Origin of the sequence: Janthinobacterium sp. PLB04, from assembly GCF_021165895.1 — a bacterium.
Lineage (GTDB): Bacteria > Pseudomonadota > Gammaproteobacteria > Burkholderiales > Burkholderiaceae_D > Janthinobacterium > Janthinobacterium lividum.
The window spans coordinates 2037317-2150035 of record NZ_CP088968.1; the positions used below are offsets into that span (position 1 = coordinate 2037317).

Consider the following 112719-nt stretch of genomic DNA (forward strand, 5'->3'; position numbering starts at 1 on the left):
TATGCCTGATGACCATAGCAAGTTGGTCCCACCCCTTCCCATCCCGAACAGGACCGTGAAACAACTTTGCGCCGATGATAGTGCTGCAACCAGTGTGAAAGTAGGTTATCGTCAGGCTTGTTATTCGAAAAAACCCCTTCCGGTGATCCGGTTGGGGTTTTTTTACGTCCGCTGGTTTTAGCTGCACCAGCGATTGCCGGGTTTTTGAAAGGGATGTCTTGTCTGCTGTGCATACACTGGAGCAATTACGGGCTGGTCAACTGGCCGGCCTGCGCCGCCTGAAGCTGTCCTGCGGCTTGACCGACTTTCCCCGCGCGATTTTCGACCTGGCCGACAGCCTGGAAATCCTCGACCTCTCGGGCAACGCGCTGTCCACTTTACCCGACGACTTGCCGCGCCTGCACAAGCTGCGCATCATTTTTTGTTCGGATAATCTGTTCACCAGCTTGCCTGTCGTGCTGGGGAGCTGCGAAGAACTGAGTATGATCGGTTTCAAGGCGAACCGGATCCGCCACGTGCCTGCTGCCGCCTTGCCAGCCAGGCTGCGCTGGCTGACCCTGACCGACAATGCCATCGAGGCCTTGCCGGACGAACTGGGCAAGTGCAGTGAGCTGCAGAAACTCATGTTGGCGGGAAATTGCCTGGACAGCTTGCCCGCTTCGTTGACGAACTGCCGCCGTCTGGAACTGGTGCGTATCGCCGCCAACCGTTTTACGGCGCTGCCCGACTGCCTGCTGTCCCTGCCACGCCTGAGCTGGCTCGCGTATGCGGGCAATCCCTGCACGGAAGCGCGGGAACTGGCGGCCTTGGCCGGGACAGCTGCGGCTGGCGTGGCATGGCAGCGCCTGGAACTGGCGCAGCAGCTGGGCGAGGGCGCATCGGGGGTGATTTACCGTGCCTGTCTGGATGGCGTGGATGATGTCGCCGTCAAAGTGTTCAAGGGGGCCATGACCAGCGACGGCTTGCCGCGCAGTGAAATGGCCGCCTGCGTCGGCGCCGGTGCGCACCCGGGCCTGATTCCCATCCTCGGGACGCTCGATGCGCATCCGCAAGGGGCAATGGGACTCATCATGCCGCTCATCGACGCGGCCTTTCGCAACCTGGCGGGACCACCGAGCCTGGAATCTTGCACGCGCGACGTGTATGCCGATGGTGTGCGCTTTGATATTCCGCAAGCGCTGGCCATTGCCCATGGCATCGCTTCGGCCGTGTGCCAGCTGCACGCGCGCGGCATCGTGCATGGCGACTTGTATGCACACAATATCCTGCATGCGGACGCTGGTACCTGCCTGCTGGGCGACTTTGGCGCGGCGTCCATGTTTGTGCCGGGCTCGCCGCGCGGGGACTTGCTGCAGGGCATAGAGGCGCGTGCCTTTGGCGTGCTGCTGGGCGAACTGATCGCGCATTGTGCGACGCCTTTGCCCGCCTTGCATGCCTTGCAAGAAACTTGCTTGCAGGAAGAAATATTGCGGCGGCCAAGGTTCTATGCGATCGAACTGGCATTGCGGGACATGCTCCCCGCATAAAAAAATGGCGCAGCCTTCGCAGGCTGCGCCATTTTCATTTCAGGCTGGCAAGATTCAGCTTGCCACCAAGATTTCTTTTTCCGGCAGGGCGATCTGGTTGTCGACACTGAACTGGTAATCCTTGAAGACGTGTTCGGCCGTCAGGATCTGGTATTCGCCGTTGTCGAGCTTATGCGTGGTGTCCTTCAGGCGATACGTGTAATGGCCGCAGGTCCAGCAGTTGAAGTTGCGCATGTGGGTGCACAGGCACGTCTTGTCCATCACGACGACGGTTTTTTGTTCCGGATGGGCCGCCACTTCGCGGTTGTACGAGTTGATGTACGCGCAGTTGCCCGTTGCATCGAGCAGGTAGCCATACGATTCGCAGCCTGGGCGGATGCCGGCGCCGATGGCGGGCGTGTTCTTCAGCATGCGCATCGGGTAGCCCGTCGGCGATACGCCATTGACGATGATGTCTTCTTCCGAGGCCTTGTAATATTCCTGCTTGACCTTGTTTGGCAAGCCGCATTCCTTGGTGACGGTAAAGCGCGTCGCCACTTGCACGCCAGCCGCGCCCGCTTCCAGGAAGGAGACGGCGTCGCTGCCCGTGAAGATGCCGCCAGCGGCGATCAGCGGGATATCCAGCTGTTCGGCCTTCAGGTAGGCCAGCAGTTCCGCCGTGATCGTGTGCAGGTCGTAATTGGCCCAGTCCATGCCGAAACCCAGGTGGCCGCCGGCCAATGGCCCCTCGACGATGATGAAGTCGGGCAAACGGTCGAGCTTGGCGTTCTTGCGCAGGAAAATCTGCAGGGCGCGTACGGACGAGACGATGATGCCCAGCTTGGCATCACGGAAACGCGGATGGTCGGCCATCAGGGCGAACGAGCCGAAGTGCAAACCGGCGGACAGGGTGATGCCGTCGATGCCAGCGTCCAGCGCCGCATTCAGACGCACGCGCAAGGTTTCACGCGGGCCATTCATGGTCAGCTTTTCCATGCAATTGACGAAGATCAAACCATCGCCTTTTTTTGCTTCCATGGTGCGGCCGATATGCAGCCGCTGCGCTTCCGCCAGACGGCCCAGGTCGAATTGCACCACGGCCTTGTCGCTGTTATTGATGTTGAACTTGTACAGTTTCGTCTTGTCTTTGACGAAGGTGGTGTCGAAACGGCGATCCGACACGTCTTCCACCATGGCATCGGAGATATGCCCGATACCGTTCAGCCGGGCCGCTTCCAGGGCCAGCTCCGACGTGGAAATATCCACACCCATTCCGCCTATCATGATGGGCACATATTCTTTTTTGCCAAATCGCAGGCGGAAATCATCAACACGTTTCATTGCTATCCTTAGACTACCGTGGTTATCACTGAGCCAGATGTACGGTCAAGCCCGCCGCCGGTCAGGCGCGCGGGCGCATGTAGCTGCGCGCAGCTTCAATTCTACCCCAAGCGGGCAGGCGCTCCGAGGCAGCTTGCCGCCATGCCGGTGCAAGCGCAGGCCGGAGCGTGCGCATCATCGAAATTAATCGCGGAAATTGTTAAATTCCAGCGGCATGTCGGGCACGTCCTTGCGCAGCATGGCCATGGCCGCCTGCAGGTCGTCGCGCTTGGCGCCCGTGACGCGCACGGCTTCGCCCTGGATGCTCGCTTGCACCTTCATCTTGCTGTCCTTGATGACACGCACGATTTTCTTCGCATCATCCGATTCGATGCCATTCTTGATCTTGATGATCTGCTTGACCTTGTCGCCGCCGATCTTCTTGATGTCACCTTCGTCGAGGAAGCGCACATCGACCTTGCGTTTGGTCAATTTGTTGGTCAGCACGTCGCGCACCTGGCTGAGCTGGAATTCCGAGTCCGCAAACGCGGTCAATTCGTTTTCCTTGTGCTCGACGCGGGCGTCGCTGCCCTTGAAGTCGAAGCGGGTCGTGATTTCCTTGTTGGATTGCTCGACTGCATTCTTGACTTCGATCATATCGGCTTCGGAGACTACATCAAATGACGGCATGGTCTGTTCCTTTTCTTGTTAAAGCGAGCGCACGCTCGGCGCGCTGGGCCTTGGCGGCTGATTCTGCGCCATGGGACGGCCCTGTTAAAGATGCGACATTTTAACGGACAACGGGCAAGTCGCCCTTGTCCTGAGGTGGTTTTTTGTCGCTTTCGCTCTATAATCGAGCAAAATTTTCCTATCCCATGTCTGCAGAGCTCACCATCGAACACAATTACTCCCTCCAGCGCCTGAATACCTTCGGCATCACGGCCAACGCGGCCGCCTACGTACGCATTACTTCGCAGGCCGAATTGCACGCCGCGCTGCAAGATCCCGCCCTGTCCGCCATGCCGCGCCTGATACTGGGCGGCGGCAGCAACATCGTGCTGACGGGCGACTTTCCCGGCGCCGTGCTGCACATGGCCACGCGCGGCATGCGCCTGGCGCAGGCGGATTTCGAGACGATACTCGTCACAGCCGCGGCCGGCGAAAACTGGCACGATTTCGTGCAATGGACCCTGGCGCAAGGCGTGGGCGGGCTGGAAAACCTGTCCCTGATTCCCGGCACGGTAGGCGCGGCGCCTATCCAGAATATTGGCGCGTATGGCGTTGAAATCAAGGATTATCTGCACAGCGTGAGCGTCATGCACAGCGCCAGCGGCATCGTCTTCGACATGGACCGCGATGCTTGCCGCTTCGCTTACCGCGACAGCATCTTCAAGCAGGCGGACGGGCGCGAACTGATCGTGCTGGAAGTCACGTTTGCCTTGCCGGCCGAGTGGCAGCCGAACTTGCGCTATGCGGAACTGGCACAGGCCGTGGCCGAGCGCAATCTTGCCGAGCCGACAGCACAACAGGTAGCCGAGACGGTGATGGCGATTCGCCGGAGAAAATTGCCCGACCCGGCCGTCATTGGCAATGCGGGCAGCTTCTTCAAGAATCCCGTGGTGTCGCGCGAGCAATGTCTTGCCTTGCTGGAACGTTTCCCGACCCTCGTGCACCATGCGCAGCCCGATGGTACGGAAAAGCTGGCGGCCGGCTGGCTGATCGATCAGTGCGGCTGGAAGGGGAAAAACCTGGGGCCCGCGGGAGTGTATCCCAAGCAGGCACTGGTTCTGGTGAATAATGGCGGCGCTCGTGGCGCGGACATTACCCGGTTGGCTGTAGCGATACAGGATGATGTAGAGGCGAAATATGGCGTGCGCCTGTCGCCCGAGCCTGTGTTTGTCTAAATAGTCAATCCGCGCTTGAAAAAATGTTCAGGGCAAGGCAGTGCAACGCAGCCATGGACGTTTTTTCTGCATGGATTAACCGAAGTGGCAGACGTAATCGACGGTCTCGAGCGTTTTAATATCAAAATAGCTATTGCCCGGCACTTTGAATTGCGTGCCCGCGGCATAGCTGTTCCATTCTGTCGCGTCGGCCAGGCGCACCTTGCACAGGCCGCTGACGATTTCCATGATTTCCGGCGCGCCCGTATTGAAGCGCAACGATGACGCGAAAATCACGCCCACGCTTTTCTTCGTGCCATCGGCCAGGATGACGTTATGCGAGACGCATTTGCCGTCAAAGTAGATATTCGACTTCTTGACGACGCTGACATTGTCCAGTTGTGTGCTCATGCTTCACTTTCCTTGCTGTTAAAAATCAGTCCTGGACGTCATCGGCGCTCAGCACGCTGTTGCGTCCGCCACGCTTGGCCGCGTACAGGGCCTGGTCGGCGCGGTTGATCAGTTGCTCCACCGTCGAGTCCGGTGACGGCACAATGGTGGCCACGCCGATCGAGATGGTGACGATGCCCGTGCTTGCCGCCGGATTCTCGATCTGCAAGCCTTCCAGATGGCGCCGGCACGCTTCGGCGATCAGCAGCGCGCCGGCCGGATTTGTTTCCGGCAGGATCAAGGCGAATTCTTCGCCGCCGTAACGGGCGGCCAGGTCGGCCGGGCGTTTCAAATGTTCCGTCAGCACGGCGGCGACTTTTTTCAGGCCCAGGTCGCCCGCCAGGTGGCCAAAGTGATCGTTATAGCTTTTAAAATGGTCGATATCGCAGAACAGCAAGCTCAGCGGTGTTTTGTCGCGCTGGCCACGCTGCCATTCGAATTGCAGAGTTTCATCGAAGCGGCGGCGGTTGGCGATGCCCGTCAAGCCATCGAGGGCGGCCAGTTTTTGCAGCTCGATATTTGCGTCGGCCAGGTTTTTTTGACTTTCTCGCAGGAAACGAAAAGCCTGGTCGCGCTGCAAGCGGCTGATGTGGGCCGCCGAGTGATAGCGTATGCGCGCCAGCAACTCCAGTCGGTCTGGCAGTTTCACCACGTAATCGTTGGCGCCGACGGCAAAGCTGTGCGCCTTCAGTTTCGGGTCATCCTTGGCCGACATCACGATCACCGGCACATGCGCCAGCGCCTCGTTTTCGCGGTACAGCTTGATCAAGGCGAAGCCGTCGATGCCCGGCATCACCAGATCCTGCAGGATGACGGTCGGTTGCAAACGCAGCGCCGTGTCCAGCGCCTGGGTGGCGTCGGTCACATAGTGAAACTCGATATCCTGCTGATCGCTCAGCATGCGCCGGATTGCCTCAGCAATAATCAACTGGTCGTCCACCAGCAGGACGCTGACCTTGAATTCGGTCAATGCGGGTTCTTGCTGGATGAAGCTGGAGGAAAATTCTGGCATTGCATTCTTTTCAGATGTTAGGGGAGGGCTCCCACCCATTGTTGAGTTTGGCGCCCAGGCGGCTGCGCAGGCTGGCGCCAATTCTATCCAATGGCAGGATGTGCTGCGCCGCATCGAGTTCGGCCGCCGCGCGCGGCATGCCGTACACGGCGCTGCTGGCCTGGTCTTGCGCGATGGTCGTCTTGCCGGCGCGACGCATGGCCAGCAAGCCATCGCCGCCGTCGCGCCCCATGCCTGTGAGCAATACACCGATGGCGTCGCCGCGCCAGTGCTCCGCCACGCAGTTGAAGAATACATCGACGGAAGGACGGTAAACATACTCGCGTGGTGCTGCATCGTAACCCAAACGATAATTTTGATCTAGCAGCAGGTGATCATTGGTCTTGGCGATTAGTACCGTGCCGGACACCAGTTCGTCGCCTTCGGCAATCACGCGCACAGGCATGCTGAGCTGGTCATCGAGCCATTTGGCGAAGTGCGAGGCAAAGGTTTCATCGATGTGCTGCACCACCACGATGGCGCAGCCGGGCGGCGCCGTCCAGCCGGACAGCACCCTGGCCACGGCCGAAGGGCCGCCCGTCGAGGCGCCGATGGCCACCAGCGTCGTGACTTGCCCGTCGCCCCGTTCGCCGCCATTGCCGTTCGCCTGGCGCGGCGGCGGAGGTTCTGCGCTGTGGCGTATCAGCTTGCCGATGGTCTTGATCTTGGCCAGCAGTTCGCTGTCGCCGCCCACTTGTCCCTGCAGCACGGGGGTGGCCGTGACGTCGAGCGCGCCCGCGCCCAGTGCGCGGAAGACCTGGTTGACATTGTCTTGCGGGCGGCCCGTGACCACCAGGATGGCGCACGGGCTTTGCTCCATGATCAGGCGCGTCGCCTCGACGCCATCCATCTCCGGCATGTTCAGGTCCATCAGGATCAGGTCGGGGCGGTTGCCTTCGCACATGCGCACGGCTTCGAGCCCCGTGCGGGCGATCCACAGCACCTGGTGTTCCTGCGTGCTGGCCACCACGCGGCGCAGGGCCTCGGCGGCCATGGCGACATCGTTGGCAATTGCAATTTTCATGAAGTACAACTCATAAGCGGGCATCTCCTATCAGGTCGGCCACCGCGTCGAGCAAGGTCTCGTCGTGGAAGCTGCCTTTGGTCAGATAATAGTCGGCTCCGGCGGACAGGCCGCGCGCGCGGTCTTCCGGGCGGTCCTTGTACGAGACGATCATCACCGGCAGCTTGTGCAGGTGCAAGTCCTTCTTGATCAGCGATACCAGTTCGATGCCATCCATGCGCGGCATGTCGACGTCGGTGATCACCAGGTCGTACTCGCCGCTGCGCACCACGTTCCAGCCGTCGATGCCGTCGATGGCCACGTCGACTTCGAAGCCGCGCGCCAGCAGCAGCTTGCGCTCCATCTCGCGCACCGTCAGCGAATCGTCGACGACGAGGATACGCTTGGCGCGGCGCTGCTGCGCGTGGCCCGCCTGCGCCAGCTGGTGCAGGCCGCCTTCGTGCAGCAGCTTGTCGATCGACAGCAGCAAATCGGGCACGTCGAGGATCAGCACCGGTTCGCCGTCGTCCAGCAGGGCGGCGGCGGAAATGTCGCGCATCTTGCCGAAGATCGGATCGATGGCCTGCACCGCCAGGCTTTGCTCGCCGCGGATGGCGTCGACCACCAGGGCATAGCTTTGCTTGCCGCGCCCGATCACCACCACCGGCAAGTCCTCTGCCTGGTTGGCCGCTTCGCCCAGTTCCAGCACCTGCGCCGCCGAGACCAGGCCCAGATGCTCGCCCTTGAGTTCAAAGAACTGCTTGTTTTCCAAGGTATGGATGGCCGCCTGCGGTACGCGCACCACGCTTTCCACCTTGACGATGGGGATGGCGTAGGCTTCACCCTGGATATCGATCACCAGCGCGCGCACGATCGATTGCGTCAGCGGCAGGGTGATCAGGGCGCGGAAACCCCGGCCCGGCTCCGATTCCAGGCGCACCGTGCCGTTTTGCTGGCGTATCGTCTCGTGTACGATGTCGAGGCCCACGCCGCGGCCGGACAATTGGTTCGCCTTTTCCTTCAGGCTGAAGGCGGGCAGGAACAAGAATTCCAGCAGCTCGCCCGGCGACAGCGCGGCGGCCATGACGGGGCTGGCCATCTTGCGCTCGATGACGGACTGGCGGATTTTTTCCAGGTCGACGCCACGGCCGTCGTCGCTGATTTCGATGCTCAGCATGCCGGCGCGGTGGCGCGCCTCCATGCGTATCATGCCCAGCGCCTCCTTGCCCGCGTCGATGCGCTCGTACGGGCCTTCCATGCCATGGTCGATGGCATTCCTCAGCATGTGGTTCAGCGGGCTTTCGATCTTCGCCAGGATGTCGCGGTCGACCAGGGTGTCTTCGCCCTCGATCTCCAGCTGCACTTCCTTGCCCAGGCTGCGCGCCAGGTCGCGCACCATGCGGGGAAATGCATGGATGCCGTCGCGGAAGGGGCGCATGCGCAGGGCCAGCACTTCGTCGACCATGCCTTGCGAGACGGCCAGCAGGCGCCGCTCATAGGTTTCGATGTCGGCGATGTGCTCGAGCATGAACTGCTTCAGGGGCTGCGTCTTTTGCAGCGCCAGCAGCGATTTTTCCATCAGGCCCGCGTCGCCCGCGCGGGCAATGGCTTCGTGCAGGTGCTCGATGGCGGAAAACAGGCTGCTCTGGTTGCGTTTGAAGCGCTGCAGCGCGCCGATGAACGGGTGCATCTGGTGCGCGTTGATGCGCGATTCGCTGGCCAGCGACAGCAATTTGTCGAAGTTTTGCGCGGGCGCCTTGGCTGGTGCGGCTCCCGTGCGCGGCGCAGGCGCGGCCGCTTCCGGCTCCTCTATCGCCAGGCCGCTGGCCACGGGAAGCTGTGGTGTGGCCGCTGCTGGCGCCGGCATGGGCGCAGGCGCCGAGGGCAGGGCCGGCAATTCGGGCAGTTCGGCGATGCCGGCGATGGCGTTCAGGGTCTGGTCGATCTGCGCCGCATTCGCGGCCAGCCATGCTTCGGCGCCCGCGTCGTCCAGGCGCGACAGCTGCACGATCAGGTCGACGCCCGACAGCAGCACATCGACCCGCTCCGGCGTGAGCTTCAGTCGGCCATGCTGGGCGGCGACAAAGCTGTCTTCCATGCCGTGCGCCAGCTGCACCACCACCTGCAGGCCGACGATGGCGGCCGCGCCCTTGATCGAGTGCGCCGCGCGCATCATCGCCTCGACGGCGGCCGCGTCGCCCGCATGGCGCTCCATCGCCAGCAAGCCGTCGGTGAGGATCTGGGTCTGGCTGTCCGCCTCCATGCGGAACAGGTCCAGCATGGAAAAGGCACTCAGGTCGCCGTGCTGGTCCTGGCTCATCGTAATAGTCTCGCAAGTTGAAAGCCGATCAGCGCCGTGTCGAGGCAGCCGATGCGCATGTCGCCCTCGGTGATGACACCGGACAGATAGCGCGACAGGCCCTTGTTGATGGTGGCCGCCGGCGCCTGCACGGTGCTTGATGCATAGCGCACGATGCCGTGCAGGTCGGCCACGGGCAGGGCGTAGGCCTGCTCTTCCCAGCGCATCAGCAGCAGGCGCGCGAACGTGTGGCGGCCCTTGGCCGGCGGCGCGCCCTGTTCGTCGATGCCCAGCAAACTGGCCAGCGACATGCATGGATACAGCTTGCCGCCGATATTGACGATGCCCGCCAGGCCGCGCCCGCCGCGGTGCGGCAGCACGTGCGGCTTGGCCTGCGGCGCCACGGAGTCGAACACGCGCGTGGGCAGCGCCAGCCATTCGCGGCCGATGCGAAACACCAGCACCGAGCTGTCGCGCACTTCGCCGCCCGCATCGATCTGGCGGAAGTGGCTGGCCCAGTCGCGCTGGTAGTGTTCATCCACGGGCCGCTGCAGGTTGCGCTGCGCGGCACCCGCATACACGTCGCAGTTGCGGCAATGCACATTGGCCGGCAGCTTGGGGCAGCTCTGGTCGCCGACCACGCCGATATGGTTCCAGCAGTCGTCGATGGCGGCGGGGGACTCGGTGGCGATGAGGTTGGTCATGCTTGCCCCTTAGTTGGACGCCTGGCGGCGCTGGTAGATGCGCGCCGCACGCGCCTTCAGGGTGGCGGCGGCCGTGTGGTTGCCATTGCGTTCGGCCAGCAGGGACAGGTGGCACAGCGCTTCGTAATGGTCGGGCTGCAGGTAGATGCAGCGGCGCCAGTAATCGTCGGCCAGGTCCATCTTGCCGGCCAGTTCATTGATGATGCCCAGCATGAAATACGCTTCCGCCGCCTCGGGCACTCTGGCCAGGTGGGCGTGGCATTTTTCGCCGGCCTCGCGCAGCTGGCCACGGTCGGCCAGCAGGCGCGCCTCGGCCAGCAAATCGGCCTGCGCGGCTTGCGCGGCCGGCGCCGGCGATGGCACGGACACGGGGCGCGTGCGCGGCGCTGTCGCGGCGGCAGGGGCGGCTGCGGCGGCGCGCCTTGGCGCGGGCGGCACGCTGCGCAGGGAGCGCGCGGCCGGCAGCGGCGCCACTTGCATGGGGCTGGCCGGCGCCGCCGTCTCCTTCTTCAGGGCGAAGGCCTGGCGGAACTGCAGCGGCGCAAAGCCGTTCTGGCAGAACGACGGCACTTCCGCATAGCCGGCCAGCAGCATGCCGTCGTCGGCCAGCAGGGCGGACAGGTTGTGGATGGCCGCGCGCGTGGTCGGCTTGTCGAAGTAAATCAAGAGGTTGCGGCAGAAGATGACGTCGTAATGGCGGCTGTAGGTGGCGGTATCGAACTGCAGCAGATTGCCCTGCCTGAAGGTTACCTGTTCGCGCAGGGAGTCGATGATGCGGTAGGCGTCGTCGGCCACGTGCGTGAAATAGCGGTCGCGGAAGGCCACGTCCTGCGCGCGGAAGGCATTGCGGCCATATACGCCGGCCTGCGCCCGCTCGATGCAGCCTGGACTCAGGTCATACGCATCGATGCTGAACGCCTGTTTCGGCACGCCGCCGTCGCGCAGCGCCATGGCCATCGAATACGGTTCCTCGCCGCCCGCGCACGGGATCGACAGGATGCGCGTGGCGCGCCCCCGTGCCCAGCGTTCCTGTACCAGTTCGACGGTGGCGTAGAACGCCTGCGGGTCGCGGAACAGCCACGATTCCGGCACCACCACCAGCTCGATCAATTGCGTCATTTCGGCCGGCGTGAGCGCCTGCAGGTAGGCCTCGCTATCGCTGAAGCCCGTTTGCTCCATTCGCTGGCCGACGGCCCGTTCGGCCACGGCTTTGGAGACGGACAGGCCGGTCGCGCGGCGCAGCAGGGCTTGTGCCGTCATGCCGCGCCCGCGTCTTGAAACAGCAGCGCGCGTACGTCGGGCGGCAGCAGGTGCTCCAGTTCCACCAGTTGCACGATGCCGTCGGCGTCGCTGGCCACCTGGCCCAGGAAGGGCGCCGTCGCCACGCCGCTGTCGTCGAGCTTTTCCGCATCGATGTCGGCGATGCCGCGCACCTGCGAGGCCAGCAAGCCCAGCGCATGCGTGGCGCCGCCAGGCGCGCGGTAGTCGATGATGACGATGCGCGTGTCGAACTGCGCGGCGGCGGCAGGCAGCCCGGCCAGGCGCGACAGGTCGATCACGGGCACGGGCGTGCCGTGCAAGTCCATCAGGCCGGCCACGTAGTCTGGCGTGAGCGGCAACTGTTTCAGCTCCAGCAGCGGCAGAACGCGCACGATGCCGGCCAGGGGCAGGCCATAGCGGTCGCGTCCGATGTGAAAGAGCAGTACTTTCATGGGATCAGATGGTGACGGCGAAGGTCGACACGCTCGACTGCAGGTCGCCCGCCGCATATTGCAGCTGGTGCACCGCTTCGCTGGTGGCTTTCAGCGATTCCACCGTCTGCTGCGTGGCATCGTTGAGCTGCATCATGGTATCGGAAATCTGCGAGGCGCCGATGGCCTGCGATTGCATGCCTTGCAGCACGGCATCGAATTGCGGCGTGAGTTTCTGTACCTGGTCCATCACGGACGACAATTGTTCCGCCACTTGCCGCACCTCGCCCACGCTGCGGCGAATTTCTTCCGAGAATTTATCCATGCCCATCACGCTGGCCGAAACGGCCGACTGCATTTCCTTGAGCATTTGCTCGATATCCCAGGTGGAGACGGACGTCTGGTCGGCCAGGCGGCGGATTTCCGTCGCCACCACGGAGAAGCCGCGGCCCGCCTCGCCCGCTTTTTCCGCCTCGATGGCGGCGTTCAGCGACAGGATGTTGGTCTGGTCGGCCACCTTGGTGATGGTGATCAGCACGCTATTGATATTGCTGGCTTTTTCCGACAGGGCGGCCAGCTTGGCGTTGATGGAATCGGTGGCCGAGACCATGTGCTGCATGGTCGAGTCCATGCGCTTGAGGTTGTTTTGTGCTTCGGCCGTGGCATTCGTCGTGTAGTCGGCTACGGCGGTGGCGTCTTCCATGGTTTTCAGCAACTGGCTCGTGTTGGCCGAGATTTCCTTGGTGGTGCTGAGAATTTCCACGCTGGTTTGCGCCTGTTCGATGCCCGTGGCTTCCTGCTGGCGTGCCGAGGCGGCGATTTCCGTGGCCGAGGTCGTCACTTGGATGCCGGCCTTTTGCACATTGTTGAGCAGGCTGCGCAGGTTTTCGAACATCTTCGCCAGGCCGTTGCCCAGCTGGCCGATGGCGTCATTGCCGGTGATGCCGACCTTGCCCGTCAGGTCGCCCGAGGCCGCCTTCGACACCACTTCCAGCAGGGAATCGACCTTGGCCCGCAAGGTGTTGGTGGCGGCCAGTTCGTTGGCCTGGTTGTCCTGGATGGTTTGCGCCATGCGGTTGAATTCTTCCGTCACCTTGCCTAGCTCGTCGCGCGAGATGATGGCGGCGCGCGCGCCCTGCTCGCCGCCGGCGATGCGCCCGACGGCGTCCGTCAGGCTGTTCAGCGGGCCGAGGATGGAACGGCCCAGCAGGTAGGAAATGCCCAGCGCCAGCACCACGCACAGCACGCCGCCCAGCGCCAGCGTCAGCAGCATGGTTTCCTGCAGGCGACTTGACGTGGCCGTGCGCTCGGCCAGCAGGCGGTTTTCTTCGGCGGCGGCTTCGTCAAGCAGTTTGTTCGCTTGCGCGACGGCCGGGTAGCCGGTCGGCGGCATGGTGCGCGCCACCGCTTCCGTGGCGCCCGGCGCGTTGCCCAGCGCGCGGCGCTTCTCGATCAGGGGATTGATCCACTCCTTGACCCAGGTGGTGGTCAGCTGGTCGATCTTGCGGAAGCGTTCCGACTGTACCTTGTTGTCGACCGTCATGGCGATGGCTTTTTGCGTGTGCTGGCTCAGCACCGCCATCTCGTCCGTTCCAGGGTTCAGCGAGGCTTCGTTGCCTGTGAGGATGAAACCGCGTGCTTCCACCTGGATTTGCAGGATGGAATTGTGAATCCTGTCGATCTCGACCAGCACTTCCATCGTGTGGCGGTCCCATGCATTAGCTTCCGACAGGCGCGAAAAGCTGTTGTAGGCCACGCCCAGCAGGATCAGGATGATGGCCACGATGGAGCCGAAGCCCAGGTACAGTTTATTCTTGATACTCAGGTCTTTGAACATGGGAGGGCTCCGGAAGCGGGAAGGTCAGCACAATTGCACTGTAGCATTTTGCCATGCGGACAGCAAAATGGGGGCGATCTCGGGACGTGGCGGGGCGTAATTTGCGGCAGAGTGCGCTCCAGACGCAAAAAAGCCGCCCGTGGGCGGCTCAGGCAGCTGCGGGAGGCAGTGCCTCCCGGCAACTAATTACTTCTGGCCGCGCTTTTCGCGGGCGATGGCGGCGATGCGCATGCGCAAGGCATTCAGCTTGATGAAGCCGCCTGCGTCGGCCTGGTTGTAGGCGCCGCCGTCTTCGTCGAAGGTGGCGATGTTCATGTCGAACAGCGAATCCGTCTTCGAATCGCGCGAGACGACGATGACATTGCCTTTGTACAGCTTGATGCGTACCCAGCCGTTCACGGTTTCCTGCGTGTGGTCGATCAGGGTTTGCAGGGCAACGCGCTCAGGCGCCCACCAGTAGCCGTTGTAGATCATCGATGCGTAGCGCGGCATCAGGTCATCTTTCAGGTGGGCCACTTCGCGGTCCAGGGTGATCGATTCGATGGCGCGGTGGGCTTTCAGCATGATAGTGCCGCCCGGGGTTTCATAGCAGCCGCGCGATTTCATGCCGACGTAGCGGTTTTCCACCAGGTCCAGGCGACCCACGCCATGCTTGCCGCCAACCTTGTTCAGTTCGGCCAGCACGGTGGCAGGCGACATGCGCACGCCGTTGATGGCGACGATGTCGCCTTTTTCGTATTCGATGTCCAGGTATTCCGCTTCGTCCGGGGCCTTTTCAGGGCTGACGGTCCAGCGCCACATCGTTTCTTCCGCTTCGGCGCTCGGGTTTTCCAGGTGGCGGCCTTCAAAGCTGATGTGCAGCAAGTTGGCGTCCATCGAGTACGGCGCGCCGCCGTTCTTGTGCTTCATGTCGATTTCGATGCCGGCGTCTTCCGCGTACTTCAGCAGTTTTTCGCGCGACAGCAGATCCCACTCGCGCCATGGAGCGATGATTTTCACGCCTGGCTTCAGCGCGTAGGCGCCCAGTTCGAAACGCACCTGATCGTTGCCCTTGCCGGTCGCGCCGTGCGAGATGGCGTCGGCGCCGGTGGCGTTGGCGATTTCGATCAGGCGCTTGGCGATCAAAGGACGGGCGATCGAGGTGCCCAGCAGGTATTCGCCTTCATAGACGGTATTGGCGCGGAACATCGGGAAGACGAAATCGCGCACGAATTCTTCGCGTACATCTTCGATATGGATGTTTTCCGGCTTGATGCCGAACTTGATGGCCTTGGCGCGCGCCGGTTCCAGTTCTTCGCCCTGGCCCAGGTCGGCCGTGAAGGTGACGATTTCGCACTGGTAGTTATCTTGCAGCCATTTCAGGATGACGGAGGTGTCGAGTCCGCCGGAATAGGCCAGGACTACTTTTTTAATGTCGCTCATATTGCTTCCAGTTGTCGTTGTCGATATATGTGTTGCGATGCTGCCGGGAGTTCTGCAGTTCCAGGCGAATTATTGGATTTTACCCAGTAACAGGTATTCGATCAGCGCTTTTTGCACGTGCAAACGGTTTTCCGCTTCATCCCACACCACCGATTGCGGGCCGTCGATCACTTCGGCGGCTACTTCCTCGCCGCGGTGGGCGGGCAGGCAGTGCATGAATAGCGCGTCGGGCGCCGCGCGGGCCATCTTCGCGCCATCGACGATCCAGCCGTCGAAGGCGGCGATGCGGGCCGCGTTTTCCGCTTCGTAGCCCATGCTGGTCCACACGTCCGTGTTGACCAGGTGCGCGCCTTCGCAGGCGTCGGATGGGTTGGCAAAGAAGGTGTAGCGCTCGGTCTTGACTTGCGACAGGTCGATGTCGTAGCCCTTCGGCGTCGACACGTTGACGTGGAAGCCGAACACTTCGGCCGCCTGCAGCCACGAGTACAGCATGTTGTTGGCGTCGCCGATCCAGGCGACGACCTTGCCGGCGATCGAGCCGCGGTGTTCGATGTAGGTGAAGATGTCGGCAAAGACCTGGCACGGGTGGTGTTCATTGGTCAGGCCATTGATCACCGGCACGCGCGAATTGGCGGCGAAACGCTCGATGATTTCCTGGCCGAAGGTGCGCACCATGATGATGTCGCACATGCGCGACATGACCTGGCCGGCGTCTTCCACCGGCTCGCCGCGGCCCAATTGGGAGTCGCGCGTGTTCAGGTAGATGGCGGCGCCGCCCAGCTGGTGCATGCCGGCTTCGAACGACAATCGCGTGCGGGTCGAGTTCTTTTCAAAGACCATCACCAGGGTGCGGTCGATCAGGGGATGGTAGATTTCGTAGTTCTTGAACTTGCGCTTGATCAGATGGGCGCGTTCGATCACATATTCGTACTCTTCCAACGTGAAATCGGAGAACTGGAGGTAGTGCTTGATCGGTTTTTTTGTCGACATAATGACCACTTGAAGATGCGCAGGCCGCCGGCGGCGTGCCTTTCCCGCCGGGTTGCATCAGCGTAAAACATCTCGTCTGATGACTGCCTCGCCCGGCGCGCTGCTGTGTTGATCGGTGCCAGCGCGACGCCTGTCGCGCGGTACGATGCGGTTTGCCAAGTTGAAAATAATGCAATGGCAAGTACTTCAGCCGTTCAATTATAAGGGTTTTGCTTTTAGATTGGAAAGACTGGCCGGGCGCGTACTTGTATAGGCAAGTCTGCGCCCGGGCAACGGGGCGGTGGATTAATAGATGCTGGCGGGCGCAGCGCCGTCCAGCTGGGGCGCCACCAGGGGCAAGTCCAGGGTGAAGCGGGTGCCGGCAGGGCTGCTGGCCACCTGGATGGTGCCGCCCAGTAGGGCCGTGACGATGTTGTAGCTGATCGACAAACCCAGGCCGCTGCCACCCTGGCCTAGCTTGGTGGTAAAGAAGGGGTCGAAGATGCGCGACAAGTGCTGTTCGGCGATGCCCCCGCCATTGTCCTCGAAGACGATCTGCACGCGCGCCGCCTCCATCGTGGCGGACAAACGCATGCAGCCCGCGCCGGCGCCGCCATCGTTGGGCGCGGGGGGGAAGGCGTGCAGCAGGGCATTGTTGATCAGGTTGGTGATCACCTGGCCGAACGGGCCAGGATAGCTGTCCATGGCGATGCCGAAGGCTATCTCCACTTCGATGCGGTGGCCCGAGCTGCGGATGCGGTTCATGACGGTGGCGATGATTTCATTGCTTACTTGTTGCAAGTCAAACCGGCGCCGTTGCTCGGTGGTACGGTCGACGGCCACCTGCTTGAAACTGTTGACCAGGTCGGCCGCGCTGCGCAGGCCGCGCATCACCAGCGCCGACGCCTTGTTCGCATCGTCGATGAAGGCGGCCAGGTCCGAGCGGCGCAGGCCGGGGCCGTTCATCAGGCGTTCCACGTCTTCCGTCTTTTGCTGCATGGTACTGGCGATTAATAAACTGTTGCCGATCGGGGTATTCAGTTCATGCGCCACGCCGGCCATCAGCGAACCGAGAGCAGCCAGTTTTTCCTGCGATACCAGTTGCGCCTGGGCATCTTGCAATTGCCGGTAGGCGCTGGCGTTGTCGAGCGCGATGGCGCCATACGCGCACAGGGTACGGAAGATCAGCCGCTCGCGTTCGCCATACGCGTTGGCATGGCAAGCTTGCACCGTCATCACGCCCAGCACGCGTTCGCCCACCATCAGCGGCACGTACAGCACGCTCTGGTTATGCAGGGTGCCGGGCACCGTGTAGGCATGGCGGCGCGGCGGTACCTGGTCGATATACACTTCGCGCCGGCCCAGCAGGCAGCGCACGGAGTAGGCGCGTGGATTGCTCAGTGGAATGGCGTTGTCGGGCAGGGGGCGGCCCGCTTCCATGCCGTGCGCGCGGCGCAGCGCCGTGCCAGCCGGATCGAGCATGTAGACGGCGAAGGTGTTGACTGGCAGCAAGGCGTGCACATGGCGGTCCAGCACCTGGAATACAGCGCTGGCGTCGAGGTGGGTGGTGATTTCCTGGCCGATGGCCGACAGCCGTTCCAAGGTGTCGCTGGTCTGTTGCAGCACTTCGGCGCGGCGCGCTTCGGAGGCGGCCAGCTCGCGGTGGTGATAGCCTTCCGAACGCGCATGTTCCGTCTGGTGGTAGACCTGCATGGCCGTGGCGCGGTTGCTCGCCTGCTGGGTGTGGCTTTTTTCACGCGCCATGCCCGCATCGAGGGCGATATCGTAGGCGCGCGCATAGTCGCCCGCATGCGCGTATTCGCGCGCCAGCGCATCGAGCAGTTCGCCGGGCGGCGAATAGCCTTCGATGGAGGCGGCCACCTGCAGCGCCTGGTGCAGGAAATGCAGGGCGGGATTGCGTTCCAGCATGCCTGCGGGCGGTGGCAGCTCGTGGCGCGCATGCAGCATGGACAAGACGCGCAGCGCCGCCACCTGATGCATGGCGTCGCCTTGCGCGGTGGCCAGCTGGCAAGCCCGTTCGGCCGCCTGCAGCGCTTCATCGGGGCGGTCCAGGTAGGACAGCGCATGCGCGCTGCCGCGCTGCGCCAAACTGCGGAAATCGGCCTGGCTCAGCGCTTCGGCGCGCTGCGCCAGCCGGCTGAAGGCGTCGAGCGCCGTGTCGTAGTCGCCCTTGTCCAGGCTCAGTTCACCCAGGTGGAATAGGGCGTTGGCATAGGTGCGCGCGCCTGCCACGGGGGCCAGGATGAGCAGCGCCTGGCGCAGCAAGTCTTCGGCCGCGGCCAGCCGCCCCAGCTTGCGCATGGTTTCGGCCGTATGCGTCTGGCAGGCGCCGATGCTGCGCGGCCAGCCGGTGGGGCGCGCCAGGTCCAGCGCGCACTGCATCCATTCGAGGGCCGATTCGTTGTCGTTGAGGCTGGCGAAGCAGTCGCCGATATTGATGGCGGCCGTGATGGCGCCGCGCAGCTGGCCGCTTTCCAGCGCCGCCTCGTAGCTTTGCATGTAGTGGCCGGCGGCCGTGCCCAGGTCGCGCGAAGTGTGCGCCAGCAAGCCGCGGAAATCATGCACCCAGGCAGCCAGCGGCGCGGGCAGCTTGCCGCTGGCGCCGTCGGCCTGGAAGTGGCTGCCCCAGCGCGCTTGGGCGGCCGGCGCATCGCGCAGCACGGCCCAGCGCGCCGTGGCCGCGTCGGCCAGGCTGGCGCGCATCGCATCGCCGGCGCTGCGCGCCTGTTCGGCAGCGGCCAGCAGTTCGGCATCGCAGCGGGCATGGTCGCCCCGGTCGACGGCAATCGAGGACAGCAGCCAGTGCGCGTCGGCGCAAGCGGCGCCGTCGCCATGCGCGCACAGGATGGCGTGCGCCGCCATGGCCAGGCTTTCGGCCGCATCGAGCGCACCTTGCAGCCAGGCCACTTCCGCCTGCACCAGTTGCAGGCGCGCCTGCGCCTGTTCTAGTGCTGCCGCTTCCAGGCCTGCCAGCGGCAGCAGCCGATGCGCTTCCTTGCTCAGCTCAATTGCTCTGTTGCAATCACGCTGGCGCAAATGCCAGGATAGCAACAACAGCAGCGGTACGCGCCCGGCGCCGTGCAACGGCAGCAATGCGCTTTCCCACTGCGCTACGTCGTGTTCGAGCGCGAACATTTCCATTCAAGCATTCTCCCTGCAAACGGTGGCGCCAGCCTGCGACCGCACAGGCCATGCGTCATCGCATTGTAAGCTGCATTCAGGGGAATTGTTCAGTACGCCAGTCAGGATTATTCATCTGGCATGGCGCCACCGGCGAGGGCGATTTGCCCCGCGCCGCATACGCTCTGCCGTGCGCTTAGCGTGAAACCAGGCGAACGCTGTTGACGCTGACGCCGCTGATGCTGCGCACGTCGGCCGGCAGACGCAGGCCCGACAGCAGCTGGGCGTTGTCGATGGTCACCTGTTCGCCCGCATTGCTGAAGGCGAACATTGCACCTTTCTGGGTGGCAAACTGGCCAGATCCGACGGGAGTGATTCTGACACTGGGTTTTGGCTGCATTTCGCGGTCGTCGATCAGACGGCCATAGAAGTGGCTGCCCTGCTGGAGCACTTCCAGGCGTTGCCCGTTCGACAGGCGGTATTGCCGTTCGATCTCGGACGCTTCCTGCGCCGTGACATGGTAGTACGCGTTGCTGCTGACTCTAACGCTGCCAGTCGTTTGTGGAGCCGCAACAGTTTGCGCGTGAGAGGCGCCGGCGACAAGTGCGAACAGGGCGGCGATAAGAGGGAGGAAGCGTTTGGTATGCATGACATTCACCTTCGATCAGGATGACGGGATTGGTTAGAGTTAGATCGTGTGGTCGCTGGCAGGTTTCCGGCAGGGACTGGTGTCAAGTTAGCAAACGTGCCTGGCCAGCGCCAGCGGCAGGCGATGGAAGGCAGGTTTTACGCGATGAAGCGCATAAAACGGCAGATGAATGGTTTTGGGATTAAAGTCGGAAGGCGGCTTCGGAGGCGAAATTAAATTTCGCCTGCCGGGTGTTTTTCGGCGCTATATTTGAATGAGAGAAATATTTCTCAATACAGCGTTTGCGCCGATTCGTGCAGCAGCTGGCCATACAGGGTATGGCGCATCTTGGCGATCTTACCTTCGGACAAGGCTTGCAGGATGGCGCACTGCGGCTCGATCAGGTGGCGGCAGTTATAGAACTTGCAGCCGCCCAGGTAGGGCTGGAATTCGCGGAAGGCCCGTTCCAGCATGCCCTCGGATAAGTGGTACAGGCCGAATTCCTGGAAGCCGGGCGAATCGATGATGGAGCTGTTCGCGCCCAGTTCGTCGAGCTTGTACAGGCGCGTAAAGGTGGTCGTGTGCTTGCCCGTGTCGAGCGCGGCGGAGATTTCGCGCACGGCGATGTCCGCGTCTGGCACCAGCAGGTTGATCAGGGACGACTTGCCCATGCCCGACTGACCGATGAGAATCGACGACTGGCCCGCCAGCAGGGGCGCCAGGGTGGCCACGGCGTGCTCCGGTTCGGCGCGCGCCGACACTTCATCGACGGGATAGCCCATCGAGGAATACGGCAGCAGGCGTTCCCGGGCACGCTCCAGCGAAGCCGTTACATCCGTCTTGTTGAGGATGATGCGCGCTTCGATGCCGGCCGCGTCGGCCGCCACCAGCGAGCGCGAGATCAGGTCGTCGGCAAAGCCCGGTTCCGTCGCCACGACGATGAACAGCTGCGTCAGGTTGGCGGCCAGCAATTTCGACTTGTACTGGTCCGACCGGTACAGCAAGGTCTTGCGTTCCTCGATGCGGTCGATGACGGCCTGGTCGTTGGAAGTGCGCGTCAGGTGCACGATGTCGCCCACGGCCACATTGGTTTTTTTGCCGCGCGTTACGCATTGCAGCTTGGCACCGTCCACGTCGGCCAGGTAATGGCGGCCGTGGGCGGCGATGATGATGCCCGTCAACTTGCCTTCGCTCATGGGGCCACCTGGCTGCTCTGGTAGATAAGGTCGGCCTTGGCGGCGCAGATGAAGTCGTTTTCGGACAGGCCGCCGGCACCCTGGTTGACCGAGTGCGTGTCGTAGCGCACGGCGCAGGTTTTGTAAGTAATGATGAGCTCCGGATGGTGGTCTTGCGTATGGGTCATATAGGCCAGGGCGTTCACGAACGCCAGGGTCTGGTAGTAATTCTTGAAGCCGAAGTCGCGGCACAGCTTGCCGTTTTGCACCGTCCACTGGGGCAGCAGGGCGTGCAGGGTGGCGATATCCGTGTCGCCCAGCGCCTGCTGGCGCGGCGTGCAGCTCAGTTGAGCCAGGTCTTGCGAAGTGGATGGCGTATTCATGCGGAAGCCCCTTTCAGGTGGCGGATGCGCACGCTGGCCGGCGGATGCGAGTCATAGAAGGCCGAGTGCAGCGGGTCGGGCGTCAGGGTCGACGCATTGTCTTCATACATTTTGACGAGCGCCGACACCAGGTCGTCCGCCTGCGTGTGCGTGGCGGCAAAGGCGTCGGCTTCGAATTCGTGCTTGCGCGAGCTGAGCGACGTCAACGGCCCCAGCAGGAAAGTGAAGACGGGCAAGGCCAGCATGAACAGCAGCAGCGCCAGCGCGTCCGTCGGCTGGCCCGTCAGCGCCAGCGCCACGGGATCGACGCCCAGGCCCGCGTAAAACCACGGCTGCGTCTTCAGGAAGCCCAGCAGCGCGAGGAAACCCAGCGAGATGACGAACATCATGGCGATGCGCTTGACGATGTGCTTGAGCTTGAAGTGGCCCAGTTCATGCGCCAATACGGCTTCGATTTCCTGCGGCGCCAGGCGCGACAGCAGGGTGTCGAAGAAGACGATGCGCTTGTTGGCGCCAAAGCCCGAGAAATACGCATTGCCGTGGGCGCTGCGCTTCGAGCCATCCATGACGAACAAGCCTTTCGAAGCGAAGCCGACGCGCTGCATCAAGCCTTCGATGCGGCTTTTCAGCGCTTCGTCGGCCAGCGGCGTGAATTTGTTGAACAGTGGGGCAATGACGGTTGGGAACAGCACCATCATCAGCAGCTGGAAGCCGCTCCAGACGAACCACGCGTACAGCCACCACAGGTCGCCCGACTTGGCCATCAGGGTCAGCACGACCCAGATCAGCGGCAAGCCGATGACGGCGCCCAGGCCCACGCCCTTGAGCATGTCCGTGAAAAACAGCTTGCGCGCCATGGTGTTGAAGCCGAAGCGCTGCTCCAGCACGAACTGGCGGTAATAGTCGAAGGGCAGGTCGATCAGGCCGGAAATGGCGGCAAAGGCGGCGATCAGGCCGATCTGGTACAACATGGGCGAGCCGGGACCCATCCATTCATTCAGGTGCAGCGCCAGCCATTGCAGGCCGCCCAGCAAGGTAAAACCGATCAGCACGGCATAGTTGATCAGCAAGGTCAGCAAGCTGAACTTGGTCTTTGCCACTGTGTAGTCGGCCGCCTTCTGGTGCGCGGCCAGCGGGATTTTTTCCGCGAATTCGGGCGGGACAACGGCGCGGTGCGCCAGCACGTGGCGGATCTGCCGCGAAGCGAGCCAGAAGCGCACGGCGAGGGTCAAAACGAGGACGGATACAAACAAAATCGAAAACGCGAGTGAATACATTCTGTGCCTGTGAGAAAATGGCTGATTATTTAGTTTGATTAGGCCAAGAGAGAATTATGTCACAAGCGACCGACTTAACTGCATCCACCCCCGCACCCGCGGTGCCCGCACGTCCAAATGAGATGAACCTGGTCTGGGTCGACATGGAAATGACGGGTCTGGAGCCCGATACCGACCGCATCATCGAGGTGGCGGTAGTGGTGACGGACATGCACTTGAACCTGCTGGCCGAAGGCCCCGTGTTCGTGATTCACCAGTCGGATGAAACCCTGAACAAGATGGATGCCTGGAACAAGGGCACGCACGGCCGCTCGGGCCTGATCGACAAGGTCAAGGCATCGACCGTGACGGAAGCCCAGGCGGAAGCGGAGCTGATCGCCTTCCTGAAGAAATACGTACCGGCAGGCAAGTCGCCCATGTGCGGCAACACCATCGGCCAGGACCGCCGCTTCATGGTACGCGGCATGCCGAAGCTGGAAGCATTCTTCCACTACCGCAATGTTGACGTGTCGACACTGAAAGAGCTGTGCAAGCGCTGGAAGCCGGAAATCGCCACCGGTTTCAAGAAGCACCAGAAGCACACTGCGCTGGCCGATATCCTCGAGTCGATCGAAGAGCTGAAGTACTACCGCGAGCACTTCATCAAATTGTAATAGTGTTGTCGGCTTACGCGCCCAGGCGCTAAGCCGACCTACATATGGCGCGCCGCGCCGGGGGCGTAGGTCGGATTAGCGGAGCGTAATCCGACGATCCTCCGCCGCGAAGATATCCAGGTGGCGTAGGTCGGCTTAGCGCCCTGGCGCGTAAGCCGACGCATCCGGGGCCGCGAAGACCAGGCCGTGCCAAACGCCGTCTTCATCCTGCCACTCCAGCGCAAACGGTCCCGTTTGCCGCAAGCCCGTGATCCACACTGTCTCTCCAGGTTCGCGAAAATACGCCACGCACTGCCCGAACGGCTGCTCCAGCCGGCACAGCACCAATCCCTCGCCCGCCACGGCGCACCATTGCTCGTGGACATCGATCAAGCCCACGGCCGGGTCGCCGTAGAACTCGCCCAGGCTGGTTTGCCGGCCATCGGCCGCCGTCACCTTGGCGTGTTCATATTCATGCTGGACAATATATTGGGCGCTGCGCGCCAGTTCCCTGCTCGTCATGCTGTCTCCACGGTGGGCCAGACGGTTTCCTGGTCGGCGCGCGCCTCGGCGATCAGCCATTCGCAGAAGGCGTGCACGAGGGGGCGCGTTTCCGCCTGGGGCGAACGCAGCAGATAATAGCAGTGGGGGCCGCGCACGGCATGTTCGAACACGCGCACCAGGCGGCCCGAGCGCAGGTCGTCGCCGATCAGGGGGCTGGCGGCGATGGCCACGCCCTGGCCGCTGGCGGCCGCGTCCAGGCACAGATACGTGTGCGAAAAGCGCGCGCCGCTGTTGCCGCTATTGCCGCTGTAATGCACACCGCAGCTGTGCAGCCAGCGCGTCCAGTCGATTTCGCCGGGCAGGTGCACTTCCGGCTCGTCGTGCAGCAGCGGGTAGCGCAGCAGGTCGTCGGGCTGGCGCAGGCTGGCCGCGTTGGCGCGGAAATCGGGGCTGCAGACGGCGGAAAACCATTCTTCCATCAATAAATCCACTTTCAGGCCCGGATAGCGGCCCGGTCCCAGGCGGATGGCCACGTCCACGCCATCGCGCGCCAGGTCGACCGGGTGCATCGAGGCCAGCACGCGCAGTTCGATCTGCGGATAGCGGTCGCGCAAGCGTCCCAGGCGCGGCATCAGCCAGCGCGAGACGAGCGAGCTGGTGGCCGTCACCGTCACCACCTTGTCATCGCCCTGGCGCCGCGCCTGCTCGGATACATCGGCCAGCTGGTTGAGTATCGGCCCCAGCGAGGCCGCATAGCGCTGGCCGGCGCTGGTGAGCACCACGCCGCGCGGCAGGCGCTGGAACAGCACGATGCCAAGCCACGCTTCCAGCTGTTTCACATGGTGGCCGATGGCACCGGCCGAGACGTGCAATTCTTCGCCCGCGCGCTGGAAGCCTTCGTGGCGGGCGGCCGCCTCGAAGGCGTGCAGGGCGGCAAGTGGGGGCAGGGGACGTGACATGGCATTCTCAAGAGAATTGAGCCTCAGTATTATTTGGCCTATCCGTGAAGAATATTGGTTTGTTTCATTTTGCGCAAGCGAATATGATGCCGGCTATGCGTGAAGTGACCCGCAATATGATTCACGCATGAATCATCTACCAGCCTTGCTTGGCATTTATATTTACAACGCCAGGGAAAACCGTCGCGATGCGCAGCAGGTTTGCCCGGGTGTACTCAAAGAGGTTAGTCATGTCTGATCGCCGCGCTGTTGCGCTGGTGTTGCTGTCGGCCGCCGGATTCGGCAGTTCCGCAGTGTTTGCCAAGGCGGCATATGCGTCCGGGGTCAACCCGTCGACCATGCTGGCCTTGCGTTTCGTCATCGCCGCCATGCTGTTGCTGCCGCTCGTGTGGCTCGGTGGCTGGCGCTTGCCGCGCGGCCGCCTGCTGGCCGGCTACATGCTGATGGGCCTGATGTACACGGCCCAGTCGCAAGGCTATTTCAATGCGCTCATGTATGCCAGCAGCGGCCTGTGCGGCATGCTGCTGTACGTGTATCCCGTGCTGGTCACCATCCTCGCGCTGGCGCTGGGCTGGGAAAAGCTGGACCGGCGCATGCTGGTGCTGATGGCGCTGGCCATTGCCGGCATGGCCATCACCCTGGGCGGCAAGCTGCAGGGCCAGCCCATCGGCATCGCGCTGGCATTGATGGCCGCCGGCGTGTACGCCGTGTACATCCTGTTTGGCAACAGCCTGTCGAAAAGCCGCGAGAATATTCACCCATTGGCCGCCTGTGTGGTGATCCTGGGCACGGCCGGCCTGTCGAACAGCGCGATTGCTTTGTGGCAAGGCGTGTCCTTGCCGGGCACGGCGACGGGCTGGCTGGCCGTCAGCGCCATCGCCCTGTTCTCGACGGCCATCGCGATTGCCGCCTTCTTTGCCGGCGTGGCGCAGATCGGCGCGGCCAAGGCATCCATCATTTCCACGTTTGAACCCGTCATCACGATGGCATTCGGCGTGACCTTGCTGAAGGAATCCGTCAGCGGCACGCAATTGCTGGGCGGCGCCATGGTGCTGGCCGCCGTGGTCTTGCTGGCACAGCGGCCCAGTGCCAAGCCGGTCTCCATGCCTGGCGTGCAAGCCAGCGCCTGAACTTTTTTCCTGAACTGATCGGCAATACCGATCGGTCTCCTTTGCGCCGCGACGGGTTTCCTGCCGCGGCGCTTTTTTTTGGCCGCGCACAAATAACACTTGATTGCGAATGATTCTCATTTATAATTGATTTCAAGATTCCCCCACCACCAGCCAGCCCATGCCAGCCAGTGTTCGCCTTGAAAGGAGACACCGTGACGAGCATGCCCCCTATTTGCAATACCGAGCTGGTCGCCGGCGAATTTGCCCGCCTGCGTCGCGAAAAGAAAGCCCGCCACCGCGATATCGCCGAGGAGCTGGCCATTTCCGAAGGCGAGCTGATCGCCGCGCACGCCGGCCTGTCGCTGGCCGATGGCGCCTTGCTGGGCGCCGAGCGCCTGCAGGCCGACTGGCCCGCCATCATTGCCGCCCTGGAACCGCTGGGTGAAGTCATGGCGCTGACGCGCAACGCCTCGTGCGTGCATGAAAAGACGGGCGTGTATCGAAAAGCCAGCCACAACAACCACGTGGGCCTGGTGCTCGGTGGCGATATCGACCTGCGCGTGTTTTACCGCCAGTGGGCGCATGGTTTTGCCGTTCGCGAGATGGGCGAGAAGGAAGTGCAGCGCAGCCTGCAGTTTTTCGATGCCGCCGGCCATGCCGTGCACAAGATTTTCATGAAGCCGCAAAGCGACCTGGCCGCCTACGACGCGCTGGTGGCGCGCTTCGCCGATGCGGATCAGGCGGCCGGCATTGCCGTGACGGCGCCAGCGCCGCCGCCGGCGGAACTGCCCGACGCGCAGATCGACGTGGCCGGCTTTCGCGCCGCCTGGGCCGACTTGCGCGACACGCATGAATTTTTCACCGTGCTGAAAAAATATTCGGTCTCGCGCCTGCAAGGCCTGCGCCTGGCCGAGGCGCGTTTCGTGCAGCAGCTCGACAAATCCTGCGTGCTCGACCTGCTCAATAATGCCGCCCTCGAAAAGGTGGCCATCATGGCCTTCGTCGGCAATGCCGGCATGATCCAGATCCATTCGGGACCCGTGCACAAGATCGCCGTGATGGGGCCGTGGATCAATGTCCTCGACACGCGCTTCAACCTGCATTTGCGCGAAGACCATATCGCCAGCGCCTGGGTGGTGAAAAAGCCGACCGTCGATGGCCTGGTGACATCGGTGGAACTGTTCGACGCCAAGGGCGACACCATCGTCATGTTCTTCGGCGAACGCAAGCCGGGCGTGCACGAACTGTGCGAATGGCGCAACGTCGTCGAGCGCGTGCTGCTGGAGGGCGAACTATGCGCCGCATGATCGCCGCCAGCGTGGCGCGCCGCATCGCGCTGAAAAAAATGGGGGCGGGAGCGCTGGCGCTGGCCGCGCCGATGCAGGTGCTGGCCGCCGTCAGCGACGCGTCCAAGCCGATGGTCAAGGCGCGGCGCATCGTCAGCGTGGGCGGCGCGTTGACGGAAATCGTCTATGCGCTGGAAGCGCAGGGGGAACTGGTGGGCGTCGATACCACCTCGCTGTATCCACCGGTGGCGCAACAGCTGCCGCAGGTGGGTTATGCGCGCACCTTGTCGGCCGAGGGCGTGCTGTCGCTGGCGCCCACGCAGCTGATCGCCACCGAGGAAGCGGGGCCGCAAACGGTGCTGCGCCAGGTGCGCGACGCGGGCGTGCCGGTGGCGGTGCTGAACGCGAATAACAGATTCGAAGGCTTGCTCGAACGGGTGAAACAGGTGGGCCAGATCACGGGACGCGCCGACCCCGCCGCGCGCCTGGCGCAAGCCTTGCAGCAGCAGTGGGACGGCGCCCTGGGCAAGGTGCGCCTGCGCAGCCACGCGCCTGTGCGCGTGCTGTTCATCCTCGCCCATGCGCCCAACCAGGTGATGGTGGGCGGGCGCGAGACGGGCGCCGACGCCATGCTCGCGTATGCGGGCGCCGTCAACGTGATGGGGGGATCGGCCGGTTTTGCCGGCTACAAGCCGCTCACGCCCGAAGCCGTGATCGCCGCGCGGCCCGACATCGTGCTCGTCACGGACCAGGGGCTGAAGGCATCGGGCGGCGTGGACGGCATCTTGAAGCTGCCAGGCCTGGCGCAGACGCCGGCCGGGCGCAAGCACCGCATCGTGTCGCTGGAAGCCATGCTGCTGCTGGGCTTTGGCCCGCGCATGCCGCAGGCGCTGGGCGAACTCGACGCCGCCTTCGCCAAAGCCATGACGGCATGAACGTGGCCTCCCTGGCGTCTGTCGCCCCGTGGCGCTGGCCACGCTGGGGCGCTGGCGGGCTGCTGGCCGTGGCGCTGTTTGCCGGCTTGGTCATCGCCGTGCAGGCGGGCGCCGTGCCGGTGACCTTGGCCGATTGGCTGGCACCGTTTCAATCCGGCGAGGAGACGCTGTCCGGCGGCGCGTATGTGCTATGGCATATCCGTTTGCCGCGCGCCCTGTTTGCCATCCTGATCGGCGCCGCGCTGGCGCTGGCCGGCGGCCTGACGCAAGGGCTGTTCCGCAATCCGCTGGCCGATCCGGGGCTGCTGGGCGTGAGCAGCGGCGCCGCCTGCGCGGGCGCGGCCACCATCGTCTTCGCGGCCAGCCTGCACGTGGCGCCCGAGCTGCGCGTGTGGCTGCTGCCGGCCGCCGCGTTTGCCGGCGCCATGCTGATCTGCGTGCTGCTCGACCGGGTCGCGCGCTGGGCCACCCCCGGCTCCATCGTCGGCTTGCTGCTGACGGGCGTGGCGCTGAACGCCATCACGGTGGCCGTCATGGGCTTGTGCATCTACCTGGCCAGCGACGACCAGTTGCGCACCCTGACTTTCTGGACCCTCGGCTCGCTGTCGGCCGGCAGCTGGCGCCAGGTGGCGGCTTTGCTGCTGGTGCTGGCTGGCGCGCTGTGGACCACGCGCTTCCTGATGCGCTCATTGAATGCGCTGGCGCTGGGCGAGGCGCAGGCGCTGCACGTGGGTATCGATGTGGGCCGGCTGCGCACGCAGGTCATCGTGCTGGTGGCCGTGCTGACGGGCTTTGCCGTCGCCTGGTGCGGCGGCATCGGCTTCATCGGCCTGATCGCGCCGCACCTGGTGCGCACCTGGCTGGGCGCCGACCAGCGCCGCGTCCTGCCCCTGGCGATGCTGGCCGGCGGCTTGCTGCTGCTGTTGGCCGACACGCTGGCGCGCACGGTCGCCATTCCCGCGGAAGTCCCCGTCGGCATTTTCACGGCCTTGCTGGGCGGGCCATTTTTCCTGATGCTGTTGCGGCGCTTCCGCCACGGCACAGCCTAGAGGTGAACATGACGCCCCTGCTGGAACTCTCCTTCGCCACCACACAACTGGGCCAGCAGTATTTCGGCCCGTTCAATCTGCGGATCGCGGCCGGCGAGCGCGTCGCCATCCTGGGCCCCAGCGGCGCGGGCAAGTCGACCCTGCTCAAATTGATGGCGCGCGAACTGCACCCGCAGGCGGGCCAGGTGGCGTTCGCGGGCAGGCCGCTGGCGCAGTGGCCGCTGGCCGACCTGGCGCGGCGCCGCGCCGTCCTGCCGCAGGGCTCGAACGTGGCCTTCGGACTGCAGTGCGAGCTGGTGATCGGCCTGGGACGGGTATCGCGCCTGGTCGACCCGCAGCTGGGGCGGATCGTGCAGGACGCGGCTACCCTGGCGCACGCCGGGCATTTGCTGGGCCGCTGCCTGGATACCCTGTCCGGCGGCGAGCAGGCCAGGGTGCAGTTGGCGCGCATCTTCGCGCAGATGTGGGACGTACAGGATGGCTTGATACTCGTCGACGAACCGCTGGCGGCGCTCGATCCCGGCCTGCAGTTCGATTTGCTCGATAGCCTGCAGCAGTTTTGCGCCGCGCGCGGCCACGCCGTCATCGCCATCCTGCACGACATCAATCACGCCTTGCTGGGCTTCGAGCGCCTGCTGCTGGTGCGTTCGGGCCAGCTGGTGGCCGATATCGCCAGCGATGCCGGCGCCGTGCCGCCCCTGGCCGCGCTGTACGGCATCGCCCTGACGACGGCGACCAGCAGCGATGGCGACGTGTGCGTCATCCCTGCCAGAAGCGCCGTCCGCAGGGCCGCCTGAGCCATTCACTCACCACACGTCCGCCGCGCGCGGCCGCGCCATCTGGCCGCTGCCCAGCAGCCACACCATCAGGGCCTCGGCCTGTTCGCGCGTGGCCGCCACCTCCTGCAGGATACCGAAGGCTTTCATGGCGCCGGCCGCCATCGCCTGCAGGCGCGCGCGCTGTTCCGCGTCCGCCTCGACCGATACGAGGCCCCGGCAAATGGCGGCCAGCGCTACCTTGTTGTGCTTGAGCCAAAGGCCGCGCCGCTTGCGGTCGATGTGCGCTTCATCGCTGCGTTCCTCTTCGAACAGCATGACGAACGGTTCGCCATGGCGCAGCAGGGCGTCCATGTCGTTTTCCCACAGCGGGGCATAGCCGGTAACGGCCGTTTCAGGGCGAAAGCGCACGACGGGAAAGTCGCTGACGTCGTGGATGGAGAAATGTGCGGGATTCGGTTTCATGGCGTGCTTCCTTGCGAGGTGGTTGAAAATGCTTGCCAGCCGCCGCCCAGCGCCTTGTAGACCTGGACCAGCGACAGCGACGCGGTGGCACGGCTGTCGACCAGCGCCGCTTCGTTGTTCAATAAGGTGTTTTGCACATGCAGCACGTTGATCAGGTCCGTGCCGCCCTGGCGGTACTGCAGTTCCGCGCTGCCCAGCGCCCGCCGTCCCTGCTTGACGGCTTCATCGAGGCTGGCCTGGCGGCGGGCGTTGGCCTGGTAGCCAGATAGCGCATCCTCCACCTCGTGCCAGGCGGCCAGAACCGTCTGGCGGTAGGCGATGGCCGCTTCCTGTTGCTGCGCCTCGCGCAGTTGCAGGTTGCCGCGCAGGCGGCCGCCATCGAACAGGGGCACGCTGAAGCCGGGGCCGAAGGCGAAGCGCCTGGCGTCCCAGCCGATGTCGGACAGCTGCATCGCTTGCAGGCCGACGCTGCCCGAGAGCGTAATGCGCGGATAAAAATCGCCCTGCGCCACGCCGATGGCGGCCGTGGCCGCGTGCAGCTGCGCTTCGGCGCGGCGGATGTCGGGCCGCCGTTCGGCCAGGCTGCTCGGCACGCCCAGCTGCACCTGCATGGTCATGGCGGGAATGTCCTTGGCCGCCGCCAGTTCCGCCCGCAAGCCTTGCGGCGGCAGCGCCAGCAGGAGGGCGAGGGCATTGCCCAGGCGCGCTTCGCGCTGCTGCAGCGGCGGCAGGCGCGCTTCGATGGTGGCGACATGGGCCGCCGCCTCGGCCTCGTCGAGCTGCGTCGCCGCACCTTCGCGCAGGCGGATGCGGGTCAGGTTCAAGGTATGGCGGGCGATATCGAGCAGTTGCTGCGTGATGGCCAGCGTCTGCTGCGCGCCGCGCAGCTCGATGTAGTCGCGCGCCGTTTCTGCCAGCACGGCCAGCAGCACGCCGCGCTGCGTTTCCACTGCCACGTCGACGCGCGCATCGGCAGCTTCCACTTCGCGCCGCACGCGGCCCCACAGGTCCAGTTCCCAGGCTGCGTCAAGGTTGCTTTGCCATAGGTTGTAGGCGGACTGGCCATTGTTGCGCGACGGGTCGCTCAAGCCCTGTTCGCTGTTGCGCGCGCGGCTGTAGCCGCCATTCGCACCCAGCGACGGGCCTTGCGCGGCGCCGATGACTCCGCGTGCGGCGCGGCTTTGCTCCAGCCGGCTGGCGGCCGCCAGCACGTCGAGGTTGGCGCCGGCGGCGCGCTGCAGCAGTGACGACAGGGTGGTATCGCCAAAGCTGTCCCACCAGCGCTGCTCGATGGCGCCATCCTGCTGTGCGGCGAAACGGGCATCCTGCGCCTGACGCCATTGCTGTCCCAGATCATGGTGCGGGCGCTGGAAATCGCTGCCGACGCTGCCGCAGCCGGCCAGGCCCAGGGCCGTGAAGAGTATCCATGCTTTCATCGCGCGCTCACCTGTTGCAGATGTTGACGGCGCATGGCCGTATCGATGCGCACTTCGGCCGACATGCCCACGCGCAGGCGGGCGTCGCCATCCTGGCCCGGATCGAGCGCGATCCTGACGGGGATGCGCTGCACCACCTTGGTGAAGTTGCCGGTGGCGTTTTCCGGCGCGATGGCGGCGAACGTCACGCCCGTGGCCGGCGCGATACTGTGTACCGTGCCGTGCAGGAGCACGCCCGGATAGGCGTCGACGGCGATGCTGGCGCGCTGGCCCTGGCGCACGTGGGTCAGCTGGGTTTCCTGCAGGTTGGCGACGACAAAGCTGCGGTTCAGGGGCACCACGGCCATCAGGCTGGCGCCGGGAGCCACCAGGGCGCCGACGCGCACGATGCGGCGTCCGACGATGCCGTCGATGGGGGCGCGCAGCTGCGTATGCGACAGATCCAGTTCGGCCCGTTGCAGGCTGGCGCTGGCGCGCAGCAAGGCCGCTTCGGCCGCGCCTTGCTGCGCTTGCAAAATTTCCGTCTGCTTGCGGGTGGCGACGAGGGCGGCGCGGTTTTGCGCCAGGCGCGCGCGGCTCACGTCGAAGCGCGATTGCGCCTGCTGCGCGTTCTGCACGCTGCCCGCGCCCTGGCCAGCCAGGTGCTGCGAGCGGGCCAGTTCCTGCTGCGCCAGTTTGTCTTCCGCCTGGTTGGCGTCGACCAGGGTGCTGGCTTGTTCGATCACCGATTGCTGGCGCTGCAAGGTGGCGCGGGCATTCGCCAGTTGCGCTTCGGCGCCGGCTACCTCGGCACGGGCCGAGGCGGCGGCGGCCTGGTAGTCGCGGTCGTCGATGCGCGCCAGCAGCTGACCCGCCTTGACAGTCTGGTTGTCTTCCACCAGCACTTCCCGCACGATGCCGCCCACCTTGGGTGAAAGCACGGTGTAGTCGGCGCTGACAAAGGCGTCGTCGGTGGCTTGTTCGTCGCCACGGGCGAACAGCAGTTGCCAGGCGCAAAAGGCGAGGGCGCAGGCCAGCAGGGCCAGGCCGAGAAGAAATGCGCGCGAGCGCAGTATGGGTGTTTGCATGGTGAAGCTCTTTCGTAACAATAGAAATCAGGCGGCGCGCGGAGGGAATACGCGTGTCGGCAGGATGGGAATGATCACAATCATGGCCAGCGCGATGGCGGCCACGGTGAGGTACAGGTCGGACGAGGTCAGGGTGACGACTTGCGCATGCATGCGCTGCGCAATTCCCGCCATGTCCACGCCGGCCGGCAGGTTGCCCAGGCGCTCGCTGAGCACCGTCGAATGAAAATGGTTGCGGCGCGTGATCAGCGCATCGAGCACGCCGGTGGCGACGACGGCCGACATGCCCTTGATGGTGTTGAACCAGGCCGAGGCGAACGGGCCATCCTGCGGCGCCAGGCCCGTGGTGGCCAGCAGCAGCAAGGGAATCACGGCCATCGGTTGCGCGAAGATCTGCACCGCTTGCAGCAGGTAGAAATGCGTGCGTATCCAGTCCGGCGACATGCGCGCGCCCAGCACGCAGGACAGGGCCAGCAGGGCCAGGCCGATGGCCAGCACCCAGCGGCAGTCGACGGCGCGGATGTTGCACAGGGCGGCCACCAGCGGCAGGGCGATCAACTGCGGCAGCGCCACCATCAGCATCACGGGCGCCGTTTGCAGCGGGCGGTAGGCGTGCACCTGCGCCAGGTAGGACGAGGGAATCAGGATCACGGCCAGCAGCACGAACAGCACGCCGCCCAGGGTCAGCAGGGCATGGCTGAGATTGCGCCGCGACAGCAGCTGCAGTTTGAAGAACGGCAGCGGGTGCGACCACTCGTTGATGAAGAACAGCACCAGCAGCAACAGACCGCCGCCCAGCAGCACGCAGATCAGCGGCGAGGCGAACCACGCCAGGCGTTCGCCCTGCAGCAATCCCACCACCAGCATGCTGATGGCGGGCAGGCCAAGCAGCAGGCCGCGCCAGTCGAACTGGCGCAAGCGCTCCAGGCGCAGCGGGTCTTGCGGCAAGCCCCAGGACACCATCAGCAGGGCGACGATGCTGCCCGGGACGACTTGCCAGAAGGCCCATTGCCAGCCCAGGTACTCGGTCCAGAAGGCGGCCAGCGGCGTGCCCAGGCTGGGACCGAAGGTGGCGCTCAGCGCATAGCCGCCCAGGCCATACAGCTTGATGTTCGGCGGCAGGAAGCGCAGCGCCACCGTCATCAGCATGGGCGGCAGGGCGCCGCCGGCCGCGCCCTGCACCACGCGCAGGACCATCAGCACGGACAGGTTCGGCGCGAACGGGCACAGCACGCCGGCGGCCATGCAGACGATGATGGCGGTGGCCGTCAGCCGGCGCAGCGAAAAGGTGACGGAGCACCACGGCGCGAACGCCATGGCCGAGACCGAGGCGGCCGCATACAGGGCGACGAGCCAGCTGGCGTCGTCGCGCGCGATGCCCATGGCGCCGCGGATGTCGGCCAGCGCGACCTTGGTGATGTTTTCATTCAGGCCGGATACCAGCACGGCCAGCAGCACGCCAGCCAGGCCCGTGGCCAGGCGCAGTCCGAAGATGGGAGGCGCGGGCGGCGCGGCCGCGGGGGCGGCGCCAGGAAGGGGTACAGCAGACACAGGGAACTCCGTGGATGAGGATCAGTCCACGCAGTATAGGTAGCCGTCAATCTTGTGAAAATTGATAATTAATGAATTCTGAATTGCGTCTGGCGCAATGATTGTGGGCTCAGACCCTAAGCGTCGGGTGGCGTGCCGTCGCACAGCTCCTTGATCATGCGGCGCAGCCAGCGGTGCGCATGGTCGTGGTCGAGGCGCGGGTGCCAGGCCTGGAAGACTTCCACGCTGTCGACGGGGATGGGCAGCTGGAAGGTGCGCAGCTTCAAGCCCAGGCGCTCGACGATGGCCAGCAGGGGCGTGGGCATCAGCGGCAGCAGCAGGCGCGAATCGGCCACGGCGAAGATGGCGGACTGGAAGTTGGGGCTGATCAGGGACACTCTGCGCGTGTAGCCCCGCTCGGCCAGGATGGTGTCGAAGGGACCGCGCGCCAGGCCGCGCCGGGAGACGCTGATATGTTCGTATTCGGTAAAGCTGTCGAGGTTGATGGGGCCGTCGAAGATCGGGTGATCGCTGCGGGCGATGCCGACAAAGCCGGTGGTAAACAGCTGCTGCAGCTTGATGTCGGGCGCGAAGGCGCGCCGCGCGCTGATGTACAGGTCGATGCGGCCAGCGTGCAGGGCGTCGTTTTCCGTGGCGCCATCGCCCTCTGGCACGAAGCGCAGCACCGTGTGCGGCGCATGGCGGGCCAGCAGGTCGCGCAGCTTGCCGCCGTAGGAACCGACAAACACGTCGTTGGCGCACAGGCTGAACGTGCGTTCCAGCGTGCGCAAGTCCACTTCGCGGCCCGACGTGAAGATGGCGTGCGCCTGTTCCACCACGCCGCGCACCTGCTCGCGCAATTCCAGCGCGCGCGGGGTGGGCGCCAGGCCGCGCCCGGAGCGCACGAAGACGGGGTCGCCGATGGCGTCGCGGATGCGCGCCAGGGTGCGGCTCATGGCCGGCGCGCTCAAATTCATGCGCCGCGCGGCGGCCACGGCGCTGCCTTCCTCGAGCAGGATGTCGAGGGCGACGAGCAGGTTCAGGTCAGGGAGTTTCATGCGGCGATTATAGCCCGGGGGCCAGCGCCAGCGCTGCGCCGGCACGACGCCGGCGCAGACAGTGATGCTACTGCGGGATTACTCGGCTGCCGGCTCGGCGCCGCAGCATTTCTTGAACTTCTTGCCGCTGCCGCATGGGCAGTCGTCGTTGCGGCCCACTTTCGGCTCTTCGCGCTTCATGGTCTGCACGGGAGCCTTGCGGCGCGGGACCCAGAAACGGTGGATGGCCGGCAGGTTCGCTTCCAGTTCCTGCGCCAGCTTGTGCGCCTTGACCGGGTCTTCCACCAGTTTCAGCTCTTCTTCCTTGATTTCGTCGGCGCCCAGCAGGTAGATCGGCTGCATCAGCTCGGCCACTTCGGAATCCCAGATTTCGTTCCACGAGCCAGGGCGCAGCTCCATGCCGTCCCAGAAGCCCCAGCACCAGGCTTCGGCGTCGATCAGGGTCTGGCCTTCGTAGTCGTGCTCGACGAACAGGGCTTCGAATTCCTTCGGCGCCACTTCAAACGTCACCAGCACTTCGTTCATGAAGCGCATGATCAGGTTGACGATGCGCTCTTCTTCCTTGCTGTTCTTGAATTTCGGCGCATCTTCGGCATCTTCGCCCCACACGCGCGGCAACCACTCGGCCGGCATGATCGGTTCCGGGCCGATGGCGACGGCCGTCAGATAGCCGTGCAGCATATCCATGGTCATCGCGTCTTCGGAGCAGCGCTCCGACAACAGGAATTGGTCTAATTCGTCGAATTCTTTTTCTGATAATGGCTGTTCGAGTTGCATGGCTTGCTCTTTATTGAATGTAAGCAGACAGTATACGCCTAGCGGCGCTTCCTCACCTAAGTGTTTGCACCGGCGGCCCGCGCGCGCCTTACAATGTCGCTTATGCACAATGAAAACCAGCCGCACGAGGACGACCGGCCCGTCCATCCCTTTTCCGCCCTGAGCCCCGATTGCGTGCTCGACGCCCTCGACAGCGTGGGGCTGCGCGGCGATGGCCGTCTGCTGGCCTTGAACAGCTATGAAAACCGCGTCTACCAGGTGGGCATCGAAGACAGCGCGCCCCTGGTGGCCAAGTTCTACCGTCCAGAGCGCTGGAGCGATACGGCCATCCTGGAAGAGCACGCGTTCGTGTCCGAGCTGGTCGAGCGCGAAATCCAGGTGGTGCCGGCGCTGGAAATCCATGGCAGCACCCTGCACCAGTACCAGGGCTTCCGCTTTGCCGTCTTCCCCCGCCACGGCGGCCGCGCGCCTGAGCTGGACGACCCGGCGACGCTGGAATGGATAGGGCGCTTCATCGGCCGCATCCACGCCGTCGGTGCCCTGTCCACGTACAAGGAGCGTCCGGCGCTCGACCACCAGACGTTCGGCGTCGAGCCGCGCGAGTTCCTGCTGGAGGGCAATTTCCTGCCGCCCGAACTGCTGGCCGCGTATTCCAGCGTGGCGCAGCAGGCGCTCGATGGCGTCAAGCGCTGCTATGACCGCGCGGGCGACGTGGCTATGCTGCGCACGCATGGCGACTGCCATGGCGGCAACGTGCTGTGGACGGATGCCGGCCCCCATTTTGTCGATTTCGACGACAGCCGCATGGGCCCGGCCATCCAGGACCTGTGGATGATGCTGTCGGGGGAGCGGGGCGACATGGTGCGCCAGATGAGCGACATCCTGGCCGGCTATGAAGATTTTTGCGACTTCGACCCGCGCCAGCTGTACCTGGTCGAAGCGCTGCGCACCCTGCGCCTGATCCATTATTCGGCCTGGCTGGCGCGCCGCTGGGACGATCCCGCCTTCCCCGTCGCCTTCCCGTGGTTTAACACGCAGCGCTACTGGCAGGACCGCATCCTGGAACTCAGGGAGCAGGTGGCCTTGATGGATGAAGCGCCATTGTGGCCTGTTTGACCTAAACGCCCGAAAAGCGTGGTAAAAGTCGCTCTTCTTGCAGTGCTGATTTGCATGTGCTTACTCGATAATGGTGTTAATAAATTCCCATAAGCAACGGAATTCACCCGAATAAGCGAGAAATCATGCAAGCACAGCAAAATCAGCGCCAGGCCGCCTCCCTCACCGTCGCGTATTCCGCCGACGACGAGTTCGACCAGGACAGCATGGTCTCGCTGCATGATTTCAAGGACCTGGAGCGCAAGGCCGATGCGCCTGTCCCTGCCGCTCCCGTCACCGCGATGCCCGAGCCGCAAGCCGGGCCGGCAGCCGACGTTGATGGCAAGGCACCGGCCGCCGAACGCCAGAAAATGGAATTGAAAGCCATCCACGAGGCGATTGCCCGCGTGGAAGCGGAAGCGAAGGCCACCTGCGCCGCCGAAAGCCGCGCGCTGGCCGAGGCGCGCGTGCGCTCGCTGGCCGAGGACCGCGCCGCCATCGACGCCGCCGCCGCCGCCGCCGCACAGCAAAATGCACAGGCAGCCGAAGAAGCGATTGCCGCCAACCGCGAACGTCTCGACACCATGCGCGCTGCCGCGCAAGCCAGCGTGGCCCGCCTGGAAGCCGTCAAGCAGGAGACGGCGGAACTGCGCGCCCGCGTGGAGTCGGACAATGAAATCCGCCTGGCCGCCGAACAGCGTTCGCGCGCGGAACAGGAAAGCCGCTTGCGCGCCAGCGAGCAGGTGGCCGTGCAGTCGGAACTGGCCGAACAGGCCGCCCGCGCCGCCGAAGAATTGCAGGTGCAGACGGAGCAGGCGCGCCTGCAGGCCGTCGAGCGCGTCGCCGCCGTGCAGGCAGCCAAGGAAGAAATGGTGGGCATCGCCTCGGCCGATGCAAGAGTCGCCGTGCTGGCGCGTGAACGCGAGCGCCATGCGCACGGTGCGCGCCAGACGGCGCAGATGCTGGCCGAAGCGGAAAGCGAAGCGCTGGACTTGACGGTGCAGCGCGAGCGTGCCGACCAGATCGCGCTGGAATCGGCCTTCAACCGGGCCGCCGCCGAAGTGCGCGCCCTGGAAGAAGCGCGCGCGCTGGCGCACCTGGAACAGGAACGCGAAGCCATCGCGCTGGCACAGGCGGAATCGGAACGCCATGCGGCGCAATCGCTGCGTTTGCGCCTGCAGACGGAAAAGGAATTGCGCGACGCGGCCATCCACCGCGAGCGCCTGGAAATGGTCGCCGTGGCCAGCGCGCAGGCGCGCCGCGATGCGGACGTGCGCATCCTGGCCGCCACCGAAGCACGCATCGAGGTAGACCGCCAGCTGCGCGCCGTGGCGCTGGCCCGCGTCGCCGCCGAACAGGATGCGGAAATCGCCGGCCACGCCAAGCTGGAAGCGGAAACGGCGGCCCTCGAAGAAACCAAGGCACGCGAAGCGGCCGAGCAGGCCGCCGCCGTGGCGGCAGCCCGCGAACTGGAAGAGCAGCAGCGCGCCGCCAGCCTGGCGCACGAACGGGCCGAACTGGCGCGCCAGGCCGCGGAACTGGCCGCCAGCCAGAACGAAGCCGAGCAGGCCGAGGTCGATGCCGGCCGGGCGACATTGGCCGCGCAGGAACAGGCGTCGCAACTGGCACAGGAAAAAGCGCAGCAGGCAGAGCAGCTGCTGCAGGCGGAGCAGGAGCGCCTGGCCGCCGAACAAGCCGCCATTGCCGCCTTGAAAGAGAAACTGGAAGCGGAAGCACTGGCGTTCAACGCGGCACAGGAACGCATCGCCGCCGAAGGCGCGCAAGCGGAACTGCTGCGCGGCCAGCAGGCGGCCGAACAGGCCTTGACGGAAGCGGCGCAAAAAGAAGCGGACGCCATCCGTATTTTGATGGATCAGGCCCTGGTCGAAGGCGAACAGAAAGCCGCTGCCGCGCAAGCCGTACAGGCACAGGCGCGCCTGGCCGTGGAACTGGGACAAGTGCATGCCGAGCGCGCCCGCGTGGAAGAATCCAAGGCGCAAGCGGCAGATGCGCTGCTGGCGTCCGAGCGCGATTTCGTCGCGGCCGAGCGCGAGTCGCTGGCCCTGATCGCGCAGAAGCTGGTGCAGCAGCGCCAGACCAGCAGTGCCGAAGAGCGCGCCTCGCAAGCCATTGCCGGCCGCCTGGAAGTGGAAAAGCAGGCGACGGCGGCTGCCGAAGCGCGCGCCGCCATGGAGCAGCAGGCGCTGGAAGCCATGCGCCAGCGCGAGCAGCTGGAACTGGCCGCGCAGCAGGCGGCCAGCGAGAAGCTCGCCGCGCAGCAAGCCTTGCTGGCCAGTGCCCAGGCCCATGCCGCCCTGCAGCGCAAGGCGGCCGAGACGACACGCGCGATGGCCGCCGCCAAGCAGCAATTGCTGGATCTGGAAACGGCGCGCGCGCAGCAGAAAGAGCGCGAACTGGCCGCCCTGCGCGCCAGCCTGGAGCAGCCGCAAAGCGCGTTTTCCAGTTCCCTGACCGCCGCCCGCGCGAAAGCAGAACAGGTCAGCTCGGCCAGTTTGACGCGTGAGGTGATCGAGCGCCTGACGCAGCCGAATGAATCCGCAGGCGCTGTCTGGCGCTCACGCTAGGCAGGATACCGAACCAAACCTACTGCGCGGCGCGCTTTGCGGCTGGCGATGCTCACCGTACTGGAAGTACGGTTGCGCTTCTCAGCCACAAATCACTGCCGCTCGCTACGGTTTTGTTCGATATCGTTACTTTAGTGGAAGAGAAGATTTTTTACGTTTTTCCATCAGAATTTTCTCCCCACCCCCACCAGCAACACATCCGCATCGCGGTGGTAATCCGTCACCACCCGGTTCCACGCCGCTTGCGCCACCCAGCGGCGGTTGACGTGGTAGCGGGCCACGGCCGACAGCAAGCCTGTCAGGCGCGTGCTGTGGCCCTGGCTGTCGCGCCCGTCCCACGCCACGTAGGGGCCGCCGCCCATGCCGAATTCCACTTTTTCGTTGAGCGAGCGGATCAGCCACAACTGGGCGGCCGCGCCGCGCCGGCGCGCCAGCGCCGTGCTGCCTTCGTCGATGAGCGTGGCGCTCCAGTCCACGTATTTTCCCGCCGCGCGCCGGTATTCCACGGTGAACGGGCGCGAGGACTCGGAGCGGAAGCTGTTGACGATGGTGTGGCCTGTCGATAAGGTCAGGGTGTCGTCGTGCGCCCAGTTCTGCAAGTGCAGCTTGGCGCCCGGCACGCCGTCATAGCGGTAGCCGGCGCCGATCAGCAGGTGCGTGGTAGTGTCCTTGCCGCTGGGGCGGATGCGGTTGACCTGGGCCATGGCATACCAGCGGTTGTCGAATTGCCAGCGCGCCTGCAGGCTGGCGATGGAGCCCCAGCCATGGTCATTGTCGAAATTGTGCGGTGCATCGTCCGTCTTGGCCGTGTCGAAGAAGAAGTAGCGGCCGATGCCGGCGCCCAGCATCAGGCCCTGCTCCACATTTTTCGTGCGCAGCCACACCTGGCCCGCCATGCCGTCGCGGTGATGGTCTTCCGGGTGCCCCTCGTTGATATACGACAGGCTCACCGCGTTGTAATTGCCCACCGGCTGCGTGTAGCTGATGGCGCCGACAAAGGTGCGCTCGTTGGTCGAGTTGACTTTCAGGGAACCGGCCATGCCGGCCAAGTCCTGTGCGTGGATGGACAGGGGGAGCGAGACGGCCAGCAGGGCCAGGACGGTGAATGGCATGCGCATGACGTTTCCATTGATGGGTGAATACACGCTAACGATAGGCTGGCGAAGTGCCATGCGATTGCGCAAGAATCTTGCACATTGACTACATTTGTAAACTGTTTAGCCAGGACTTGTCACAAGTGTATAAGAAAGCGGGAATGCGTGATGCGCGCCAATGTTTTCTTGTTGAGAATGCATCGGTGGCGGGCGGGCGGGAGGGGAGGCGCCGGCCTGAAGGAGCTGGCCGGCGCGATGCTGCTGAATGGCGGTATTACTGGCTCAATACGACTTTATCGGCAAAATATTCCGTCTCGCCGAAGCATTGCGTGGGCACGCCCTTGTGCTGGCTGTAGGTGACGAGAATGCGCTTGCCGGCGGCGGCCGACAACTGCTTGGCCACGTCTTCATCGCGCACGCTGAACTGGAATTTTTCCGGGATGGTGCCGGGCAGTGCCGTCAACAGCAATTCACCTTCCCATGTCTTGCAGATCCAGCCCCGCTTGGAGAACTTTTGCAGGTAGCCCGCCCGTTCGCCTTCCGAGTACGAGAAGCTGAGGGCCATCCACGTGTAGGCGGCCAGCAGCAGGAAGCCGGCCACGAGGAAGATGGCGAAGGCGAAGGTGACTTTTTTGGTCGTAGGGGTCATGGTAGGGTTGTTTAGGTAAAAGGATCAGTCCTTGCGGCCGGCTTTCCAGTTCAGTCCGAAATTGTAGCGCTCGTCCATGGCCTGGTGCGCCGTGATTTTACCTTGGCCGCCGAAGTATTCCACCAACTTTGTCACCTGCAGGTTGCCGCCGTGGTTTTCCAGCATGGCGATGGCGCACATGGCGTGCTGGCTGTCGCTGTCGAGGCGCACTTCCACCGTCGGCTGGCCGGGAATCTCGATCGTCACGACGCCATCGGTGGCGGCCCAGTTCGGCACGCCTTCGTAGATGAAGGCGTACACGAGCACGCGCTTGATCTGGTCGAAATGGGTGCCGTTGATGAAGATGTTTTCGCCGCTGCTGATGCTGCCCGTGCGGTCGTCGCCTTCCAGGTGGATGTACGGCGGACGGTCGTAGGCGCCCCAGCTGTTGCCCAGCGCCTGCACGGCGCTTTTGCTGCCATTGCTCATTTCGAACAGGCAGCCGATGTCGAGGTCGATGCCGCCCGAACGGCCGGCCGGTTTGTTGAACAGCTTGCCCAGGAAGCCCGTGTCCAGCTTCGAAGCGGGCGCCTGGCCTTGCGACGCGTTCTGGTTCCAGTTCAGGTTGACCCGGATGCGGCCATAGCCGCCGCTGTCGCGCTTGTCGAGCGAAATCTTGTCGCCGCGTTTTTCCAGGCGGATTTTCGACAGCGAGATTTTATTCGCCGGCGGCGGGGCCGCCGGCGTGGGCACGGAAGCCGGCGCTGGCGCCGGGGAGGATGCCCCCGCTTCGCTGCCGCCAAAGTGCTTCAGCAGGGCCGCCAGGCCGCCCGCGAAACCCTGGCCCACGGCGCCGAAGCGCCAGCTGCCGTCGCGGCGATACAGTTCGCCGATGATGACGGCTTTTTCATCCTGGAAGTCATTGCCCGTGAAGGCAAACGTGGCCGCCTGGCCCAGTGCCATGCTGGAATTGCCCAGCGCGCGCATGCTGCCCTGTTCCGTCGCCGCCGTGAACACCAGCTTGTCGATCGAGGCGGGCAGGCGGGAAAGGTCGACCTGGAAGGTGGAGCGGGGGCCGTTCAAGTCCACGGTGATGGCGTTGTCCGGCGCGCTTTTCTGGTTGAAGAACACCATGTAGCGGTCGTCCGACAGCTTGCCGGCCGCATCGACGCCGAAGCAGCTGACGTCCACTTCCATCGAGCCCGAAACGATATCGAGCGTGACGGCAAACGGGCCATTCAAGCCCAGGTCAGCCAGTTTGCCTTTTTGTCCGCGTGTGAAATTGGTCATGGTCGTGCAGTCCCTTCGTCGCTGGAGAGTTGAGTATTCAAGGAGTGGTGCAAATGGGGGGCGGGCGCCGCGGCGCCGTCGGCCGCATGGCGGATGCCGAACAGGCGCGCCTGCTCGATGATGCGCAGTGCCCAGCTGCTGTGCGTGGCCACTTCGCACATCGATTCCTGCATGCGGAACACGGCCGGGCTGTCCGGGTCGATGATGCGCAGCGCCAGTTCGATGTCCGACTGCGCCACCTGGTAGTGGCGTTCGATCTGCGGCACCTGGTCCGGGTGGATGGCCGTCTTGGCGATCATGCCGTGCGCCATGTCCTGCGCCACTTCGGCATCGAGCCAGCTGCCCTGCGACAGGTGCTCGAAGACGGGCGCCGTCAGCTGGAAGCCGTGCGGCTTGAAGATGGTGACCAAGCGGCCGATGACCTGGCCCAGCGGCGTTGAATAAATGGTGCCGCTGGTGGGGCGGCGCAAGCCGAGTAATGCCAGCAGATCGTTGCCGCCGATGCGTAGCGCCAGGATGCGGCGCCGCACTTCCGGCGCCGACAGGATGATGCGGAACTGCTTCATTTCCTCGTCGTCGAACACTTCCGCCGTTTCCAGGGTCGGCATCAGCAGATGGTGCGTGTGGCGCACCAGCTCGAAGTAGGCGGCGAAATTGTGGCGCGTGGATTTCGGCAGCACGAAGCCGCTCAATTTGTCGGCGCCGGGCATGGCCAGCACGCGCGCCAGCACGTCGAGATTGCGCACGCGCACGAAGCGCAAGGTATCCGATTCGTCGCACATGTTTTGCAGCGCCAGCGACAGGTTGAACATCGCGTAACTGAGGTCGCGTTCCGCGATGGCGTCTTCGGTGCAAAGGATGACCGAACGCAAATGGCTGAATTTGTCGCCATTCGCGATTGCCAGCAAGTCCTTGTGCGTGGTCGGCACATACATGGAGGCGCCCAGCGCCGCTTTATGTTCGCTTTGTGGGTGTAGGGAGTTGTTATCCATCGACTGCGCTCCTGATAAGGGCAACCGCCTGGTAGGGCAGCGCCGGTTCTACTGTGACGGGTATGGCTTTTTCCTGCGCCAGAAGCAGCAAATGTGCCACGTCCGGCGCATTCGTGTCGCGCACGATCAGGCGCTCGGGCACGCGGCGCAGCAGCACGCGCGTCGCTTCGCCGATGCCTGGCTTGATCAGGTTGATGTCGCTGATGCCGTATTCCTGCTGCGCCGCGGCCATGTAGGCTTGCGAGCGGGCCGCCATGGCTGGCGCATCGCTCGCTTCGGCCAGCGGGATACCGCTGCTGGCGGCAATCGCCATGGCGTCGGCCACCAGGCCGTCGGCGAAATCGCGCGACTGGTCGTGCGCTTCGAACTGCGCGTAGTACACGCAGCCATGGAAGTCGTCCGGGCCGATGGCATCATTCAACACGGAGCGGCTGACCAGGCCCGAGACCGTGGCATTCAGAATGCTCGACGGGATCAGGTAGTCGCTGGCCGATGCGGCGCAGGCGGCCGTGCCGGCCAGGTCGGACAGCACGAACAGGCCGCCGTCGATGGCCGTGCCATGCGCCGCGTTGAAGTCGTTCACCGTCTGGCGCAGTTCGCGCGAAATCACGCCCTTGCCCGTCCAGCCGTCGACGAAGACGATGGAAGCGTCACCGTGGCCCTGCGCCAGGATATGCTGCAGGGCATTGGCGTCGATGCCGCGGTCGCGGATGATGGAGACGGAATAGTGGCTGCATTCGCGCTGGAACACCTGGCGCAGCAAGTGGCCCAGGATGACGCCCACGGGCGTACCGGCGCGCGCCAGCGAGACCAGCGTGATGGGGCCCGTGCGCCGCGCCGCGATCAGGGCGGCCAGGCGCAGGCAGTCGCGCGCCATCTGCAGGCGGTTGGCCGCAAACGCGCTCCGGAACAGGGCCAGGTAGGCGGGCGAGGGCAGGGATTCGGGCGACAGCATTTCGCTGTAGTGACGTTGGCCAGACTGGATCAAGCGCTCTTTTTCGGCCAGGTCGAGGATGGGTTCGAGCGCCATCGGCGTGAGCAGAAACTCCACGTCTTCCTGGCGGTAGCTGCCGCTGAAATGCTGCGTGCCGTCGGTCATAGCGCCGCCACCGTGAGTGCCGCCAGCTGGGTGCCGTTGGGGATGATGGCGTAGTCGCAGGCGGCCATGAAGCGGGCGTCCGAACGGCTGTCGCCCATGCCGAAGCTGACGATGGGGCCATGTTCGGCTTCCAGCTCCGCGCGCAGGTAAGCGACGGCGCGTGCCTTGTTCAGGGTTTTCGGCAGCACGGCCAGGTTGTTGCCGTTGCGGTGGATGAAGTAGTCGCTGCCTTCGGTGGCGATCCACTGCTGCAGCACCTGCTCTTCGATATCGGCCAGGCGTTCGCCGCGCGCTTCGTGGTCCTTGACGACGATGTAGAACGGCGTGTTGTAGTCCTCGATCAGGCGCGCGCGCGAAGGCATGCCCGTCTTGGCCTGGAAATCGTCGATGATGCGCATGGCTTCCCGCAGGCCGGGCAAGGCCGTCTGCATGTCGTCCTGCATCAGGGCCAGCCAGCCCGCGTCGAGCGCGCCGCCCGGCTGCAGCACGATGCCGCCGTAATCGAGCACGCTGTAGCTGGTAAACGGCAGGTCGACCCGGCGGAAGGCGTCGCCATTTCTCGCCGTGGCGGGAATCAGGGTCATGCCGCTGTGCGCGAATTCAAAGAAGGCGCGCTGGCGCGCCGTCGTAAACGAGCAGGCGTCGCCATTTTTCAGATAGGCGGCCGGCTGCAGGTCGGTCTCGCCCGGGCATTTTTTCGGGGTCTGGAACAGTGTGTCGTCCAGATCAACAAACAGGAATTTCTTCAATTTTGGTCTCTGACTGAAAGTGGAACAGGCGGCCATTCAACTGGCCGGCGAGTTGCATGAGGGCCGGGCTGGCCGGGGTTTCATGGCAGATGAAAACGTGCTGGTACTGGCCAGGCGCCACGTTGTACAGGTAATTGGCGATGCCTTCGCCGTAGTTGTCGTCGCAGTTGACGATGTGGCCGACGGAGCCCCATGACAGGATGGGCGAGCGCGTGGTCGATTGCACCACCACGTTCTTGCCCAGCGCTTCCAGCTCGCGCGCCAGCAAGAACGACGGGTGCATGAATTCGCCCGTGCCCAGCACCAGCACGGAGTCGCCGGCGCCGATTTCCTGCGCCAGCTGCACCGCCAGGCCTTGCGGCGGCGCCAGGGCGCGTCCCACGCCGATGCGGCCAAACGCGGGGCTGGCGCCCCGTTCCGCATTCGCCTCGAAGCGCTGCGCGCTGGCCGCTACCGGAGCAGGCGCATCGCCTGCCTGGAAGGCGTACTGGCCGGAGAGCGCCGCGCCGATGCTGGTGGGCAGGCCGAAACGCTCACTCAAGCCCGCGTTGGCGGCCTGGCCCATGAAATTGGTGATCACGCCCAGGTGCAGCTTTTCCAGCTGCGGATAGCGCGCGCGGCACACTTGCACCAGGTTGGCGAAGGTGTTGCCGGTCGACGCTTCATCGTCGATCAGCACCAGGCTGCGGGCCGTGGAAAACAGCGCGCTGGCGGCGTCCGATAAATGCAGGAACTGGCGCGGCGCGTGGCTATGCGATTCCTCGAATTCGAAGAAGGGCACCGTACCCACGCGGTAGCGCGAGCTGTGCAAAAACAGGGCTTTTCCATGCGGGTTGGCGCGCAGCCATGCCTCGAACACGCCCTGGCCCAGGCCGACGGCCGTTTCCGCCATGGCGATGAAGACCACGGGACCGGGCAGGCTGGGGGGGATCTGCGCGGCCAGGTCGTCGTGGATGGCTTGCATGGCGCGCGGCGTGACGGGCCAGTGCTTGCCCAGCACCTTGGACAGGAACAAAAAGCCCCGCTTGGCGTTGGCGCGCGCGGCAAAGCCGATCAGCCAGTCCAGCGGAAAGCGCGCCTCGTCCACTTTCAAGGTCAGCTCGCCCGTGGGCATCTGCTGCTTGACGATGTTCATGGCAGCTCCACGGCATAGGCGGCTTCGCCCACGCGCATGCCTTCGTGGATGGCGGGCACGGTGAGCTTGTCAAAGCCCTGGTCGAAACCGGCCAGCGCCAGGTAGGGCAGGTTCGGGCCGGCAGCGCACGCCATGCCGATGCCGCCCGACATGCGCGGGTTGATCTCCAGCAGCGCCAGGCCATTCGCGCCTTCGCGGAACTGGATGTTGAAGACGCCATTCAGGCGGTAGTCGCGCGCGAGTTTGTCGCAGGCTGCCAGCAAGTCGTCGCGCAGTTCGATCAGCTGGCCGCTGCCGCCCCCGTGCAGCTTCTTGCGCGGCACGGCGCAAACGAGCTTTCCCTGGTCGGCGACGCAGTCGGCGCTGTATTCGTGGCCGTCGAGGTATTCCATCAGCAGCAGGGTCTTGAACGATGCCATCTGCGCCAGGCCGCTGCGCAGCTCTTGCGCATTGATCTGGTAGGCGGCGCCGGCCAGCAGCAGCTGGGCGCTGGTGCGCTCTTCATCGAGAATGGCAAAGCCCAGGGCATACACGGATTCGGACGGCTTGATGCACAGCTTGCGATGCAGCGGGCGCAGTTCGGCGTAGGCGGCGTCGTATTCTGCGATCGTGGTGACGGCGCGGTAGTCGGCCGGGCGCGCCATGGGCAGATCGAGTCCGTCGCAGAAGCGCGCCTTGTCGTGCATTAAATTCAGGGTGTCTTCGCTGGCCACGCTGAGCACGCGCGTGCCGATGGCGGCGAAGCGCGCGCTGGCGCTGCCGATCAGGCCCGCTTCCTTGCCCGGCCAGAAAATCGTGATGCCCCGGTCGCGGCAGAATTCCAGGCACCACTCGACATAATTGAGGCCCGTCAGGCCCGACGGTTCGACCGCGTATTCGTGGGCCGACAGGAAGGCGGCCGCGTGCGCGTTCGTATTGCTGCACACGATGTGATAGCGGGGCGCACCGCTTGTCGCGGCCATATCGGCCTCGCGGATCAGGCGCATGGCCGTGCCGACCGAGGAAAATGTTTTGTTGAACCAGACTCTTTGCATGTACGGGGACCGGGTAAAGAAAGGGAAAGCCGCGCGCAGGTGCGCGCGCGGGGATTCTAGCCAGCCAGACTTAACCTGGCCTTAGAAAAACGCCCGCCCAAACCTGCTGCGCGTCGTGGACGCGGCCTGCGATGCTCACTGTGCATACGCACAGCTGCGCTTCTCGGCCACGTCCCCTTCCGCTCGCAACGGTTTTGGCGGGCGTTTGAGGATCAGCCAGCCTTGCCGCTGGCTGTCCATTTGAGGAAGGCGTCGCGGTTGCGCGAGCAGATGAACACTTTGCCCGAGCCGGAAAAGCGCAGCACGATGCCTTCGCCGCTGGTGACGCTATTGACGATATTGCCGAGGAAGCCGCCGATGCCGCCGCCGCTGGCACCGCCGCCCGTGGTCACGGAAATCTCGTATTTCAGGCTGTTGTCCCAGCACACGACGTGGGAATTGTCGATCACGACATCCTTGCCCGGCTCGACGTCGAGCTGGAACATGGAGCCGAAGCCCGACACCACCACTTGTCCCGTGCCGGCCGTCTCCATGACGAAGAAGCCGCCCGACTGGGCGAACAAGGCGTTGCCGATGCTTTGCGTGCGCACCTTCATTTCCGTGCCAGAGGTGGCGGCGACAAAGGCGCCGTCGTTGAGCAGGTACTGGCGCGCGCCCACGTCGACCACTTCGATGGCGCCCGGCAGGGTGGGGGAAAGCAGGCAATCGCCGCTGCCGCGCACCGCTTCGATATGCTGCTGGAAGAACGATTCGCCATTCGCGAAGCGGCGCATGATGGCGCTGCCCAGGCCGCCCGTCATCTTGCCTTTCAAGTCCAGCGCCGTTTCCATCATCACCATCGCGTCGGATTCGCAATAGATGGTTTCGCCCTGTTTCATGCTGACGTGGAGGAAAGGATCGACGTCGCCCGTGACACTAAATACTGGCATGATAAATCTCCAAAAAAAAGCCGCCTGAACTGTGCAGGCGGCAGTGATGATACGACACTAGTCCAATTCACCGCAGAAAGCCAGGCAGGCTTTCTGCGTGTGAATTTTAGGCATTGACGCCGAACGAGCGGGCCAGTGGGCCCAGGCCGCCGTTGAAGCCCTGGCCGATAGCCTTGAACTTCCATTCGCCGTTGTAGCGGTAGATTTCGCCAAAGATCATCGCCGTTTCCGTCGAGCTGTCTTCGGACAGGTCGTAGCGGGCGATTTCTTTTTCGCCTTCCGCGTTCAGGCAGCGGATGAAGGCTTTCGAGACCATGCCGAAGTTCTGGCGGCGCGCGTCGGCATCGTGAATGGTGACGGTGATGCTGATGCGGTCGATGTCGGCCGGCACGCGCGACAGGTCGATTTCGATGCGCTCATCGTCGCCTTCGCCTTCGCCCGTGGTGTTGTCGCCCGTGTGGACGACGGAACCGTCGGTCGACTTCAGGTTGTTGTAGAAGATGAAGTCAGAGTCGCCACGGACTTTGCCGTCGCTTTTCAGGAGGAAAGCGCTGCCGTCAAGGTCGAAGGTGGCGCCGTCCGTCGAACGAGGATCCCAGCCGAGGCCGACGATGATCTTCTTCAGGTTCGGTGCTTCCTTGCTCAGGTTGACGTTGCCGCCTTTTTGCAAACTGATTGCCATGTGGTGCTCCTTTTCAGTAATTTACTTAAACATACCTGCATGGGATGAGCGCAAAGCGCTCGTGCCATTACTTCCTCAACTGGGGGCGGAACCCCCGATTTCAAGCTTGTGCCGCGTGCCGTTTGCGATAGCGCAAGGAGGACCACAGCGAGACCAGGATGAAGGCCACGCCCGACAGGCCCGTGAACCACTCCGGAATATGGTACTTGACGGACGCCAGCATGATCAAGGCCAGGATGCCGATCGCATAATGGGCGCCGTGCTCCAGGTAGACGAATTCGTCCAGGGTACCCTTGTGCACCAGGTACACCGTCATCGAGCGCACGAACATGGCGCCGATGGCCAGGCCCAGCATGATGATGACGACATCGTTGGTGATGGCGAACGCGCCGATCACGCCATCAAAGCTGAACGAGGCGTCCAGCACTTCCAGGTACAGGAAGCCGCCGATACTGCCGCGCGCCACCGTTTTTACCAGGTCGCCATTGCCGTTCCTGGCTGGCGCGGCGCCTTCTTCTGCGTCATCCTGCAAGTCCGGTTCGTCTTCTTCCAGCAAGCCGCTGATCCAGTTCACGCCGATGTAGACGGCGATACCGACGATGCCCGAAGCGAGCACGCTGTATTTTTCATCCACAGGGCCCATCGCCACGCAGGCGGCCACGGCGCCCATGGTGATCAGCACGGCCAGGCTTTCGGTGCCCAGCGCATTGACTTTTTCCTCGGCCCAGCCCAGCCAGTGCAACTCCTTCTCATCGTCGAACAGGAAGTTCAGGAACACCAGCAGCAGGAAGGCGCCGCCGAAGGCCGCCACTTGCGCATGGTTGTCCGTCAAGTGCTTGGCATACACGTCCGGCGTCGTGGTGGCCATGGTCCACACGTCGACCAGGCCCAGGCCCGTGGCGACGGAAACGATGACCAACGGAAATAGCAGCCGCATGCCGAAGACGGCCACGAGGATACCGACCGTCAAGAACAGTTTTTGCCAGAACTCATTCCAGTGACGCAAGACCGAGGCATTCACCACGGCATTGTCGAACGACAGCGACACTTCCATGATGCCCAGCACGCCCGTGATCCACAGCGCCTGGATCATGCCTGACATGCCGCCATGGCTGTACCCCCACCAGCCTGACACTGCCATCAGGATAAAAGTGACTAAAAAGGAAATTCTGAAATGCCGCATGAGGACCCCGTTGCAAGTGTGAAAGACGTTTGATTATCCGCGCCGCTGTGCGCGCCGCACTCAGTGTTGATATACGTCAATTGTTGTATATGCCATGATTTTATATTAGTTGCCGCCGGGGGCGGCGTTTTATAGGCTGACGATAGACAGTTCTGCTGGCGCGGATGATCTGCGATAATTGCGGCGCGCCCATCGGGCTGCCGCAGTCTCTTGCACACTCTATACATATATAAGAAGGAATACTCCGTGGATATCGCTTACCTCGTCACGCCCCTGATCACCTGGATCCTGGTCGGACCGATCAAATTCCTGATCAACAGTGTCCGCACGCGGCAATGGGCGTTCGGCCTGGTCGGCAATGGCGGCTTTCCCAGCAACCATAGCGCCGTCGTTTCCAGCATGGCCACCCTGATCGCCTTGCGCGAAGGCATCGGCCATCCCGCCTTCGGCGTGGCAGTGACCTTGGCCTTCATCGTCATCATCGACGCCAACAGCCTGCGCCAGCACGTAGGCAAGCAGGCGGCGGCCATCAACCGCCTGGCCAAGGAAGCGGCCAGCCCGGCGCATACCTGGCTGCGCGAGCGCATGGGGCATACCCTGGTGGAAATCGCCGGCGGCCTGTGCACGGGCGTGGCGATCGGTTTCCTGATCAACACCGTTTTTGCCCGCTAAGTTCGCTTTCCCTGAAACGCAAAACCCCGCCTGAAGGCGGGGTTTTGCGTTTCAGGGCGTAAAAACTACGTTTCATCCATTCATTAAAGCATTACAGGAAGCCGCCGATTGACATGCCCGGACACGCTCATGGATACTTTGGCGCTTGTGGTTTTAATAAAAATATTATGCTTGCTATCGCTTGCAGCCCTATCCGGGCCGCAGCAACGGTAGTGGTGCTATCTATCCGGAGAATTACCCATGTTGCGCAAAACCCTGTTTGTTCTGGCAATCGCTTCCGCCCTGGCCGCCTGCGGCAAAGAGTCCAAAGATCCTGGCAAAGGCGCTGGCAAGGGGGGCAAGGAACAGGCGGGCGCTGCCGTCAATCTGCTGGTATCCCCGGAAGACCTGCTGACCATCCAGAGCAATGCGCTGGCATCGGGGCCTGTCATCACCGGTTCCGTGCAGCCTGAGCGCAATGCGGACTTGCGCGCCGAAGTGTCGGCCGTGGTGATCCAGGTCATGAAGGAAAATGGCGAAGTGGTCAAACGGGGCGACGTGCTGGTGCGCCTGGACGAAACGTCCATCCGCGACGGCCTCAATTCGGCCGAGGAAGCCAGCCGCGCCGCCAGCCAGGTGCTGGAGCAGTCCGAACGCATGTTCCAGCGCATGAAAACCCTGCGCGCCTCGGGCATGACGTCGACGCAGGCGCTGGAAGACGCGGAAATCCGCCGCAACAATGCGCAAAGCGACCTGTCCGCCGCGAAAAGCCGCGCCGTGCAAGCCCGCCAGCAGTTGCAGCGGACCCTCGTGCGCGCGCCGTTCGACGGCATCGTGAGCGAGCGCAAGGTCTCGAATGGCGATACGGCGCAAATCGGCAAGGAATTGATCAAGGTCATCGATCCAACCAGCATGCGCCTCGAAGGCCTGGTGTCGGCCGACAAGATCGGCGTCGTCAAGGTGGGCCAGCCCGTGCTGTTCCGCATCAATGGGTATCCGGGCCAGGATTTCGCGGGCAAGGTGCGCCGCGTCGATCCTGCCGCCAATGCCGTCACGCGCCAGGTGGCCGTGCTGGTCGATTTCAATGACAAGGAACAACCGCGCGTGGCCGGCCTGTATGCGGAAGGGCGCATCGAGACGGAAACCGTCAGCGCGCTGATGATCCCCGATTCGGCCCTGGTGAAGGCGGGCGACGTGACCTACACGTGGAAGGTCAAGGACAAGGCTTTGCATAAAGTCAACTTGCGCATCGGCGCGCGCGACGTGCGCACGGGCCAGTGGGAAGTGCAAAGCGGCCTGGCCAGCGGCGACACCGTGCTGCGCACGCCGGGCTCGACCTTCAAGGATGGTCAGAAAGTGGAATTGACGGCCGCCAAGGCCGTGCCTGCCGCCGCCGTGGCCAGCAGCAGCAGCGCCGTTGCTGGTAAAGGAAACTAAGCCATGTTCCTTTCCGATTTCAGTATCAAGCGGCCCACCGCCACCATCGTCCTGATCCTGGCCATGATGTGCGTCGGCTTGCTGGCGCTCAAGAAATTGCGCGTCAACCAGAACCCGGACGTCGAAGTGCCCTTCATCGTCGTCAGCATCCCTTACCCTGGCGCATCGCCCGACACGGTCGAGCGCGAAGTGGTGAACCGCCTGGAAAAGTCCTTGCAAAGTATTTCCGGCGTGACCGAAGTCAATAGCGATTCGAATGAAGGTTCGGCCAGCATCTTCCTGAAGTTTTCCTTCAATACCAACCTGATCGAAGCGTCCGACAATATCCGCAATGCGATTGCCGCCGTGCGCTACAAGTTGCCGACGGAAATGCGCGAGCCTATCTTGCAGCGCATCGACCCGGCTGCCGAACCGATCATGCAACTGGCGCTGTCGTCGAATACGCAAAGCCATGCGGAAATTTCGCGCCTGGCCGAAGACGTGCTGTCGGACCGCTTCCGCACCGTCGATGGCGTGGCGCTGGTCAACGTGGGCGGTTCGCTGAAACGCGAGCTGTCCGTGCTGCTGCGGGCGGAAAAATTGCGTGAATATAATGTTTCCGTCAGCGACGTCGTCACCGCCTTGCGTAACCAAAACACGAATGCGCCCGTGGGCAAGGTGCGCGGCACCCTGGACGAGAAAAGCATCCGTCTGGTGGGCCGCATCGAATCGCCAAGCGACTTCGAGAAAGTGGTGATCAAGCGGCGCGGCGAGGAAATCGTGCGCCTGGCGCAAGTGGCGACCATCGAAGATGGCTTTGCCGAAGTCAATAGCCTGAGCATGCGCAGCGGCAAGCCGAACGTGGGCATTTCGATCACCCGCGTGCGCGACGCGTCCACTGTCAGCGTGGCCAACAAGATCCGCGACATGGTGGCGGAAATCAACAAGACCTTGCCGAAAGGCACGATCCTGCAAGTGACGCGCGACGGCGGCGAAAACGCCCAGCATAGCCTGAACAACGTGATCGAATCGCTGGTGCTGGGCGCCGTGCTGACGATTTTCGTCGTCTACGCCTTCCTGAATTCGTGGCGTTCGACCCTGATCACGGCGCTGAGCCTGCCGACGTCCGTGATTGCCGCCTTCATTGCCGTGTGGCTGTGCGGCTTTACCCTGAACTTCATGACCTTGCTGGGCTTGTCGCTGGCCATCGGCGTGCTGATCGATGACGCCATCGTCGTGCGCGAAAACATTGTGCGCCACATGCAGATGGGCAAGGACCGCCGCACGGCCGCGCTGGAAGGCACGGCCGAGATCGGCATGGCCGTGGCTGCCACGACCTTCTCCATCATCGCCGTCTTCATTCCCGTGGCCTTCATGCCCGGCATCTCTGGCGAATGGTTCCGCCCGTTTGCCTTGACGGTGACGTGCTCGGTGCTCGTCAGCCTGGGCATCTCGTTTACGCTCGACCCGATGCTGTCGGCCTACTGGGGCGACCCGGTCGAGGAACACTCGGCGCCGAAAAAGGGCATTGGCCGCGTGCTGGAAAAATTCAACCACTGGTTCGACCATCAGGCCGACCGCTATGGCCGCGTGATCGCCTGGGCCCTGCATCACCGCCGCTGGATGGCCGTCATCGCCTTCGGCAGCCTGGTGGGCGCCATTGTCCTGCACTCTACGCATGGCGGCACGAGTTTCTTGCCGGCATCCGATTCGGGCAATCTGATGATCAATGTGCGCACGCCATCGTCGAGCAGCATCGAGTATTCGCGCTTGAAACTGGAAGCGGCGGCCGTGCTGGCGCGCACCTTGCCTGAAACCAAGGATACCAACAGCTCCATCAATGCCGGCGGCGGAAGAGTGTATGTCGACATCGGCAAGCGCAACACCCGCAAGCGTTCGGCCAAGGAAATCGCCGTCGAGCTGCGCGAGAAGATGTCGCGCCTGGTGGGCGCCGAATACGTGGTGCAGGATGACTTGAGCAATGGTTCGCAAAAGCCGATCCAGGTGGAATTCACGGGCCCGGACTCGCGTAAACTCATGGAAATCACGAATGCCTATATGGACAAGCTGCGTGCGATTCCCGGCGCCGTCGACGTGGGCCTGTCCGAGCAGGACCCGAAGAACGAGCTGCAGATCGAGCTCAATCGCGGCCTGGCCAACTCGATGGGCATTTCCGTCAATGATGCGGCGCAATCGTTGCGCGTAGCATTCGCCGGCGTGGAAGTGGGCGACTGGGTCGATCCGACGGGCGAAACGCGCGACGTGGCCGTGCGCCTGCATCCCGATGACCGCGTGGCATCGGAAAACATCGAGCGCCTGCCGATCAGCGTGACGGGCACGTCGCAAATGGTGCCGCTCGACCAGATCGCCACCATCACCATGGGCAAGGGCCCGTCCGGCATCGAGCACAAGAATGGCAAGCGCACGATCACCGTGTCGGCCAATGCGCAAGGCCGCTCGAACGGCGAAGTGACGAGCGACGCCATGAAACTGGCCAACTCCATCGACTTCCCGCCCGGCTACGGCCTGGCGCTGGGTGGCGCCGGCCAGGATCAGCAAGAGCTGTTCACGGAAATGCTGATCGCGCTGGTGATGGGTATTGGCCTGATGTATTTGATCCTGGTCATGCAGTTTGGTTCATTTACGGCGCCGGTGGCCGTGATGATGTCCTTGCCGCTGAGTCTGATCGGCGTGGTGGTGGCGCTGGTGATCACGAACAACACCCTCAACCTGATGAGCTTTATCGGCATCATCATGCTGATGGGCCTGGTCGCCAAGAACGCCATCCTGCTGCTGGACGCGGCGCGCAAGCGCGAGGAAGAGGGGCATGGCCGCGAAGACGCGCTGATGTACGCGGGCCGCATGCGTCTGCGCCCCATCCTGATGACGACGTTCGCGCTGATCGCGGGCATGTTCCCCGTGGCGCTGGGCCTGGGCGAGGGTGGCGAGTTCTACCGTCCATTGGCGATCGCCATCATCGGCGGCACCATCACCTCGACGATTTTGACCCTGCTGGTCGTGCCTACCTTCTATGACAGCATCGAGATCGCCCGCGATGGCGCCGTGGCCAAGTTCCACCGCCGCGCCGCGCGCATGCCCGTAGCCGTGGCCATGATATTGACCTTGCTCGAATGCGTGTTGACCCTGCTGTTGGTGCGCTTCGTCTACCGCATGCTGAAAAAGGCCGTGCTGTTCCTGATGGGACGCCGCACGCCGAAGGCGACGTCGGTCAGCCTGCAAAAGTAATACCGGGCCAAGGCGCAGCTTGCGCTGCGCCGTGGTATTTCAAGAGCCTTCCGCGGAAGGCTCTTTTTTTTGCCCGCCCGTCTGGCCAGAGGGCTAACTGTTGCGTGGTGGCGGCGTGGTGCCTGTGCCCGTGCCTGTTCCCGGTGTCGTGCCGTTGGGGGGCGGCGTGGTGGATGGCGGCGTGGTCGTGCCATCGGGGTTGGCGGTGGCGCCCGGTGTCATGCCAGGCGTGGCTGGCGTGGTGGCGTCCGGGTTGGTCGTGCCCGTGGTGCCGGACGTGCCGCTGGTGGCGGGCGGCGTTGCCGGTTCGGTGGCGGCGGGCGTGGCGGTGGTGCTGGTGTCATTGCGTTTATTGCAACCGCCCAGCAGCGCACAGACGATGGCGCTGCCGAGGACGAGCTTGCTGGTAGTCAGGAGTGGAGCCGTCATGATTGTTCCTTTTCAGTGTAAGACTGTCGTGGAAACGCATGCCTTGCCAGATTGCGTATCTGGAACAAGGCTGGCATCGCTTGCAAGGTTTAGAGTAGGCGGGCCGGCACAGGTTCACCGGACTTGCGTAGGCACCGTGCTGGCGGGGGCGGGGAGCGCGCTGCGTTTGACGCAGCGCAAATCCGCAAGGGATACGAGGTGGGCCAGGACAGGATGCCCTGGCCGCGTTCGACCGGTTTATTTGGCGGCAGGGGCCTTGCTCACTTCCACTTCCCAATCCACGCCCGACTCGACGTGGTGCTTGGCGGCAAAGTCGCCCTGGCTGATGGCGACGGCCACGTCGAGCAGGCTGTTCAGGTAGACGAGCGGTTTGCCTTTGGCGACGCCGCCAAACGTGTGTTCGAATGGCGCCGTGACCTTGGCCACTTGTTTGCCCTTGTGCAAGATGCGCACTTGCAGCGGATCGTGCAGCTTTACCTGCAATTCGTCGAGCAGGGATTTCGGGATATTCGTCCACACATTGCCATACTTGACGTCCAGCACGGGCACGATGCCGCGGATGGTGTTGCCGTCGCGTACAGGTTTTTGATACGCGATCTTCACCACGGATTCGCTCGGCAATTGCGGACCCACCTGTTCATACGTGATGGCGCCCGACGCCAGGCGCGCACCGACATACGCGTACACGTCGCGGCCATGGAAAGTGTACGATTCGGCGGAACCCGCCAGGCGATTGACCTTTTCATCGATTTCACGCAGTTCGGCCACGCCGTCGCGCTCGGCGATCAGGGTGAACAGGCCATTGTCCGGCCCCACGAAATAGCGTCCACCCTTGGTTTTCAGCACCACCGACTTGCGCGCCGTGCCCACGCCCGGGTCGATGACGGACACGAACACCGTGCCTTGGGGCCAGTAATTGGCCGTCTGGTACAGACGATAGGCGCCCAGCCAGATGTCGTAGTCGGGAATCTGGTGCGTCAGGTCCGAAATGGTGAGCTGGGGATCGACGCCATAGGCCACGCCATGCATGGCCGATACGGCGCCATCGGCCGTGCCGAAGTCCGTCATCAGCACCAGCGGCGCGGCGGCCTGGGCGCTGGACAGCAGGAGGGCGCTCAGGCAGGCGCCGGCGACGAGGTGGGAGATTTTCTTGATGATCATGGATTCTTTCCGTGGCGTTAGAAGGTGTAGTTCAGCTTGGCGTAGAAGTACGCGCCATTGACGCCGATGGGGTTGATGAAATTGTAGGGCAGGGCGCCGCCATACGTGGCGTTATTCGTTTCCCGCACGCGCTGCGGATAGCGGTCAAGGATGTTGTTGCCGCCCACGCTCAAAGTCAGTTGCTTGCTCAGTTTCAATTGGCCTTCCAGGTCCAGCGACCAGACGGCGCCGAAGCGCTGGGCGGGGATGCCGTCGATCAAGGGTGCATCGCTGTCGTAGGAAAAATCTTTCAGCTCGCCAAAGCGCGTGGCGCGCGCCTGCACGCCCCAGCCGGCTGCCTGCCAGTCGGCGCCGAGGATCAATTTGCTCGCGGGTGACGCATGTTTGATGCGGAACAAACTCGTCTCCGTCAGCAGGGTCAGACTCGGATCGATGTTGGCCAGCGCGGCGGAACTCTGGCGTACCTTGTCAAGGCTGGTCTTGTTCAGGTTCAGCGCCGCATTCAGGTTCAGCTTGCCTGAGGTGAACGCCAGGTCATGGTTCAGCACCACGTCCAGGCCGCGGGTAGCGGTGTCGAGCAGGTTGGCCAGGTAGGCCACGGACTGGATATCGTTGCGGCCATTCGCGGCCAGGTAGGCCGTGACGGCGTCGCTTTGCAAGTCGCTCGAGCGGGTGATGCGGTCGCGGATGCGGATCACGTAGGCGTCCACCGTCACGCTGGTGGCGGTGGCCGGTTTCCAGGCCAGGCCCAGCGAGACGTTGGTCGATTTTTCCGGTTTCAGCTGTTGTGCGCCGAAGCTGCGCGCCAGCGGATCGCTGGCCGGCAGCAGGGCCGCAGTTTGCAGTGCCGTGCCATCGGCGTTGAAGTTCAGTGTGGCGAAGCGGAAACCCGTCTGCACGAGGGCCGGCGCGCGGAAGCTGTTCGACAGCGAGCCGCGCACGAGGAAGTTATCCGTCACTTTATAGCGCGTGGACAGCTTGCCCGTGCTGGCGCTGCCGAAGTCGCTGTAGTGGGAATAGCGGGCGGCGGCGCCCACCAGCAGGCGCGGCGTGAGGTCGCTTTCCACGTCCGCATACACGGAGCGGATCTGGCGGCTGCCGTCGTAGGCGTCCGAGGGGCGCAAGCCCGGTCCCGCCTGCGCGCCCGGCGGAGCGTCCGTGAAGCTGCCGGCCGCATAGGAGGCAGGATCGCCGGCCGAGCTGGTGTAGGTTTCACGCATCCATTCGGCGCCCACCGCCAGGCTCAAAGGGGCGGGCAAGCCGATGTCGATGCTGCGCGTGGCATCGAGGTTCAAGGCATTCTGGCGGAAGTCGAAGCCGGCCAGATCAAAACGCGTGGGGCTGGCCGCACCCAGCGAAGCGTTGACGGAGTGGCTCACGCCGTAGTCAAAGCGGTCGCTGCCGTGGCGCGCGCTGGCGTCCCAGTTCCATTCGCCAGCGCTGCCGCGCACGCCGGCCACGATGCTGAGGTCGCGCTTGTCGCCATTGGTGACGGGGCGGTAGCCATTCGGATACAGGGCCGCTACGTTCGACGGGTCGCCCGGATAGCGGAAGTAGGCGCTGCCGTCCGATGTGCGTTCGTTGAGGGTGGCAAACGAGTACAGGTCCAGGCCGCTGTCCAGGGTGAGCTGGGTGTTGTAGAACAAATAGTGGTTGCGCTGGCGCGAGTCGCCCGACTTGAACACCACCTTGCCGTCGAGCGCCTGGTCGGCTGGCGTGAAGTTGTAGGAAGTCCAGCCCGCGTCGCTGGGGCCGGCCCGTTCCGTGGGCGAGCGGTGCCGCGTCTCCGCGCCGAAGCGGAAGAAGCCCGCCTCGCCCAGCGGCACACCATAGTCGGCGTTGACGATGACGGTCTGGCCATCCGTCAGGGTCTGGTCGGTCGGGTCGAAATGCGTGTGGTTGGCGCCATGGCTGACGGAAGCGGCGCCGCCCGTACGGGCCTTTTTCAGTACGATGTTGATCACGCCCGCCACGGCATCGCTGCCGTACTGGGCGCCGGCGCCGTCGCGCAGGATTTCGATATGGTCGATGGCGTTCGGCGGAATGGCGTTGATGTCCACCGGCACGGTGCCGGCAAAGCTGCTTTCCGTATCGAGCACGGCGCTCGTGTGGCGGCGCTTGCCGTTGATCAGCACCAGCACCTGGTCGGGCGCCAGCCCGCGCAACTGGATGCCGCGCACGGAATCGGACGCGCCGCTCGACTCGATGCGGGGGAAGTTGATCGACGGCGACAGGTTTTGCAGGGCCGCGCCCACGTCGCCCGTCGCCAGCGCATTGCTCACTTCGCGTGCGCCGAAACGGTCGATGGGCACACTGCTGTCGAACACCGTGCGGTTGCGCGCGCGCGAGCCGACGACGGTGACCTGGTCGATGCTGGGGCTGGCCGTTTCAGCGGTGGTGCCTGTGCTGGCGGTGGCTTGCGCGTCCTGGGCCCAGGCGGGCGCGGTGCCCAGCATGGCGCAGGCCAGCACGATGGCGCGCAGGCGCGTGGCGGGAAGGGAGGCAGGGGTGGATGAATGGCGCGGATGCAAGGCGGTGTCCTTTGGGCTCGATTGGTGTTCGTATGGAAACAGTTGCAATGAGCTTAAGGGAGGCGCCCGCCGGCGCTAACGATTCTTTCTGGATATGCTTATGCTGTTGTTTCCACGCCGCGCCGTTCATGCGGCCAGATGGCGCAGCAGGGCGGGAATCTCGGCCGGGATTTCGCGTGCCAGGTAGCCGAGCCTGCCGAAGCGCAGGGCCAGCTGTTCGCCTGCCAGCGCATGCAGGGCGATGCCCCAGGCGCACGCCTGCTCCAACGGCGCCCCGCGCGCGGCCAGGCCCGTGATGATGCCGGCCAGGGTGTCGCCGGAACCGGAAATGGCCAGGCCGATATTGCCGCCTGCATGCGTCCAGCTGGTGCCGTCAGGCATGGCGATGACGGTCAGTGCGCCTTTCAGGACGACGATGGCGTTCCAGCGCCGCGCCGCGTCCACGGCGCAGGCATGCGGGTCGGCCAGCACGGCGTCTTTCGACAGGCCCAGCAACTGGGCCAGTTCGCCCGCGTGCGGCGTCAGCAGCACGGCTTGCTCAAAACGGAAGTGCGCGGGCTTGCGCACGACCTGCATGGCGCAGGCGTCGAGAATGAGGCGGCTGCCGGCAAACAGGGGCAGCAGGTGGCGCATCAGCTCGCAGCTGGCGGCCGTGTCGCACATGCCTGGCCCGACGAGGACGGCGTCCACCTTGCCGGCCAGTGGCGCCAGATGGTGTTGCGCCTCATGCCGGAAGCCGCCCAGCGCCGTCTCGTCCAGGCCAATGACCCGCGCCTCGGGCATGGCAACGGCTACCTGCGCCGCCACCGATGCGCCCGTCGCCAGGGTCAGCTTGCCGGCGCCCGCGCGCAGCGCTGCCGTGGCCGCCAGCAGGATGGCGCCCGGCATTTCCGCCGAGCCGGCAACGATCAGCAGGTGGCCGCGCACTTCCTTGTCGCCGTCGGGCTGCGGCATGGGCAGGGGCCAGGAGCGCAGCAGGGATGGGGTGATGGCGGTGGTGTCCATGCGTGACTCCGAAAAAACTAGGACTTGGGCGCGGCCGGCATGTCGGGCTGCGCGGTAACGGGTGTGCCGGCCGCTTCCAGCGGCGCGACGAAGTTGCACAGGTCCAGCTGCAGCTTGCCGTGCTTGCCCAGGGCGGGGTTGAAGGCGTAGGAGGTAACGCCGCAGTTGGGCACGTCGGCGGCCTTGTCGATGGCCAGGATGGCGTGCTCGTCGCAGCGCTCGAGCAGGTAGCGGAAACAGTTGACGATGACCTGGTGGCCGACGATCAGCACCCGCTCTCCCCGGTATTCGCGGGTGATGGTGTCGAGCACGCTGCGCAGGCGCAGGATGACGTCGCACCAGCTTTCGCCGCCCGGCGGACGGAAGTAAAATTTGCCGACGTGCTGGCGCTGTTCGTGCAGTTCCGGGTACTTGCTGGCGATGCCGTGCACGGTCAGGCGGTCGAGGATACCGAATTCCTTTTCGCGCAGGCGCTCGTCGGCCACCACGGAGGCGAGGCTGTCCGCATCGATGCGCGCCAGCACGGCTTGCGCCGTCTGCTGGGCCCGCACATACGGCGAATACAGCACCACGGTCGGTTGTTGTTCAGGGGGGAGGGTGGCGAACCAGTCGCCCAGGGCTTGCGCCTGGCGCGCGCCCAGCTCGGAGAGGGGGACGTCGACATCGCGCTCGGCGATGGCGATCAATAACTGCTTTTCCGCTTCTGCGGCATCGCGCGCCACGTTGCCGGCACTTTGGCCGTGACGCACGATCCAGATTTGCTGCGGCCATTTCTGTTCCATCGCCTTGCGCCTTCCTCTGTATTTATTGTTAATAAATATAGACGAAAGCGGCAAGGCGCGGCGCGCCGCTGGACTGCTGCTTAGGCGGCGTGTTCCGCTTCGTCCAAGTCGGGTGCGTCGTCGCTGTTGTAGACGGCCAGGTCGGTTTGTCCCATGACCCGGCTGGTGACGGTGCCGGCCGTGATCGAGCCGCTCACGTTCAGGGCCGTGCGGCCCATGTCGATCAGCGGTTCGACGGAGATCAGCAAGCCGGCCAGCGCAACGGGCAAGTCCATCGCCGACAGCACGATCAGGGCGGCAAACGTGGCGCCGCCGCCCACGCCGGCCACGCCGACGGAACCGATGGTGATGATGGCCAGCAAGGGCAGCAGGAAGCTGATCGTGAACGGGTCGACGCCGACGGTGGGAGCGATCATGACGGCCAGCATGGCGGGATAGATGCCGGCGCAGCCGTTCTGGCCGATGGTCGAACCGAACGAGGCGGCGAAGTTGGCGATGCCTTCCGGCGTGCCCAGGCGCTGCGTCTGCGTCTGCACGCTCATCGGGATCGAACCGGCGCTGGTGCGCGAGGTAAACGCGAAGGCCAGCACGGGGAAGACTTTTTTCACGAAGCGCAGCGGATTGAGGCCAACGCCGGCGATGATGGCCAGGTGCACGAGGAACATCAATATCAGCGCGCTGTACGAGGCGACGACGAAGTTGATCAGTTTCAAGATGTCCGTGTAGCTCGACGACGCCACCACTTCAAACATCAGCGCGAATACGCCGTACGGCGTCAGGCGCAGCACCAGGGTGACCATGCGCATGACGATGGCGTGCGCCACTTTCATGAAGTTTTCGAAGGACGCGAAGATTTCCGGCTTTTTCGCGGCGATGCCCGTGGCCGAGATGCCGATGAAGATGGAGAACACCACCACGGCGATGGTCGACGTCTTGCGCGCGCCCGTCATGTCGAGGAAGGGGTTGGTCGGCACGAAGCTGACCAGCAGTTTCGGCAGCGACAGGGCCTTCGCCGTTTCCAGCGAGCCTTGCAGCTGCACGCCGCGCGCCACTTCGGCGGCGCTCGACGTCAGGCCGACAGCCGTCAGGCCGAACAGCTTGGCCATCAGGATGCCCAGCGCGGCGGCGATGGTCGTGGTGATGAGCAGGGTGCCGATGGTCAGCGCACTGATCTTGCCCAGGGAACTTGCATCCTTGAGCTTTAGAATGGCGGAAATGATCGAGACCATGATCAGCGGCATGATGATCATCTGCAGCAATTTGACGTAGCCGCTGCCGACGATGTCGATGTATTCATTGGTGCCGGCGATGATGGGCGAGCCGGCGCCGTACAGCCACTGCACGGCCGCACCGAGCAGCACGCCCAGGCCCAGGCCTGTAAAGACGCGCACGGTAAATGTCGCGTGTTTGCGTTGCTGGTGGAACATGAAAGCGAAGACGAGCAACGCAACGAGCAGGTTCAGGATGATGTTAATTGCCATGAAGGGGCCTTATCTTGGTTTTATTCGAGACTGCACGGAGCACATAAAACAGTACTGCAACTGACAGCTGCCCCAGCCCGGGGCTGAAGGGCAAGCACTGTACAGTACTATGGTGGCGTTTTGCGCAATACCGCTGCGAATATTACGCTATATAAATATGCTCCACAGGCATAAGTCTTCCGGCGGATTGTGAAAAAGAAGATTTCATGCAAGCATGTTTTGCTTATTTATTAACGTCGTGCCAATTATTTCAAGGAAAAAGATGAATGCTTTAACGGAAGTACAGGTACTCGATGCGGAAGAACGCTTGCGCCTGGCCATGATGGCCTCCGATGTGGCTGTACTGAATGTGTTGCTGGCCGATGACTTGTTGTTTACGAATCACCTGGGTCATCTGCTGAGCAAACATGCGGACCTGGCCGCGCACGAGCAGCGGCTGCTGACCATCACGGACTTGCGCGCGTCCGAGCGCCATGTGCGTGTCACTGGCAACGTGGCCGTCGTCTCCGTGCGCATGCACTTGACGGGCAGCTATCACGACGTGGAAACGCATGGCGACTTCCGTTTTACGCGCGTCTGGGCGCAGGATGCGGCCGGCGCGCTGCAAGTGATAGCCGCCCATTCCGGCGTCGTGGCTTGAGGAGCAAGAGTTAGTGGATCATCGTTCCAAAGGGCAGCTGTTGGAAGCTGTCATCGCCGCCGGCCCGGCCACCTTGGCCATCACGGCCGGCTATCCCGTGCTGTTGTACAACCTGGTGCGCACCTGGGCCGACGCCCCCGGCGCCAATGCGCTGGCCGCGTTGCTGCTGACGGCCGGCCTGTGGGCCTTGCTGGAATTCTGGCGCATCGCCCTGGCAACGGTGGCGCGCAAGGCGTATGCATTCAACTGGCGCTTCTGGCTGGCCATCGCCGGTTTTCTCGGTTGCTTCGTACGTTTCGTGCCGGACATGCCGGCCGGACTGATGCTGCTGTTGATGGTGCTGCCGGCGCTGGCGTGGACGCATTTCATCTTGCAGCAGATCAAGCGCCCTGGCAACTTGTAAGTTTTATTCTTCCTCTTCGGCTTCTGCTTTCAGCCAGGCTATCCGTCCATTGCCTGCCTCATCCAGATGGGCCAGCAGGGCGGTGGCCGCCGCTTCCGCCAGGCTGAAGTCGAACAGTACGTCTGCGCCGTGTTCCACGTTCAGCAAGGTGGCGCCGGCGCCGTCTAGTTCGCGGCGCAGCATGCCTTCCATCGCATACGGCACCGTGCAACGCAGGGTACGCTGGCGCACGATGGCCGTCTTTTCCGCCTGCAGCAGCGCTTGCGCCACGCTATCCGTGTAGGCCCGCACGAGACCGCCCGCGCCCAGCTTGATCCCGCCAAAGTAGCGCACCACCGTCGCCAGCACGCCTTCCAGGTCCTGGTGGCGCAGCACGTCGAGCATGGGCCGCCCGGCCGTGCCGCTCGGTTCGCCATCATCGACGGCCGCCGACTGCCCTCCCGCCAGCAGCGCCCAGCACACATGGCAGGCGCCCGGATGCTGCGCCTTCAAGTCATTGACCACCTGCTGCGCGCTGGCACGGTCCGTCATCGGCTGCACGCAACCGATGAAACGGCTTTTCTTGATGATCAGTTCGCTGTGGACGGGGGCGGCAATGGTAAACGGCATGGCGGGTGCGAAGGCGGGCAAAGCAGCATGATAGAGGAAATGCGCGCCGGCGACGAGCCGGTGCCGCCTAGGCGCCCGATGGCGATACCAGTTCGCGCAGCGCCGCATCGCGCACTTGCACGATGTCGAACAGTCCCAGCGCGTGCAGGGCGGGCAGCGCTTCAATAATGTCGCGCTCGGCGCTGCTCCGGTCGGCGTCGCTGCTGGTCTCGTCCAGCCATAGCCGAGCGTTGGCCAGGAAGGCCCCCACCGTTCCCTTGCGTACAGTGACGCCATTGAACTGGCCCTGGTTTTGTTGATCCGCTAATACGTCTTCTGCACGCATGGTGAACTCCTGAACGATGGAAAGACTCCACTGTATGATGGCGGGATTGTCTTGCCTGCGTTGTTTATGTCATTCGATACGTCAAATCCGCCAATTTTTCCAGCGTCGCCGCTGCGCGCCATGCGCATTGTCCAGCCGCAGGAGCGGGTGACGGCGGCGCACCGCCATGCCAGCGGCCAGCTGTTCGGCGCCATGCGGGGCTTGCTTTCCGTTGCCGCCGACAGTGGGCAATGGGTGGTGCCGGCCAGCCATTGTGTGTGGATGCCGCCCCATCACGTGCATGGGCTGCGTTCGCATGGCCCGTTTGCGGGCTGGAGCGTGTATGTGGACGAGGCCAGTTGCAGCGGTCTGCCTGCCGCACCGTGCGTGATGCGTGTCTCGGGCTTGCTGCGCGAAGCGGTGGGCCGCGCCAGCGCCTGGGACGAGGGTGCGCTCGATGCGCGGCAGGCCAGGGTGGCGGGCGTGATCCTCGACGAGATCGCCGCCGCGCCGCACGAGCCGTTCGGTCTGTCGCTACCCACGGACCCGCGCCTGCTGCGCGTGGCGCGCGCCGTGCTCGATGACCTGGCCGACGAGCGGGGCGTGGAAGCGCTGGCCGCCTGGGCCGGCGTCTCGCCGCGCACCCTGGCGCGCCGTTTTACGCTGGAGACAGGCTTTACTCCGTCCGCCTGGCGCCAGCGCGCCCGCATCCTGCGCGCCCTGGAGTTATTGGCCGCCGGCCAGCCCGTCACGACGATTGCGCTGGACCTGGGCTACGACAACGTCAGCGCCTTCATCGCCATGTTCAAGCGGGTGATGGGGGTGACGCCGGGCAGGTATGGGGAAATGGATGGCAGTGAATCGAGCAATATCGGTATTTGGTAAAGCGCAACTTGCTGCAGATGGAGACGGCCAAGGCTAAAGTCGTGTACGAATGCTGGACTTGGCCTCGATCCGAATCACCTTTTTCTGGTCAATGCCATTATTTTTTTAAGCATTAAATCCATCGAACTTTGTCGATTTTAATGAAGTGACTTTTTTAATGTGATGGCGTAGTATATTTTTGTTTATTAAGTCAAGTTTTATTTTAATAATTGGTAGTAATTAAATGATAATTGATAGTATTTTTTATCAAGGCTATCATGTTTAAAATATAAATATTGGAAAATTTAAAAAATGAATCTCTTGAAAGCCTCAGTGATTTTTATGGCGCTGTCATGCGCGTCTGTCAACGCTCAAACGATCGTTACTTATGATATAACTAATGGGCGCGCGCAGAATGCAGGGCACTGGAGTAACAACTATAATGGGGAAATTACCCCAGCGACCCCCGGATCGAACTGGAATTATAATTACACCGGTGGTAGCGGTTCGCTGAACGACGGAGTTATTCCGAATAGTATTGAGAGTACTCAATTCATTTATGCCCCTGAAAATCCGATAATTACCTTGCACTTATCTGGCAAAACCATTGTCAGTGAAATGAATTTTTATAGCATGTTGTATGCATGGAATGGTTCTGCCGGTAATTTATCCGGCGCTACCGTTAGCTTTGGTGGGCAGTCGTTATACATGGATTCGCCGAACTGGGGGCCACGATGCAGTTCCTATCTTTGTAATAATCGCTTCAGTTTTGCAGGTACTGCGTTAGAAGGTGTTGCTACCGATGTGATCACAATCAGTGGTTTCAAGACAAAAGTAGCATCGGATCCTTTATATTCTATTGGCGAAATTACGTTAAATGGATCGTTGGTATCTCCCGTTCCTGAACCTAGCACTTACGGCATGTTTTTTGTGGGAGTGGTTGTGCTTGTGTTGCGCGCAAGACGCAAGCATGGTGTGAAGTTTGATATGGCTTGAAATATGCGAGAGGATTTGGAGGCATACGGCAAGCCTTCAATGTATCTGCTTAGATAGGAAATGAAAAAAGCCAACCGCGAACGGTTGGCTTCTCTGAAGTATTTGGTAGGCCGTGCGGGATTCGAACCTGCGACCAACGGATTAAAAGTCCGCTGCTCTACCAGCTGAGCTAACGACCCAAAAACTTTGACTACTTGCTGCGGTAACACTGTGCGGTATCGCTTGCCATGACGGCATGCAAACAAACCACAAATTCTTGGTAGGCCGTGCGGGATTCGAACCTGCGACCAACGGATTAAAAGTCCGCTGCTCTACCAGCTGAGCTAACGACCCAAGGGCGGCTATTATGACGGCCAACGGCGGTTTTGGGAAGGGCCGGGGTGGAAAAACCTGGCATGGGCGTCATGCGCGGTCCAACGTGCATAGGCAACCTTCCATTTATACTACCAAAGACCTTCACGTCGCCGTTCCCGAGCGCTGGTGCAGAACATGAGGGAACTGATCATTTTCCGCGCCATCCGGGACTGGTCACGCGCGGCGTGCTGTCATGCCATCGCCAGCGTGTTTGCTGCCGGCGCCGTGCTGCTGGTGGGACTGGTCTTCCTGCTGTTCCTGCCGGAATTGCCCCTGGAAGGGCATCCGGCGACGCAGACGAAGGACGATCAGTAGCGTTCCAGCCAGTGCGCGTAGGGCGCCGGCAGGGTCCACGAGGCGCGCTCGACGCCGAGCTCCTTGGCGGCAAAATATGCCCAGTGCGGATTGGCCAGGTGCGCCTTGCCCACCATCACCACGTCCAGCTGTTCTTCCTTGACGACGCGCTCGGCGATGGCCGGCGTGCCGAAGCCCCAGGCGGACGAGACGGGCACGCCCGCTTCGCGGCGCACGCGCTCGGCAATCGGACCCATGAAGGCCGGACCCCACGGAATCGCCACGTCGGGAATCGTGAAGCCCATGCTGACGCTGAGCATATCCATGCCGGCATCCTTGAACTGGCGCACGAGGGCTATCGATTCGAGCAGGGTTTGCTCGTCGCGGCCATCGAATTCCAGCACGCCGAAGCGGATCGTCAGCGGCAGGTGCTCGGGCCACACTTCGCGCACGGCTTTCAAGGTTTCCAGCAGGAAGCGGCTGCGGTTTTCCACGCTGCCGCCATAGATGTCGTCGCGCTGATTCGAGTGGGCTGAAAAGAAGCTTTGCGCCAGGTAGCCGTGGGCGAAGTGCAGTTCCAGCCATTCGAAGCCCACTTCGCGGGCGCGCACGGCCGCGTCGACGAAGTTCTGCTTCACCCGGGCGATATCGTCGAGGTCCATGGCGCGCGGCACTTTCGGCAGGCCGCCGCCAAAGGCGATGGCGGACGGGGCGATGGTTTGCCAGCCGCGTGCGTCGCCCTCAGCGATATGGTCGTCGCCTTCCCATGGGCGGTTGGCGCTGGCCTTGCGGCCCGCGTGGGCGATCTGGATGCCGGGCACGGAGCCGGCCGCCTTGATGGCCTTCACGACAGGCACGAAGGCTTGCGCCAGGTCATCGTTCCAGATGCCCGTGCAGCCTGGTGTGATGCGGCCTTCGGGCGCCACGGCCGTCGCTTCGACGATCACCAGGCCGGCGCCGCCACGGGCCATGCCCGCATAGTGCGACAGATGCCAGTCGTTGGCCTGGCCATCGACGGCCATGTATTGACACATCGGCGGCACGGCGATGCGGTTGCGCAGGGTGATGCCTTTGAGGGTGTAGGGCTGGAAGAGGGCGGACATGGTGGCCTTTGTGTTTGTTGGTGGAAGTATTGGGGAATACTGATTCGTTAGTTCGTAAATATTCGAAGAATGGAATTAGTATAGCGCATGCTGTATGATTCTGCTCATGCGCCCACACAAACATCCTCCCGCCAGCGAATTCGTGCTTGAACGCGTGCTCTACGCCTTGAGCGACTCCATTCGCCTCGACATCGTGCGCCACCTGGCCAGAGTCGACGCGGCCGCTTGCGGCGACCTCGACGGCGGACGGCCGAAGTCGACCGTTTCCCACCATTTCAAGGTCTTGCGCGAAGCGGGCCTCGTCTATACGGAAAACGCGGGCACGACGCACATGAATACCTTGCGCCGCGCCGATATCGAAAGCCGCTTCCCCGGCTTGCTGGACGCCATCTTGGCGCAGCAGCCATTGGCGCCCAAGGCGCCGGACGCGGGCGGGCAGGGCGTGTAGCGGCCTGCCGTGCCCCGCCATCTTCCAGGCTCGGCTATGATATCGGCCTTTCGGTAAGTCCCCGGCCGCGCGCCTGTTGCGCGATGGGCTGGCGACGCTACCTGGCACGGCAAGGGATGGGAATGACGGCAGCAGCAGTGGTATCACAGGCGGACCTGGCAAATCGTCCGCAGTTTGGCTGGATCAATGGTTTGAAGGCAGGCGCGGCGCAGTTGATCGTGTTGCATCACCTGGCGTTTTACGGCCCCATGTCCGACTATGTGCAGCCCATGTGGCCCGCATTGCTGGACTGGCTGGGCGGCAGTGCGCGCATCGCCGTGCAAGTGTTTCTCGTCATCGGCGGCTTTCTCGTCGCCAAATCCCTGTCACCCGCCGGCCGCCCCGGCATCGCCACCCCGCTACAGGCGATCTGGCGCCGCTATGCCAAGCTGGCGCCGCCTTTCCTGGCTGCCACCTTGCTCGCCGCCGTGATTACGCCGGTCGCCGGCATCTGGATGATGCATGACTCCATGTCGGCCGCCGTCACCCTGGGCCAGCTGAGCGCCCATGCCTTGTTGCTGCATGGCGTGCTCGGTTATGAGTCGCTGTCCGCCGGCGCCTGGTACGTGGCCATCGATTTCCAGCTGTACCTGCTGACGGTATCGCTGTTGTGGTTGGGCGGCCGCCTGGCGGGCCAGCGGCGCGGGCACTGGCTGATGCCGTTGGCCGTCACCGCGGGCATCACCTTTTCCCTGCTGTATTTCAATCTCGACGCGGACTGGGACAATTGGGCGCCGTATTTCTTCGGCAGCTATGGCCTTGGCATGCTGGCCTGGTGGGCCAGCGATCCGGCCCGCAAACCCGGCGCCATGACCGCGCTCATGGCCATGGCCGCAGTGCCCGTCCTGCTGGCCCTGGCCATCGATTACCGTAGCCGCATAGCCCTGGCCCTGATCGTCGCCTGCGCCCTGTTCCTGTTCGGCCGCGCCCGCACGCCATCCCAAGGCGGCGCCTGGAACATCATCAATGCGCTGGGGCGGATCTCGTATGCCGTGTTTCTCGTCCACTTCCCCGTCAGCCTGCTGGTGAATGCCTTGTTCATCACGTATGTGCCGCTCGAGCCGGAATGGCAAGCGCTGGGCATGCTTACAGCCTGGGCTGCCAGCCTGGCGGCCGGCGCCGCGTTTTACCGCTGGGTGGAGGTGCCGCTGGGGCGGGTGATGGGTGGTGTGCTGGCGCATCTTGCCGGCAGGCCGGCGTTGGCGTCGCGTTAAGGGTGGCGATGTAGCAGTCCCGATGGCGCCCTTGCTCGCGAAACAGGGCTGGCTGTTTCTATTATTTGTTACTACAATAAATAATGAGAATCACTTTTGATGCTGTCAAGCGTGAAAAGACGCTCAGGGAGCGTGGTCTCGACTTTGCGCGTGCGCGTGTAGTGTTTGACGGGCTCACCATTACGCTGCCGGACCAGCGCCAGGACTGCGGCGAACCCCGCTTCATCACTGCAGGCTGGCTCGACGAGCGCCTGGTTGTACTGGTCTGGACGCCGCGTGGCCGGGCGCGCAGAATCATCAGCATGAGGAAGGCAAATGAACGCGAAATCGACAAATACAAGCAAAGCCTGGGTTGATCCCGACGATGCGCCTGAATTGACGGACGGTTTTTTCGAGCAGGGTGTCTGGCAAGTGGGCGACAAGCCCGTTTCCCGTCCCGACGCGCGGCAGGAAGCGGCACGCCGCCGCGGCAGACCCGCTGGCACTGGCGGCAAGGTCAGCACGACCATACGCTTCGATGCAGAGATTCTCGACGCCTTCAAGGCCACCGGTGATGGGTGGCAAACGCGCATGAATGAGGCGCTGAAGGAGTGGCTGCGATCCAGGCAAACCTAGAAAACAAAAAAGCCAACCGCGAACGGTTGGCTTCTCTGTAGAATTTGGTAGGCCGTGCGGGATTCGAACCTGCGACCAACGGATTAAAAGTCCGCTGCTCTACCAGCTGAGCTAACGACCCAAAAACTTTTTACAACAACTTCGGTAACACTGTGCCGTAAAAAAATGCTTGCTATAACAACTCGCAAGCAGATCAGTACTGCGTATTCGTGGTAGGCCGTGCGGGATTCGAACCTGCGACCAACGGATTAAAAGTCCGCTGCTCTACCAGCTGAGCTAACGACCCGAAGAAGAAAGATTATAGGGGGTGCCCGGGATTCTGTCAAACCTAACGGGCAACTTTTTCCCCGCTTTTACTTTTTGCCGCCCCGTTCCTTGGCCGCCTGGGCCGCGCTGGAGTCCGGGTAGCGCGAGATCAGCGCGTTCAGCGTCTTGGTCGCGTTCGGCTTGTCTTTCAGCTCCGTGTAGCAGCTGGCGATGTTGAGCATGGCATCGGCCGCCTTCGGGCTATCCGGGTAGTTCTTCAGCACTGCCTGCTGGGCCGTGATGGCGCTCTTGCAGTCGCGCTGGGCGTAATAGGCGTTGCCCAGCCAGTATTGCGCGTTGGCCGCGTAGGCCGATTCCGGGTAGCGTTTCACGAAGCCGTCCAGCGCCGTGACGGCGCCCTTGTAGTCGCCCGACTTGAACAGGCCGAACGCGGATTCGTACGCGCTTTGCTCGGAGACGCCCACGGCCGCTTCCTGGCCGTCGATGGTGACCTGGCGCGGCTCGAGCTTGCGCAGGCGCGCGTCGATGTCGGTGTAGAAATCCTTCTGGCGCTTTTGCACATTCGCCAGGTCGTTACCGAGCACTTCGATCTGGCCGCGCAGGCGAGCGATCTCTTGCATGGTCTGGTCGTGCTGGTTGATCAGGCTCAAGGTGCTGGTCTTGTCCGCCTTGGTGTCGATGCGGCTGTTCAGGTCGCGCGCCATGGCGTCGACCTTGGCGCGCAGCTCGAGGATGGCCTTGCGTGCTTCGTCGTCGTCGAACAGGGCGGCGTTGGCGTGCAGGGGCAGGTAGGCAAACGCGGCCATCAAGGCGGCGGCGACGCCGGCTTTCGAGAATGTCATCATGGGTCGGGCTTTCAAAGGTTACGCAAAACATGCAAACGGGGCGCCGGGCGGTGAATCACCGCGCTGCGCCCCATTATTATGCCTATGACTGGCCAGTTAGGTAAGCGTCAATGCTGCGGCGCTCACCCCTGAACATCAATAAACGATGTCAGCGCGGCGGTTTTCTGCCCATGCTGCTTCGTTGCTGCCTTGAGCTTTAGGCTTTTCTTTGCCCAGCGACACGGCTTCCATTTGGCCTTCTGGCACGCCCAGGGCGGCCATCGACTTGCGCACGGCTTCAGCACGTTTCTGACCCAGGGCCAGATTGTACTCAGCGCCACCGCGTTCATCGGTGTTACCTTGGATCAGGATCTTGCGGCTAGGCGTTTTCACCAGGTAGCCAGCGTGGTTTTGCACGACTGGGGTGTCCGCTTCGCGCACGACGTACTTGTCGAAGTCGAAGTAGATGCTGCGGTTAGCCAGCACGCCTTTTGGATCGTCCAGTGGATCGACCGATGCGGTCGTCACTGGCTGAACTTGACGGGTGTCAACTGGAGCAACGACTTTTTCAGGAGCGCGCTCAACCACTGGGGTTTCTGCGACTTTGACTGGGGTGCTGCAGGCGGACAGCAGGGCTGCGGTAGCGGCGATGAAAGCCAAACTTTTAAAGTTACTCATTTTTATTCTCCGGGTCATGGTTAAAGGTGAAACTGTACAGCATTTACTTCATAAAAGGACCCCAGGTGGGCTCCTTGATATTGCCAGCTTGCGTAGTCAAACGCTGTTTGACGCGGCCATCCACCGATACCACTGCCAGCGACTTGCGTCGTCCGGATTCGGTCGCGTACATGATATATTTCCCGTTGGGCGAAAAGCTCGGTGATTCGTCGTTGGCGGTGTCCGACAGGCGCAGTTCCTGGCCACTAGCCAGGTCAAGCGCGTAGAGCTGGAAATTGCCGTCGCGACGGGAAATATAAGCGAGTGTCTTCCCGTCGGATGAAATCCGCGGGCTGATATTGTAGGAGCCGCCAAACGTCACGCGCTTGGCTTCGCCGCCGCTGACCGACATGCGGTAGATTTGTGGTCCGCCGCTGCGATCGCTGGTGAAGTAAATGCTTTGGCCATCGGCCGAGAATTGAGGTTCCGTATCGATGCCGCTGCTGCTGCTGACGCGGCGCAAGCCGCTGCCGTCGGCATTGACGGTGTAGACCTGGGTATGGCCATCGCGCGACAGGGCCACGGCCAGGCGCGAGCCGTCCGGGCTCCAGCTCGGCGCCGAATTGCTGCCTTTTTCATTCGACACGATGGTGCGCTGGCGCGTCACCAGATTTTGCACGTAGACAATCGGCTTTTTCTTTTCAAACGACACATACGCGACCTTGGTGCCATCCGGCGACCACGACGGCGAAATGATCGGTTCGTTCGAGCGCAGGGCGACCTGGATGCCTTCGCCATCGGCGTCGGCCACTTCCAGGCGGTATTCGCGGCCCGATTGCGTGACGTAGGCGATGCGCGTGGCGAACGCGCCCTTGACGCCTGTCAGTTTTTCATAGATGTCATCGGCGATCTTGTGCGCCAGCAAGCGGTTGAACTGCGGCGCGGCCGCATTGTTCATGCTGGAGATCTGGGCGCCCTTGATGGTGTCGAACAGCTTGTAGCGCACGTCCAGGCGGCCATCGGCCATGCTTTGCACGGTGCCGGCCGCCAGCGCGTCGGCGCCGCGCGACTTCCACTGTTCGTAGCTGACGGGCGCCGTTTCCGATACGGGCGCATCGGCGTCGATCAGCTTGAACACGCCGCTGCGCGCCAGGTCGGCCTTGATAATGCCCGACAGCGATTGCGGCGCCGCCGATTCATTGACGAAGCTGGAGACAGCCACCGGGATCTGGTTGCTGCCGATCCCCGTAATCTCCACGCGCAGCTGCGCCTGGGCGCTTGACGCTCCCAGCACCAGGCTGGCGCAGAGCACGACATAGCTCATTTTTTTCATGGTCATCATTTAGGCAAATCCTTCATCTCGAATATGAGTTCAATCTCGCGTTCCACGGTGCCGTCTTTTTTCTTCGGCAGTGGCGACGATTTATTAATGGCGTTTTCCACCGAGCTGTCATACGCCGGCAGGCCGCTACTTTTAATCTTTCGGACCGAAATAATTTCCCCAGTTGGCAGTTGCTCGATCTTGAACACGGCGCGCGGGTTGCCCGGCACGTCCGTGCTACCGCTGTACGCGATATTGCTCTTGATCTTGCTCGTCAGGGCAGCGACATAGCCGCTGTCCTTGCGTGGCGCGGTCGCTTTCGCGGCCGTGCCCGTCGTGCCGGCGCCCGCCGCACCCGTGATGCGGCTCATTTCCGCGGCACGCGCCTTGTCGGCGGCTTTTTTCTCTTCCGCCGCTTTTTTCGCCTTGGCGGCTTTTTCCGCCGCTGCCTTTTTCTCGGACAGTTCTTTCTCGGCTTTTTCTTCCGCCGCTTTTTCTTTCTCTTTGGCTTCCTTGGCTTTCTCCAGCTTGTCGGCCTTTTCTTTTTCCAGCTTTTCAGCCTTGTCTTTTTCTTTCTGCTTCTGTTTTTCCAGTTCGCGCTTTTCTTCCTCGCGTTCCTTCAATTCCTGCTTGCGGCGTTCTTCCGCTGCCGCTTTGTCTTTTTCTTCCTTCAGCTTGGCCTTCTTGCGCTCGAGGGCGATCTCCGCCTCGCGCAGGTCGACCTTCGGCTCGGGCGCTGCCACGGGCGGCGGTGGCGGCGGGGCCGGCTGTTCCACTTGCGGTTCCGGCGGCGGCGCCGGTGTCGGCTCCGGTTCCGTCGCCACTTCAGGCGGCGGCGCGGCCGTCTGCACTTTCATATCCCACACTTCCGCTTCGACGGCGACAGGTTCCGTATTTTGCCAGTGTACGCCCACCCACAGGAAAAACAGCAGCCCAAGGTGCATCGCCAGCGCCAGGCCCAGCGAGGGCCAGCGGCTGCGTTCGCGCGGCACGCTGTAGGGCTTGCCGAGTACATGGTCGATTTGTTTGTTCTGCAAAGTCTAGTCTATCTAAAAACGGTCAAGTCTGGAAACAGGGTGCTGCGCTTACTTGGTGGCCAGGCCGACGCGGGTAATGCCCATCTTTTTCGCTTCCGAAATGAGCTGGATCACATCGTCGTACTTGCTTTCCTTGTCGCCCGCGATCATCACGGGATAGTCGGGATTACTTTCATGCAAACCGCGCAGCTTGCGCAGCAGGGCGTCGCGGTTCGGTTCCGTTTCCGGCGACAGCTGTTCCTTGCCGATGACGCCGATCGACAGTGAACCATTCGGCTTCAGCACGATCTGAATATAGTCATCGGGCGGTTTGGCCGACTTTTCCGCGTTGGGCAAGTTCACCACGCTGGGATTGTTCGACGACGGCATCACCATGAAAATGATCAGCAGTACCAGCATCACGTCGATATACGGCACGACGTTGATCTCGGACTTGAACTTGCGGCCACGGCCACCGCGCATGCCGCCGCTATTGAATGAGGAACCCATGGACGCTGCTCCCTCTTAGCGCGACTGGCGCTGCAGGATGTTGGAGAATTCCTCGACGAAGCTTTCGAAGCGGATCGCCAGACGGTCGATGTCATGCGAAAAACGGTTGTAGGCGACGACGGCGGGAATGGCCGCGAACAGGCCGATGGCGGTGGCGATCAGCGCTTCGGCGATGCCGGGCGCGACGGCGGCCAGGGTGGCTTGCTGTACGTTGGCCAGGCCGCGGAAGGCGTTCATGATGCCCCAGACGGTGCCGAGCAGACCGATGTACGGCGAGACGGAGCCGACGGAAGCGAGGAAGGCCAGGTGCGATTCGAGCACGTCCATTTCACGCTGAAACGCGGCGCGCATGGCGCGGCGTGCGCCGTCGAGCACGGCGCCCACGTCCAGCGCTTCGCGCGAACCGTAGGAAGCCTTGCCCTTGATGAATTCGCCCATGCCGGCGTCGAAGATGCGGGCCAGCGCGCCGCTCTGGTCGCGGTTGCCGCTGGCGTTCTGGTGCAGCGCATGCAGGTTGCCGCCGGCCCAGAAGCTGCGTTCGAATTCGATGGTTTGCTTGCGCGCCTGGCGCACGGCAAACATCTTGCGGAAAATGTAGGTCCAGCTGGTCAGGGAAATCAGCAGCAGCAGGGCCATGATCAGTTGCACGATCAAATGGGCATTGGAGATGAGCGCGAGGAAAGAAAGATCTTGTGTAACGTTCATTGGCTGGCAGTCTGTTGGGTGAATTGTCCGGGAGTGGCGGGTAGGGCTCAGGCGGCGCGCATGCGGGCCGCGACTGCATCAGGCACGGCGCGCGGGCGCAGTGCCGAATCGACGCAGCCGATCTTGACGCGGGCCGTATTGAGCAGGCGGTCGCCGCACCAGGCTTGTTGCAGGAAAACGATGGAGGCGCGCCCCATTTTTTCTATGCTTAAGGTTAATCTTACCGTGTCATCGAGCCTGGCTGGCGCATGATAGTCGGCGTTGACGCTTTTGACAACGAACATTGCATCGTGCTGCTCCAGCAATTCCTGCTGGCCCACGTCGATGGCGCGCAGCCATTCGGTACGCGCGCGTTCGAAGAATTTCAGGTAATTTGCGTAATAGACGATGCCGCCGGCGTCGGTGTCTTCATAGTAGACACGTACGTTCCAGGTAAAGACTGAAGGCATGTTTATTGCGCCAGTAGTGAGATTGAGCAACATTTTACGCGATTTTTCTTCTTGTGACTGTGGGCGCTTGCTGGAAAGCCATGCAAAAGCTGCATATAAGTTGCACCGCAGCATTGTAAATCCGGCGTGTGCAATGGCAAGCCTCGTAACATACGCTTACATGCCATGGCCAGGTTTAAGTTCAGCTTAAAAGCCGCAGTCATGCCCGGGGCAGCTTGTGGCCGCACCCTGGCAGGGGTGGCGCGCGGCGATTATAGCCGCACGGTTGCATTCCTTGCTCAATTTGGGCACTTAACTTACAATTTGTCTTCCATTACGTCTCACGTGACTGGCGAAAAGTCGGGCGATCTCCATGAATGGCGATCGGCAAACCGGCGAAAGGTGGGCATCCACCGGGAAACGTGAGATTTTTCATCAGCCGTTCGCCTGGGTAGCCACTATGGAAAAGCACGAAGAGGCTGCCTGTCCAATGTTGTTATTCACTTAACGCCGGCTCCCCTCATTCGATCCAACCTGCCAGTACAAGCACCCTCATACTTGGAGTTTTTACATGTTTGCAAAAGATCACAACCTCGCCAACGTCGATCCTGAATTGTTCGCCGTCATCCAAAAAGAGAATACGCGCCAGCACGACCACATCGAACTGATCGCGTCGGAGAACTACACGTCGCCAGCCGTAATGGAAGCGCAAGGCTCGCAGCTGACGAATAAATATGCCGAAGGCTACCCAGGCAAGCGCTACTACGGTGGCTGCGAATACGTCGATGTGGCCGAGCAACTGGCCATCGACCGCGTGAAACAGCTGTTCGGCGCCGAATGCGCGAACGTGCAGCCGAATTCCGGCTCGCAGGCGAACCAGGGCGTGTTCTTCGCCATGCTGAAACCAGGCGACCTGATCATGGGTATGTCGCTGGCCGAAGGCGGCCACCTGACCCACGGCATGCCGCTGAACATGTCCGGCAAATGGTTTGACGTCGTCTCCTACGGCTTGACGGCGGAAGAAGACATCGACTACGAGGCAATGGAGCGCCTGGCCCGCGAACGCAAGCCGAAACTGATCATCGCTGGCGCGTCGGCGTTCTCGAAAAAGATCGACTTCGAACGCTTCAGCAAGATCGCCAAGGAAGTTGGCGCGTATTTCATGGTCGACATGGCCCACTACGCCGGCCTGATCGCCGCCGGCCTGTACCCGAACCCGGTGCCGTTCGCCGACTTCGTCACCTCGACCACGCATAAATCCCTGCGCGGCCCGCGCGGCGGCATCATCCTGATGAAGGCCGAACACGAAAAAGCCATCAACTCGGCCATCTTCCCTGGCATCCAGGGCGGCCCGCTGATGCACGTGATCGCCGGCAAGGCCGTCGCCTTCAAGGAAGCGCTGAGCCCTGAATTCGTCGAATACCAGAAGCAAGTGATCAAGAACGCCGACGTGCTGGCGAAAACCCTGATCAAGCGCGGCCTGCGCATCGTGTCTGGCGGCACCGAATCGCACGTCATGCTGGTCGACCTGCGCGCCAAGAACCTGACGGGCAAGGAAGCCGAAGCCATCCTCGGTTCCGCGCACATCACCTGCAACAAGAACGGCATCCCGAACGACCCGCAAAAGCCATTCGTCACCTCGGGCATCCGCCTGGGCAGCCCGGCGATGACGACGCGCGGTTTCAAGGAAGCGCAAGCGGAAGAAGTGGGCAACCTGATCGCCGACGTGCTGGACAATCCGCATGACGCCGCCACCATCGAGCGCGTGAAAGCGGCCGTGAAAGTGCTGGCCGACGCGCACCCTGTGTACGCTGCATAATTATTTGTCCAGAATGTGTCATACGGAGTAAGATTCTGTATGACACATTCCAGTCGTGCCCAAGGGCGCCCGGAGTGATTCGGGCGCCCTTTGTACAAGGGCGGCGATTTCCCGTAATTATTACTATAAAGTTGTAGCCAGCCCATGAAATGTCCATTTTGCCAGCACGGCGACACCCAGGTTCTCGATACGCGCGTATCGGAGGAAGGGGATGCCATTCGGCGCCGCCGCCGCTGCGGCAAATGCGACAAGCGTTTTACCACGTACGAGCGCATTGAACTTATCATGCCGGCCGTCGTCAAAAAGAATGGCAGCCGGACGGAGTTCGCTGCGGATAAGTTGCGCGGCAGTTTGATGCTGGCCTTGCGCAAGCGTCCCGTCGCGGCCGCCTCCGTGGATACGGCCATCGCGTCCATCCAGGAAAAACTGTTGACCAGCGGCTTGCGCGAAGTCGATTCCGGCTATATCGGCGAACTCGTCATGCAAGAATTGAAGCGCCTGGACAAGATCGCCTACATCCGCTTCGCCTCCGTTTACAAGAACTTCGAAGACCTGGCCGAGTTCCAGGATGCGATTGCCGAAGTGGGACAGGCACGCAAGCCCTGACGTTCACTTCGCCGACAACGGGGCTACTCATGCGCCCCGTTTTCACCACGCCAGCGTTCGGCTGGCAAGCGGCCTGATCAATTCAACGCAGTTCTTCTCACCTTATCGCTGTCCTGTTTGCGCTAGCGCAGATCCGGTTTTTTGCGCGCGCCTATCTTGTAGCTGGGCCGCGTGTTCTTGCGACTCTTTCTGCGGAAGGGAGTAGCGCATGCGCAATGGCGGTCGCACTATGTTTCCTGCGGGTGGCAGCAGCCTCGTCGAGGTGCTCGTGTCGCTGCTGCTGTTGGCGCTGGGCCTGCTCGGTGCCAGCATCCTGCAACTGAACGCCCTGCGCGCGCGCCATGAGTCGGCGTTGTTGTCGGCGGGCGTGCAACTGGCCGCCGGCATGGCCGAGCGCATGCGTGCAAACAGCGTGCTCATGAATGGACCCGATGCGGGCAATCCCTACCTGAACGTGGCGTACGCGGCGGCGGACGGCGTCGACGCTGGCGGCGGTGCGCCGGACTGCTTCGGTGCCGCCGCCTGCGGTGCGGCTGAACTGGCGCAATTCGATATCGCCGAATGGAAGCAACGGCTGTATGCGGCCTTGCCCGGCGCGCGTCTGCACATTTGCCGGGACCTCGCCGCGTGGGACGCCGCTGCCGAGGGTTTGCACTGGGCTTGCAGCGGCGGCAAGGGGGCGCCCATCGTCATCAAGCTGGGCTGGCGCGCCCGTCTGCCCGATGGCTCGTCCGCGGAGAATGCGGCAGGCGAGTCGCTGCCCAGGCTGGCATTCCAGCTGGGCGGAGGCGGGGCATGAACCGCGTGCCTGCCGCGTGGCGCCGGCATCGTGGCATGAGCTTGGTGGAATTGCTGGTGGCCCTATCGCTCGGTGCGCTGTTGATGTTGGCGGCCAGTAGCGTGTTGCTGGCGGCCAGCGGCAGCTATGGCGACCAGTCCGCCAGCGCGCGGCTGGATGACAACGGCCGCTATGCGCTCGATACCATCGCCCGCGCCGTGCGCCAGACGGCGTACGTGAACTGGGATAGCAGCGCCGCGCCCGTCGCCCATGCCGATGACGACAGCGCCAATGTGGCCGGGCTCGACGCGCGCAGCCTGGGCAAGAACAGCGAAGGCATCAGCGGCGCGCTGCCCGGCGCCCTGCATGGCAGCGATGTGCTGGCCTTGCGCTATTACGGCGCCGGCAAGGAAGAGGGCGGCGACGGTTCCGTGCTCAATTGCGCGGGTTTTGGCGTGGGCGCCGCGCAAACGGAGGCGCAGCGGGGCTGGAGCATTTTCTATGTGGCGCAGGGCGCCGATGGCGAGGGCGAGCTACGCTGCAAATACCGTGGCGCGAACGGCTGGGGCGCGGACGCCATCATCCGCGGCGTCGATGCTTTCCAGGTGCTGTATGGCCTCGACACGGATACGCCTGCCGACGGCGTGGCGAACCGCTATATCAACGCCAGCGCGCTCGACGCCTACGATGCGGCGCTGGTGCTGGTTGGCGCGGACGCGGCCGCGCGTCAGCGCGATTTTCACCGGCGCACGCACTGGAAGCGCGTGGCCAGCGTGCGCGTGGCGCTGCTATTGCATGGCGAGGCGGGCCAGGCGGACAAGATGGCGGAACTGGGGCCGGCGCAGTTCGATCTGTTCGGCAAGGCGTATGCCGAGGCGCACGGCGCCGGGGACACGGGCGTGCGCATTGCGCGCGCGTCCTTGCCCGCCGCAACGCGCTCCCGGCTGCGGCAACTGGCGCAGACGAGCATCATGCTGCGCAACGGGCCGGCCTAGGCGGGCGGCGCGATGGTTGGCGCGGGCGTCCGCTGTTGCTTATCTTGTCGTGCACTTCGTGAGCGCCGCGGCGGCGCCACCCTCGTGTATGTGCTGTGCCTGCTGGTGATCATCTTGTTGCTGGGCATATCGGCGGCGCAGATGGCCTTGCAGGGCGAAAAGGCGGCACGGGGCGAGCGCGACAGGCAGATCGCGTTTCAGGCGGCGGAGGAGGCATTGGTGGATGCGCAGAACGATATCGAAGGCTTGCCCGGCGCACCGGGGCGCAGCAGCCTCTTCGCACCAGGCAGTGCGGCAGGGTTTGCGGACGGCTGCGGCGAAGGGGGAATACTGGGCCTGTGCCTGCCGGCAGCCCCGGGTGCGCCGGCACTCTGGCTGAGCACGGACCTGGATGGTGACGCAGGGGGCAGCCGCACCGTGCCGTATGGCCAATTTACGGGCGCCGTCATGCAGACAGGGCAGGGTTTCCTGCCATCGCGCCGGCCCCGCTACCTTATCGAACTGCTGCCGTTTCACCCGCCCGGCGCGCAGGCCACTGCAGTGGCCAGTGGTCTGGCCACGGAAAGCTATGTGTACCGCATCACGGCCATCGGTTTTGGCGCGCAGGAAAGCACGCAAGTCGTGCTGCAAAGTTACTACCGCAAGCAGGCGGCTGGAGCGGGGCCATGAGGGCTTTGCCGTCCGCTTTCTCATCCGCGCTGCGCTGCTCCGGCTGGGCCTGGCTGCTGGGGGCTGGCCTGATTTGCAGTAGTGTCCTTGCCGCCGCTCCCCCGGTGGCGCTGGCGCGGGCCGACGCGGGCTTGCACGGCGCCAGGGTGCCGCCGAATCTGCTGCTCAACCTGTCCCTTACGCACGCTGCCGCCGCTGCCGCACATGGCGGCGACTATGCGCCGCAGCGCGAGTACCTCGGTTACTTCCATGCCCGCATGTGCTACAGCTATCCGTATCGCAGCAAGGACGGCGTCATGCTGCCGGACTTGCGCGTAGCGATCGCTTACTTCTCCGTGCTGAAACCGGCGGATGCGCTGCACGGCTGCGGCGGAGACAGTTTCAGCGGCAACTTTCTCAACTGGGCCAGTGCCAGCATGCTCGACATCGTGCGCTATGCGCTGACGGGCGGCGACCGCGTCATCGACGAGGTGCGCAAGACGGTGCTGCAGCGCGCCTATTTGCCCGATGCCGACAGCCCCATCGACTTTTTTGCCCACCCCGTCTTTTTCCCGCGCAAGGTCTTGCAGACTGGCGTGGCGGCGGCGACACCGTTTGCGTTGGCGCAACTGGCCATCGTTTCTTGCCGTAATCGCCTGTTGTTCGGCGACGCCAGTTTGCCTCCGGGCGGCAATTGCGACGCGCCTGGGGCCGCCGCCACGCACGGCGTGTTCCTCGCGCGCGTGCGCGTGTGCGACGCTGATGAGGGGCCGCTGCGCGACGACTTGTGCCTGGCGTATGGCAAGAACTACAAGCCGGTGGGCGCCGTGCAGCGCCATGGCGGCAGGGTGCGCGTGGGCGTGTTTGGCCATTTGAACGGCCTGCCTGTAAGCGCCGGCGCCGTGTATGGCGGCGTGCTGCGCGCGCCGCTGGCCCACGTGGGACAGCAGCGCTGGATGGCGCCCGACTTTATGCCGCAAGACAATGCTGGCGCCGAGTGGCATCCCGCCACTGGCGTGTATGCGGTTCAAGCTGCGGCCCAAGGCGCGAGCCCTGGCGGCGGGGTGACCGCTTACATCAATGGCCTGGGCCGCGGCAACGCCGGGCATCCCGGTGCGTACGCCAGCGCGGCACCGCTGGCTGAATTGCTGTACGAATCGCTGCGCTATCTGCAGGGGCGGCAAGCGAGCGCCGTCGTGCCACCCGCTACGGCACCGCCTGCCATCGACGACGGCTTGCCGGTCGTGACGCAATGGAGTGACCCGCAAACGGCCAGTTGCCAGCGTCACATCGTCGTCAGTTTCGGCGATGCGGGCATGGCGGGCGACCGCTACGTGCCCGGCAACGTTCCGGCGACTCCCGCATCAAACGGCGACCGCGCCCGCGCGCCGGACAGTTTTGCGCCGCCCCCGTTCGATGTCATGGCCTGGACGCATGCGGTGGGCAGCCTGGAAAACGGTGGGGCGCAAGGCAATCCCGCGCCACGGCCCGAACTGGCGGCACTGGAATTGCTGGCCGAGGGGGCGGGCGGCGCCAGCTACCATGCGGCAGGACTGGCCTACTGGTCGCATGTGCAGGCCCTGCGTCCCGGCGGCAAGAGCGACGGCATGGCGAAGGTCGAGCACTATGCGGGCGACTTGCGCCAGGGCGACCCGGCCGACACTCCCGCCGCTACGCCCTTGTTATTGGCGGCCAAGTATGGCGGCTTTCTCGATGCTAATGGCGATGCCAACCCCTTCAAGAGCGCGACTGGCAGCGCGCTGAGCGAGTGGAGCCTGGATGGCCGCTGGCCCGCCCATTACCTGCCCGGCAGCGACCCGGCCGCCCTGATCGGGGGACTGCGCGCAGCCTTTGCGGCCGCCGACAAGGGTAGCTTGCCGGCGACGCTCGCCGGGCCGGCCCTGATGGCGCTGGCCAGCGGCACGGAAGAGGCATACTGGTTCCAGACGCAGATGCGCCTGGCCGATGGCAGCATGACCTTGTCGCGCACCGCATTTACCGTGGGGGGCGATGGCGCACTGCTTCCCGGCAAGCCATGGTGGCGCACGGGCGGGCAGGAGCAGGTCGCGCCAGATGGAACGCCGGCGGTTTTGCGTCCCGTCTACACGCTCGACGCCAAGGGCACCTTGATGCCGCTGGCCTGGAAGCGGCTCGATACGGAGCAGCGCGGCGCATTCGACGGCGGTGATGGAAGAGGGGAAGCGCGCCTGGCGTATCTGCTGGGCCAGCGCACGCATGAGGTAGGCCAGCCGGGCGGCTTCCTGCGCCGCCGCACGAGCAGCCTGGGCGCCGCGCCGCATGGCAATTTGCTGTACGTGGGCGCACCGGGGCTGGGCATGCCGGGGGCAGGCTATGGCTTGCACCGCAAGGCGCTGCTGCAGCGGCGCAAAATGCTGTACCTGGGCGCCAACGATGGCTTGCTGCATGCCTACGATGCGCGCACGGGCAGCGAATTGTTTGCCTATCTGCCGCAAGCGCTGCTGCACCTTGCGCCAGCCGCTGCGAGTACTCACTACAGCCCCGGCCCCCTGCTCGATGGTGCGGCGGCCACGGCGGAAGTGCTGGCGCTGGGGCATTGGAAGACGGTACTGGTATCGGGCATGGGCGGCGGGGCACAAGGCGTGTTTGCGCTCGACATCACGGATCCGGCCCGCTTCGCGCAAGACGGAGCGCTGTGGGAGTTTACGGACCGTGACGACAGGCTGCTGGGCAACGTGCGCGCGCCGCCCAGCTTTGCCCGCATCAACATGGGCGGCAAGGAGGGCGCGCCAGCCTACCGCGATTTTGCCATCGTCGCCAGCGGCTATAACAACCATGTGGATGATGGCAAGGACACGACGGCGCCCGCATCGGCCGCCGCCATTTTCCTGCTGGCGCTGGACAAGGCGCCCGGCACGCCCTGGGTGTTGGGAAGTAATTACTTTCGCCTCAAGGTGCCTGTGGCCAGCGGTGGTGGTGGCGATGGCGGCCATGACGCTGATGCGGGCGCGAACGCGGGCGCTGACGCCATGCCCCACGCGCTGGGTCCGCCCGTCGTGGTGCCGGGCGGCGACGGCGCGCTGGCTTATCTATATGCGGGCGATCTGCAGGGCAATATCTGGCGCCTTGACATGGCTGGCGGGCCGCCGTGGAAAGAGGGGGCGGGACGCAAGCTCGTCTTTGTCGCGCGCGATGCGCAGGGCAGGCGCCAGCCCGTGACGCAGCAGCTGAACGTGGCCTACGCGCCCGGTGGCGGCTATCTGCTGCTGTTCGGCACGGGCAAACTGGTCGAAGCGGCCGATACCTGGCCTGCCGCCTTTTTGTCGCAATCGTTTTACGCCGTGCACGACGATTTGCGGGAGTCGTCTCCCACGCGCAGCCGGGCTGATTTGGAACAGCGCAGCCTGGGCGAGGCGGTGGGCGGCGTGCGCGTCGATGGCGCCGAGCTGCGCTATACAGGCAGCGACGCGATGCGCGGCTGGTACCTCGATTTCCTCAATGCCGGGCAAACGGGCGAACGCAGCATCAGCAGTCCCGTGCTGGCCGCCGGCAAGGTGCTGTTCAACACCGTCCTGCCCGGGCGCGATTCTTGCGCCAAGCCGGCTACGCGCCTGTACGTGCTTGATGTGCTGAGCGGCTTTGCCGCCGATGGCGCCGGTGTCGTGCAGGCGGGTGTGCAGACGGGGCGCTTGTTCGACGGTCTGGCGCGCGCGCCGCCGCTGGCGCTGGAATTGAACAGCACGGTGGGCGCCGCGACGGCGACGGGGCGGGCCGAGGGGCGCAAGGAACTGGCGGTGCTGCAGCCTGGCTTGCCTGGCGCAGCCAGCGGAACGGGACTCAAGGTCGTCAGCGCACCGCTGCCTGCCCGGCGCCTCAGTTGGCGCGAAGTGGCGAACTGGCGCGAATTGCACGAGGCGGCCAAGAAAAAATAGGCCCAGTGAGGCTGGCGCATCGCATCGGCGGCGATTTCAGGAAAGAGGGGGGCATATGGGCGTGGTGGCAAGCCGGAACGGTCCCGCTGCAAACGGTGGTGCTCCTGCTGCCACACGGGGCTTCAGCCTGATCGAACTGCTATCCGCTCTGGCGATCCTGAGCCTGTTGTTGGCGCTGGCCGTGCCCGCTTATCACGGCCATGTCGTGCGCGCCAAGCGGGTGCAGGGACAGGCGGCCCTGCTGCGGCTGATGCAGCAGCAGGAACGCTATTATTCGCAAAACAACCACTATCTGGCATTTTCCTCCGCGTCGCCGTCGTCGCAAGTGCAGCAGTTTCCATGGTGGTCTGGCGACGGGGGCGCGGCCGGCAGCGCGTATGAAATCGAGGCGCTGGCTTGTCCCGGCCTGGCGATCGGGCAATGCGTGCTGTTGCGCGCGATGCCGGGCACGTCCAAGGTCGATGCGCATTTCCAGGATGCCGATTGCGGCGTGTTGTCCTTGAGCAGCACGGGTCAGCGCGGCAGCAGCGGCCCGTCCAGCCACTGCTGGCCCTAGGCCATGGCCATGCACAATCGCTCACCGCGGATTGGGCACACCGTCGGGAACACCGTCGGGCATACCCTGCCCGAATTGCTGGCCGTGTTGGCGATTGCCGCGTTGCTGGCTGCCGCTGCCATGCCCAGCCTGCAGCAGGTGCTGGCGCGCCAGCAGGTGAGGATGGCGGCTACCGACTTGTTTTCGGCCATCGAATTGACGCGGGCACAGGCGATGGCGCGGGGACAGCGCGTGCTGCTGATGCCGGCCGGAGCCGGTGGCGTGGATTGGCGTACGGGCTGGCTGATATTCATCGACCGCAATGCCAACCTGGCGTTCGATGGCGATGACGAATTGCTGTTCCGCCAGGGGCCGCTGCCGGCGGGCATCACGGCCCAGTTCGCGTTTTCGTCGGCCACGGCGCCGTTTTATATCGCCTACAATGGCGCAGGACGCAGTTGCAGCGCGACCAATAGCCTGGCGGCGCGCTGGGGTACCTTGTCCCTGGCTTTGGGAAAGCAGGTACGGCATATTAAAATCAATATGCTGGGCAGGGTGCGCGTGTGCGACCCGCAGCAGCAGGCGGCCAATTGCAGCGGCGTGGCCGACAGTTCGTAACCCGACTCACCTATCACTCACTATCAAAGAAGCCCGTGGAAATACTCAACGATATCGATGGCATGCGCCTGGCGCTGGAATGGGCGGCGCGCGGTTTGTACACGACCTCGCCCAATCCCCGCATCGGCTGCGTGATCGTCAGGGATGGCCAGGTGATCGGCGCCGGCGTGACGCAGGCGGCCGGGCAGGATCATGCCGAAGTGCAAGCGCTGGCCAATGCGGCGGCGCGTGGCAACGATGTGCGCGGCGCCACCGCCTATGTCACCCTGGAACCGTGCAACCACCACGGCCGCACGCCGCCATGCTCCGATGCGCTCGTGCGCGCGGGGCTGGGGCGCGTCGTGGCCGCCATGACGGACCCGAACCCGCTGGTGGCGGGGCAGGGACTGGCCAAGCTGGAGGCGGCCGGCATCGCCGTCACCACGGGCGTGCTGGCCGACGAGGCATATGAAATGAATATCGGCTTCTTTTCGCGCATGCAGCGCGGCAAGCCGTGGGTGCGCATGAAAACGGCGGCCAGCCTGGACGGCATGACAGCCTTGCACAACGGGCAAAGCCAGTGGATCACCGGGCCGCAAGCGCGCGCCGACGGCCACGCCTGGCGCGCGCGCGCCTGCGCCATCCTGACGGGCATCGGCACCGTCAAGGCGGACGACCCGCAATTGAACGTGCGCGCCGTCGAGACGCCGCGCCAGCCGCGCCGCATCGTCGTCGACAGCCGGCTCGACATCAGCCCCGACGCGCGCATCCTGCAAGGGGGCGGCACGTGGATCGTGGCGGCCGTGGCCAACCCGGAAAAGGAAGCGCAGTTGCAGGCGCTCGGCGCGGAAGTCATCATGCTGCCGAACGCGGCCGGCAAGGTCGACCTGGCCGCGCTGATGCTGGAACTGGGACGCCGGCAATGCAATGAAGTCCACGTCGAGGCCGGTTCCAAACTGAACGGCTCGCTGATCCGCGAAGGCTGCGTCGACGAGCTGCTGGTCTACCTGGCGCCTACCTTGCTGGGCGATGCGCAAGGCATGTTTGCCTTGCCCGCATTGACGGATATCAAGCAGCAGCGCACTTTGCAATTTCACCAGGTTCAGCAAGTGGGCGAAGATTTGCGTATCCTTGCAAGATTCGCCCAGCGCAATTAATACTTTCATACTTTTATAGGGTTAGTTCATGTTTACAGGAATTGTTGCCGCCATCGGCAAGATTGAAACCGTACAACCGCTCGACGGCGGCCTCGATGCAGGCGTGCGCCTGAACATCCACGCGGGCGGCTTGCCGCTGGCTGACGTGGCCCTGGGCGATTCGATCGCCATCAATGGCGCCTGCATGACGGTGGTGGAAAAGTCGGACACGGGTTTTGCAGTCGATGTCTCGCGCGAAAGCCTCAATTGCACCGTGGGCCTCGATACCACCACGGAAGTGAATCTGGAAAAAGCCCTGACCCTGGCCGAGCGCCTGGGCGGCCACTTGGTGTCCGGCCACGTCGACGGCCTGGGCATCGTGCGCAAGTTCGAAGCCGTGGGCGAATCGTGGGAACTGGTGATCGAGGCGCCGCACGAGCTGGCGAAATACCTGGCCTTCAAGGGTTCCGTCGTCGTCAATGGCGTGTCCCTGACCGTCAACCGCGTGGAAGACCTGGGCGCGGGCGCCGTCAACGGCTGCCGCTTCTCGATCAACCTGATCCCGCACACGATCGCCATGACGACCCTGAAGCACTTGACGGTCGATGGCAAGGTCAACCTGGAAATCGACCTGATCGCCCGCTACGTCGAGCGCATGCTGTCGCTGGACAAGGCTGCCGCTTAACATCACAGCTTGAAGCAACACACTTGCTGCCCTGCCAAGCGTGTGTTGCTTTTCTTTCAGACGCGCATACTATGAAGCTTTCCGCAGTGGAGGCTAGCCATGGACCCGATTTCGCGCGCAACCGTGCCCAACACCATCCCGGCCACGTCCCGCGTGGGCGCAACGGCGCCGCTGCCGCCTGTACTGCCCGTGCCGCCTTCCAACGAGGCGGCTGCTCTTGCCATCCTGTCATCGACCCAGGTCGACATCTCCCCGCTGGGCCAGTTCCTGTCCGGCGTGGCCTTGTCGCGCCGGCAACTGCTGGCCTTGCAGGGCGCCACGGAAGAGGCCAGGGCGGCCAATACCCCAGTGAATGTCAATGATGACTTGCTGGCGCTGGCTCGGCAGTTGACGGAATCGTTCGCCCAGCTGCAAACGAGCGGCATCGATGCCAGCCAGCTGGCGACGGCCGGCGATGCGCCGGGCAGCCTGGCGCAGCGCTACGATTTGCTGTCGGGCGACGGCACGACGGATGCGGCCGCCGCGCTGGCGCAGGACGGCAGCTTGCTCACGCAAGCGCAGCTGGCCCGCATCGGCATCGACTTGCGCAATGAAGATGTCGATGCGGTCATTTTGCAGGCCGCGTATGCGGCCGACAGCAATGCCACCCTGGATGCCTTGCAACAGGGAACGGACGTGCTGGCGCAGGTGGGCGCCGTGCTGGCCCAGCAGCAGGGCGCCCCGCTGGCTGCCGTGGTCGAAGCGGATTTGACGGGCGAAGCACTGCCGTCCAGCGCTGCGCAGGCTCCGCAGGCCGAGCAGATGCAGGCCATCGACGAAGCGCCGTCGCAAACGGCCGCCATTGCGCAGCGGCAGCTGGAACTGCAGCAGCAACTGGAAGCGGAGGAGCTGAACCTGGACTTGCAGGAGCTGCGGCCCCAGCCGCAGGCGCAAGCAGCGGCCGATGCAGCGCAATTGCTGCAGACGCAGCGCATCGACAACCAGCGCGTCGATGCGCAGCGCCTGGACGCCGAACGCCTGGACAGCGAACGCATCAATACCGATCAGCAGGCGCAGCAGCAGGAAGCTGCGCGGGTGGACGAACTGCGGCAGGGGCAAGTGCAGCAGCAGGGATTGCAGCAGCAGGCGCAAGCAGCGGCGGACGATGCGGCGCGGGCGCAGCTGGCCGCCAGCGACGCGCAGATGGCGGCCCAGGCGGCATCCGACCGGGCGCAGTCGCTGGCGCGCGCGGCGCAGGGGCAGGCCGACGAGGGCCTGGCGACGGCGCAAGCCCGGCTGGCCCAGCAAAATGCGCAGGCGCAAGAGCTGGCCGCGCAAAACGCGGGCCAGGCCGTGCCGCCGCCTTCATCGCAAGACCCGTCCGTGGCGGCGGCCATCGCCGCCTATAACCTGAACAATGCAGCCCTGAATCCCGGTTTGATGAACCGGCCATTGCCGGCCAGCGACTCGCGCCTGCCGCTGGTGGCGCCGGTGGCCCCCGTGGAACCCGTCAAGCCCGTGACGAAAATCTAGGGCTGCAGGGTAGCGTCCAGGGTAATGTTGGCTTTAAGCAGCTTCGACACGGGGCAGCCGGCCTTGGCCTTGCCCGTCAATTCCTCGAATTGAGCCTGGCTGGCGCCGGGGATCTTTGCTTTCAGGATCAAATGGACGGCCGTGATGGCAAAACCGTCGTCGACCTTGTCGAGGGTGACTTCGGCCGTCGTCTCCATCTTTTCCGCCGTCAGGCCCGCTTCGCCGAGGATCAGCGACAGGGCCATGGTGAAGCAGCCCGCGTGCGCGGCGCCGATCAATTCCTCGGGATTCGTGCCGGGCTTGCCTTCGAAGCGGCTGGCAAAGCCGTAGGGATATTCCTGCAAGGCGCCGCTGCGCGTGCTGATGGCGCCCTTGCCATCCTTGATGCCGCCTGACCAGATGGCCGATCCATTGGTTTTCATAGTGCCGCTCCTGTGTGGGGTGTCGCTGCGAGTGGGGCGTCAGCGCCGTGGCGGTGACTGGCTGATCTTATGCTCTTTGCAAGGCCGGCGGCGCGCGCCTTGCCGTCGCCGTATGCGCTGGATCAGGGAATGGGCGCTTTGCAGGGCAGGCGGTGGCATCCGTGCCGCAAAGCTGTCTTATTTCAGGTCTGCAAGCGCTAAATCCTTTAAAATAGCAGGTTATAAGAAAATTCCCGGAAATCTGAGGAATATTCGCACTCGATGTTTCAGTTCGGTTTCAGTTTTTAGTTTCACTAACAACGCCAGGCAAAACCGTCGCGAGCGGAAGGAAGAGGTGGCTGAGAAGCGCAACCGTACGAAGGTACGGTGAGCATCGCAAGCCGCCTATACCGACGCGCAGCAGGTTTTGCCAGGTGTCTTCAGAGGATGAATAATGTCAATATCCAGCACCGAAGAGATCGTCGCTGAATTGCGCGCCGGCCGCATGGTGATACTGGTCGATGAAGAAGACCGGGAAAATGAAGGCGATCTGGTGCTTGCCGCCGATTTCGTGACGCCTGAAGCCATCAATTTCATGATCACGCATGCGCGTGGCCTGGTCTGCCTGACCCTGACGGAAGAGCGTTGCGACGAGCTGAACCTGTCGATGATGACATCGCGCAACGGCACCGCCTACGGCACCAATTTTACCGTGTCCATCGAAGCGGCCGAAGGCGTGACGACGGGCATTTCCGCCGCCGACCGCGCCAAGACCATCCAGGTGGCCGTAGCCAAGGGCACGCAGCCCAGCGATATCGTCCAGCCTGGCCATATCTTCCCGCTGAAAGCGCAAAAAGGCGGCGTGCTGATGCGCGCAGGCCATACGGAAGCCGGTTGCGACCTGACGGCCATGGCCGGCTTGACGCCCGCCTCCGTGATTTGCGAAATCATGAAGGACGACGGCACCATGGCACGCCTGCCGGACTTGCTGGTCTTTGCTGAGCAGCATGGCTTGAAAATCGGCACGATTGCCGACCTGATCCATTACCGCAGCCAGACGGAATCGCTGGTCGAGCGCGTTGCCGAGCGCACCTTGCACACGGCGCACGGCGAATTCCGCCTGATCGCCTTCCGCGACAAGCCCAGCGCGTCGGCCCACCTGGCCCTCGTGCATGGCGATTTGGCGCCCGGTCTGGAAGCCCTGGTGCGCGTGCACCAGCCCGTTTCCCTGCTGGACGTGCTGGAAAGCGAAGCGACCACCCACTCGTGGACGGTAGCCGCTTCGATGGCCGCCATCAAGCAGGCCGAGCGGGGCGTGATGGTCTTGCTGAACTGCGGCGAGACGTCGAGCGAGCTGTTTGCCCAGTTCGCCGCGCTCGATACGCCGCAAGCGAAGCCGAAAGGCCGCGCCGCCAGCATGGACTTGCGCAGTTACGGCATCGGCGCGCAAATCCTGCGCGACCTGGGCGTGAGCAAGATGCAATTGCTGGCCAGCCCCCGCAAGATGCCGTCGATGGCCGGGTTCGACCTGGAAGTAACGGGTTTTCAGTGCCATCCAGGCCAGGACGCCTGACTAAATCTACTGCGCGTCGCGATTTGCGGCCTGTGATGCTCACTGTACCTTCGTACAGTTGCGCTTCTCGACCACAACTCGCTGCCGCTCGCTACGATTTTGTCAGGCGTCGATGTAGAGTAAATGATGGCGACATGTGCATGTCGCCCTGAATCACCAGATTAAAGAGGCTTATGATGAGCGTAGGAACATATGAAACCAATTTTGCCGGCGAAGGTTTGCGCGTCGGTATCGTCCAGGCACGATTCAATGAAATCGTCGGTGGTGGCTTGCTGTCGGCATGCCTGGAAGAGTTGAGCAAGCTGGGCGTGGCCGATGAAGATATCCTGCACGTGACCGTGCCGGGCGCCCTGGAAATCCCACTGATTCTGCAAAAAATGGCGGAAACCGAGCAATTCGATGCCCTGATCGCACTGGGCGCCGTGATTCGCGGTGAAACCTACCACTTCGAGCTGGTATCGAACGAATCGGGCGCGGGCATCACGCGCGTCGGTCTCGATTACGGCATCCCCATCGCCAACGCAGTGTTGACGACCGAAAACGACGAGCAAGCGGAAGTACGCATGCTGGTCAAGGGAGCAGAAGCGGCACGCGTGGCAGTTGAAATGGCCAATCTGGCGCAAGCGCTGGAAGAGTTGCAAGACACCGACGAAGACTAAGCGCGCGTGATAAGAATGCCATGGCTGCGTTGCAAGGCCTCGCCGTACTATCGTACTGCCTTCGGCCCCGCGCCTTGCCCTGACATCCTTCTCACGCACGCTTGAATTGCGGCTGCGCTACCTAAAGGCGCGCCGCAGTGTCTCGCCGGAATTTGTAGTGAACACGTATTTAAGAACAGGTAACAATCATGACTGAGAAAAATTTGCTCGCCAATCCCAGCAAAAACCGTACGCCGCGTCACCGCGCGCGCGAGTTTGCGCTGCAGGGCTTGTACCAGTGGCTGCTGAACAATGAAGACGCGACCACCGTCGTGAATAATATTCGCGCCGCGCATGGTTTCGACAAGGCCGATGGCGATCATTTCACGGTGTTGCTGTACGGCGCCATCAAGGATTCGCTGGCGCTGCGCGAAAGCATGGCACCTTTGATCGACCGCAATATCGCGGAACTGTCGCCGATCGAACACGGCATCCTGCTGATCGGCGCATTCGAGCTGAAGAACAACATGGAAATCCCGTACCGCGTCGTCATCAACGAAGCGGTCGAGCTGGCCAAGTCGTTTGGCGGTATCGATGGCCACAAGTATGTGAACGGCGTGCTGGACAAGCTGGCAGTGAAATTCCGCGAGGAAGAAGTGGGCGCCAACAAGCGCAAGTAATATAGAGCAGTTCCTGCGGCCAATGCCGCAGGGCAATAAAAAAGCCACCGGCACTTGCGTGCGGTGGCTTTTTTACTGGGTGCCGCTTTTTGGATGCCCCTGTGAGGGCTTTTAAAGGGTCACAGGCCGGCGATCTCGTTATGGGGCAATACTTTGATGGTGATGCCGCTTTCCGCTGCCGGGGCCTTGGCTGGCGCTGGCGTGTTCGATGCCATCACCGGCGTCGTGGTCGGCACGCGCTGGCCGGCCGACACTTGTTTCAGGCGGCGGTATTCAGCCAGCACGCGCGAGCCATAGCCCGAGTCGGTGGCGAAGTTGGCGGCGCCGACGTAGGTTTTGAGGCCCGCTTCGACGGAACCGCCACGCGTGACGTAGTCTTTCAGGATCAGCGAGCCGACACGGATGTTGGCGACGGGATTCAGCGCTGCCTGCACGCCGCCCATTTCCTGGAAGCGCTCATGGTGCACTTTCGACATGACCTGCATCAAGCCTTGCGCGCCGACCGGGCTTTCCGCGAACGGGTTCAAGCCCGATTCGATGGCCATCACGGCCAGGATCAGCAGCGGGTCCAGCTTGATTTCACGGGCTGTCAGGTAGGCCGTCGAGACGAGCATATTGGTCGCATCGTTGGCTACGCGGTAGCGCTTGGAAAGCCAGTTGGTGACCCATTGCTGCTGCTTTTGCGTGCCCAGCAAGGCTTTTTCTTCCTTGCTCAGCGGTGCGTCGCTGGCGGCCGTTTGCACGGAAGCAGGCGCTTCCATCAGTGCCGACAGGGCCGGTGCTTCAACGGCTTGCGCCTCTGCCATCGGCAGCGGGAACAGGCTGTGCGTCAGTTGCTTGCCCAGGTCAGGGCGGAACATCAGCAGGGCGATCAGTGCGAGGGCGGAAATGCCGAAGACTGTCAGTGTGTGTTGTGCCGTGGTCAATACGCCACGTGCCGAAATGGCTTGTGCGCGGGCGCGCAAACGCGCTAACGCTGGCTGGCCAGCCACGGTTGAAGCAGGCAAAGCTGCTTCAGTGCTACGATGAGTCATAGAGTTCCCCGAAATGTCGCGTCAACAGGCAGTCCCTCCGCGGTCTCGCGGTGTTGTGGGTACTGCCAATGCCGTGCATCAGAAATATCATCGTTTCCGCCGCGTATGGATGCGTGCGAGAAACGCCGTCATTGCTTGCTTGAGCTGATCGGTCCCGTTTTTGGTATTGGATCAGTCGCAATACAACTTTTACCGGGGGTAAGGCAGACGCCTTTTGAAAACACTCCTTAAAATGTCATGTGGAGCCCCGACTCCGTGAATGAAAGAGAAACGCTAAAATCAAGCTCTGGGCCGGCGTGCTCTTTCAAGTTGGGCGAATTGTAGAAGCCGTTTTATATCAAGTCAATACTAACGAATCGTTTCTTTATTACTTTTATGTCTTACTTTTTGACTTGCATTGTGCCAAAAGCCAATAAAATCAATTACTTGGCATAGATCCTTCAGCAACGGCGTCCGACGTCAAAAAAAATTAAAAACACATGAAATATTCAGATTTGCGAGATTTTATTTCTCAACTGCAACAAATGGGTGAACTTAAGCCCATTTCGACCCCCATTTCACCGATTTTGGAGATGACGGAAGTCTGCGATCGCACCTTGCGCGCGGGCGGACCGGCCTTGCTATTCAATCATCCGACGGGATACGACATGCCGGTGCTGGGCAATCTGTTCGGCACCACGCGCCGCGTGGCGCTGGGCATGGGCGCGGAAGATGTGAGCGAGTTGCGCAAGATCGGCCATGTGCTGGCGCGGCTGAAGGAACCGGAACCGCCGAAGGATTTCAAGGATCTGCTGGGCCTCGGTTCCCTGGTGAAATCCGTGTGGGACATGTCGCCGAAGGAGTTGCGCGGCGCGAAGTGCCAGGAAATCGTCTGGGAAGGCAACGACGTGGACCTGGCGCGCCTGCCGATCCAGCATTGCTGGCCCGGCGACGTCGCTCCCCTGATCACGTGGGGCCTGGTGATCACCAAGGGCCCGAACAAGAAGCGGCAGAACCTGGGCATCTACCGCCAGCAAGTGCTGGGGCGTAATAAGGTCATCATGCGCTGGCTGGCGCACCGGGGCGGGGCGCTGGACTTCCGCGAGCACGCGATCCAGAGCAAGGGCAAGCCGTATCCGATCGCCGTCGCGCTGGGCGCCGATCCCGCTACTATATTAGGGGCCGTCACGCCGGTGCCGGACAGCCTGTCCGAATACCAGTTCGCCGGCTTGCTGCGCGGCAGCCGCACGGAGCTGGTGAAAGCCATCGGCAGCGAGCTGCGCGTGCCCGCTTCCGCCGAAATCGTGCTTGAAGGCCATATCTACCCGGATGAAAACCATCCGAGCGGCTACGAGCACGCGCTGGAAGGGCCGTATGGCGATCACACGGGCTACTATAATGAGCAGGACAGTTTCCCCGTGTTTACCATCGACCGCATCACCATGCGCCGCGACCCGATCTACCACTCCACGTATACAGGCAAGCCGCCGGACGAGCCGGCCGTGCTGGGCCTGGCCCTGAACGAAGTGTTCGTGCCGCTGCTGCAAAAGCAGTTCAGCGAAATCACGGACTTCTATCTGCCGCCCGAAGGCTGCAGCTACCGCATGGCCGTGGTGCAGATCAAGAAGCAGTACGCGGGCCACGCCAAGCGCGTGATGTTCGGCGTGTGGAGCTTCTTGCGCCAGTTCATGTATACCAAGTTCATCGTGGTGGTCGACGAAGACGTGAATATCCGCGACTGGAAAGAAGTCATTTGGGCCATCACGACGCGGGTCGACCCCATCCGCGACACGACGCTGGTCGACAACACGCCCATCGATTACCTGGACTTCGCCTCGCCGGTCAGTGGCCTGGGCAGCAAGATGGGGATCGACGCGACGAATAAATGGCCGGGCGAAACGACGCGCGAGTGGGGCACGGTGATCGCCATGACGCCGGAAGTGAAGGCGAGGGTGGATGGCATCTGGCAAGAGCTGGGTTTGTAGGCGCTAAGTAGGTCGGGTTGGCGCTTGCGCGTAACCCGACGTTGCGGCGCTTGCATGTTCAGGGCGTGCGTAGTCAGCAGTGTCGGTTTACGGCCTGCGGCCTAAGCCGACCTACGCATGAAATGATCGCGTGCAGTACGGCAATTTCCCAATCTTGCGCAGGTCGGTTATAATTGTCCCTGGCGGGCCCCTGCGCATCGTGGCATGGCTAACCTGGTCAGGTCGGGAACGAAGCAGCCACGGCTATTAACCATGAGTGCCGCAGATCAGGCTCGCCTCCTTCGGGAATGTTTTATCAGGATCGACAATCAAGCTGCCATGGGCAGCTTTTTTGCTTTTACGGCCATATTTTCTTGCCGGCCCGCAGCATTGCCAGGCTTGCCGTGTTTTCCATATTTCCAGCTGGCCATGTTATACAATTGCTGCTTTGCCGCGTTTGCCATTTTGAATGGCCCGGCCATGAGGCTTGCGCCCGCCGCGCAGGATCACCCGCAAAATCGCATGGTAAAATCTCAGCATGTCCTATCAAGTCCTCGCCCGTAAATACCGCCCCAAGAATTTCGAGACGCTCGTCGGCCAGGAGCACGTCGTGCGCGCGCTCACGCATGCCTTGCACAGCGGCCGATTGCATCACGCCTACCTGTTCACAGGCACGCGCGGCGTCGGCAAGACGACCCTGTCGCGCATCCTGGCCAAGTCGCTCAATTGCATCGGCCCCGATGGCACGGGCGGCATCACGGCCCAGCCTTGCGGCGTGTGCGAAGCGTGCACGGCGATCGATGCGGGACGCTTTGTCGACTATATAGAGATGGATGCGGCATCGAACCGTGGCGTCGATGAAATGGCGCAGCTGCTCGAGCAAGCCGTGTATGCGCCAAGCAATGCGCGCTTCAAGGTCTATATGATCGATGAGGTGCACATGCTGACGAACCACGCGTTCAATTCCATGCTGAAAACCCTGGAAGAGCCGCCCGAGCACGTGAAGTTCATCCTGGCCACGACGGACCCGCAAAAGATTCCCGTGACCGTGCTGTCGCGCTGCCTGCAGTTCAACCTCAAGCAGATGCCGCCCGGCCACATCATCAGCCACCTGGACAATATCCTGGGGCAGGAGGGCATCGCCTTCGAACAGCCAGCCTTGCGCCTGCTGGCCCAGGGCGCCCACGGTTCCATGCGCGATGCGCTGTCCTTGACGGACCAGGCCATCGCGTATGCGGCCGGCGAAGTCACGCTGGATGCCGTGCAAGGCATGCTGGGCGCGCTCGACCAGTCGTATCTGGTGCGCCTGCTCGACGCGCTGGCGCAGCAGGATGGCGCCGATCTCCTGGCCGTGGCCGACGAGATGGCTTCGCGCAGCCTGTCCTACAACGGCGCTTTGCAGGACCTGGGCACCTTGTTGCACCGCATTGCGCTGGCGCAAACCGTGCCCGCCGCCTTGCCGCAGGATTTGCCCGAATACGCGGACATCGTGCGCCTGGCTTCCGCGTTTGACGCGGAAGAAGTGCAGCTGTTTTACCAGATCGCCGTGCATGGCCGCAATGAGCTGGGCCTGGCGCCCGATGAATACGCGGGCTTTACCATGACCTTGCTGCGCATGCTGGCCTTTCGGCCCGGCATAGGCGGCGCCGATGGCGTGCCGGCTGCACCGGCCGCTGCCACGGGCAACCGTCCGGCCGCCGTGGCCGCCGCGCGCGCCGCCGCTGGGGCTTCGGCTCCCGCCGCCCGCGCCGCCACGAACAGCGTGGCCAGCCACGCCGCCGTGACACCGCCCGCCGTGGTCGCCGCCGCAGCCGCCAGCATGGCGCGCAGCGAAGCGCCGCCGCCACGCGCGGCTGCGCCGGCGCCAGCCGCTGCACCGGCGCCGGCACCAATGGCGCCGCCGCCCGCTACGCCGCCAGCGGCTGCTCCTGCTGCGGCTGCCCCGGCAGCATCGGGCGCCCCGATCAGTTCCGCGCGCGCCGCCATCAATGCGGCGCTGGAAGCGGCCCGCGCCGCCTCGAAGGGCCGTCCGGGCAGCGCGCCGTCGGCGCCATCGTCGGCGCCCAAGCCAGCCGCACCGGTACCAGCAGTGGCGCCTGTCGCCGCTGCCCCGGCCGCGCCAGTCCAGGCAGCTCCGCCGCCACCGCCCGCCGCCGCGAAAGCGCCGGCGCCGTGGGACGACGCGCCACCCGTGGCCGTGATGGAAGCACCGGTATCCGTACCGGCGGCGGCACCGGTACGCCAGGCGCCGCCACAGCAGCAGGCGCCCGCCGACGACGACTTGCCGCCGTGGGTCACCGAATTTTCCGACGACAGCGCCTCCGCGGCCGTGTCGGCGCCCGCCGCGCAGAGCAGCGAGCAGCCGGCCGTCATCATGCCGCAGCGTGCCGCCAAGCAAGCCGCCCCCAGCGGACCGTATGTGATCACGCCCGTGCCTGGCCTGGACTGGGATGGCAACTGGCCGGCCGTCGCCGCCGTGCTGCCCCTGCGCGGCATAGCCCAGCAATTGGCCGTGCAGGCCGAGTTGATCGAGTGCCTGCACGACGGTCACAGCACCACGTTCCGCCTGCGCGTGCCGATCGACACGTGGCGCAGTCCGGCCAACGTGGAAAAACTGGCTGCCGTGCTGAGCGAGCGCTTCGGCCGCAAGGTCAATGTCGATACGGAACTGGGCGCTGTCTGGTATACGGCCAGCGCGGAAGCGCAGGCCCACCGCGAGGCGTGCCAGCTGCAAGCGGAAGAAACCATCGCCAGCGATCCCTTCGTGCTCGACATGAAGCGTGCATTCGACGCTTTTGTTGTGCCGGGAACGATTACCCCTGCACCGGCCGGCTCCGCCGCGCCGACCCTGCATTGATGATTAACACACTCACAAACTGAATTGAACGGAGCATTCTCATGATGAAAAATCAACTGGCTGGCCTGATGAAGCAGGCGCAAGCAATGCAAGACAACATGAAAAAGGCCCAGGAACAACTGGCGCTGGTGGAAGTGGAAGGCCAGTCCGGCGCCGGCCTCGTCAAAATCGTCATGACGTGCAAGAACGACGTCAAGCGCGTCTCCATCGACCCGTCGCTGCTGGCCGACGACAAGGACATGCTGGAAGACCTGGTAGCTGCCGCCTTCAACGACGCCGTGCGCAAGGCGGAAGCGACGTCCGCTGAAAAAATGGCGGGCTTGACTGGCGGCATGAATTTGCCAGCCGGCTTCAAAATGCCATTCTGATGCTAGACCGCATGCGCTCGATCTATGGCACGGGGCAAGGTTGATCCATGTCCAAGTCGCTTGAATTCCTGACCGAGGCGTTGCGGCGCCTGCCCGGCGTCGGCCCCAAGTCGGCGCAGCGGATGGCGTTTCATTTGTTGCAGCACGATAGGGAAGGCGCGGCCATGCTGTCGCGCGCCCTGTTCCAGGCCGTCGATGCCGTGCATCACTGCGGCCTGTGCAATACGTTTACCGAACACGAAGTGTGCGAGACCTGTCTCGACGAAGAGCGCGACAAGCGCTTGCTGTGCGTGGTGGAAACGCCCGCCGACCAGCTGATGATCGAGCAGACGCTCACCTACAAGGGCTTGTATTTCGTCCTCATGGGGCGACTCTCTCCGCTGGACGGCATCGGCCCGAAAGATATCCACCTCGAAAAATTGCTGAACCGTGCCAATGATGGCGTGGTCGGCGAAGTGGTGCTGGCCACCAATTTCACGAATGAAGGCGAAGCCACCGCCCACTACATCAGCGAAATGCTGAAGGCGCGGGGCTTGCGCGTGAGCCGCCTGGCCCGCGGCGTGCCCGTGGGCGGCGAACTGGAATACGTCGACGCGGGCACGATTGCCCGCGCGATGCTCGACCGCAGGGCAACCTGAACACAACATGACAACATCCTCCGCGACCACTGGTCCATTGCAAGGCATTAAAGTGCTGGAACTGGGCACCCTGATCGCGGGGCCGTTCTGTGCCCGCATGCTGGCCGAATTCGGCGCCGACGTGATCAAGATCGAGTCGCCCGATGGCGGCGACCCTATCCGTACCTGGCGCGTGCTGAAGGATGGCACCTCGCTGTGGTGGACGGTGCAGGCACGCAACAAGAAAAGCATCACCTTGAACCTGAAGTCGCCCGAGGGCCGCGCCATCGCGCGCCAGCTGGCCCTGGAAGCGGACATCATCATCGAGAATTACCGCCCCGGCGTGCTGGAAAAGTGGGATCTCGGCTACGAGCAGCTCAAGAAAGAGAAACCGTCGCTCATCATGGTGCGCCTGTCCGGCTTTGGCCAGACGGGGCCGATGAAGGACTTGCCCGGTTTCGGCGCTATAGGCGAATCCATGGGCGGCTTGCGCTACGTGTCCGGCTTTGCCGACCGCCCGCCCGTGCGCGTGGGCGTGTCGATCGGCGACTCCGTGGCGGCCCTGCACGGCGTGATCGGCGCCATGATGGCCCTGCGCCACCGCGACGTGACGGGTGGCCGGGATGGCGGCGAAGGGCAGATGGTCGACGTGGCCCTGTACGAATCCGTGTTCAACCTGATGGAGTCCTTGGTGCCCGAATACGACCAGGCGGGCGTGGTGCGCGAGCGCACGGGCGGCTCGCTCCCCGGCATCGTACCCTCGAATACCTACACGACGGGCGACGGCGAAAACATCGTCATCGCGGGCAATGGCGACGCCATCTTCAAGCGCTTGATGCTGGCCATGGGCCGCATCGACATGGCGGGCGACCCGCAACTGGCGCGCAACGACGGCCGGGTGGCGCGCACGCAGGAAATCGACGACGCCATCGGTGCTTGGTGCGCCACGCACACGATAGACAGCGCGCTGGCCGTGTTGAAGGCAGCCGACGTACCGGCCGGCAAAATCTACTCGGTGCGCGACATGCTGAGCGACCCGCAATTTCTCGCCCGCGACATGTTCGAACAACACCATTTCGCCGACGGCACGCCCGTGAAATTGCCGGCGATCAGCCCGAAACTGTCCGCCACGCCGGGCAAGACGCAGTGGCTGGGGCCGACCCTGGGCCAGCACAACGACGAGGTGCTGGCGTCGCTCGGCTATGACGCGGCCGCCATTGCGCGGCTGAAGGCGGATGGGGTGGTGTAATTCGCTATTAACCCACAGAATTAAAGCTGGGGTCAGACCCGGCGGGTCTGACCCCTGAATTTGCTTCCCGACTTACTTGATACCGATCATGCCTCCATTGTTCCGCACCGCGCTTGCCCTGGCGTCCGCCGCCATCCTCCTTTCCGCATGCGCCAGCTTCCCCCACGACGCGCCCATCGCGGGCTTGCGCCTGATCGGCGAGCAGCGCATCGCCTTGAAATACCCGTTCGAGGGCACCACGGTGGGCGGCTTGTCCGGCATCGATTACGATGCGGCCAATAACAGCTGGGTGATGGAAAGCGATGACCGCTCGGCAATCAATCCGGCTCGCTTTTACCGCGCCACCTTGGCCTACGACAGCAAGGCGTTTACGGACGTGACCCTGGCCAGCGTGCATTTCTTCACGCAGCCCGACGGCAGCCGCTATCCGAACCTGGCGCATGCAAAGCTCGAGCAGGGCGACCAGGTGCCCGACATCGAAACCATCCGCGTCGATCCCCAGGACGGCAGTCTGTGGTACGGCAGCGAAGGCAACCGCAAGGTGGGCTTGGACCCGTTCGTGCGCCATGCCGATAGTGGCGGCCACTACCTGGCCACCTTGCCCACGCCCGCCATGTTCAAGGTTGCGAAGGATGAAATCGGCTCGCGCAACAACATGAGCTTTGAAGCGCTGTCGTTTTCTTCGGATGGCAAGAGCCTGTGGCTGGGCATGGAAGCGGCTCTGTACCAGGATGCTCCGCTGGCCACGCCGGACCACGGCTCCGTCGTGCGCATCATGCGCCTGGACCGCGCCGGCACCGTGCTGGGCCAGTACGCGTATCCGATTGAGCCCGTGGCATCGCGGCCCGCGCCGGGGAAGGAAGCGGACAATGGCGTGTCGGAAATCCTCGCCGTCAACGATCACCAGCTGCTGGTGGTGGAGCGGGCTGGCGTGGAGCACGCCGACGGCCTGTACACGAATCACGTGCGCATCTACGAGATGGAAACGCAGGGCGCCACCGATATCCAGGCCATTCCGGCGCTGGCGGGCGCCCGCTATGTGCCGGCGCGCAAGCGATTGCTGCTGGACCTGGAAAAGACCGGCCTTGAAAGAGTCGACAATATCGAAGGCATCAGCTGGGGGCCGCGTCTGGAAAACGGCCGCCGCAGCCTGGTGATGATTTCCGACGATAATTTCAACGCCCAGCAAGTCACGCAAATCCTTGCCTTCGAAGTGCTCTAGTTTCCACGCTGGCCAGCTGGCCCCTTTGCCTGGCCAGCATGGCCGTGATCGTGTCGTGCGGCGACGGGTGGCCCAGGAAGTATCCCTGCGCCATGTCGCAGCCGTATTCTTCCAGCATCAGCAGTTGCTCGTCTGTTTCCACGCCCTCGGCCACCACCACCATCTTCAAGCCATGCGCCATGGCGATGATGGCGCGCGTGATGGCCGCATTTTCCGTATCTTGCGGCAAGCCGGCAATAAAACTCTTGTCGATCTTCAAGGCCCGCACGTCGAAGCGTTTCAGGTAATTCATTGAAGAATATCCCGTGCCGAAGTCGTCGATCGACAGGTACACGCCGATGCCGCGCAATTGCTCCAGGGTCACCATGGTGGCGCGCGCATCGTCCATCAACGTTCCTTCCGTCAATTCCAGTTCCAGCAGGCGCGCGTCGAGGCCCGTGTCGGCCAGGGCCGAGAGCACGATCTGCATCAGGTTTTCATCCTTGAATTGCTTGGCCGACAGGTTGACGGCCATGCGGATGGCCCGTCCGCCATCGCTTTGCCAGGCCTTGGCCTGGTTGCACGCCGTGCGCAGCACCCATTCGCCGATCGGCACAATCAATCCCGTCTCTTCGGCCAGCGGGATGAATTCCGTGGGCGAGATGATGCCCCGCTCGGGATGGCGCCAGCGGACCAGCGCTTCCACGCCGACGATCTGCGTGCTGGGCACGTCGATCTGCGGCTGGTACAGCAGATACAGCTCGTTGTTCTGCAAGGCTTTGCGCAGGCCCACTTCCATCTTGACGTGGCTCATGATTTCCATCGTCAGCGATGAGCTGTACAGCTTGGCGTTGTTCTTGCCGCAGTTCTTCGCGTGGTACATGGCCGTGTCCGCATATTTGAGCAGCGAATTGCAGTCCTCGCCATCTTCCGGATACAGCGAGATGCCGATGCTGGCCGTGACGAAAATCTCGTGTCCTTCGATCATGAAGGGCCGGCGCATGGCTTCTTTCACGCGATGCGCCACGTTGAGCGCGTCCTCCACCCGCTCCAGGTCGGGAATCAGGATCGTGAATTCGTCGCCGCCCAGGCGCGCCAGGTTGCTGCCGCCGGAGATGCCGTCGAGTTCATACTCTGCGCGCAGCACCAGGTCGCTGGGGCGGATGGTTTCGCGCAGGCGTTCGGATACCACCTTGAGCAAATGGTCGCCCACGTCGTGTCCCAGGGTATCGTTGATGCGCTTGAAAGCGTCGAGGTCCATGAACAGCACGGCGAATTTCTTGTCGTGTTCCTTCGAGCGCACCAGTTCGCGCTCCAGCGTTTCCAGGAACGCTTGGCGGTTGGGGATGCCCGTCAGGCTGTCGCAATAGGCGAGGCGGCGGATCTGCTCCTCCGTGCGCTTGCGCTCGCTGATGTCGCGTACCAGGCCCAGCACTTCGTCGGCCCCCGTCGCCACCAGGCGCGCCTCGAAATGGCGCGTGCTGTCTTCGTGCGTGAGCGTGTAGTCGACCGAGCCGATATGCTGCGTGGCCAGCACGGCGTGCGCCTGGTCCAGCAGGCGCGCGGCGATTTCGGGCGGCAGCACGTCGCGGATATGGCTGCCCACGCAGTCGCTGAGGGAAAAGCCGGCGCTGGCGTCGTGCCCTTGTTCGTAGTCGAGATAAAAGCCTTCGCGGTTCAGGCGGAAGAAGGTGTCGGGGATGGCGGCCAGCACGGCGCGGTTGTGCGCGTCGGCGATGCGCAGGCGGGCGATGGCGTCGCTGGCGCGCAGCACGTACAGCACGCGGTGGCCGAGGATGGGCCAGTTGATGGGCTTGGAAATGAAATCCGTGGCGCCCACCTCGTAGGCCCGCGTGACGGCTTCCAGTTCGTCGCCGCCCGTGACCATGATGATGGGCACCGTGCCGCCCACTTCCTGGTGGCGGATTTCGCGGCATACGGCAAAGCCGTCCATGGCCGGCATGTCGACGTCGAGCATGACCAGGTCAGGCCCGCTGTGCTTGTAGCTGGCCAGGGCCTGCACGCCGTCCTCGGCCTCGATCACGTCCAGGCCCACCTGCGTGAGCATTTGCCGCATCAGCAAGCGCATCACGGGATCGTCGTCGGCCACCAGCACCAGGCCGCGGGGAGGGGAGAGGGGCGCTGTCATGTCAGTGTTCCTTCACGAGGATGGCGTTCAGCGATTCGCGTACGGCCAGGAAGGCCTGCTGCATTTCTTGCAGCAGGGGAGCCGCGCCCTCGGTGCTGCCGGCGCGGCCCAGTTTTTCCATCTCCTTGCACAGCTGCGCCAGGCCGTCGGCGCCCACGTTGGCGCTGCCCGACTTGAGGCTGTGCGCCACCTTGCGCAGCGCTTCCGCATCCGCTTTCGCGATGGCTTCGCGCATGGCGCCCAGCTGGCGCGGCGTCTCGCCGGTAAACGCGAGGATGACCCGTTCGAGCAGCGCATCGCCATCCGTGCCGGACAGGGCGCGGATGTTTTCCAGCGCCTGCCGGTTCAGCGGCTGGGCCGATGTCGCGGAGGCAGGCGCAGGCGGCGGCACTTCGGGCGGCGCCTCCTGCGGCGTGTGTGACTGCGGCGCTTCGCTGTGGTGCACGGTGGCCGCGCGCGGCAGGGTGATCCAGCGGGCGATCGTGTGGCCCAGGTCTTGCTGCGTGAACGGTTTGCTCAGGTAATCGTCCATGCCGGCCGCTAGGCATGCTTCGCGGTCGCCCTGCAGCGCATTGGCCGTGATGGCGACGATGGGCAGCACGCGCGCGTGGCCGCACTGCTGTTCGTGGCGGCGGATTTCCGCCGTGGCGGCAAAGCCATCCATCACCGGCATCTGGCAATCCATCAGGATCAAATCGAAATCCTCGGCCTGCGCCGCCTGCAAGGCTTCTTCGCCGTTGCGCGCGCAGACGACGTCCAGGCCAAGGCTGTCGAGCATGGCCAGCGCCACTTCCACGTTGACGGCATTGTCCTCGGCCAGCAGTACGCGGCGGCGCTGGCGCCGGCCCACCTGGCGCGCCGTGTGCGGCGGATGGATGCGCAGGCTGTCGCTGGCGCGTGGCGGCGTGACGATGCAGTCGAACAGGTCGCATTCGCGGGCCGGCTTGATCAGCTGGAAGGCCACGCCCGCCTCGCGCCGCTGCACGGGATCGGCCGCCGCCTGTTCCGTGCTCAGCAGCAGTAATTTGAGGTCGGCCAGCAGCGGATCGCTCTTGATGTTGGCGGCCAGGGCCAGGCCGCTGGTGCGCGGCAATTCCATGTCCAGCAGGGCCACGGCATACGGCGTGCCCGCCTGGGCCGCCGCGCGCAGCTTGCCCAGGCAGTCGCTGGCCGTGCCGGCGCTGTCGCTGACGATGTGCCAGCTGGCCAGTTGCCGCTCCAGCACGGCGCGCGTGGCGGGTGTGTGGTCGACGATCAAGGCGCGTAACCCTCGCGTGGTTTTCAGGTTGAAGGACGGGTCGTCGCTGTCGACCCGCCGCTTATCGAAATTTACTTCGAACCAGAAGATCGAGCCTTGCGTTAAAGCATTATCAACGCCGATAGTGCCGCCCATCAGCTCCACCAGCTGTTTCGAGATCGTCAGCCCCAGGCCCGTGCCGCCGTGCTTGCGCGTGGTCGAACCGTCCGCCTGCGAGAACGATTCGAAGATGCGCGTCTGCGCCTCGTTCGACACACCGATGCCCGTGTCGTGCACCTCGAAACGCAAGCCCACGCTGGGCGCGTCTTCGCTGCACACGGTCACTTTCACCGTGACCTTGCCCGTTTCCGTGAACTTGATGGCATTGCCCAGCAGATTGACGATGATCTGGCGCAAACGGTTCGGGTCGCCGCAGATGGCGATGGGGATGTCGTAGGCGATATCGAATTCCAGGCTGATGTTTTTCGCTTCCGCCTGCGGCGCGAACACGTGTTCTATGTCGTCGAGCAATTCGCGGAAATTGAAGCGGATGTATTCCACGCTCAGCTTGCCCGCCTCGATCTTGGAAAAGTCGAGGATGTCGTTGATGATCACCAGCAAATTCTGTCCCGAGCGCTGCACCATGCTCGTGTAGTGGCGCTGCTGCGGGCTCAAAGGGCTGGCCAGCAGCAGTTCCGTCATGCCCAGCACGCCATTCATCGGCGTGCGGATTTCATGGCTCATGGTGGCGAGGAAGGCGCTTTTCGCGTGACTGGCCGCCTCGGCCGCATCCTTGGCCTTTTCCAGTTGCGCCGTGCGCACGCCCACCTGGCGCTCGAGCTGGTCGCGGTAATTGGCCAGGGTGCTGTCGCGGCTGTCGATCTGCGCCAGCATGTCGTTGAAACTGTCGATCAGCACGCCCAGCTCGTCGCTGCGCTGGTGCGCGATGCGGTGGCTGTAGGTCTGGCTGCTCGATACCTTCTGCGCGGTATCGATCAGCTTGGTGATCGGTTCGGCGATCACGCTCTTGAAGCGCCGCGCGAGGAACACGGCGATCAGGAAGGACAGCACGGTGGCGCCGCCGATGGCGCCCACGTGGCGGCCGATGTCGCGCCACATGTGGTTCAGGTCGGCCTCGATCAGCACGGCGCCGATGATCTGTTGCGGCTCGCCTGGCCGGTAGACGGGGCGGTACAAACGCATGGCGGGCGCCAGGGTCGTGCCCGAGCCTTGCGTGACGGGCTGCACGGCCATGTCGGCCAGCAAGGCCGGGTCCATGTCTTCCGGCGCCGGCAGGCCGTCCGCATGCTGCGGCGCGCGGTACAGGGCGAACAAACGCCCGCCCTTGTCGAACAGGGCCGCCTGGGCTACCTCGTCGCGCGCGGACAAGGCCGCCAGCACCTGTTCCGCCTGCCCCTGCGCCGATTTTCCCGCCAGCAAAGGCACCGCGCCGGCCGCACCGATCACGCCCGCCAGCGACAGCAATTGCTTGCCTTCATCGTTCTTGTGGCTGAGCACGGACGTCAGAGCAAACGCCACGAACACCAGCAGCAGCGCGCAGCCCGATGACAGTACCGAAATCATGGTCAGCTTCTGGCTGATGCTGGAGCGTTGGAAATTGAACATGCGTCGCTGCTTCCCCGGTCGCCCGTTGACTGTTATTTAATTCCTATTGGAAAAATATAGACGCGAAGACACACCCAGATGTTGATGTGGGTCTAAGGGAAGAGAGGGGAGGGGAACTCCGGGGTCGGACCCTGTCGGGTCTGACCCCAGTTGTTGCTTTTGGGGTTCATAAAATCAAACCCGGTGAAAAGCTGGGGTCAGACCCGAAGGGTCTGACCCCGCTACTAACAACAACCTCCGCGTTTGCCGGCGCCGCCGTAGCGGGCTTCCTGCCGTTCGCGGAAGAACTCTTCATACGTCATCATCGGCTCGCCGGGATGGGTGACTTCCCGGTGGGCCACGTAGGTGTCGTACTCGGGCAAGCCGCACATCAGCCGCATGCTTTGCCCCAGATACCGACCCGCCTTGATGATTTCGTCTATCATCATTGCACCGTGGGCATGGCCTGGAACGGCGTTTCCTTGGTGCTCGGACGGCTGTCGGCGCGCGCCTTCATGATGGTGCGGATGCCGAAGAACAGCACGCTGATCACGACGATGACGAAGAAGGCGGCCAGACCGGCGTCCAGGTAATCGTTGAAGATGATCTGTTGCATCTGCGCCACCGACTTGGCCGGCGCCAGCAAGGTGCCTTCATCCAGGGCCGCCGAGTATTTCTTGGCGTGCGCGAGGAAGCCGACGCGCGGGTTGGCGTCGAAAATCTTTTGCCAGCCCGCCGTCAGGGTGCACAGCAGCAGCCAGATCGTCGGCGTGATGGTCACCCACGCATACTGGCCACGCTTCATCTTGAACAGCACGCAGGTGCCGAGGATCAGCGCGATGGCCGCCAGCATCTGGTTGGCGATGCCGAACAGCGGCCACAGGGTGTTGATGCCGCCCAGCGGATCGACCACGCCCTGGTACAGGAAGTAGCCCCAGGCCGCCACGCACAGGCCCGTGGCCAGCAGGTTGGCGATGACGTTTTCAGTCTGTTTCAAAGCTGGCACGAAGCTGCCCAGCAAGTCTTGCAGCATGAAGCGGCCGGCACGCGTGCCCGCATCGACGGCCGTCAGGATGAACAGCGCTTCGAACAGGATGGCGAAGTGGTACCAGAAGGCCATCATGGCCTTGCCGCCGATGGCGCCGGACAGAATCTGCGCCATGCCGACGGCCAGGGTCGGTGCGCCGCCGGCGCGCGAGATGATGCTGTGTTCGCCAACGTCCTTGGCCGTCTGCGTCAGCATGTCCGGCGTGACATAGAAGCCCCACTGCGAGATCGCCTGTGCGGCGGACTCGGCTGTCGTGCCGATCAGGGCGGCCGGGCTGTTCATGGCGAAATAGATGCCCGGCTCGATGGTCGAGGCTGCCACCAGGGCCATGATGGCCACAAACGATTCCATCAGCATGGCGCCATAGCCGATGAAGCGGGCGTGGCTTTCGTTTTCAATCATCTTCGGCGTGGTGCCCGAGGAAATCAAGGCGTGGAAGCCGGAGACGGCGCCGCAGGCGATCGTGATGAACAGGAAGGGGAACAGATTGCCCGACCAGACGGGGCCGGAGCCGTCGATGAACTTGGTCATGGCCGGCATTTTCAGGTACGGCGCGACGACGATGATGCCGATGGCCAGGCCCAGGATGGTGCCGATTTTGAGAAAAGTAGACAGGTAGTCGCGCGGCGCCAGAAGCAGCCACACGGGCAGCACGGAAGCGATGAAGCCGTAGCCGATCAGCATCCACGTCAGTTCCGTGCCCGTGAACGTGAACATCGGGCCCAGCACGGCGTGTTCCTGCACGTACTGGCCGCCGATGATGGCCAGCATCAGCAAGACAAAACCGATGATGGAAATTTCTCCGATGCGGCCCACGCGGATGAAGCGCGAATACACGCCCATGAACAGCGCGATGGGGATCGTTGCCATCACGGTGAAGCTGCCCCATGGGGAACCGGTCAGCGCCTTGACGACGATCAATGCCAGTACGGCCAGGATGATGACCATGATCATGAAGCAGCCCAGGAGTGCAATCATGCCGGGAATTTCGCCCAGTTCAGCCTTGATCAGGTCGCCCAGCGAGCGGCCATCGCGGCGCATGGAAATGAACAGCACGATGAAATCCTGCACGGCGCCCGCAAACACCACGCCCGCCAGGATCCACAGCATGCCGGGCAGATAGCCCATCTGCGCGGCCAGCACGGGGCCGACCAGGGGGCCGGCGCCGGCGATCGCCGCGAAATGGTGGCCGAACAACACATATTTATTCGTCGGCACGTGATCGAGGCCATCGTTGTGCTTGAAGGCCGGCGTCATGCGGCGCGCGTCCAGGCCCAGCACCTTGTCGGCGATGAACAGGCTGTAGAAACGGTAGGCGATCAGATACACGCAGACGGCGGCGATGACGATCCAGATCGCGCTGATCGGTTCGCCACGTTGCAGGGCGACGACGCCCAGGGACCCGGCGCCTGCCAGCGCAAGCGCTGCCCAGCCCAGTTGTTTGAAAATGCGGTTCATGCTTCCTCCAGAGATTGACGGGCGCTGTGCCGTGCGATGATGTGTGCTGCCGAGCCTGGTCGTCGCCAGTTTGGGTGTGAATTGGGTGTTTGCAGCTTATGGCGAGTATTCAGGAATCGTATAATTGCCGCAAGCGCACGACTACGCAGTAACGCTCAGTATTACTACGCAGACCGATCGCCGTGCCGCGACGTAAAATCACGCATTCCCACCAGCATCGACGCCGCCGGAGCGCCAGGCCATGAAACTCAGACAGAAAGTCATCTTCCTGGCCATCACGCCGCTGATCCTCGCCCTGTGCGCCATCGCATTTGCCGTGCGGCACCAGGCCATCACCCTGGCCGAGCAGCAGCGCGCCACCATCCAGCAGGCGTATTTGGCCAGCAAGGAAGCTGAACTCAAGCATTACGTGACCCTGGCCAGCCATTCCATCGCTTCCCTGTACCAGTCGGGGCGCAAGGATGAGGCCACGCAAGAGGAGGCCAAGCGCATCCTGTCCGCCCTCAGCTATGGAGACGACGGCTATTTCTTCATCTATGATTTGCAGGGCAAGTCGCTGATGCATCCGCGCCAGCCCGAACTGGTGGGGCAGAATCTGTGGCAATTGCGCGACGCCGAGGGCAATCTGACCATCCAGCGCCTGATGCAGCGGGCGAAGAGCGGCGGCGGCTTCGAGCGCTACAACTGGATCAAGCCGTCGACGAACAAGTCCGCCCCCAAGCTCGGCTATGTGATCCTGATGCCGGAATGGGGCTGGATGATGGGCACCGGCATTTATATGGATGACGTGGACCAGGCGCTGGCCAAGGTTGACGCCCAGCAGTCGCGCAATATCCGCTCGACCATGGAACTGATCGCCGCCATCGCCATCCTCGGCTCCCTGCTGGTGGCCGCCTGCGGCCTCGTGCTGAACCTGCGCGAATTGCGGGTGGCCGACGCCAAGCTGAAAGTGCTGGCGCAGCGCGTGGTGGAATCGCAGGAAGAAGAGCGGGCGCGGCTGTCGCGCGACTTGCATGACGGCATCAGCCAGTGGCTGGTGTCCATCAAGCTGCAGATCGAGGCGGGCATCGCGCGCCTGGCCGGCAATACCGAGCAAAAAGAAAAGGCGCCCGCCACCTTCGAGCGGGCCGCCGAGCAACTCAACAAGGTGCTGGGCGAGGTGCGGCGCATTTCGCATAACCTGCGCCCGGCCATCCTCGACGACCTGGGCCTGGCCGCCGCGCTCGACCACCTCGTGCATGAATTTAACGACAGCAGCAGCGCGCAAGCCAGTTTCACGGCCAGCCCTGCGGCGGCGGGCGAGGGCTTGCCCGACATGGTCAATACCGTCTTGTTCCGCATCGCCCAGGAAGCGCTGACCAATTGCGAGCGCCATGCCCACGCCCGCGGCGTGGAAGTGAGCTTGCACGAAGCGGGCAAGGCCGTGGAATTGCGCATCCAGGATAATGGCGGCGGCTTCGATTTCGACGGCATCGCCCTGCATCCGCAGCGCGGCATCGGCCTGCGCAACATGACGGAACGTATGGAAGCCATCGGCGGCAGCCTGCACATCACCTCGTCTGCGGCCGGTACCCTGGTGCTGGCGCGGCTCGCCCTTCCACCCTCACACTGATAGATACACATGACCGAGAAGATCAACATCCTGCTGGTGGACGACCACCCCCTCGTACGCGACGGCTTGCGCGCGCGCCTGGAAGCGGTGGCGCATTTCGACGTGGTGGCCGAGGCGGGCGGCGCCGACGAGGCGTTGAGCCAGGCGCGCGCGCACCAGGTGGACCTCGTGTTGATGGATATTAATATGCGCGGCATCAACGGCATCGAAGCGACGGCGCTGTTCAAGCAGGCGTTTCCGCAGATTGCCGTGCTGATCCTGTCCATGCACGACAAGCTCGAATATGTGTCGCAAGCCATCGCCGCCGGGGCGCGCGGCTATGTGCTCAAAGATGCTCCTGGGAAAGATATTGTGTTCGCCATCGAGACGGTGATGTCCGGCGGCATTTATTACAGCGCGGCCCTGGCGCGGCAACTGTCGCGCCCGCAGGTGCACGATTCCTTCCTCACCACGCGCGAGCAGCAAGTGCTGCAGCACATCGCGGCGGGCCAGTCGAACAAGCAGATCGCCCGCGACCTCGACCTGAGCGTGCGCACGGTGGAGACGCACCGGCTGAACATCAAGCGCAAGCTCGGTATCGAAGGGCAGGCCGAATTGATCAAATATGCGGTCGAGCACGCGCATGGCGGCAGCGCCTGAGAATGCGCGCGCCGTGCCGTGTTTTTGTCAAACCCGCATGGCAGGCGGGTCTCGCG

At 63.5% G+C, this 112719-nt stretch carries 103 protein-coding genes, 4 tRNA genes, 1 rRNA gene, 1 other RNA gene and 1 riboswitch; of the genes, 46 read left to right on the forward strand and 63 right to left on the reverse strand.

All coding sequences use genetic code 11. The annotated features are described in order from the left end of the window. The first annotated feature begins 4 nt into the window (after window positions 1-4). Window positions 5-117, forward strand: a 5S ribosomal RNA gene (gene rrf, locus LSO07_RS08920). A 110-nt stretch (window positions 118-227) separates the two neighbouring features. Continuing rightward, the gene (locus tag LSO07_RS08925; protein ID WP_151094128.1) at window positions 228-1526 is read left to right on the forward strand and encodes a leucine-rich repeat-containing protein kinase family protein; all 1299 of its coding nucleotides are present in this window, start codon (window positions 228-230) and stop codon (window positions 1524-1526) included. Window positions 1527-1580: 54 nt separating this feature from the next. Here the strand turns inward: LSO07_RS08925 and LSO07_RS08930 are convergent, their stop codons facing one another. Further along, a complete protein-coding gene (locus tag LSO07_RS08930; RefSeq protein ID WP_070277935.1) occupies window positions 1581-2846 on the reverse strand; it encodes a nitronate monooxygenase in 1266 nt (421 codons plus the stop codon). A 183-nt stretch (window positions 2847-3029) separates the two neighbouring features. After that, entirely contained in the window at window positions 3030-3515 is a 486-nt protein-coding gene (locus tag LSO07_RS08935) for a YajQ family cyclic di-GMP-binding protein (RefSeq protein WP_034759416.1), read from the reverse strand. Window positions 3516-3700: 185 nt separating this feature from the next. On the opposite strand from LSO07_RS08935, the gene murB reads away from it, so the two are divergent. Next, complete coding sequence (murB, locus tag LSO07_RS08940) at window positions 3701-4729, forward strand: UDP-N-acetylmuramate dehydrogenase (protein ID WP_151093421.1); 1029 nt, start codon at window positions 3701-3703, stop codon at window positions 4727-4729. Window positions 4730-4804: 75 nt separating this feature from the next. Here the strand turns inward: murB and ppnP are convergent, their stop codons facing one another. From ppnP to LSO07_RS09015, 15 genes are all read right to left on the reverse strand, one after another. After that, the gene (gene ppnP, locus LSO07_RS08945; RefSeq protein ID WP_151093423.1) at window positions 4805-5119 is read right to left on the reverse strand and encodes a pyrimidine/purine nucleoside phosphorylase; all 315 of its coding nucleotides are present in this window, start codon (window positions 5117-5119) and stop codon (window positions 4805-4807) included. 25 nt (window positions 5120-5144) lie between these two features. Continuing rightward, on the reverse strand, window positions 5145-6170 hold the full coding sequence (locus tag LSO07_RS08950; protein ID WP_151093425.1) for a diguanylate cyclase: 1026 nt from the start codon (window positions 6168-6170) through the stop codon (window positions 5145-5147). Window positions 6171-6180: 10 nt separating this feature from the next. Then, window positions 6181-7233 (reverse strand): chemotaxis-specific protein-glutamate methyltransferase CheB, encoded by a 1053-nt coding sequence (gene cheB / locus LSO07_RS08955; RefSeq protein WP_151093427.1) that lies wholly within the window; start codon window positions 7231-7233, stop codon window positions 6181-6183. 10 nt (window positions 7234-7243) lie between these two features. Further along, the gene (locus LSO07_RS08960; RefSeq protein WP_151093429.1) at window positions 7244-9532 is read right to left on the reverse strand and encodes a hybrid sensor histidine kinase/response regulator; all 2289 of its coding nucleotides are present in this window, start codon (window positions 9530-9532) and stop codon (window positions 7244-7246) included. Then, on the reverse strand, window positions 9529-10215 hold the full coding sequence (locus tag LSO07_RS08965) for a chemotaxis protein CheW (protein ID WP_070277945.1): 687 nt from the start codon (window positions 10213-10215) through the stop codon (window positions 9529-9531). The genes LSO07_RS08960 and LSO07_RS08965 overlap by 4 nt, the downstream gene beginning before the upstream one ends. 9 nt (window positions 10216-10224) lie before the next feature. After that, a complete protein-coding gene (locus tag LSO07_RS08970; RefSeq protein WP_151093431.1) occupies window positions 10225-11475 on the reverse strand; it encodes a CheR family methyltransferase in 1251 nt (416 codons plus the stop codon). Beyond that, complete coding sequence (locus tag LSO07_RS08975) at window positions 11472-11927, reverse strand: chemotaxis protein CheW (RefSeq protein ID WP_151093433.1); 456 nt, start codon at window positions 11925-11927, stop codon at window positions 11472-11474. Before LSO07_RS08975 ends, LSO07_RS08970 begins: the two co-directional genes overlap by 4 nt. Window positions 11928-11931: 4 nt before the next feature. Continuing rightward, entirely contained in the window at window positions 11932-13743 is a 1812-nt protein-coding gene (locus LSO07_RS08980; protein ID WP_151093435.1) for a methyl-accepting chemotaxis protein, read from the reverse strand. A gap of 186 nt (window positions 13744-13929) precedes the next feature. Beyond that, window positions 13930-15165: an argininosuccinate synthase gene (locus LSO07_RS08985; protein ID WP_034759383.1), complete on the reverse strand. Its 1236-nt coding sequence runs from the start codon at window positions 15163-15165 to the stop codon at window positions 13930-13932. Between the two features lie 69 nt (window positions 15166-15234). Further along, complete coding sequence (argF, locus tag LSO07_RS08990; protein ID WP_070290636.1) at window positions 15235-16155, reverse strand: ornithine carbamoyltransferase; 921 nt, start codon at window positions 16153-16155, stop codon at window positions 15235-15237. Window positions 16156-16440: 285 nt separating this feature from the next. After that, window positions 16441-19290, reverse strand: a complete 2850-nt coding sequence (locus LSO07_RS08995; protein WP_225317227.1) for an ATP-binding protein — start codon at window positions 19288-19290, stop codon at window positions 16441-16443. A gap of 181 nt (window positions 19291-19471) precedes the next feature. Then, window positions 19472-19924 (reverse strand): hypothetical protein, encoded by a 453-nt coding sequence (locus tag LSO07_RS09000; RefSeq protein WP_151093439.1) that lies wholly within the window; start codon window positions 19922-19924, stop codon window positions 19472-19474. Between the two features lie 269 nt (window positions 19925-20193). After that, the gene (gene rsgA, locus LSO07_RS09005; RefSeq protein WP_099665016.1) at window positions 20194-21099 is read right to left on the reverse strand and encodes a ribosome small subunit-dependent GTPase A; all 906 of its coding nucleotides are present in this window, start codon (window positions 21097-21099) and stop codon (window positions 20194-20196) included. Continuing rightward, on the reverse strand, window positions 21096-21461 hold the full coding sequence (locus tag LSO07_RS09010; protein ID WP_070259695.1) for a 4a-hydroxytetrahydrobiopterin dehydratase: 366 nt from the start codon (window positions 21459-21461) through the stop codon (window positions 21096-21098). The genes rsgA and LSO07_RS09010 overlap by 4 nt, the downstream gene beginning before the upstream one ends. Next, window positions 21458-22738 carry a M48 family metallopeptidase gene (locus tag LSO07_RS09015; protein ID WP_151093441.1) on the reverse strand — a complete coding sequence of 427 codons (1281 nt, stop codon included), beginning with the start codon at window positions 22736-22738 and terminating at the stop codon, window positions 21458-21460. Before LSO07_RS09015 ends, LSO07_RS09010 begins: the two co-directional genes overlap by 4 nt. 56 nt (window positions 22739-22794) lie before the next feature. Between LSO07_RS09015 and orn the strand changes: the two genes are divergently transcribed. Beyond that, window positions 22795-23391, forward strand: coding sequence for an oligoribonuclease (orn, locus tag LSO07_RS09020; RefSeq protein WP_170846480.1), 597 nt, complete (start codon window positions 22795-22797; stop codon window positions 23389-23391). 135 nt (window positions 23392-23526) lie between these two features. Here the strand turns inward: orn and LSO07_RS09025 are convergent, their stop codons facing one another. Continuing rightward, complete coding sequence (locus tag LSO07_RS09025; RefSeq protein WP_151093443.1) at window positions 23527-23892, reverse strand: hypothetical protein; 366 nt, start codon at window positions 23890-23892, stop codon at window positions 23527-23529. Then, complete coding sequence (gcvA, locus tag LSO07_RS09030) at window positions 23889-24833, reverse strand: transcriptional regulator GcvA (protein ID WP_151093445.1); 945 nt, start codon at window positions 24831-24833, stop codon at window positions 23889-23891. Before gcvA ends, LSO07_RS09025 begins: the two co-directional genes overlap by 4 nt. 230 nt (window positions 24834-25063) lie before the next feature. On the opposite strand from gcvA, the gene LSO07_RS09035 reads away from it, so the two are divergent. The 5 genes from LSO07_RS09035 to LSO07_RS09055 all read left to right on the forward strand — a co-directional run bounded on the left by LSO07_RS09035 (window position 25064) and on the right by LSO07_RS09055 (window position 30012). Then, entirely contained in the window at window positions 25064-25963 is a 900-nt protein-coding gene (locus LSO07_RS09035) for a DMT family transporter (protein WP_034785067.1), read from the forward strand. Between the two features lie 203 nt (window positions 25964-26166). After that, window positions 26167-27252, forward strand: coding sequence for a hemin-degrading factor (locus tag LSO07_RS09040; RefSeq protein ID WP_151094130.1), 1086 nt, complete (start codon window positions 26167-26169; stop codon window positions 27250-27252). After that, window positions 27240-28166: a heme/hemin ABC transporter substrate-binding protein gene (locus tag LSO07_RS09045; protein WP_151093447.1), complete on the forward strand. Its 927-nt coding sequence runs from the start codon at window positions 27240-27242 to the stop codon at window positions 28164-28166. The genes LSO07_RS09040 and LSO07_RS09045 overlap by 13 nt, the downstream gene beginning before the upstream one ends. Next, window positions 28163-29215, forward strand: coding sequence for a FecCD family ABC transporter permease (locus LSO07_RS09050; RefSeq protein WP_151093449.1), 1053 nt, complete (start codon window positions 28163-28165; stop codon window positions 29213-29215). The genes LSO07_RS09045 and LSO07_RS09050 overlap by 4 nt, the downstream gene beginning before the upstream one ends. 8 nt (window positions 29216-29223) lie before the next feature. Beyond that, window positions 29224-30012 carry an ATP-binding cassette domain-containing protein gene (locus LSO07_RS09055; RefSeq protein ID WP_151093451.1) on the forward strand — a complete coding sequence of 263 codons (789 nt, stop codon included), beginning with the start codon at window positions 29224-29226 and terminating at the stop codon, window positions 30010-30012. Window positions 30013-30021: 9 nt separating this feature from the next. Here LSO07_RS09055 and LSO07_RS09060 read toward each other — a convergent pair whose 3' ends face one another. From LSO07_RS09060 to LSO07_RS09085, 6 genes are all read right to left on the reverse strand, one after another. Then, on the reverse strand, window positions 30022-30456 hold the full coding sequence (locus LSO07_RS09060) for a hypothetical protein (RefSeq protein WP_191909609.1): 435 nt from the start codon (window positions 30454-30456) through the stop codon (window positions 30022-30024). Continuing rightward, window positions 30453-31892, reverse strand: coding sequence for an efflux transporter outer membrane subunit (locus LSO07_RS09065; RefSeq protein WP_151093453.1), 1440 nt, complete (start codon window positions 31890-31892; stop codon window positions 30453-30455). Before LSO07_RS09065 ends, LSO07_RS09060 begins: the two co-directional genes overlap by 4 nt. After that, window positions 31889-32959 carry an HlyD family secretion protein gene (locus LSO07_RS09070; RefSeq protein WP_034785075.1) on the reverse strand — a complete coding sequence of 357 codons (1071 nt, stop codon included), beginning with the start codon at window positions 32957-32959 and terminating at the stop codon, window positions 31889-31891. Before LSO07_RS09070 ends, LSO07_RS09065 begins: the two co-directional genes overlap by 4 nt. Before the next feature lie 27 nt (window positions 32960-32986). Beyond that, entirely contained in the window at window positions 32987-34510 is a 1524-nt protein-coding gene (locus tag LSO07_RS09075; protein WP_034785076.1) for an MFS transporter, read from the reverse strand. 116 nt (window positions 34511-34626) lie between these two features. Then, window positions 34627-35547 carry a LysR family transcriptional regulator gene (locus tag LSO07_RS09080; RefSeq protein ID WP_034785078.1) on the reverse strand — a complete coding sequence of 307 codons (921 nt, stop codon included), beginning with the start codon at window positions 35545-35547 and terminating at the stop codon, window positions 34627-34629. Between the two features lie 78 nt (window positions 35548-35625). After that, on the reverse strand, window positions 35626-36324 hold the full coding sequence (locus tag LSO07_RS09085; protein WP_034785080.1) for a UPF0149 family protein: 699 nt from the start codon (window positions 36322-36324) through the stop codon (window positions 35626-35628). Between the two features lie 102 nt (window positions 36325-36426). On the opposite strand from LSO07_RS09085, the gene LSO07_RS09090 reads away from it, so the two are divergent. Beyond that, window positions 36427-37440 carry a serine/threonine protein kinase gene (locus LSO07_RS09090; RefSeq protein WP_151093456.1) on the forward strand — a complete coding sequence of 338 codons (1014 nt, stop codon included), beginning with the start codon at window positions 36427-36429 and terminating at the stop codon, window positions 37438-37440. 125 nt (window positions 37441-37565) lie between these two features. Then, complete coding sequence (locus LSO07_RS09095; protein ID WP_151093459.1) at window positions 37566-40004, forward strand: hypothetical protein; 2439 nt, start codon at window positions 37566-37568, stop codon at window positions 40002-40004. A gap of 164 nt (window positions 40005-40168) precedes the next feature. Here LSO07_RS09095 and LSO07_RS09100 read toward each other — a convergent pair whose 3' ends face one another. From LSO07_RS09100 to LSO07_RS09150, 11 genes are all read right to left on the reverse strand, one after another. Further along, window positions 40169-41122, reverse strand: coding sequence for a hypothetical protein (locus LSO07_RS09100; protein ID WP_151093461.1), 954 nt, complete (start codon window positions 41120-41122; stop codon window positions 40169-40171). A gap of 250 nt (window positions 41123-41372) precedes the next feature. Beyond that, complete coding sequence (locus LSO07_RS09105; protein WP_034785089.1) at window positions 41373-41747, reverse strand: hypothetical protein; 375 nt, start codon at window positions 41745-41747, stop codon at window positions 41373-41375. A gap of 24 nt (window positions 41748-41771) precedes the next feature. Continuing rightward, window positions 41772-43016 carry a TerD family protein gene (locus LSO07_RS09110; RefSeq protein ID WP_092612155.1) on the reverse strand — a complete coding sequence of 415 codons (1245 nt, stop codon included), beginning with the start codon at window positions 43014-43016 and terminating at the stop codon, window positions 41772-41774. Continuing rightward, window positions 43013-44008, reverse strand: a complete 996-nt coding sequence (locus LSO07_RS09115) for an HpcH/HpaI aldolase/citrate lyase family protein (RefSeq protein WP_034785095.1) — start codon at window positions 44006-44008, stop codon at window positions 43013-43015. The genes LSO07_RS09110 and LSO07_RS09115 overlap by 4 nt, the downstream gene beginning before the upstream one ends. Continuing rightward, a complete protein-coding gene (locus LSO07_RS09120) occupies window positions 44001-45107 on the reverse strand; it encodes a cysteine protease StiP family protein (protein ID WP_151093463.1) in 1107 nt (368 codons plus the stop codon). Before LSO07_RS09120 ends, LSO07_RS09115 begins: the two co-directional genes overlap by 8 nt. Next, on the reverse strand, window positions 45104-45856 hold the full coding sequence (locus LSO07_RS09125) for an HAD family hydrolase (RefSeq protein ID WP_070259729.1): 753 nt from the start codon (window positions 45854-45856) through the stop codon (window positions 45104-45106). The genes LSO07_RS09120 and LSO07_RS09125 overlap by 4 nt, the downstream gene beginning before the upstream one ends. Then, window positions 45834-46991: a phosphoribosyltransferase domain-containing protein gene (locus tag LSO07_RS09130; RefSeq protein WP_070259731.1), complete on the reverse strand. Its 1158-nt coding sequence runs from the start codon at window positions 46989-46991 to the stop codon at window positions 45834-45836. The genes LSO07_RS09125 and LSO07_RS09130 overlap by 23 nt, the downstream gene beginning before the upstream one ends. Then, on the reverse strand, window positions 46988-48025 hold the full coding sequence (locus LSO07_RS09135; RefSeq protein ID WP_151093465.1) for an ATP-grasp domain-containing protein: 1038 nt from the start codon (window positions 48023-48025) through the stop codon (window positions 46988-46990). Before LSO07_RS09135 ends, LSO07_RS09130 begins: the two co-directional genes overlap by 4 nt. 212 nt (window positions 48026-48237) lie before the next feature. After that, a complete protein-coding gene (locus LSO07_RS09140) occupies window positions 48238-48954 on the reverse strand; it encodes a TIGR00266 family protein (protein WP_035826041.1) in 717 nt (238 codons plus the stop codon). Between the two features lie 106 nt (window positions 48955-49060). Next, the gene (locus tag LSO07_RS09145; RefSeq protein WP_034785104.1) at window positions 49061-49636 is read right to left on the reverse strand and encodes a TerD family protein; all 576 of its coding nucleotides are present in this window, start codon (window positions 49634-49636) and stop codon (window positions 49061-49063) included. Between the two features lie 100 nt (window positions 49637-49736). Next, the gene (locus LSO07_RS09150; RefSeq protein ID WP_099387048.1) at window positions 49737-50819 is read right to left on the reverse strand and encodes a DUF475 domain-containing protein; all 1083 of its coding nucleotides are present in this window, start codon (window positions 50817-50819) and stop codon (window positions 49737-49739) included. Window positions 50820-51065: 246 nt separating this feature from the next. Between LSO07_RS09150 and LSO07_RS09155 the strand changes: the two genes are divergently transcribed. The 3 genes from LSO07_RS09155 (at window position 51066) to LSO07_RS09165 (ending at window position 56132) form a co-directional block, all read left to right on the forward strand. Continuing rightward, window positions 51066-51491 carry a divergent PAP2 family protein gene (locus LSO07_RS09155; RefSeq protein WP_092612170.1) on the forward strand — a complete coding sequence of 142 codons (426 nt, stop codon included), beginning with the start codon at window positions 51066-51068 and terminating at the stop codon, window positions 51489-51491. A 240-nt stretch (window positions 51492-51731) separates the two neighbouring features. Continuing rightward, window positions 51732-52907, forward strand: a complete 1176-nt coding sequence (locus LSO07_RS09160) for an efflux RND transporter periplasmic adaptor subunit (RefSeq protein WP_151093467.1) — start codon at window positions 51732-51734, stop codon at window positions 52905-52907. Between the two features lie 3 nt (window positions 52908-52910). Next, complete coding sequence (locus tag LSO07_RS09165; RefSeq protein WP_151093469.1) at window positions 52911-56132, forward strand: efflux RND transporter permease subunit; 3222 nt, start codon at window positions 52911-52913, stop codon at window positions 56130-56132. Window positions 56133-56225: 93 nt separating this feature from the next. On the opposite strand, the gene LSO07_RS09170 is transcribed toward LSO07_RS09165, so the two are convergent. The 6 genes from LSO07_RS09170 to LSO07_RS09195 all read right to left on the reverse strand — a co-directional run bounded on the left by LSO07_RS09170 (window position 56226) and on the right by LSO07_RS09195 (window position 63521). Then, window positions 56226-56561, reverse strand: coding sequence for a hypothetical protein (locus LSO07_RS09170; protein WP_151093471.1), 336 nt, complete (start codon window positions 56559-56561; stop codon window positions 56226-56228). 237 nt (window positions 56562-56798) lie between these two features. Further along, window positions 56799-57722, reverse strand: coding sequence for an SAM hydrolase/SAM-dependent halogenase family protein (locus LSO07_RS09175; RefSeq protein ID WP_083299500.1), 924 nt, complete (start codon window positions 57720-57722; stop codon window positions 56799-56801). 17 nt (window positions 57723-57739) lie between these two features. Continuing rightward, a complete protein-coding gene (locus LSO07_RS09180) occupies window positions 57740-60253 on the reverse strand; it encodes a TonB-dependent receptor plug domain-containing protein (RefSeq protein WP_225317228.1) in 2514 nt (837 codons plus the stop codon). Window positions 60254-60379: 126 nt separating this feature from the next. Beyond that, window positions 60380-61258: an NAD(P)H-hydrate dehydratase gene (locus LSO07_RS09185; protein ID WP_151093473.1), complete on the reverse strand. Its 879-nt coding sequence runs from the start codon at window positions 61256-61258 to the stop codon at window positions 60380-60382. Window positions 61259-61275: 17 nt separating this feature from the next. Beyond that, complete coding sequence (locus tag LSO07_RS09190; RefSeq protein WP_034785117.1) at window positions 61276-62040, reverse strand: histidine phosphatase family protein; 765 nt, start codon at window positions 62038-62040, stop codon at window positions 61276-61278. Between the two features lie 80 nt (window positions 62041-62120). Further along, window positions 62121-63521, reverse strand: a complete 1401-nt coding sequence (locus LSO07_RS09195; RefSeq protein ID WP_151093475.1) for an L-cystine transporter — start codon at window positions 63519-63521, stop codon at window positions 62121-62123. Window positions 63522-63783: 262 nt separating this feature from the next. Between LSO07_RS09195 and LSO07_RS09200 the strand changes: the two genes are divergently transcribed. Together LSO07_RS09200 and LSO07_RS09205 are read left to right on the forward strand one after the other, a co-directional pair. Next, entirely contained in the window at window positions 63784-64161 is a 378-nt protein-coding gene (locus tag LSO07_RS09200; RefSeq protein ID WP_034785122.1) for a nuclear transport factor 2 family protein, read from the forward strand. A 13-nt stretch (window positions 64162-64174) separates the two neighbouring features. After that, complete coding sequence (locus LSO07_RS09205) at window positions 64175-64564, forward strand: hypothetical protein (protein WP_151093477.1); 390 nt, start codon at window positions 64175-64177, stop codon at window positions 64562-64564. A gap of 3 nt (window positions 64565-64567) precedes the next feature. On the opposite strand, the gene LSO07_RS09210 is transcribed toward LSO07_RS09205, so the two are convergent. Then, entirely contained in the window at window positions 64568-65173 is a 606-nt protein-coding gene (locus tag LSO07_RS09210; RefSeq protein ID WP_151093479.1) for an IMPACT family protein, read from the reverse strand. Window positions 65174-65240: 67 nt separating this feature from the next. Then, entirely contained in the window at window positions 65241-65498 is a 258-nt protein-coding gene (locus LSO07_RS09215) for a hypothetical protein (protein ID WP_151093481.1), read from the reverse strand. A 120-nt stretch (window positions 65499-65618) separates the two neighbouring features. Between LSO07_RS09215 and LSO07_RS09220 the strand changes: the two genes are divergently transcribed. Together LSO07_RS09220 and LSO07_RS09225 are read left to right on the forward strand one after the other, a co-directional pair. Then, a complete protein-coding gene (locus LSO07_RS09220; protein ID WP_225317229.1) occupies window positions 65619-66362 on the forward strand; it encodes an AraC family transcriptional regulator in 744 nt (247 codons plus the stop codon). Between the two features lie 291 nt (window positions 66363-66653). Continuing rightward, window positions 66654-67337: a PEP-CTERM sorting domain-containing protein gene (locus LSO07_RS09225; RefSeq protein ID WP_151093485.1), complete on the forward strand. Its 684-nt coding sequence runs from the start codon at window positions 66654-66656 to the stop codon at window positions 67335-67337. Between the two features lie 103 nt (window positions 67338-67440). Here the strand turns inward: LSO07_RS09225 and LSO07_RS09230 are convergent. Together LSO07_RS09230 and LSO07_RS09235 are read right to left on the reverse strand one after the other, a co-directional pair. Further along, a tRNA-Lys gene (locus tag LSO07_RS09230) sits at window positions 67441-67516 on the reverse strand. A 78-nt stretch (window positions 67517-67594) separates the two neighbouring features. Then, a tRNA-Lys gene (locus LSO07_RS09235) sits at window positions 67595-67670 on the reverse strand. A 156-nt stretch (window positions 67671-67826) separates the two neighbouring features. Between LSO07_RS09235 and LSO07_RS09240 the strand changes: the two genes are divergently transcribed. Continuing rightward, window positions 67827-68006, forward strand: a complete 180-nt coding sequence (locus tag LSO07_RS09240) for a hypothetical protein (protein ID WP_151093487.1) — start codon at window positions 67827-67829, stop codon at window positions 68004-68006. Here LSO07_RS09240 and LSO07_RS09245 read toward each other — a convergent pair. Then, window positions 68000-69088, reverse strand: coding sequence for an NADH:flavin oxidoreductase/NADH oxidase (locus LSO07_RS09245; RefSeq protein ID WP_151093489.1), 1089 nt, complete (start codon window positions 69086-69088; stop codon window positions 68000-68002). The genes LSO07_RS09240 and LSO07_RS09245 overlap by 7 nt on opposite strands. Window positions 69089-69194: 106 nt before the next feature. Here LSO07_RS09245 and LSO07_RS09250 point away from each other — a divergent pair, with 106 nt between their 5' ends. From LSO07_RS09250 to LSO07_RS09265, 4 genes are all read left to right on the forward strand, one after another. Further along, window positions 69195-69536: an ArsR/SmtB family transcription factor gene (locus LSO07_RS09250; RefSeq protein ID WP_151093491.1), complete on the forward strand. Its 342-nt coding sequence runs from the start codon at window positions 69195-69197 to the stop codon at window positions 69534-69536. A gap of 122 nt (window positions 69537-69658) precedes the next feature. Then, window positions 69659-70789 carry an acyltransferase family protein gene (locus tag LSO07_RS09255; RefSeq protein ID WP_151093493.1) on the forward strand — a complete coding sequence of 377 codons (1131 nt, stop codon included), beginning with the start codon at window positions 69659-69661 and terminating at the stop codon, window positions 70787-70789. Between the two features lie 83 nt (window positions 70790-70872). After that, window positions 70873-71145, forward strand: a complete 273-nt coding sequence (locus LSO07_RS09260; RefSeq protein ID WP_151093495.1) for a BrnT family toxin — start codon at window positions 70873-70875, stop codon at window positions 71143-71145. Continuing rightward, complete coding sequence (locus tag LSO07_RS09265; RefSeq protein ID WP_151093497.1) at window positions 71105-71404, forward strand: BrnA antitoxin family protein; 300 nt, start codon at window positions 71105-71107, stop codon at window positions 71402-71404. The genes LSO07_RS09260 and LSO07_RS09265 overlap by 41 nt, the downstream gene beginning before the upstream one ends. 45 nt (window positions 71405-71449) lie before the next feature. Here LSO07_RS09265 and LSO07_RS09270 read toward each other — a convergent pair. From LSO07_RS09270 to ybgC, 9 genes are all read right to left on the reverse strand, one after another. After that, a tRNA-Lys gene (locus LSO07_RS09270) sits at window positions 71450-71525 on the reverse strand. A gap of 89 nt (window positions 71526-71614) precedes the next feature. Continuing rightward, window positions 71615-71690, reverse strand: a tRNA-Lys gene (locus LSO07_RS09275). A gap of 67 nt (window positions 71691-71757) precedes the next feature. Continuing rightward, a complete protein-coding gene (gene ybgF, locus LSO07_RS09280; protein WP_034786577.1) occupies window positions 71758-72516 on the reverse strand; it encodes a tol-pal system protein YbgF in 759 nt (252 codons plus the stop codon). Window positions 72517-72651: 135 nt separating this feature from the next. After that, window positions 72652-73173, reverse strand: coding sequence for a peptidoglycan-associated lipoprotein Pal (gene pal / locus LSO07_RS09285; protein ID WP_034786578.1), 522 nt, complete (start codon window positions 73171-73173; stop codon window positions 72652-72654). A 43-nt stretch (window positions 73174-73216) separates the two neighbouring features. Next, window positions 73217-74485, reverse strand: coding sequence for a Tol-Pal system beta propeller repeat protein TolB (gene tolB, locus LSO07_RS09290; protein ID WP_404811485.1), 1269 nt, complete (start codon window positions 74483-74485; stop codon window positions 73217-73219). 5 nt (window positions 74486-74490) lie between these two features. Then, window positions 74491-75510, reverse strand: a complete 1020-nt coding sequence (gene tolA / locus LSO07_RS09295; RefSeq protein ID WP_083299501.1) for a cell envelope integrity protein TolA — start codon at window positions 75508-75510, stop codon at window positions 74491-74493. A gap of 48 nt (window positions 75511-75558) precedes the next feature. Further along, window positions 75559-75999: an ExbD/TolR family protein gene (locus LSO07_RS09300; RefSeq protein WP_223278896.1), complete on the reverse strand. Its 441-nt coding sequence runs from the start codon at window positions 75997-75999 to the stop codon at window positions 75559-75561. Window positions 76000-76014: 15 nt separating this feature from the next. Next, the gene (tolQ, locus tag LSO07_RS09305; protein WP_034759183.1) at window positions 76015-76704 is read right to left on the reverse strand and encodes a protein TolQ; all 690 of its coding nucleotides are present in this window, start codon (window positions 76702-76704) and stop codon (window positions 76015-76017) included. A gap of 47 nt (window positions 76705-76751) precedes the next feature. Continuing rightward, on the reverse strand, window positions 76752-77153 hold the full coding sequence (ybgC, locus tag LSO07_RS09310; RefSeq protein ID WP_046682324.1) for a tol-pal system-associated acyl-CoA thioesterase: 402 nt from the start codon (window positions 77151-77153) through the stop codon (window positions 76752-76754). 314 nt (window positions 77154-77467) lie between these two features. Further along, window positions 77468-77592, forward strand: a riboswitch (ZMP/ZTP riboswitch). Between the two features lie 111 nt (window positions 77593-77703). On the opposite strand from ybgC, the gene glyA reads away from it, so the two are divergent. From glyA to LSO07_RS09365, 11 genes are all read left to right on the forward strand, one after another. Then, window positions 77704-78951, forward strand: coding sequence for a serine hydroxymethyltransferase (glyA, locus tag LSO07_RS09315; protein ID WP_034786580.1), 1248 nt, complete (start codon window positions 77704-77706; stop codon window positions 78949-78951). A 144-nt stretch (window positions 78952-79095) separates the two neighbouring features. Continuing rightward, complete coding sequence (gene nrdR, locus LSO07_RS09320) at window positions 79096-79557, forward strand: transcriptional regulator NrdR (RefSeq protein ID WP_034759169.1); 462 nt, start codon at window positions 79096-79098, stop codon at window positions 79555-79557. Window positions 79558-79786: 229 nt separating this feature from the next. Next, complete coding sequence (pilV, locus tag LSO07_RS09325; protein WP_151093501.1) at window positions 79787-80356, forward strand: type IV pilus modification protein PilV; 570 nt, start codon at window positions 79787-79789, stop codon at window positions 80354-80356. After that, entirely contained in the window at window positions 80353-81330 is a 978-nt protein-coding gene (locus tag LSO07_RS09330) for a PilW family protein (RefSeq protein WP_151093503.1), read from the forward strand. The genes pilV and LSO07_RS09330 overlap by 4 nt, the downstream gene beginning before the upstream one ends. A gap of 84 nt (window positions 81331-81414) precedes the next feature. Beyond that, a complete protein-coding gene (locus tag LSO07_RS09335; RefSeq protein ID WP_231773002.1) occupies window positions 81415-81999 on the forward strand; it encodes a pilus assembly PilX family protein in 585 nt (194 codons plus the stop codon). Continuing rightward, window positions 81996-85889 carry a pilus assembly protein gene (locus LSO07_RS09340; RefSeq protein WP_151093507.1) on the forward strand — a complete coding sequence of 1298 codons (3894 nt, stop codon included), beginning with the start codon at window positions 81996-81998 and terminating at the stop codon, window positions 85887-85889. The genes LSO07_RS09335 and LSO07_RS09340 overlap by 4 nt, the downstream gene beginning before the upstream one ends. Window positions 85890-85944: 55 nt before the next feature. Then, window positions 85945-86445 carry a type IV pilin protein gene (locus LSO07_RS09345; RefSeq protein ID WP_151093509.1) on the forward strand — a complete coding sequence of 167 codons (501 nt, stop codon included), beginning with the start codon at window positions 85945-85947 and terminating at the stop codon, window positions 86443-86445. A 9-nt stretch (window positions 86446-86454) separates the two neighbouring features. After that, window positions 86455-87042 (forward strand): GspH/FimT family pseudopilin, encoded by a 588-nt coding sequence (locus LSO07_RS09350; RefSeq protein ID WP_225317230.1) that lies wholly within the window; start codon window positions 86455-86457, stop codon window positions 87040-87042. Window positions 87043-87104: 62 nt separating this feature from the next. Beyond that, on the forward strand, window positions 87105-88178 hold the full coding sequence (ribD, locus tag LSO07_RS09355) for a bifunctional diaminohydroxyphosphoribosylaminopyrimidine deaminase/5-amino-6-(5-phosphoribosylamino)uracil reductase RibD (protein WP_191909643.1): 1074 nt from the start codon (window positions 87105-87107) through the stop codon (window positions 88176-88178). A gap of 28 nt (window positions 88179-88206) precedes the next feature. Further along, window positions 88207-88842 (forward strand): riboflavin synthase, encoded by a 636-nt coding sequence (locus tag LSO07_RS09360; protein WP_034786589.1) that lies wholly within the window; start codon window positions 88207-88209, stop codon window positions 88840-88842. A 99-nt stretch (window positions 88843-88941) separates the two neighbouring features. Further along, on the forward strand, window positions 88942-90354 hold the full coding sequence (locus LSO07_RS09365; protein WP_151093513.1) for a hypothetical protein: 1413 nt from the start codon (window positions 88942-88944) through the stop codon (window positions 90352-90354). On the opposite strand, the gene LSO07_RS09370 is transcribed toward LSO07_RS09365, so the two are convergent. Further along, window positions 90351-90776, reverse strand: a complete 426-nt coding sequence (locus LSO07_RS09370) for an OsmC family protein (RefSeq protein ID WP_034786592.1) — start codon at window positions 90774-90776, stop codon at window positions 90351-90353. The two genes, LSO07_RS09365 and LSO07_RS09370, sit on opposite strands and share 4 nt — an antisense overlap. A 433-nt stretch (window positions 90777-91209) precedes the next feature. Here LSO07_RS09370 and ribBA point away from each other — a divergent pair, with 433 nt between their 5' ends. The 3 genes from ribBA (at window position 91210) to nusB (ending at window position 93646) form a co-directional block, all read left to right on the forward strand. Then, on the forward strand, window positions 91210-92328 hold the full coding sequence (gene ribBA / locus LSO07_RS09375; protein ID WP_151093515.1) for a bifunctional 3,4-dihydroxy-2-butanone-4-phosphate synthase/GTP cyclohydrolase II: 1119 nt from the start codon (window positions 91210-91212) through the stop codon (window positions 92326-92328). 176 nt (window positions 92329-92504) lie between these two features. Continuing rightward, complete coding sequence (gene ribH / locus LSO07_RS09380; RefSeq protein WP_034786791.1) at window positions 92505-92987, forward strand: 6,7-dimethyl-8-ribityllumazine synthase; 483 nt, start codon at window positions 92505-92507, stop codon at window positions 92985-92987. Window positions 92988-93175: 188 nt separating this feature from the next. After that, window positions 93176-93646, forward strand: coding sequence for a transcription antitermination factor NusB (nusB, locus tag LSO07_RS09385; RefSeq protein ID WP_034786595.1), 471 nt, complete (start codon window positions 93176-93178; stop codon window positions 93644-93646). A gap of 119 nt (window positions 93647-93765) precedes the next feature. Here the strand turns inward: nusB and LSO07_RS09390 are convergent, their stop codons facing one another. Further along, window positions 93766-94680, reverse strand: a complete 915-nt coding sequence (locus LSO07_RS09390; protein ID WP_052140520.1) for a lytic transglycosylase domain-containing protein — start codon at window positions 94678-94680, stop codon at window positions 93766-93768. A 479-nt stretch (window positions 94681-95159) separates the two neighbouring features. Here LSO07_RS09390 and ubiD point away from each other — a divergent pair, with 479 nt between their 5' ends. Together ubiD and ffs are read left to right on the forward strand one after the other, a co-directional pair. Further along, a complete protein-coding gene (gene ubiD, locus LSO07_RS09395; protein WP_151093517.1) occupies window positions 95160-96644 on the forward strand; it encodes a 4-hydroxy-3-polyprenylbenzoate decarboxylase in 1485 nt (494 codons plus the stop codon). Between the two features lie 181 nt (window positions 96645-96825). Continuing rightward, window positions 96826-96924: signal recognition particle sRNA small type (gene ffs, locus LSO07_RS09400), an RNA gene on the forward strand. Window positions 96925-96952: 28 nt separating this feature from the next. Here the strand turns inward: ffs and LSO07_RS09405 are convergent. Then, on the reverse strand, window positions 96953-97105 hold the full coding sequence (locus tag LSO07_RS09405) for a hypothetical protein (RefSeq protein WP_180278305.1): 153 nt from the start codon (window positions 97103-97105) through the stop codon (window positions 96953-96955). A 56-nt stretch (window positions 97106-97161) separates the two neighbouring features. Between LSO07_RS09405 and dnaX the strand changes: the two genes are divergently transcribed. The 5 genes from dnaX (at window position 97162) to LSO07_RS09430 (ending at window position 102936) form a co-directional block, all read left to right on the forward strand. Then, on the forward strand, window positions 97162-99480 hold the full coding sequence (dnaX, locus tag LSO07_RS09410; RefSeq protein ID WP_151093520.1) for a DNA polymerase III subunit gamma/tau: 2319 nt from the start codon (window positions 97162-97164) through the stop codon (window positions 99478-99480). Window positions 99481-99521: 41 nt separating this feature from the next. Beyond that, window positions 99522-99848: a YbaB/EbfC family nucleoid-associated protein gene (locus LSO07_RS09415; RefSeq protein WP_034759121.1), complete on the forward strand. Its 327-nt coding sequence runs from the start codon at window positions 99522-99524 to the stop codon at window positions 99846-99848. A 47-nt stretch (window positions 99849-99895) separates the two neighbouring features. After that, the gene (recR, locus tag LSO07_RS09420) at window positions 99896-100486 is read left to right on the forward strand and encodes a recombination mediator RecR (RefSeq protein WP_034786598.1); all 591 of its coding nucleotides are present in this window, start codon (window positions 99896-99898) and stop codon (window positions 100484-100486) included. Window positions 100487-100493: 7 nt separating this feature from the next. Then, on the forward strand, window positions 100494-101714 hold the full coding sequence (locus LSO07_RS09425; RefSeq protein WP_151093522.1) for a CaiB/BaiF CoA transferase family protein: 1221 nt from the start codon (window positions 100494-100496) through the stop codon (window positions 101712-101714). Between the two features lie 88 nt (window positions 101715-101802). After that, the gene (locus LSO07_RS09430; protein WP_151093524.1) at window positions 101803-102936 is read left to right on the forward strand and encodes an esterase-like activity of phytase family protein; all 1134 of its coding nucleotides are present in this window, start codon (window positions 101803-101805) and stop codon (window positions 102934-102936) included. Here LSO07_RS09430 and LSO07_RS09435 read toward each other — a convergent pair. From LSO07_RS09435 to LSO07_RS09450, 4 genes are all read right to left on the reverse strand, one after another. After that, entirely contained in the window at window positions 102905-105064 is a 2160-nt protein-coding gene (locus LSO07_RS09435) for a putative bifunctional diguanylate cyclase/phosphodiesterase (RefSeq protein ID WP_034786602.1), read from the reverse strand. The two genes, LSO07_RS09430 and LSO07_RS09435, sit on opposite strands and share 32 nt — an antisense overlap. Window position 105065: 1 nt before the next feature. Next, complete coding sequence (locus LSO07_RS09440; protein ID WP_151093526.1) at window positions 105066-107927, reverse strand: hybrid sensor histidine kinase/response regulator; 2862 nt, start codon at window positions 107925-107927, stop codon at window positions 105066-105068. 224 nt (window positions 107928-108151) lie between these two features. After that, window positions 108152-108352: a YbdD/YjiX family protein gene (locus LSO07_RS09445; RefSeq protein ID WP_010396213.1), complete on the reverse strand. Its 201-nt coding sequence runs from the start codon at window positions 108350-108352 to the stop codon at window positions 108152-108154. Beyond that, complete coding sequence (locus LSO07_RS09450; protein ID WP_099392943.1) at window positions 108352-110412, reverse strand: carbon starvation CstA family protein; 2061 nt, start codon at window positions 110410-110412, stop codon at window positions 108352-108354. Before LSO07_RS09450 ends, LSO07_RS09445 begins: the two co-directional genes overlap by 1 nt. 241 nt (window positions 110413-110653) lie before the next feature. Here LSO07_RS09450 and LSO07_RS09455 point away from each other — a divergent pair, with 241 nt between their 5' ends. Further along, window positions 110654-112024: a cache domain-containing protein gene (locus LSO07_RS09455; protein ID WP_070255255.1), complete on the forward strand. Its 1371-nt coding sequence runs from the start codon at window positions 110654-110656 to the stop codon at window positions 112022-112024. 9 nt (window positions 112025-112033) lie between these two features. After that, on the forward strand, window positions 112034-112663 hold the full coding sequence (locus LSO07_RS09460; RefSeq protein WP_070255252.1) for a response regulator transcription factor: 630 nt from the start codon (window positions 112034-112036) through the stop codon (window positions 112661-112663). Window positions 112664-112719 lie beyond the last annotated feature (56 nt).

Excerpts from the sequence above, each read along its gene's own strand:
- LSO07_RS08930 (WP_070277935.1), bottom strand. The coding sequence starts at position 2,846 with ATGAAACGTGTTGATGATTTCCGCCTGCGATTTGGCAAAAAAGAATAT.
- LSO07_RS08935 (WP_034759416.1), bottom strand. The coding sequence starts at position 3,515 with ATGCCGTCATTTGATGTAGTCTCCGAAGCCGATATGATCGAAGTCAAG.
- murB (WP_151093421.1), top strand. The coding sequence starts at position 3,701 with ATGTCTGCAGAGCTCACCATCGAACACAATTACTCCCTCCAGCGCCTG.
- ppnP (WP_151093423.1), bottom strand. The coding sequence starts at position 5,119 with ATGAGCACACAACTGGACAATGTCAGCGTCGTCAAGAAGTCGAATATC.
- LSO07_RS08950 (WP_151093425.1), bottom strand. The coding sequence starts at position 6,170 with ATGCCAGAATTTTCCTCCAGCTTCATCCAGCAAGAACCCGCATTGACC.
- cheB (WP_151093427.1), bottom strand. The coding sequence starts at position 7,233 with ATGAAAATTGCAATTGCCAACGATGTCGCCATGGCCGCCGAGGCCCTG.
- LSO07_RS08960 (WP_151093429.1), bottom strand. The coding sequence starts at position 9,532 with ATGAGCCAGGACCAGCACGGCGACCTGAGTGCCTTTTCCATGCTGGAC.
- LSO07_RS08965 (WP_070277945.1), bottom strand. The coding sequence starts at position 10,215 with ATGACCAACCTCATCGCCACCGAGTCCCCCGCCGCCATCGACGACTGC.
- LSO07_RS08970 (WP_151093431.1), bottom strand. The coding sequence starts at position 11,475 with ATGACGGCACAAGCCCTGCTGCGCCGCGCGACCGGCCTGTCCGTCTCC.
- LSO07_RS08975 (WP_151093433.1), bottom strand. The coding sequence starts at position 11,927 with ATGAAAGTACTGCTCTTTCACATCGGACGCGACCGCTATGGCCTGCCC.
- LSO07_RS08980 (WP_151093435.1), bottom strand. The coding sequence starts at position 13,743 with ATGTTCAAAGACCTGAGTATCAAGAATAAACTGTACCTGGGCTTCGGC.
- LSO07_RS08985 (WP_034759383.1), bottom strand. The coding sequence starts at position 15,165 with ATGAGCGACATTAAAAAAGTAGTCCTGGCCTATTCCGGCGGACTCGAC.
- argF (WP_070290636.1), bottom strand. The coding sequence starts at position 16,155 with ATGTCGACAAAAAAACCGATCAAGCACTACCTCCAGTTCTCCGATTTC.
- LSO07_RS08995 (WP_225317227.1), bottom strand. The coding sequence starts at position 19,290 with ATGTTCGCGCTCGAACACGACGTAGCGCAGTGGGAAAGCGCATTGCTG.
- LSO07_RS09000 (WP_151093439.1), bottom strand. The coding sequence starts at position 19,924 with ATGCATACCAAACGCTTCCTCCCTCTTATCGCCGCCCTGTTCGCACTT.
- rsgA (WP_099665016.1), bottom strand. The coding sequence starts at position 21,099 with ATGAGCGAAGGCAAGTTGACGGGCATCATCATCGCCGCCCACGGCCGC.
- LSO07_RS09010 (WP_070259695.1), bottom strand. The coding sequence starts at position 21,461 with ATGAATACGCCATCCACTTCGCAAGACCTGGCTCAACTGAGCTGCACG.
- LSO07_RS09015 (WP_151093441.1), bottom strand. The coding sequence starts at position 22,738 with ATGTATTCACTCGCGTTTTCGATTTTGTTTGTATCCGTCCTCGTTTTG.
- orn (WP_170846480.1), top strand. The coding sequence starts at position 22,795 with ATGTCACAAGCGACCGACTTAACTGCATCCACCCCCGCACCCGCGGTG.
- LSO07_RS09025 (WP_151093443.1), bottom strand. The coding sequence starts at position 23,892 with ATGACGAGCAGGGAACTGGCGCGCAGCGCCCAATATATTGTCCAGCAT.
- gcvA (WP_151093445.1), bottom strand. The coding sequence starts at position 24,833 with ATGTCACGTCCCCTGCCCCCACTTGCCGCCCTGCACGCCTTCGAGGCG.
- LSO07_RS09035 (WP_034785067.1), top strand. The coding sequence starts at position 25,064 with ATGTCTGATCGCCGCGCTGTTGCGCTGGTGTTGCTGTCGGCCGCCGGA.
- LSO07_RS09040 (WP_151094130.1), top strand. The coding sequence starts at position 26,167 with ATGCCCCCTATTTGCAATACCGAGCTGGTCGCCGGCGAATTTGCCCGC.
- LSO07_RS09045 (WP_151093447.1), top strand. The coding sequence starts at position 27,240 with ATGCGCCGCATGATCGCCGCCAGCGTGGCGCGCCGCATCGCGCTGAAA.
- LSO07_RS09050 (WP_151093449.1), top strand. The coding sequence starts at position 28,163 with ATGAACGTGGCCTCCCTGGCGTCTGTCGCCCCGTGGCGCTGGCCACGC.
- LSO07_RS09055 (WP_151093451.1), top strand. The coding sequence starts at position 29,224 with ATGACGCCCCTGCTGGAACTCTCCTTCGCCACCACACAACTGGGCCAG.
- LSO07_RS09060 (WP_191909609.1), bottom strand. The coding sequence starts at position 30,456 with ATGAAACCGAATCCCGCACATTTCTCCATCCACGACGTCAGCGACTTT.
- LSO07_RS09065 (WP_151093453.1), bottom strand. The coding sequence starts at position 31,892 with ATGAAAGCATGGATACTCTTCACGGCCCTGGGCCTGGCCGGCTGCGGC.
- LSO07_RS09070 (WP_034785075.1), bottom strand. The coding sequence starts at position 32,959 with ATGCAAACACCCATACTGCGCTCGCGCGCATTTCTTCTCGGCCTGGCC.
- LSO07_RS09080 (WP_034785078.1), bottom strand. The coding sequence starts at position 35,547 with ATGAAACTCCCTGACCTGAACCTGCTCGTCGCCCTCGACATCCTGCTC.
- LSO07_RS09085 (WP_034785080.1), bottom strand. The coding sequence starts at position 36,324 with ATGCAACTCGAACAGCCATTATCAGAAAAAGAATTCGACGAATTAGAC.
- LSO07_RS09090 (WP_151093456.1), top strand. The coding sequence starts at position 36,427 with ATGCACAATGAAAACCAGCCGCACGAGGACGACCGGCCCGTCCATCCC.
- LSO07_RS09095 (WP_151093459.1), top strand. The coding sequence starts at position 37,566 with ATGCAAGCACAGCAAAATCAGCGCCAGGCCGCCTCCCTCACCGTCGCG.
- LSO07_RS09100 (WP_151093461.1), bottom strand. The coding sequence starts at position 41,122 with ATGCGCATGCCATTCACCGTCCTGGCCCTGCTGGCCGTCTCGCTCCCC.
- LSO07_RS09105 (WP_034785089.1), bottom strand. The coding sequence starts at position 41,747 with ATGACCCCTACGACCAAAAAAGTCACCTTCGCCTTCGCCATCTTCCTC.
- LSO07_RS09110 (WP_092612155.1), bottom strand. The coding sequence starts at position 43,016 with ATGACCAATTTCACACGCGGACAAAAAGGCAAACTGGCTGACCTGGGC.
- LSO07_RS09115 (WP_034785095.1), bottom strand. The coding sequence starts at position 44,008 with ATGGATAACAACTCCCTACACCCACAAAGCGAACATAAAGCGGCGCTG.
- LSO07_RS09120 (WP_151093463.1), bottom strand. The coding sequence starts at position 45,107 with ATGACCGACGGCACGCAGCATTTCAGCGGCAGCTACCGCCAGGAAGAC.
- LSO07_RS09130 (WP_070259731.1), bottom strand. The coding sequence starts at position 46,991 with ATGAACATCGTCAAGCAGCAGATGCCCACGGGCGAGCTGACCTTGAAA.
- LSO07_RS09135 (WP_151093465.1), bottom strand. The coding sequence starts at position 48,025 with ATGCAAAGAGTCTGGTTCAACAAAACATTTTCCTCGGTCGGCACGGCC.
- LSO07_RS09140 (WP_035826041.1), bottom strand. The coding sequence starts at position 48,954 with ATGCCAGTATTTAGTGTCACGGGCGACGTCGATCCTTTCCTCCACGTC.
- LSO07_RS09145 (WP_034785104.1), bottom strand. The coding sequence starts at position 49,636 with ATGGCAATCAGTTTGCAAAAAGGCGGCAACGTCAACCTGAGCAAGGAA.
- LSO07_RS09150 (WP_099387048.1), bottom strand. The coding sequence starts at position 50,819 with ATGCGGCATTTCAGAATTTCCTTTTTAGTCACTTTTATCCTGATGGCA.
- LSO07_RS09160 (WP_151093467.1), top strand. The coding sequence starts at position 51,732 with ATGTTGCGCAAAACCCTGTTTGTTCTGGCAATCGCTTCCGCCCTGGCC.
- LSO07_RS09165 (WP_151093469.1), top strand. The coding sequence starts at position 52,911 with ATGTTCCTTTCCGATTTCAGTATCAAGCGGCCCACCGCCACCATCGTC.
- LSO07_RS09170 (WP_151093471.1), bottom strand. The coding sequence starts at position 56,561 with ATGACGGCTCCACTCCTGACTACCAGCAAGCTCGTCCTCGGCAGCGCC.
- LSO07_RS09175 (WP_083299500.1), bottom strand. The coding sequence starts at position 57,722 with ATGATCATCAAGAAAATCTCCCACCTCGTCGCCGGCGCCTGCCTGAGC.
- LSO07_RS09185 (WP_151093473.1), bottom strand. The coding sequence starts at position 61,258 with ATGGACACCACCGCCATCACCCCATCCCTGCTGCGCTCCTGGCCCCTG.
- LSO07_RS09190 (WP_034785117.1), bottom strand. The coding sequence starts at position 62,040 with ATGGAACAGAAATGGCCGCAGCAAATCTGGATCGTGCGTCACGGCCAA.
- LSO07_RS09195 (WP_151093475.1), bottom strand. The coding sequence starts at position 63,521 with ATGGCAATTAACATCATCCTGAACCTGCTCGTTGCGTTGCTCGTCTTC.
- LSO07_RS09200 (WP_034785122.1), top strand. The coding sequence starts at position 63,784 with ATGAATGCTTTAACGGAAGTACAGGTACTCGATGCGGAAGAACGCTTG.
- LSO07_RS09210 (WP_151093479.1), bottom strand. The coding sequence starts at position 65,173 with ATGCCGTTTACCATTGCCGCCCCCGTCCACAGCGAACTGATCATCAAG.
- LSO07_RS09215 (WP_151093481.1), bottom strand. The coding sequence starts at position 65,498 with ATGCGTGCAGAAGACGTATTAGCGGATCAACAAAACCAGGGCCAGTTC.
- LSO07_RS09220 (WP_225317229.1), top strand. The coding sequence starts at position 65,619 with ATGCGCATTGTCCAGCCGCAGGAGCGGGTGACGGCGGCGCACCGCCAT.
- LSO07_RS09225 (WP_151093485.1), top strand. The coding sequence starts at position 66,654 with ATGAATCTCTTGAAAGCCTCAGTGATTTTTATGGCGCTGTCATGCGCG.
- LSO07_RS09240 (WP_151093487.1), top strand. The coding sequence starts at position 67,827 with ATGAGGGAACTGATCATTTTCCGCGCCATCCGGGACTGGTCACGCGCG.
- LSO07_RS09245 (WP_151093489.1), bottom strand. The coding sequence starts at position 69,088 with ATGTCCGCCCTCTTCCAGCCCTACACCCTCAAAGGCATCACCCTGCGC.
- LSO07_RS09250 (WP_151093491.1), top strand. The coding sequence starts at position 69,195 with ATGCGCCCACACAAACATCCTCCCGCCAGCGAATTCGTGCTTGAACGC.
- LSO07_RS09255 (WP_151093493.1), top strand. The coding sequence starts at position 69,659 with ATGACGGCAGCAGCAGTGGTATCACAGGCGGACCTGGCAAATCGTCCG.
- LSO07_RS09260 (WP_151093495.1), top strand. The coding sequence starts at position 70,873 with ATGAGAATCACTTTTGATGCTGTCAAGCGTGAAAAGACGCTCAGGGAG.
- LSO07_RS09265 (WP_151093497.1), top strand. The coding sequence starts at position 71,105 with ATGAACGCGAAATCGACAAATACAAGCAAAGCCTGGGTTGATCCCGAC.
- ybgF (WP_034786577.1), bottom strand. The coding sequence starts at position 72,516 with ATGATGACATTCTCGAAAGCCGGCGTCGCCGCCGCCTTGATGGCCGCG.
- pal (WP_034786578.1), bottom strand. The coding sequence starts at position 73,173 with ATGAGTAACTTTAAAAGTTTGGCTTTCATCGCCGCTACCGCAGCCCTG.
- tolB (WP_404811485.1), bottom strand. The coding sequence starts at position 74,485 with ATGAAAAAAATGAGCTATGTCGTGCTCTGCGCCAGCCTGGTGCTGGGA.
- LSO07_RS09300 (WP_223278896.1), bottom strand. The coding sequence starts at position 75,999 with ATGGGTTCCTCATTCAATAGCGGCGGCATGCGCGGTGGCCGTGGCCGC.
- tolQ (WP_034759183.1), bottom strand. The coding sequence starts at position 76,704 with ATGAACGTTACACAAGATCTTTCTTTCCTCGCGCTCATCTCCAATGCC.
- ybgC (WP_046682324.1), bottom strand. The coding sequence starts at position 77,153 with ATGCCTTCAGTCTTTACCTGGAACGTACGTGTCTACTATGAAGACACC.
- glyA (WP_034786580.1), top strand. The coding sequence starts at position 77,704 with ATGTTTGCAAAAGATCACAACCTCGCCAACGTCGATCCTGAATTGTTC.
- nrdR (WP_034759169.1), top strand. The coding sequence starts at position 79,096 with ATGAAATGTCCATTTTGCCAGCACGGCGACACCCAGGTTCTCGATACG.
- pilV (WP_151093501.1), top strand. The coding sequence starts at position 79,787 with ATGTTTCCTGCGGGTGGCAGCAGCCTCGTCGAGGTGCTCGTGTCGCTG.
- LSO07_RS09330 (WP_151093503.1), top strand. The coding sequence starts at position 80,353 with ATGAACCGCGTGCCTGCCGCGTGGCGCCGGCATCGTGGCATGAGCTTG.
- LSO07_RS09340 (WP_151093507.1), top strand. The coding sequence starts at position 81,996 with ATGAGGGCTTTGCCGTCCGCTTTCTCATCCGCGCTGCGCTGCTCCGGC.
- LSO07_RS09345 (WP_151093509.1), top strand. The coding sequence starts at position 85,945 with ATGGGCGTGGTGGCAAGCCGGAACGGTCCCGCTGCAAACGGTGGTGCT.
- LSO07_RS09350 (WP_225317230.1), top strand. The coding sequence starts at position 86,455 with ATGCACAATCGCTCACCGCGGATTGGGCACACCGTCGGGAACACCGTC.
- ribD (WP_191909643.1), top strand. The coding sequence starts at position 87,105 with ATGCGCCTGGCGCTGGAATGGGCGGCGCGCGGTTTGTACACGACCTCG.
- LSO07_RS09360 (WP_034786589.1), top strand. The coding sequence starts at position 88,207 with ATGTTTACAGGAATTGTTGCCGCCATCGGCAAGATTGAAACCGTACAA.
- LSO07_RS09365 (WP_151093513.1), top strand. The coding sequence starts at position 88,942 with ATGGACCCGATTTCGCGCGCAACCGTGCCCAACACCATCCCGGCCACG.
- LSO07_RS09370 (WP_034786592.1), bottom strand. The coding sequence starts at position 90,776 with ATGAAAACCAATGGATCGGCCATCTGGTCAGGCGGCATCAAGGATGGC.
- ribBA (WP_151093515.1), top strand. The coding sequence starts at position 91,210 with ATGTCAATATCCAGCACCGAAGAGATCGTCGCTGAATTGCGCGCCGGC.
- ribH (WP_034786791.1), top strand. The coding sequence starts at position 92,505 with ATGAGCGTAGGAACATATGAAACCAATTTTGCCGGCGAAGGTTTGCGC.
- nusB (WP_034786595.1), top strand. The coding sequence starts at position 93,176 with ATGACTGAGAAAAATTTGCTCGCCAATCCCAGCAAAAACCGTACGCCG.
- LSO07_RS09390 (WP_052140520.1), bottom strand. The coding sequence starts at position 94,680 with ATGACTCATCGTAGCACTGAAGCAGCTTTGCCTGCTTCAACCGTGGCT.
- ubiD (WP_151093517.1), top strand. The coding sequence starts at position 95,160 with ATGAAATATTCAGATTTGCGAGATTTTATTTCTCAACTGCAACAAATG.
- LSO07_RS09405 (WP_180278305.1), bottom strand. The coding sequence starts at position 97,105 with ATGGCCGGGCCATTCAAAATGGCAAACGCGGCAAAGCAGCAATTGTAT.
- dnaX (WP_151093520.1), top strand. The coding sequence starts at position 97,162 with ATGTCCTATCAAGTCCTCGCCCGTAAATACCGCCCCAAGAATTTCGAG.
- LSO07_RS09415 (WP_034759121.1), top strand. The coding sequence starts at position 99,522 with ATGATGAAAAATCAACTGGCTGGCCTGATGAAGCAGGCGCAAGCAATG.
- recR (WP_034786598.1), top strand. The coding sequence starts at position 99,896 with ATGTCCAAGTCGCTTGAATTCCTGACCGAGGCGTTGCGGCGCCTGCCC.
- LSO07_RS09425 (WP_151093522.1), top strand. The coding sequence starts at position 100,494 with ATGACAACATCCTCCGCGACCACTGGTCCATTGCAAGGCATTAAAGTG.
- LSO07_RS09430 (WP_151093524.1), top strand. The coding sequence starts at position 101,803 with ATGCCTCCATTGTTCCGCACCGCGCTTGCCCTGGCGTCCGCCGCCATC.
- LSO07_RS09435 (WP_034786602.1), bottom strand. The coding sequence starts at position 105,064 with ATGACAGCGCCCCTCTCCCCTCCCCGCGGCCTGGTGCTGGTGGCCGAC.
- LSO07_RS09440 (WP_151093526.1), bottom strand. The coding sequence starts at position 107,927 with ATGTTCAATTTCCAACGCTCCAGCATCAGCCAGAAGCTGACCATGATT.
- LSO07_RS09445 (WP_010396213.1), bottom strand. The coding sequence starts at position 108,352 with ATGATAGACGAAATCATCAAGGCGGGTCGGTATCTGGGGCAAAGCATG.
- LSO07_RS09450 (WP_099392943.1), bottom strand. The coding sequence starts at position 110,412 with ATGAACCGCATTTTCAAACAACTGGGCTGGGCAGCGCTTGCGCTGGCA.
- LSO07_RS09455 (WP_070255255.1), top strand. The coding sequence starts at position 110,654 with ATGAAACTCAGACAGAAAGTCATCTTCCTGGCCATCACGCCGCTGATC.
- LSO07_RS09460 (WP_070255252.1), top strand. The coding sequence starts at position 112,034 with ATGACCGAGAAGATCAACATCCTGCTGGTGGACGACCACCCCCTCGTA.